Consider the following 115,343-nt stretch of genomic DNA (forward strand, 5'->3'; position numbering starts at 1 on the left):
TTTTTCGAGCTAAGGATTGTAACTTTTTTTCGAGAGCAATTGCGATTTCTAATCTCCTATTTTCTTCACGTAAGCGAATTAATTCTTGTCTTTCACTTTCATTTAAACTAGTAGTATTAACTTTTTTCTTATTATCTTTCATAATTTTAGGCGCACGACCCTTCGGTTTTGATTCTAAACCTAGGATACCATATTGATTATATTTCATCTGCCACTGAGCAATTAAAGTAGGATTAGAAATACCAAATATTCTAGCTGTTTCTTTATAGGATAGTTGATTATTATTTCTGTACTGAATAATTCTTAGTTTTTCATCTGTTGAATATTTTTTTCTTGTCATACCGGAAATAAGACCATCAATACCGAAGGTATCAAATTGATAAATCCATGTTCTTAGTATTGAAGGTTGAATATCATATTTTCTACCCAATGAATCATAGCCAATATTTCCATCTTTATATTCTTTAATAATTCTTAATTTAAAATCAAGTTCATGCTTTTTATTCAAAATAAACACCCCTAAAGTTGAATTTTAAGGTTCAACTTTAGGGGTGCACTTCAAATTTCCTCATGCTTTTTATTATTGACCTGGCATCGGCTCGATAAATCCATCATTAGATGAAGGTGGCTCAGGTGTTGCCGGTTGTGTTGTAGCCGGTTGAGTCGTCGTCGGTGTTGTTGGTCTTGGTGTTGTTGGACGTGTTGTCGTTGGTGCTGTCGTTGTCGGTGTCGTTGGTCGTACAGTCACTGTCGGTGTTGATGGTCTTGTCGTTGGTGATTGTGTTGCAGGACGTGTCACAGCAGGTTGAGACGTACTTGATGCTGGTCTTGATGTAGAAGTATTTGAACTGGTATTACTGTTAGATGTGTTACTAGATGAATTGCTTGATGATGTTGAACGACTTGATGCAGTTGATTTTTTCTTTGATGACGTTTTAGTAGACTCTTTTTTAGAATCGCTTTTACTTTCAGAAGTAGATTTTTCAGTTGTATCATTACTTTCTGATTGTGTTTCTTTATCTGTATCACTGGAAGCAATTTCTTTATTATCTGCTTCTTCAATATCATTTTTACTGTTTTTCTTTTTATTTTTACCGCGTTCTTTTGCAGCTTTGATTTTTTCAAGTGCAGCTTTAGATTTATTTTTGTCTGTTACCTTTTTATCTTCGTCAGTTGATTCTTTATTTTTCGTTTCAAATGCAACTTTTGCTTTATTGACTTCTGATTCATCACGAGCATCTTTTCCACACGCTGCTAACAAGGATACCGATAAAAGTGAAGTCATCGATAATAAGAGATATTTATTTTTCATAGCAAGTCCTCCTGTTAATGTAAATATAGCATTTTTTTCTTAATTTGAACATGATAATCTTCTGATTGTTTAATGTATTTGGTGTGATAAATATTAATGAAATAGACTCAAGATTCTATGAATGTCACATTTCGTTCAAAATCTTAGCATTAAGATGCGCAAATATTTGTTAAAATGATTGAGAATGGAGGTTGATTATGGGAGATATTACGATAGCCGTTGCTTTCGGCGCTGGTATACTTAGTTTTATTTCACCGTGTGTTCTGCCGATTTATCCTGCATTTTTATCTTATATTACTGGTGTAAGTTATAATGATCTAAAAGATAATAAAATGGATAAAAAAGCCTTATTACACACTGTATTCTTTTTAATTGGTTTTTCTATTGTCTATATTTCGTTAGGTGTGGGATTAGGTTTTGTTTCAGATTTTCTACAGTCGTATGATAATACGATTCGTATGGTTGGAGGACTACTATGTATAATATTTGGTTTAGTGGTACTAGGCATCTTCAACCCACAGTTTTTAATGAAAGATCGTAAATTTGAATTTAAGAATAGACCGACTGGCTTTATCGGAACGTTACTGATAGGCATTGCATTTGCGGCAGGCTGGACTCCATGTATGGGTCCGATTATCGGAACTATTTTTTCTATGGCAGCTGTTAATCAATCGTTAGCGCTGATCTATATGATTGCCTATGTTCTTGGATTTTGTATTCCATTTTTCTTATTGACATTCTTTATCACAAAAATTAATATATTAAAGAAATATAGTCAGATAATCACTAAAATTGGTGGAGTAATGATGATTATTATGGGATTGTTATTATTCTTTGATAAGTTAACAGCAATCACCCAATTTTTTAGTTAGAAAGAAGGATGGATATGTATTTTGTGATATCGATGCTCGTAGCATTATTTATGGGTACGGCAGTTATTATAGTTAGAATGAAGGCTCAAAATTATCCCACAAATGTTAAGAAAATTATTCTTCCACCGTTTTTTATGTCTACGGGAGCGTTGATGTATGTAGTACCTTACTTTCGATTGACACCGATGGAAATATTAGAAGCGGTTGTCGTCGGAATGTTCTTTTCGATTTTCTTAATCTATACTTCTAACTTTGTTGTTAAAGATAACTTAATTTATATGAAACGATCGAAGTTATTTCCGCTCATTTTAATTTCTTTACTGATTATTCGTAGTGTGATGAAATTTTACTTAAGTAGTACGATTCATCCAGGTGAATTAGCTGGTATGTTCTTCTTACTGGCATTCAGTATGATTGTGCCATGGCGTATTGCGATGTATATTAAATTTAAGAAGTTAGAGCGCACTTTAATTAAAGATTGACATAAAAATAAGCCAGGTAGTGAATGATCACTGCTCGGCTTATTTTTGTTTTTCAGTTTTCACTATTTCTGAATGATCAAATATAGAGAATTTTTGTTTCTCATCATCCGCATACTTAAAGTAATCTTCGTAGGGCGAATAATCAATTCCTAATTGATTGAGTTTCTTTTTCATAAAAGGGTGATCACGTTTTGGTGTAGCGATGATGTATCCGCGTAATATATGATCAAGTTCTATACTTTCGGCTTGTTCGTCTAACGCAATTTTTGAGATACGTCCTGCGATACGTTCTTTTGCAACATCACGAAATAGTTCCGGTACAGGAGAAACCAGTTCATTGAGTAAACTTTTAGCATCATCTCCCCAGAGTGGTAAAGCTTTATTAATGTAATAATCCTGCCAGTCAAGCTCACTTTTACCATCTTCTTTTGGCATACGCTTTAAAAATTTACGGAACATAAAGAAACCACCGATTGCCAGCATAGAAATAAAGAATACTGTCCATAAGAAAATAAATATCATAAACCAGTCGTTCATGTCGTTCACCTCTAAACACATTATATAGAACTAAAAAATATGTGTCTATCTAATAATCTTTATTCGATATATAAAGTGTAAAGGAGGTGAGAACATGTTAAAAGAAGTTGTATTAAATCTTATGTATGTTACAGGTGTAAAAGAAGATGGTAAAGAAGTATTTAAGACAAGACGTTTTAATCAAGTGCGTATGGATTTGCTTGATAGTGATTTACAAAACTTTGCAACATTAATGTCTGAATTGACTGGTGAAGATTATGTAAAGATTGATAAAGTTGAAACGAAAGCAGTGATTTAATTATTAGCGGGAGGAATAAATGATGAAAAGCTTACAAATGAACTTTTTAACGGATACTGGAAAAAACTACACATTTACAGTGAATCAGCCGAAACAGGATTTGACACGTGAAACGGTATTATCTGTAATGGAGAGCATCGTCAATAGTAAATATTTTATTACGACAGCAGGTGTTCCAGTATCGATAAAATCAGCAAAATTAGTCGATAAAGTTGAAACGATTCTTTTTGATTTAGAGGAAAAGTAATAATAACATATTAATAAATGCATACTTGTTGAATATACCATCGGCACATCCCTATATCAGGGATGTGTTTTTTTGTATAATAAATGCTGAGGTGAAAAAGTATGAAGATAATGCATATCGCAGATTTACATATTGGACGAACAATCAATCAGTTTTCTTTACTAAATAATCAGCAGATGATTTTAAATCAGCTCATAGAACGAATTGATGAAGAGGGCATAGATGTACTTGTCATAGCAGGTGATATATATGATCGTTCAATACCATCAAAGGAAGCAATGCAGGTATATGAGTCATTTTTACTATCAGTAAATGTAGATAGAAAAATTCCGGTGCTCGCTGTAAGCGGAAATCACGATGGTGCTGAACGTTTAGGTCATGCAAGAAATTATTTTAAGCAGTTCCAATATTATCTTTCAACTACGATTGAAGATAGTTTAACACCTGTAATCATTGATGGTGTTCATTTCTACTTAGTCCCTTATATTGATCCGGCATATGCCCGTCAGTATTTCAATGATGAATCGATAAGAACGCATCAGGATACATATCAGAAGATAATATCAAACATAGAAAACAATATGGATAAAAACAAGAAAAACATATTGATCAGTCATCTATTTGTTGCTGGTGGTGCGGTAACAGAATCTGAAAGAGAACTCGTTATCGGGACTGTCGAGCATGTGAATAAATCATTATTTGATGAATTTGACTATACGCTGCTCGGTCATCTGCATACACCAGACGCAATAAAAGATGAGAAAGTTTTTTATAGTGGGAGTTTAATGCGTTATTCTTTCTCTGAAATTGGCCAACGTAAGGGTTATAGAATATTTGATTTAAATGAAAATGTAGTAAATTTTAAACCTCTAAAATATGAAAGAGATTTAGAGGTTGCACAAGGAACGTATAATGAGGCGATGCATTTACAGCTTGAGTGTAATCAGCATGCATATTTAAGGCTTGAACTAAGTGAGATGGAAGCGGTTAATGAACCGATGGCTAAATTAAAACAAATTTATCCGAATTTACTCGAATTAAAACCGATATTGAAAGCAAATAATACATTTACGATGAGTAAGGATGTTACAAGTCTAAATACAATGGATCTCATAGCGACATTCTATCAAGAAATGACGGAAGAAACGTTAAATGATCAACAAATTGATACGCTTCATTCATTACTGACAGCAGGAGGTGATTCAGATGAAACCTAATACATTAACGTTAAAAGCATTTGGTCCTTTTAAGGAAGAAACAATCGATTTTAAAAGCCTTCAAAATCATCAGCTGTTTCTAATCAGTGGTAAGACCGGTGCAGGAAAAACGACGATATTTGATGGGATGATGTACGCATTATTTGGTGTCGCGTCGACGAGTGATCGTGAGGAATCAAATTTAAGAAATATAAATGCACAGGATGATGAACCCACAGAAGTTATCTATAACTTTTATATGCAGGGCAAACAATATGAAATTTACAGAGACATACCCTTTATAAAAAATGGTAATAAGACGAAGAAACCAACTCAGCTCAATGTTTATGAAATCGATGCAAACGAGAAACGATTGCTAGCATCTGGACTGACTGCTGGAAAAGAAAAGATAAAAGATATTATAAAGCTGGATGCCCATCAATTTAGAAAAATTTTTATATTACCACAAGGTGAATTTAAATCATTACTTGTCTCGGGATCAAAAGAAAAGTCAGATATATTACGTACACTTTTCGATACGACGAACATTCAAAAGTTGTCTGCACAACTGCGAGAAAAAGTTCAGCAGGATCAAAAAGAAATGCTGGCATTAGAATCTGAAATAGGTGTTCAGTTTGCCATGTTCAATGGACTAATCGATCAAAATGGGGCAAAAACTTATACCGATAAACGTGATGCAATTCAATCTGCTTTATTAACGATGAATGATGAAATTAAAAAGTCTAAAGAAACGCTTGAAATTAAACGTAATTTGTTAAAGGAAAAAGAGAAAGAAGTAAGTGACGCAGAAATTTTAAATGATAGTATCATACAATTAAAGGACCATGAAGCGGAACGTATTCGTTTAATGGAAAACGAAAAAAATATTAATGACAAGCAAAATGATTTAAAATACCTTATTCAGTTTGATCATTATAAGATGATTGAAAATGATTTATTTTCTCATATTAAGAAAAGAGAAATAGTAGAACAAAACATAAAGCGCCTTAACATTCAATTTCAGGAAATAGAAAAAAGGTTGAAAGTATTACGTAAGCAACAAGAAACATTTCAACAAAGTTATGAAGATATCACTGAAAAGAAAAAATATGTTGTTCAAAATGAGCGTTATACACATTCAAAATATAAAAATTTACAGCAAGATATTCGTAAAAGTAAAGAAAAAATAACCACTTTAACAAATAAGATTGAATCAATACAAGAAAAAGTAAATGATGCGCAAAACTATGAAAGAGAAAAACAGTTGATACAAACGCAAGTACTTGAAAATGATTCAAAAATTACCACACTGGACAATACAATCACAAAAGTTAAGATGCAGATTGCTACATTATCAAAAATTATACAACAATTAGACCGTTTGCTATCAACTAAGGAATCCTATCAAAATATCGATGAATCAATAAAATCATTAAAAAGTAAATTAAATGATTTACAAAGTAGTGAGAAAGTACAGGATGTTGAACAAATAGAAAACATCAAATCCCAATTAAATGTTGGGGATAAATGTCCGGTTTGTGCGAATGTTATTCACAATCTAGATGATACATCACATATAGAAGCGCATAAATACCAAATAGAACTAGAACAAATGAAACAACGTCAGCAAAAATTGAGTACTTCTATTGAAATTTACATAAATGAACTTGAAATGATCCCATCAATTACTCATATTCATGATGAAGATAAATCGAAATTTAATACAATCGAAATTGGTGCATTAAATGAATGGATTGATAATATAACAATCGAAAATATAGGTAATGCAGTGTATTTGGCATTACAGGAACAGGTACAAGCTAATATTAAGGTACTTTCTCATGATATAAAACGTGCAGATAATGAACTTCTGGAACTAACAAATGTTAATTTAAAGTATCAAGAGCAATTACATACGCTTGACGCAGCACACGATGAAACAGTTCAATTTGTTGAATCACTTAAATCAATTCAAGAGGAAGTTACTGTGGTCGAGAAACAATATCACACAGACGCATCTGATTTTTCAAAGTTTCTGCAAGATACGAATACGGATAATCACGAGTCATTTATCAAACGATTCAATACCTATAAAAATGAAATCTCAACTTATGAATCGTCCTTTGAACAATGTAAAGATAATATCGCACAAGACGAAAAAGAAAAACTGGTTATTCATCAAAATGTTGAGAGTTTGAACAGACAAAAAGAAGAAATCGTTCAATCAATTCAACTTTACAATGAAAGAATAGAACAATATCAAATCCCTGAAGCAATTAAACTAAAGTATACTGATAAAAATATTAGTGTTATTATTGAACAATTTGAGAAAGAAATTAAAGCGTTCCATGATAAGCGACTTACACTATCCAATGAAATAGATCGATTCAATCAGATTATTGACAATCGTAAATCACCTAATCTGGATAATTTGCATCAGGAACTAGAAACAATGAGAGAAATGATAGATGAACTGGTTTCAAATGTTGGTTCTATGCAGGAGAAATATCAGAATTATACAAACCAGTTTATAAAGCTTGAAGATAGACTTACTTATTATGAATCAACAATGAAAGATGTAAGATCACTTGTATTATTGAGCGATGCTTTAAATGGAAATAATGCTCAGAAGATAGATATTGAAACTTATGTATTAATGTATTATCTGGAACAGACATTGCTATTAGCTAATAATCGACTAAGACAGATGACGGGTAATCGTTATGAGTTACGACGTCGTGCTGAAAAGCGAGGTGGTGGCAGACAAGGCCTTGTTATAGATGTATTTGATTATAATGCGAATAAAACGAGAAATATATCTTCATTGTCTGGAGGAGAGACGTTTATTGCCTCATTATGCCTAGCATTAGGCTTATCAGATTTTGTGATGCAAATTTCTGGGGGGATTCATCTTGAATCTGTGTTTATTGATGAAGGTTTTGGAACGTTGGATGATGAAACTTTAGAAGTAGCAGTTAACGCATTAATCGATCTGCAAACATCAGGTAAACTCGTTGGAATGATTAGTCATGTACAATTACTCAAAGAAAGAATACCAGCAATATTAAAGATTGAGTCGAACGGTTTTGATAGCAGTGCCACATTTATCATTCAATAATTTCAGGAATCTTATAAATTGTAATAATTATGACAAAACTTTCGTTGTATTCATATACTCATTACACGTATTATTTGTTATATTAATGTTTGATAAATAGGAGGGAATTATGAAAAAATTACGAATTTTTACAATTATTTTAACTACTTTATTTATTTTTGCGGCTTGTAGTAATTCAAGAATAGTACCGAAGTCTTTATTTGGGAATACCATTACTGAATTTTCAGGGACAAATGAAGAAGGTAAAGCAATTTCTGAGAAAGATTTGAAAGGCAAAGTCTGGTTAGTAGATTTTATCTTTACTAACTGTAAAACTGTTTGTCCACCGATGACTTATAATATGAGTCAGGTTGCAGATGAACTGAAAAAAGAGGGTGTATCTCCTAAAGACTACGGAATTATTAGTTTTAGTGTGGATCCAAAGAAAGACACGCCTGAAAAATTGAAAAAATATATTAATCAGTATAATCCGCCAAAAGGTGTGTGGACAGCTGTTACTGATTATGATGAAAAGTTCATCCGACAGTTTGCAGAAGAGAATTTTAAAACGATTGTCGTTCCACCGACTGCTGACAATGATCAGGCGACACATGGTACATCGTTTTACTTAGTTGACCAAAATGGTGTAATTATGAAAGATTATGCAGGAAAAGATACTGGAGATAAAAAATTTCCGAAAGCAGAAATTGTTGAAGATGTGAAGACAATGATAAAAGAAGGACCTTATAAAAAGTAAAAAAGATAAGAAAAAGAGATTGCAATCGCAATCTCTTTTTAATATTATTTAGAACGCAATAAATCTCTAATTTCAGTTAATAATACAGTATTTTCTTCTACTGCTTCCTCAACTTCTTCAACATCGCTCTTACGTGTTAATTTATTGATTAATTTAACGAATAAGAAGATGGCTGCGGCAACGATTAAGAAATCAACGATAGATTGAATGAAGACACCATATTTAATACCTTTATAAGCCCAGTTTGATGCGAAATCAGTATAACCAAAGATAAGACCGATAATTGGCATAATAACATCTGCTACTAATGAAGATACGATTTTACCAAATGCTGCACCGATTACCACTGCAACTGCTAAATCAAGAACGTTTCCTTTAATAGCAAATTCTTTAAATTCTTTTATTAATGACATGTATAGTCACCTCCTATAATAATTCTATTTTACAATCAAAAATATAAAAAATCAATCTCTATTTATTTATTAAATTAATTTTTATTAAATTTTTATCATTTTACAAATAATATTTCTTTCAATTATAAATAATAAGTATATTTGAAATGAGGTGATGAGAAATAAAATTTTTAGATTATAAAGAAATAGCAATGAAAACGATTTAAATTTTTCATTTTGATATTTTCTTAATATTTATTTATTTGAAATTAACTTTTCTCTTTGTTATACTATAGACTGTTTTTAATAATTAGAGAGGAGTTTTTTAATGAAAGAAGGTAGAAAATTAACACCTGTATTTTTTATTGCACTAGCTTTAGTGGCCGTTACAGTGATTTTAGGTATTACTATTCCTGAAGAATTTAGTAAAATAACAGGTAATATTAACCAATGGATTTCTAAATATTTTGGTTGGTATTATGTTATGGTGACTTCTATATTTGTCTTTACATGTTTATTCTTAATATTAAGTCCGATCGGTAAACTTAAATTAGGTAAACCAAAGGATAAACCTGAATTTAGTACAATCTCATGGTTTGCAATGTTATTTAGTGCAGGTATGGGGATCGGTTTAGTCTTTTATGGTGCATCAGAACCTTTAAGTCATTTTATTACCTCACCTGTTGCTGAACCAGAGACGGATGAAGCGATGAAAGATGCATTTCGTTATACATTTTTCCACTGGGGATTTCATGCGTGGGCAACATATGGCGTTGTAGCGCTTGGACTTGCATATGCACAATTTAGAAAAGGTGAACCAGGATTAATTTCAAGAACACTACGTCCTGTGTTAGGGAATAAGGTTGATGGATGGATTGGAACAATCATTGATGTACTTGCAGTATTTGCAACAGTAGTAGGGGTTGCAGTTTCACTTGGTATGGGTGCTCAGCAGATCAATGGTGGTTTGCATTATCTCTTTAATATTCCAAATACATTTAACGTGAAATTAATCATTGTTATTATCGTTACAATATTATTCTTGATAAGTGCGTGGAGTGGCTTATCAAAAGGTATCCAAATTTTAAGTAATGCAAATATTACGCTCGCAACATTATTATTATTTGCAGTATTATTTTTAGGTCCAACAGTATTAATTTTAAATATGTTTTCAACATCAATCGGTAATTTATTACAGAATTTCTTAAGTATGAGTTTTGATGTTGCGCCACTTGATAAAAATAAACATGACTGGATGAACAGCTGGACAATTTATTATTGGGGCTGGTGGATGAGCTGGAGCCCATTTGTTGGTATCTTTATCGCACGTGTTTCAAAAGGAAGAACGATTCGTGAATTTTTAATCGGTGTATTACTCGTTCCTACTATTATCAGTGCACTATGGTTTAGTGTGTTTGGTGTAACAGGTATTGAAGTATTCAAGGATGTTCCGAAAATTGGTGAAATGGTCGTTGAAACTCAATTGTTTGCAATCTTTGAACATTTGCCGATGGCGATGGGCTTATCATTGATAGCTTTATCATTGATTTGTACTTTCTTTATAACGTCAGCAGATTCTGCGACGTTTGTATTAGGTATGCAGTCTACAAACGGCTCTTTAGAACCAGCAAACTATATTAAAGTGATTTGGGGTGTTGCGCAATCTTTAATCGCGCTTGTGTTAATTTATGCAGGTGGACTTTCTGCGTTGCAAAGCGCAGCGATCATTGCAGCTTTCCCATTCTCATTTGTATTAATGTTGATGTTAGTTTCTGTCTATAAAGACGGAAATAAAGAAAGAATGAGGCTTGGGTTAACGTTGAAACCCGATAAAAAGTTTAGAAATAAAACTTATGAGGTCAATCCTCAGAAAAATAAATAATAGTAAAGACAGTTCAGGTTATTTTACTTGAACTGTCTTTTTATCATAAGTAAAACTTATAAACTGGTATAGCTTATTTGGAATGTGATAATATTTACTTCTCATTCTATTTTGATTAAAATAGGGTTGTAAAGGCTTTAATAATCTTTAGGGGGAACGAATATGAATTCAAATTTACAACAAACTGCAAAACAGACATTTGAATTAAATGGTAAATCGTACACGTTTTATAGTTTAAAATCTTTAGAATCATTAGGTTTAGGAGAAATTAAAAATTTACCTTATTCTATTCGTGTATTACTAGAATCAGTGTTACGCCAATATGATGGTCGTGTAATTAACGAAGATCATATTAAGCATTTAGTAAAATGGGGCAAAAAGAATGATCCAAACGCTGAAGTGCCGTTTAAACCATCACGTGTTATTTTACAGGACTTTACTGGTGTGCCTGCGGTCGTTGACTTAGCATCACTTCGTAAAGCAATGGATGACGTTGGTGGGGATGTTACGAAGATTAATCCGGAAGTACCTGTAGATTTAGTAATTGACCACTCTGTACAAGTGGATGCCTATGGTAATGAAACTGCATTAAAACGTAACATGGAGTTAGAATTTGCACGTAACAAAGAACGTTATCAATTCTTAAACTGGGCGACAAAAGCATTTGATAACTATCGTGCGGTTCCGCCAGCAACAGGTATCGTACATCAAGTAAACTTAGAATATTTAGCGAACGTTGTTCACGTACGTGACGTAAATGGTGAACAAGTTACTTTCCCTGATACGTTAGTAGGTACTGACTCACATACAACGATGATCAATGGTATCGGTGTACTTGGATGGGGTGTAGGTGGAATTGAAGCAGAAGCGGGTATGCTTGGTCAACCATCTTATTTCCCTGTACCGGAAGTAATTGGTGTAAAACTGACGGGAGAACTTCCTGAAGGTGCAACTGCCACTGACTTAGCGTTACGTGTGACTCAGGAATTACGTAAAAAAGGTGTTGTCGGTAAATTTGTTGAATTCTTCGGCCCAGGTGTAGTGAACTTACCACTTGCAGACCGTGCGACAATTGCTAATATGGCCCCTGAATATGGTGCTACGTGTGGTTTCTTCCCAGTTGATGAAGAAGCTTTAAATTATATGCGTTTAACAGGTCGTGATGAAGCACATATCCAGCTTGTAAAAGAATATTTAGTAAAGAATGACATGTTTTTTACAACAGATAAAGAAGATCCTACGTACACTGATACATTAAATTTAGATCTTTCAACTGTGGAAGCTTCATTATCAGGACCGAAACGTCCTCAAGATTTAATCAAACTTAGCGATATGAAAAAAGAATTTGTGAAATCCGTTACTGCTAAAGCGGGCAATCAAGGTCATGGATTAGATAAAGCTGAATTTGATAAAACTGCATCGGCTACACTTGCTGATGGTAAATCCATCACAATGAAAACGGGAGATATCGCAATTGCGGCGATTACATCTTGTACAAATACATCAAACCCTTACGTGATGTTAGGTGCTGGATTAGTTGCTAAAAAAGCTGTAGAAAAAGGATTACAAGTGCCTGCTTATGTGAAAACTTCATTAGCACCGGGTTCTAAAGTTGTTACAGGATATCTTGAAGATTCAGGATTACAAACGTATCTTAATCAATTAGGATTTAATACTGTCGGTTACGGATGTACGACATGTATCGGTAACTCAGGTCCGTTATTACCTGAAATTGAAGAAACAATTTCAAAAGAAGATTTATTAGTAACTTCTGTATTATCTGGTAACCGTAACTTTGAAGGTCGTATTCATCCATTAGTGAAAGCAAACTACCTTGCTTCACCGCAACTTGTTGTGGCATACGCGTTAGCTGGTACTGTTGACATCGATTTACAAAATGATCCGATCGGTAAAGGTCACGATGGTAAAGATGTATTCTTAAAAGATATCTGGCCAACGATTGATGAAGTTAAAAATGAAGTTAATGCTGTTGTAACACCAGAATTATTTAGAAAAGAATATGAAAATGTCTTTAATTCAAATGAAATGTGGAACCAAATTGAATCAACTGATCAACCTTTATATGATTTTGATCCGACATCGACATATATTCAAAATCCTACATTCTTCCAGGGATTATCTAAAGAACCAGGAAGTATTGCACCACTTAAAGATTTAGCGGTTATGGGTAAATTTGGTGACTCAGTTACAACTGACCATATTTCTCCGGCAGGTGCTATCGGTAAAGATACACCAGCAGGAAAATACTTAAGAGAAAATGGCGTTGAAATCCGTGACTTTAACTCATATGGCTCTCGTCGTGGTAATCATGAAGTAATGATGCGTGGTACATTTGCAAATATCCGTATTAAAAACCAAATCGCACCAGGTACAGAAGGTGGATTTACAACGTATTGGCCAACGGGTGAAGTAATGCCGATTTTCGATGCTTGTATGAAATATCAGGCAGATGGTAAAGGATTAGTCGTGTTAGCTGGAAATGACTACGGTATGGGTTCTAGTCGTGACTGGGCTGCAAAAGGTACTAATCTTTTAGGCGTAAAAACAGTGATCGCTCAAAGTTACGAGCGTATTCACCGTTCTAACTTAGTGATGATGGGTGTATTACCTTTACAATTCTTAAAAGGTGATTCTGCAGATGCATTAGGGTTAGATGGTTCTGAAACATTCTCAGTTGAAATCAATGAAGGTATCAAACCACGTGATGAAGTGAAAGTTACTGCAGTGAAAACTGATGGAACTGTTGTTGAATTCAATGCTTTAGCACGATTTGACTCAGAAGTAGAATTAGATTACTACCGTCATGGTGGTATTCTACAAATGGTTTTAAGAGATAAGTTAACGCAATAAAAATAATTGACCTATGAATTAAAAATTCATAGGTCTTTTTTTAGTACCAAGTACTAAACATTTGGTACAATAGAGTTATCATTTATAAGAAGGTGGATAATTTGTATTATACAGAAAAAGAAATAGAAGTGCGTTATGCAGAAACAGACAAAATGGATGTCGTTTATCATGCAAATTATTTAATATGGTTTGAAGTTGCTCGAACAGATTTTATTGCAAAAGCTGGATTCAGCTATGCAGATATGGAAAAAGATGATCTAATTTCACCTGTATTAGATGTAAATGTAAAATATAAACGCTCAATTACTTATCCTGAAAAGATAACAATCAAAACATGGATACATGCTTATTCAAAGTTAAAAACTGTCTATGCTTACGAAGTGATTAAAGAGAATGGGGAGATTGCTGCCACAGGACAAACAACACATGTCGTACTAAAAAAAGGTAGCGATCGACCAATACGATTAGATCGCTATTATCCAGAGTGGCATGCCAAGTATCTGGAGTTTGTTGCAATGGGTGAACTTTAAAATATACAAAAGTAGCCGGGTCAATATTGACCCGGCTTTTTTGGAGCTATTCTATATTTAATTTCATCATTTACTGCCACAACATTCATCGTGTCATCTTTGTAATACCATAGATCCGTTTCTTCAACAAAGTAGACGAGTCCACCTTTTTCTTCCTGATAGCCGACATTTTGTAGTTTATCAACCATAAATCCTGGTGAATAGCCTTGTTTTAATTGAAATGAGCCACCATAACGAATAAAAAACTTTAAACCTGAACCTTCTGGGAAATCAAATTCTGATTTAAACCACTCAACTGCTGTATCATTTAAATTTATCTGCATGATAAACCTCACTTCTTCTTAAAATTTATTTTAGGTTCTGAACCGTTCATGATACGTTCTATATTTGATTTATGTCTAACGATGATAACAATCATAATGATAAACGATACAACCATTAAAATTTTATCATCAAAAAATAGTGAACCGATAAAATTTGCGATACTTGTTAGCATACTTGTTAGTGACACCATTTTCGTTGTAAACAATAAACTAAAGAAGATGACAGCAATGATTAAGAATAGCACCGGATTTGTACCAAGGATCACACCTGCACTTGTAGCAACAGCTTTGCCACCTTTAAATTTTAAGTATATTGGATATACATGGCCGATAACTGCTGCAACACCGATGATAATGGGATGAACATTCTGATTAAATATAACTGGGAATAGTGCGGGAATCGTACCTTTTAAAACATCAAAGATCGTTACGAATATTCCTGCCTTCTTACCGAGGATTCTAAACGTATTCGTTGCACCTAAATTCCCACTGCCATGTTGTCTAATATCTATATTGTAAAATAATTTACCAATAATTAATCCTGTAGGGATACTACCGATTAAATATGCTGCGATTAACATCATCGCGATAACCATAAAATCTCTCCTTATATTAGCAGGTACTAATAGTTATTCATAAAAACATACTATTATTATAGCTTATTCAGATGAAATAGAAAATAATTATCGAAATTCCATCGCTATTATTTTAATTCATCTATGATAGCCCGTACCGTTTTTATAGTGTTTATGATAAAGTTGAATAGAGCACAACTATTTACTACTATAAATATATTATGTAAACTTTTATGTTTTTGTATAAATACTTGCAAAAATATAGGGATTAGATAAAATAGTGAATGTGTATAAATTAAACGAACGTATGTTTGTAGGGGGTAATATTTTGCCGAAAAATCAATATAATGATGAATCGATACAAGTTTTAGAAGGTTTAGAAGCAGTTAGAAAAAGACCTGGTATGTATATCGGTTCTACTGACACAAGAGGGCTTCATCATCTTGTATATGAAATTTTAGATAATTCTATCGATGAAGCGTTAAATGGTCATGGTAATAAAATAGATGTGATATTGAATGAAGATGATTCTGTAACAGTAACAGATAATGGGCGTGGGATGCCGACAGGTCTGCATAAGACAGGTAAACCGACACCTGAAGTAATTTTTACTGTATTGCATGCCGGAGGTAAGTTTGGACAGGGTGGATATAAAACGACAGGTGGTCTACACGGTGTAGGGGCCTCTGTAGTAAATGCTTTAAGTGAATGGTTAGAAGTAACGATTCATAATAATGGTAAGATTTTTAAACAACGTTTTGAAAGTGGTGGTGTGGCTGTAACTACTTTAGAAGAAATAGGGACATCAAAAAAAACAGGAACGCGTGTAACATTTAAACCGGATCCTTCAATTTTTAAGCAAACGACGAAATTTAACTATGAAACGTTAAGCGAGCGTCTACGTGAGTCAGCATTTTTATTAAAAGACTTACATATTTCAATCACGGATAATCGTGTAGTTCCGGAACGTCACGATGATTTTTATTTTGAAGATGGCTTAAGTGATTTCGTGAAATTTGTTAATGAAGGTAAAGAAACCTTACATGAAGTGGCGCATTTCAGCGGTACATCAAATGAGATTGAAGTGGAAGTTGCCTTCCAGTACAATGATCAGTATTCAGAGACGATACTTTCATTTGTTAACAACGTACGTACGAAAGATGGCGGGACACATGAAGTTGGTATGAAGACAGCGATGACGCGTGTATTTAATGAATATGCGAGAAAGATTGGTGAATTAAAACAAAAAGATAAAAATCTGGACGGTAATGATATTAGAGAAGGTATGACTGCGATTATCTCTGTTAAGATTCCAGAACATCTTTTACAGTTTGAAGGTCAAACGAAATCTAAGCTTGGGACAAGTGAAGCAAGAAGTGCAGTAGATGCGATGCTTGCTGAACAGCTACCGTATTATTTTGAAGAGAATGGTAAGCTGAGCCAGGTACTTGTGAAAAAAGCTGTAAAAGCAGCTCAAGCAAGGAATGCTGCACGCAAAGCACGTGAAGAGGCTAGAAATGGTAAGAAAAATAAGCGTAAAGAAACATTATTGTCAGGTAAATTAACACCTGCTCAAAGTAAAAATACAGAGAAAAATGAACTATATTTAGTAGAGGGTGACTCTGCCGGCGGTTCTGCTAAACTAGGACGCGATCGAAAATTTCAAGCGATACTGCCATTGCGTGGTAAAGTCATTAATACAGAGAAAGCTAAGCTTGAAGATATATTAAAGAATGAAGAGATCAGTACGATTATTCATACGATCGGTGCCGGTGTCGGCAACGACTTTAATATTGAAGATAGCAATTACAATAAAGTGATTATCATGACAGATGCAGATACAGATGGTGCACATATCCAGGTATTATTACTTACATTCTTCTTTAAATATATGCGCCCGCTTATTGAAGCAGGAAAAGTTTATATAGCGTTACCACCTTTATATAAAGTTTCAAAAGGTAAAGGTAAAACAGAAGTGATTGAATATGCATGGACGGACGATGAATTAAAAGATGTACAGAAAAAAGTAGGTAAAGGATTTATTTTACAGCGATATAAAGGTTTAGGTGAAATGAATGCCGATCAGCTTTGGGATACAACGATGAATCCTGAAACGCGCACATTAATTCGTGTTGAAATAGATGATGAACTAAGAAGTGCCAAACGTGTATCAACATTAATGGGTGATAAAGTTGAGCCACGACGTGACTGGATTGAACAAAATGTTGAATTTGGTATGCAGGAAGATGCCAGTATACTTGAAAGTGATGAGTTATTGTTACTTGAAGAAGAAGAGGATGTTGCTGTGATTAAAGATGTAGATTTATCTGAAGGAGGTATAGCGTAATGCAGGAAAATATACAAAGCTTACCTTTAGAAGATGTTATAGGTGATCGATTTGGACGCTATAGTAAATATATTATTCAGGATCGTGCAATACCAGATGTCAGAGACGGTCTAAAACCAGTACAACGTCGTATTTTATTTGCGATGCATGCTGAAGGTAATACTTATGATAAGAACTTCAGAAAAAGTGCTAAAACAGTAGGTAACGTTATCGGTAATTATCACCCACATGGTGATACTTCAGTATATGATGCAATGGTCCGTATGAGTCAGGACTGGAAATTACGTCACGTCCTCGTTGAAATGCACGGTAATAACGGTAGCATCGATAATGATCCTCCTGCAGCAATGCGTTATACAGAAGCAAAATTATCTAAACTTGCCAGTGTATTATTACGTAATATTAATCAGGATACTGTTGATTGGGTACAAAACTTTGATGATACTGCAATGGAGCCTATGGTGCTACCTGCAAATTATCCTAATCTATTAGTCAATGGGTCAACAGGTATCTCTGCAGGTTATGCCACTGATATACCACCACATAATTTGAGTGAAGTAATCGATGCCACATTAATGATCATCGATAATCCTAATGTTACTACTGAAGAAATTATGACAGTCATGCCAGGACCAGATTTTCCGACAGGTGGTATTATTCAAGGTAAGTCAGGTATAAAACAAGCATATGAAACGGGTAAAGGTAAAGCGATTGTACGTGGTAAAGTTGAGATTGAAAAATTACGTGGCGGCAGAGAAGAGATTGTTATTACTGAAATTCCTTTTGAAGTGAATAAAAGTACGCTTGTTAAACGTATTGATGAATTAAGAGCTGATAAGAAGATTGAAGGCATTCTTGAAGTTCGTGATGAAACAGATAGAAATGGTTTGAGAATTGCCGTTGAGCTTAAGAAAGATGCTAATGCAGAAGGTATATTAAACTATTTATATAAAAATACTGATTTACAAGTTGCCTATAACTTTAATATGGTAGCAATCAGTGACAGACGCCCAAGTCTTTTAGGTGTCAAAGCGATGCTACAAAGTTATATCAAGCATCAACAGGAAGTTATTTTACGTCGTAGTCAGTTTGAGCTAGATCAGTCTAAAAAACGAATGCACATTGTTGAAGGTCTCATTAAAGCATTGTCGATTTTAGATGAAGTGATTGAAACGATTCGTCAGTCTAAAAACAAAAGCGATGCAAAAGAAAATTTAAAAACTAAATATGACTTTACAGAAGCACAAGCTGAAGCCATTGTGATGTTACAGTTATATCGTTTAACGAATACGGATATCGTGCAATTAGAAAATGAACATGATGAATTAAAGGCAACTTTAGAAAAGCTTGAAAAAATCCTTAACGATAAAAAGCACTTAATGTCGGTGATTAAACGTGAACTTAAAGCTGTACAAAAAGACTTTAGTGAACCTAGATTAAGTACTATTGAAGACGAGATTCAGGAAATTAAGATTTCTAAAGAGATTTTAATTCCTAGCGAAGAAGCAATTGTAAGTATTACGAAAGACGGTTATATTAAACGTACTTCACCAAGAAGTTTTGGAGCAAGTGGATTAAATGAACTCGGAACTAAAGAAGGAGATTCAATACTTGATTATAAAGAGAGTAATCTGCAGGATGTACTGCTTGTGTTTACAAACTTAGGGCACTATATCTACATACCAGTTCATCAGTTACCTGATGTGAAATGGAAGGAACTTGGTACACATTTATCACAAATTGTCCCACTCACGCAAAATGAATATGTTGTAGGAATGATCAATGTTAATGACTTTAATCAGGAACAAAGTATAATGATAGCGACACAAAATGGAATGATTAAAAAGACATTGCTTAATGATTTTAATGTGACACGTTATTCAAGACCGATTGTCTGTATGAAGTTAAAAGATGATGATCAGGTAATTACTGTACAATCTATCACAGGTGAAGAACATATACTTGTAGTTACTCAAAATGGTTTTGCATTACATTATTCCTTAGCTGAAATCAATAATATTGGTATTAAAGCTGCGGGCGTAAAATCAATTAATCTCAAAGATAATGATAAAGTTGTTTCAACTGAAATTCTTTATCCGGAGAGTGATCTTATTATTGCGACGCAACGTGGAGCAATGAAAAAGATGAAAATAGATTTATTTGAAGAAAGTAAGCGAGCGAATAGAGGCGTTGTTATCTTAAAAGAGCTCAAATCTAATCCGCATAAAGTAGTTAATGCATATATCATAACCGATGATTTAAACTTTACATTATCTGCTTCAAATGAAACATATCAGTCTAATACAAAAACAATACGTAATGCTGATCGATATACAAACGGTAGCTTTATCGTAGATGAAAAAGAATTTGGACAGATTGATGCATTTAATCTTATGATTGCTGATGAGTAAGTATTAAATTTTACGGTTAAATATTGTTTGATAGCTTATTAATATATAATAAATAAATTTATATATAAAAAAATAAAAATTGAAACCTTCATATTCTATGATAAAATGAACTTTGTATTATTTTTATTAAAGAATATGGAGGTTTTATATGTTTTCGAATGTTGATTTTGATGCAATGATACCAGAGTGGTTTAAATCGATTGTCACTGCTGGTAATGATTTAATATGGACTGAATTTTTAATCGGTTTATTATTACTTGCTGGATTCTTCTTTAGTTTAAGTTCAAGATTTGTTCAGTTTAGATGGTTACCTGAAATGTTTAGGGTAATCGGTGAGAAACCTGAAACACTCGAAGATGGGAAAAAAGGTATTTCATCTTTTCAGGCTTTTGCTATAAGTGCAGCAAGCCGAGTAGGTACTGGTAATATCGCTGGTGTTGCAACTGCAATTGTCTTAGGGGGTCCAGGTGCAGTTTTCTGGATGTGGGTCATTGCATTCTTTGGTGCTGCAAGTGCATTTTTTGAAGCGACACTCGCGCAAGTATATAAAGTTAAAGATGAAAAAGGTGGTTTCCGCGGGGGACCAGCTTACTATATGGAACATGGATTAGGTCAAAAATGGTTAGGTACAACATTTGCAATACTTATTACCGTAACATTTGCTTTTGTCTTTAATACGGTACAATCAAATACGATTGCTGCAAGTTTTAAAGAACAATATAATTTTGATCCATTCTGGACAGGAATCATCCTGGCTGTGATTACGGCACTTGTAATCTTTGGTGGCGTACGTTGGATTGCTAACGTGTCAACAGCAATTGTTCCTTTAATGGCGATTCTTTATATCTGTATCGTATTGTTTGTATTAATCACACATATTAGTGATGTTATTCCGATGCTTATGCAGATCATTAAAGGTGCATTCGGTTTAGAACCAGCATTTGGTGGTGCTTTAGGGTTTACCATCATGCAAGGTATTAAACGTGGATTATTCTCAAATGAAGCAGGTATGGGTTCTGCTCCAAATGCTGCAGCTACTGCAGCAGTAAGTCATCCGGTTAAACAAGGGTTAATACAATCCCTTGGTGTATTCTTTGATACGATGCTAGTATGTACGGCTACTGCAATAATGATTTTATTATATGGTGGTTTAGAGTTTGGTGAGAAAGCCCCTCAAGGGATTGAAGTTACTCAAGCAGCTTTAAACAGTCATATCGGTTCATTTGGCGGAGTATTTTTAACGATTGCAGTATTTTTATTTGCATATTCATCTGTGTTAGGTAATTACTACTATGGACAATCAAACATCGAATATTTGACAACAAATAAAACAGTAATGTTTATTTTCAGATTGTTAGTAGTACTCATGGTATTTTTCGGAGCTGTTATTAAAGTTGAAACAGTTTGGTCTACAGCTGATTTATTTATGGGATTAATGGCCATCTTAAATATTACAGCAATCATTGGATTAGCACATGTTGTATTCGAAGTTGCAAAAGATTACGGAGAACAACGCAAAAAAGGTTTAAATCCAGTGTTTAAGACAAAACATGTTAAAGCAGATTTATCATCTGTTGAAACATGGGGAGAGAATCCTTACGAATATCATCCTGAACAGGATAATCTAGAAACGAAAGAGATTAAAAAAATTAAATAGTAAAACAATTTTCTAAATAAAGACAAAAAGAATCAGCGAATGAAATCATCCGCTGATTCTTTTTATATAACATTATTTAAATAATCCCATAATCGCATCGATAATGGATTGAATAAAGTTCATAAATTTATCCCATACGCCTTCTTTTTCAAGAGAATCCTGGATACTTTTCCCCATATCTTTTGCTTTATCAGCAGCTTGTTTAAAGCCATCTGAATTTTTAATCTCATTGACATAGTCTTTTGCACCATTGATAAACTTATCTTTATTTTCTCCACTGAATACACCAGAATTTTGTGCATTATTAATGAAGTTAACGATGATGTTAATTTGGTTGTCAGAAATAATATTATTCAATCCATTGTTTTCAATCTTCTGTACAACGATATTTTTAATTTCAGTCGTATTTAAGTTAGCACCTTGCTTGGCAATTTCCGCTTTAGCTTCGGCGATTGCTTTATTTAATTGTTCTTGAGAGAACCCTTCTTTGCCGGCATTTTCTGCATTAATATTTGAAATTGAATTCAATTCATATTGAGCGGCTTGCGTCTGTGCAGTGTCAATTGTTTCGCCTTGAGCTTCAAATGCTTTATATACACCAGCTAACGCACTTTCACCAGTAACATCTTCTGCTGCTGCAATCGTAACTTCAGCATCCGTTACACCAGCAGTGAGTAATGCATTTTTGTAAGTATCTTCGGTAATTTTAGTGATTTTACCTGCTGATTGGTTTATATTTAAAGAAAGACCAGATCCAGCTGATAATTTTTTGATTCGAATACTAGATTTTAAAACACTATCGTTAGATTGTAAGCCTAAATATTTTGTTAAATCTGCAGCATGGACATATGTTGTCTTATCACTATCATCTGTGCCGAGTAATGATTTAGTTTTACTTTGCAGATCACTATTTTGTTCAAGGGCAGCACCGTAAACAGTAACAGCTTCAGACCAGGCTTCTTCAGTAACAGCGTCAGCATTTTTAAATGGAACTACAAGTAGTAATAATGCTATTGAAATGAATAATAACTTTTTGTATAATTTCAACTTAATCCCTCCAATTTTTATTTAATATTAAGTTTCACTATATTTACTTATAATATAGCAGCTATATATATAGCTAACATTATTTTACCATGTAACTAAATTGAACACATAGGTCTTTGGAATGAGGTATTTAATATGGGACAATATATTGTCGAAAAAGTGTTGAATAATAATGTATTAATTGCACTTAAAAATAATAAGGAAGTTGTATTGATCGGTAAAGGTATAGGCTTCAATAAAAAAGCTGGGCATACAATTATAGATCAGGATTTAAACAAGATAGAAAAAATGTTCGAACTTAAAACGGAACAGGAAAAAGAACGCTATAAAGATTTAATGACGTTAACAGATGACCATGTTATTGCAACAGTCATCGAGATTGTGGAATTTATCGATAAGCGAACAGATGGACAGATGGACGATAAAATTATTTTATCATTAACGGATCATATCATTTTTGCTCTGAAACGTTATAAAGATGGTATTTTTGTTGCAAATCCATTTTTAAAAGAAACAGAAGCACTATATCAGAAAGAATTTTTAATTGCTGAACAAGTTGTTCAAATGTTAAATGATAAGCTACAAGTTAATTTTCCAAGAACGGAAGTAGGTTTTATTGCGTTACATATCCATTCATCCGTTAATAATCATTCGCTTCGTGATATGAATATGATGGCCGAAGTGATTACAAAAGCGATTCATATGATAGAACAGGATTTGAAAGTTAATATAGATAAGGATTCTATAGCTTATTCAAGATTTGTTAGACATATTAGTTTTGCTGTTCAACGCGTGATGGCTGATGATCGTATGCCTGAACAAAAAAAGTTAGAAAACCTATTGAAAGTACAATATCCATTGTGTTACAATACGGCTGTAAAGATTGTTAAGATGATGCAGACGCATTTAAACAAGCCGGTTTATGAATCAGAGCTTGTATATCTTACAATGCATATTCAAGCATTTAATACTGAAGTAGATAACGTGTAACTGATAAAGCAGGCATGAGTTATTACTGGTACAAAGGGACCAGTATATACTTATGCCTTTTTTGTTAGCTTAGTATTTATGAATATGTATGTAAATTTGCTTTTATCTTCTTCTTATCTTATCTAGCAATCTAAACAAAACATTTTAGGAGGAATAAAATATGTTCAAAACGTTATTCGGTCAATTACAACGTATCGGTAAAGCATTGATGTTACCGGTAGCAATCTTGCCAGCAGCCGGTTTACTTTTAGGGATTGGTGCTGCGCTACAAACTGAATCATTAGTTGATTTTTTCCCGTTTTTAAGCAATGACATTATCGTCAAAGTTGCTTCTATGTTACAAGCCGCAGGTGGAATTATTTTTGATAACTTGCCACTGCTCTTTGCACTCGGGGTCGCTGTAGGTTTAGCTGGTGGTGACGGTGTTGCAGCTATAGCAGCATTCGTTGGTTACCTAGTGTTAAACGTTACAATGGGACAAATTGGAGGCATTAATGCTGAAAATGTTGGTTCTAGTCCTGGTTATGCTACTGTATTAGGTATTCCAACATTACAAACAGGTGTGTTTGGTGGTATTATTATTGGTATTTTAGCTGCTTGGGCATACAATAAATTTTATAATATCCAACTACCGCCATTTTTAGGATTTTTTGCCGGAAAACGCTTTGTACCAATCGTTACAGCTTTTAGTGCTTTTATACTAGGGATTGCAATGTTCTTTATTTGGCCGGCAATACAAAGTGGAATGAATAGCTTATCACTTTACTTAATGGAAGAAAATAAAGCATTAGCAGTCTTCGCATTTGGTATGATTAAACGATTACTAATTCCATTTGGTCTTCATCATATCTTCCATGCACCATTCTGGTTCGAATTTGGAACATATACAAATGCAGCAGGAAAAGTTGTTCATGGTGATTTAAATATTTTCATGGCTCAAATTCAAGATAAAGTCCCATTAACAGCAGGTGCATTTATGCAGGGTGAATTCCCAGTCATGATGTTTGGTTTACCAGCAGCAGCTTTAGCAATATATCATACTGCTAAACCTGAAAAGAAAAAATTCGTAGGTGGTTTAATGGCGTCTGCAGCCTTAACATCTTTCTTAACAGGTATTACTGAGCCATTAGAATTTTCATTTTTATTTGTTGCACCAGTATTATTCTTTATTCATGCAGTATTAGATGGATTATCATTCTTAATCTTGTATTTAATGGATTTACATTTAGGTTATACGTTCTCAGGAGGATTTATTGATTTCTTCACTTTCGGTATTTTACAAGGCAGAACACCTTGGTGGTTAGTAATTCCTGTGGGATTAGTATATGCAGTTATTTACTACTCAGTATTTAGATTCTTTATTGTAAAATTGAATCTAAAAACACCTGGAAGAGAAGATGAAGAGGTTGTGAATAAAGTAACTTCTAATGATGAATTACCTTTCAGTGTGTTAGATGCAATGGGTGGTAAAGAAAATATCAAACATTTAGATGCTTGTATTACACGTCTTCGTGTGGAAGTTAAAGATAAATCTAAAGTTGATGTACCAGAATTAAAAGCGTTAGGTGCTGCAGGGGTATTAGAAGTTGGAAACAACATGCAAGCTATCTTCGGTCCAAAGTCAGATCAGATTAAACATGAAATGGCACGTATTATGTCTGGTGAAGTTACACGTCCAGAACAAGTGCATATCGAAGACCCAGGTGCTGTAAAAGCAGAAGAAACAATTGAAGCTGTTCCAGCAACATCAAATATTTCAACATCTACAGCAACTACAATTTATGCACCAATTACTGGTGAAGTGGTTGAACTTTCAACGGTACCTGATCAAGTATTCAGTCAAAAAATGATGGGTGACGGGGTAGCGATTAAACCAGAAGAAGGATTAGTTGTTGCACCATTTGACGGTGAGGTTAAGATGGACTTCCCGACAAAACACGCACTTGGTCTTGAAAGTAATGATGGTATTGAAGTTTTAATCCACTTCGGATTAGAAACAGTTGGATTAAAAGGTGCAGGTTTTGAAATGTTAGTTAAACCTGGTGATCATGTAACGAAAGGTCAAACATTATTAAAAGTAGACCTAGAATATATTCGTGCAAATGCTGATAGTGATATCACACCAATCATTTTCACAAACTTAACAGACAAATCAATGCACAATATTAAATATGGTCATACAGTTGCAGGAGATGCAATTTTAGATATCAAATAATTATATTGAAACGATTAGGGACTAGCATGCGCTGGTCCCTAATTTGCTTTTTTATGATAATTATGGTTAAATTTGATATTATATTTAACACTAAAGAATACAATAACTTGATTATGTAAACCTTAATTGATTTGTTAAAATCAAAATAAAAAACATAAGGAGGAAACAATCCATGCAGGATAATCGATTTATGCGTTTTTTAGGTGGAAAAAATCTCATCTTTTCATTATGTGTCCTTATTTTAGTAGGGATATTATTCTTTGTTTTTGCTAAAGTATCATTTGTATTTAAACCACTTCTCATTATCTTTAATACGATTATTGGTCCAATCATTTTAGCTTTTATACTTTTTTATCTATTAAATCCAATCGTAGATTTACTGGAACGCAATAGGGTCAAAAGACTTTATGCGATTATTATTTTGTTTTTATTGATTATCGGTGTATTCACAATACTTATTACTGTATTAATACCTTTAATTGAACAGCAAATATTAAGTCTAGTAGCAAACTTTCCGGATTATATGAAACATCTCCTTAATAAGTTTAATGATATTGCTTCTAATTCACGCATTGCTCCATATATGCAGGACATTCAGAAGTGGGTGAACACGAACTTAAGTGATCTACCTAATAAAGTAGGGGATTATCTCGGTAGCTTTTCATCTCGTTTAAAATCTATTATCGGCACAATTGCTAGTGTAGCAGTGGTAATTATGACATTTCCTTTTGTATTATTCTTTTTACTTAAAGACGGTAAACAATTTAAAAGCTATTTGATCAAATTATTACCCCCACGCTATCGCAGTGATTTCAATGAAATTCTGGAGAAGATGAATGTCCAGGTTGGTTCATATATTCAGGGACAAATGATTGTTGCTTTTTGTATAGGAGTGTTACTGTTTATCGGTTATAAAATTATAGGACTGGAATATGCACTTATCTTAGCGTGTATTGCTGCAGTTACAAGTGTTGTGCCTTATTTAGGACCTATGATTGCCATCAGTCCGGCAATCATCATCGCACTTGTTGACTCACCACTTATGCTATTGAAGTTAGCTGTTGTGTGGATGGCGGTACAATTTTTAGAAGGTCATTTTATTTCTCCAAGTATTATGGGTAAAACGATGAAGATTCATCCACTTACAATTATCTTCGTTCTGCTATGTGCAGGAAACATGCTCGGTATCATCGGTGTTATTCTTGGTATTCCGCTATACGCAATTATGAAAGTTTTAGTACAATTTTTCTTCCATAAATTTAAAATACGATATAATAAATATTTTCAGGATGCACATGGTCCATATGAGATTAATAAAAATGAAGCATAACTCTTGTTTATGCTTCATTTTTTTGTGATTTTGCAAAAATGGTATTTACATGTACAATAGTAATATCGTTTTTTTACATAAACAATATTTAAATACATTTTTTAACATAGAAAGTGGGTAAATATGAAAACATTTTTAAATTACCACCAAAACAAACTAAAAATATTATTTATATCTTTACTATTTGTTTTTATTTTTTATAAATTAATCGGTGAATTATCATCTATTGATTATAAAGCAACCTATATTGCGTTTAAATCGTTGCAGTCTTATGAACTCGCTGGTCTGATTATATCAGGGTTTTTAGCAGTAATGTTGTTATCGTTATATGACTTTGTATTGGCTAAAAATTTAAATTTATCAATTCCTAAGAAAAAGTTATTGAACACAAGTTTTATAGCGAATGCATTAAACGCTGTAATTGGATTCGGAGGCATAATTGGTGCTGGACTGCGATTACTAGTTTATAGAAATTATGCTGATGACGAAAGAACTTTAGTTAAAGCAATCTCCTTGTTGTTAATATCAATGATTTCGGGAATGAGCATTTTAAGTCTAGGTATCATATTCAATTTATTTAATAACACGCATGCCTTTGATCACTACCCATGGTATAACATTGCATTAATTATCACTGCTTTATTCTTACCTGTGTTTTTAGTATATACATTTATAAAACCGGTCAATCAGGATAAATTATTAGGATTAAAATTTACTTTAGTCTCTGCATTGGAGTGGATTGCAGCGAGTGGCGTAATGTACTTAATCTTTAAATGTATTGGTAATCCCGTACCATTTGCAGTTGTCATCGGCATATTTGTTGTAGCAGCTTTAGCAGGATTAATATCACTCGTACCAGGTGGATTTGGTGCATTTGATTTAATGATTCTTGTAGGTTTTAAAGCTATTGGAATTACAGAAGAACAAGTATTACTTGCTTTACTTATTTATCGCGTAGTTTATTACTTTGTACCATTCCTGCTTGCACTTGCATTATCGACTTTCGAGTATAGAGGTGTGGCGAGAAAACAATTTGAAGATCGATTTGAAGATCATAAATATGTTGGACCAGCAATTGAGACAAGCAATTTGTTTTTAAGCATTTTACGTGACGTAATTGTAAAACTTCCCGCAATTGCATTAGGAGTTATTGTTGGTATTACTGGTCTCTTATTATTTTTAAGTAACGGTTTAGTAATCATAGAAGCTATCTATGATGTGAAACATAATACGTATTTATTTCTAGCCGCATTATATGGAGTGGCTGCGCTGATATTAATCATTAATGCTAAGGGTATTATGCATGACACAAGACGCTCGCATGTAATGAGTATGGTCGCAGTAAGTATTTTACTGATTGTCGTATATCTGACATATGGAAACTTTCTCATTTATATCTGGCTATTTATTGTGTTAATACTATTGTTTATCGGCAATCGGAATGTCAGTTCGATTAGAAGACCAATAACATTAAAAAGAGCTGGATTAACCATTCTTTCATCAATCGTGTTATTATCAATCAACGGATGGTTACTTTCATTACAATTAGAAGGTTTGATTCGCACAGAAAATATTGATTTCGATAGTAACTTACTAAAATATTATTTCCTGCTTTTAATCGTATTATTTGCAGGTGTGACGTATACACTCTCTTATCTTTTCAATAAAAAATTTAAAACTAAAGTTGATATGCAAATGTCAACAGAGGAGATAGACAAAATTATTCAGTCTTATGGCGGGAATTTTGTAAGTCATCTGGCATTCACTGGTGACAAATTATTCTTTACAAATGATGAGCGTGATGCATTTGTCATGTTTCAATTTAAAAATGATAGTATTATCGTATTAGGTGATCCAATAGGAAATAAGGCATCTTTCCAATGTTTACTGACACAGTTCTATGATAAGACAGAATATTATGGTTATGACGTGGCATTCTATCAGGTTCAACCGCATCTGTTACCGATGTATCATGATTTCGGAAATATATTCTTTAAACTAGGTGAGGAAGCAGTCATTCCGCTTGAAGACTTTACAATCAGCGGAAAGAAAAAACGTGCATTTCGAGCAACTGTCAATAAATTCGAAACAGAAGGATATCGCTACGAAGTGCTAGAGCCTCCATTTGATGATTGTTTAATTGCACAATTACAAGAAGTTTCGAATGAATGGTTAAATGGACGTAACGAAATGAATTTCTCAGTAGGGCAGTTTAATCCTGATTATTTAAACAAAGCACCGATCGGAGTGATTAGAAATGATGCTGAAATCATTGGCTTCGTCTCATTTATGCCAACACATTATAATCACTCATTCTCAGTAGACATGATACGCTGGAAAGATAATGAACTCCAAATGATGGATGGTCTATATTTAAATACAATGCTATTAATGAAAGAGAAGGGCTATCATTCATTTAATATGGGAATGGCACCACTATCAAACGTAGGCAGTCATAAACATGCATTTTATCGTGAACGATTGGCAGGGAAGATATTTGATTCTATCTCAAGACTTTATAGTTTTAAAGGATTACGTAAATATAAAGAAAAGTTCAATCCTGACTGGCAATCAAGATATTTAGTCTACCGAAAAGATAGTTCACTCATCACACAGATGATTCGTATTAATGCAATCATCAATCGATCAAAAAAATCTGAGCATTAGCTCAGATTTTTTTGTGTCTTTATGTAATTTTCACGATCAATTTGTTCCTGTTTGTAACGTTCAGGGTTTCTTTTATAGAACTCCTGGTGCTCATCTTCAGCTAAATAGAACACTTCAGCGGCACGTATTTCAGTCACAATCGGCTTATCAAATCTATCTTGAATACTTTCTATGTAATCTACTGTTTTCATTTTTTGCGTTTCATCAGTATAAAATACAGCAGTACTATATTGTGTGCCTCTGTCCATATATTGACCGCCAGCATCTGTCGGATCAATTTGAGCAAAGAAAATCTCTAATAATTTATCAAATGAGAATACAGCATCATCATAAATTATTTCAACGACTTCAAGATGATCTGTCGTACCTGTTTTCACTTGTTCATAAGTTGGATTTTCAATATGTCCACCCATATAACCACTCTTTACACTTTCAATACCATCAAATGAATCAAAAGGTTTTACCATGCACCAGAAGCAACCTCCGGCAAAATATATCGTTTTCATTTCAATCTACCTCCTTTTAATTATTTTACGATAATAATGTACAATTACCATAGGTATTTGCTTGCAATTTAGTCTTATTTTTTATAAGTTTAATATACTGGAGAATGGAAAGTAGGGTGTTTTATTATGGATGGACAAACGCCACCTGTACGTCGCCGAAAAAAGCGTCGTATTCGTAAGTTACCGTTTATATTATTATTTATTATTTGTATTTTATTAGGATGTTTTTTATACATAAAATCGAGTTATGAAAGTGGCTTAAAGCAAGCTGAAAAGCATGCACCGAAACATGAGCAATATGAATTTAACGGTGTGAATAAAAAAGATGGAAAAATTAACATATTAATATTAGGGCAGGACCGAGCAGTTGATGGATCTGCGAGAACTGATTCCATCATGATTGGTCAATATAATTATTTAAATAAAAAGATGAAAGTTATTTCCGTGATGCGTGATATTTATGCTGAAATACCAGGTTACAGAAATTATAAGATTAATACAGCATATACATTAGGTGGACCGGAACTTTTACGCCAAACGATTAAACAGAATCTAGATATCGATATTGATCATTATGCGATTGTTGATTTTAAAGGATTTTCTGCAATGGTTGATGAAATATCGCCGAATGGTGTACCTATTGATGTTGAAAAGGATATGTCAGAAAAAATCGGTGTCACGCTGACTGAAGGAAAACACAATCTAAATGGTAAAGAGTTACTTGGCTATGCACGATTCAGAAATGATGCTGAAGCTGACTTTGGTCGCGTTAGACGTCAACAGCAAGTAATCCGTGCTTTAAAGAAAGAAATGGTTAGTCTTCCAGTAATCTTAAAAACACCTAAACTTGCTGGTATTGCAAGAGGGTATATCAATACAGACATGACTGATGGAGAAATATTTAGAACAGGCACTTCGTTTGTAATTAGAGGTAGTAAAGACCCTAATACGCTAGTTATTCCAGTGAAAGATAGTTATACTCAGATGAGTTATCCTGAAGCTGGCGCAGTATTAGAAATTGATAAAGAGAAAAATAAAGCAGCCATTAAGAAATTCCTAGAGGAATAAACTCAGTCAGAAGACTGAGTTTTTATTATATGCATTCATAATATAACAATGATAAAATAAATTATGAATTAAATGGAGGGATTTAAAATGAATGATTTAGAAGCAATGTACCAGTATGCTGTGAAAGTTGCTGATACATTACAAGCGTCACCTGTATACGATGAACATAGTGATGCAGATGATCAGGCAATGGTGGCGTATACTTTCGGTGTACTCAATGGTTATGCACAAAAAAATGACTTTGGCGCAGAAGAAATACAAGTTGTTATGGTCAGATTAATCTCAGAATTTATCGGCTATCCAGTTGATTACGCTGAAGCTTTAACACAATATATTATCTCTTGCACAAACAAAGAAGAAAATGAATCAATCTATATCATTATCCATAAAGGACTCGATCAATATTTAGATGGGGGACGCGTTGTCGACTTCCAAAATGATTATTCGATGATACTAAATGATATAAAAGCAGTTGTAGAACCTGAGCCTGCTCCGAAACGTATTAATATGGCTGCACGAATCAATCCGAATGAACAATAAAAACCTGCTTGTCCGCTAAGGACAAACAGGTTTTTTCTTTGAATTAAGATTCTGATTTTAATTTACCAGCCACTGCATAGCGCTCTTTTTTCAATTCTTTAATAAATACATGAATATTTTCTTTCGGTGCGTTCGCATTTGTAGCAACAACTTCAGTTACTTCTTCAACGATTTTCTTTAACTGTTCTTCTGAACGACCTTCTAGTAATTCTACTGTAATAAATGGCATATAATTCTCTCCTTATTTGTGTACTATATTTACTGATGATCCTTTACCACTGATCCAGTCATCCGTACCGTCATCTTCCATGATTTCGATATTGACATCTGTAACGTGTGGTTGTTGTAATAACTTTGTAACTAAATCTTTCTTGATTGCAGATAATTCACGTAGATTAAATTGATGACCTAATGTTTCCACAGTCGCTTCAATATGCTTATCTTCTCCTTCTTTCATAACGACTAAACGTTTAATATCAGAGATTTCAGGATGCTCTAAAATGATTTTAGAAGCATAAACTTCCATATCTTCATCAGCGCGACCGATAGCACCAGCTGCATTTTCCATAAACACTTTAAATACAACGTAGAACATCGCTAAACCGATAATAACAGATACAATACCTTCAATCATTGTGAATCCTGTAAAACGAGAAACAATAACGGCGATTAAAGCGATAACACCGCCACCCGTTGCAACAGTATCTTCCATAAATACTAACTTCGTTGCAGGCTTAGCTTTAGCTAAATTGGCATAACTCGTAGTGAAAGGGTGAAGACCAGTTGTTGGTTTATTAACTTCTTCTAACACTTCTTTACCAGCTTTATATAAAACTGAACTTTCTAACACAACACCAATTAATAATACACCGACGTTGATTAAGAAGTGCGTAGGATTGTGATCACCCGCAGCAGCAGGGTGCTGAATATGGTGAATCCCTTCTAAAATTGTCTCGTACGCTAAAATTGCAACGATAATCACTGCAAATAAACAAACGATATTCACAAGTCGACCATAACCGAATGGGAATTTCTCGTTCGGTTCTTTCTTAGAAACCGCTGAACCAACCCATACGAATAATTGGTTTGCAGCATCACCGAATGAATGCATCATTTCAGCGAACATAGCGACATTACCAGTAAATACGTAAGCTCCGAACTTTAAACAACCTAGAATAAAATTTACGATTGCTGCAATTAGAGAAGACTTACTACCTTTTTTGAGTAAATTAAATAAACGTGACATAGAAAACTCCTTTATTCATTTTATTATTATATTATAACCGAAATTAAAGTGAAAAACCTTAATAATCGTTGTATAACTGTAACCATAATTGAAAAGAAATAAACATTATTTCAATAGAATAAGGATATTATTTTAAGTCCGCCTTGCATTATGGTACGATTAATTTAATTTAAGAGAGATTATATTAAAAATTCATATACGCAATAAGGAGGTATATCATGTTTAAAGAACTACTTACATCAATAGGAATTGGAGATGCAAAAGTTGATACACTTGTTAAGAGAACAACATTTCAACCTGAGGAACAAATTGCTGGTGTCGTTAAATTAGAAAACTTAACAGAACAGGATATAGAACGTATTGAACTTACTTTAATAGAAAGAAAAGAAAATACGGATGAAACAAGCGACTTCCATACAATCGATCTTCCTGTTTCTAAAATAATTCTTCAACATGACGGAACAGAAGAAGTACCATTTATATTTGATACACACGAAGAAATAGAAGACTATAACCATGAATTCTATATCATGACACACGTATTTGTTGATAATGCAGTAGATTATTATGATGAAGATCAAATTTATTTTGAAAGTGTGCAATCAAGTTAATATTATTATAGACAGGACGCAAAACAAATATTGCCGCCTGTCTATTTTTATTATCAATTAAGCTTTATACATACCTTCATAAGCCTTAATATTTATCTTCAACTTCCGGTACAATACTTACAAATAAGCGTTCAATGGCACATAAAATAATCAGTGATAAACAGCCATACATTACAATCACCTCTTTCTTAAGTCGATTGTAATGTATGAAACGAGTTTCAAAGCAAGGGGGAATTGCTTCATGTCAAATATTCGTGATATCGCAAAGGAAGCAGGTGTGTCAGTAACCACTGTATCCAGAATAATAAATAATCATCCATATGTTACAGAAGAGAAACAACTCGCACAAAAAATACTGAAACAAACGAACTTACCTGATGCGTTAATTGTGACCAATGATGCACACTGTGCAGGACTTTATGCAGAGTTTCAGAATCAAGGCATTAAAGTGCCGGAAGACATTGCACTCATATCCTACGAAAACGGTGAACTATCACAGGTAAATAACATAACAAGTATCGATCTGCCATTATTACAAATGGGAGATCGTAGTGTGGAATTAATACTGTCTGACTCTGCAACATCAGAGGAATTGCCGTCAAAATTGATTATTAGAAAGTCAACTTGAATTCGGCTAAATAGACGAAAAGAAGTGAATTCGTTTATTTAGCCGAATTTATTATTTTACATCATTCATTATAGTTTCAACATGTTTTAATAGAAAACCATCAAAAGGGAATGCCTTAGAACGATATAAAGATTCTAATTTTTCTTTCAAGTGACTTACCTCTGTTATTAAGTTATCTGGATATTGATATTTTATTTTGTTAATTTCAAACTCGTCTCCATCTACAAAATAATATTTACCTTCTTTATCGATAATCATATCAATATCTAGATCCACAATATCTATATCATTCTCTGTTAATTTAGGCAGAGAACATATATTACAGTAGTATTCAATATCACCATTACGATAAATGTCCGTATTTATTGTAAAACCGTCACTTTTTGATATGAACTCAAGAGAAGCATTATCATAAACAAATGTTTGACCACGTGTATGATGAATAAGTTTTCTGGGTGGCAGAGACTTAAGAAGAATGTATGTTTCATTCTCCTCTATAAGTTCTGATTTCCATGAATAGTGAATAGTATGATCATATTTATATGTATTAACAATGTATTCTTTCATTTAAACCTCCGTTGTAAATTTATTGATTTAATTATATGATATATTAATCAGAAAATTCTTTAAATAGATTAAAGCACAAAATAAGTATATTTTGTACAGGAGTAGGAGGCCATATGAACTTAAAACGTGCGAGTATACATGATGCAAATGTAATTTGGGAGATGCAAGTAAATTCATTTCAATCACTTTTAGATAAATATCAAGACTTTGAAACGAGTCCAGCAAATGAGGACGTAGAATTAATTCATAGAAGGTTAGAACAACCATTTACATACTATTATTTTATTTATCATAATAATGAAATTGCTGGAGCTATTAGAATAGTCGATAAGCATGATGATTCACCTAAACGAATTTCGCCAATATTTATATTACCGGAATATCGAAATTTAGGATTAGCTCAACGTGCAATTGAAGCTGTTGAAGTTATTCACGGCTCAACAAATTGGATGCTAAATACGATTCTTGAAGAGAAGGGGAACTGTTATTTATACGAAAAGTTGGGTTATGAAAGATTTGGTGAATTAAATAGAATAAACGATAATTTGACTTTGATTAATTATAGAAAATAACGGATATCTGGAGTGCGTATATGGACATAACATTTACTAAAGAAAAAATGAGATTTAAGTATAGAACATCTGCACTGATCATTAATAACAATCATATATTGCTTCAAAATATTAGAGATTATTGGACACCACCGGGTGGCAAAGTTCAAATGCTGGAAGATTCTAGAACTGCGTTGAAGAGAGAGATATTTGAAGAACTTTCTACTAACATAGCGATTGAACAAAGTGCTATTTTCATTGAACAAACATATCATTCACAAGAAAAGTCATTCCATGAGCTCGGCGTTTATTATTTTTGTCACTCCAAATTATTATGGGATAGAGGAATATCTATAATCGGATGTGAAAATGGAGAAGATATGGCGTATCGATGGTTTCCACTAAATGAAATCGAAAAGATTAATCTTCAACCTGCCGTATTAAAAGACAAGTTGTTAGGTGAGAATAAAATTTTTGAACATATTATTAATCATGAATAAGAAAAACAGCCATCGATAAACGATGGCTGTTAAAATTTATGTAAATTATTGTAAAATTATTTTTGTTACTTCTATAATACATCATACATATTTTTATAATATAAGTCTATTCTTTTTTATATAGTTTTATAAAATATAATTACTGGGCCCAAGTATAATTAGGAGATGAATAGAATGTCACAAAATATTTATGATAATGAGCATTTCTATAAAGGTTACACAAAGATTCGTAACAACAAATTAAGTTATAATGAGATGATCGAAATGCCGGTAATGAAAGAAGAATTGCCAGATATAAAAGGGAAAACGGTATTAGACATTGGTTGTGGAATGGGAAAATTTATTAAATATATGCTCGAATTGAACCCAAAACAGATTGTAGGTTTAGATATTTCGAACAATATGATTTCATATGCGAAAGAGCATGTTAATGATGAACGTGTGTCATTTGTTGTATCTGATATACTTTCATATGAAACAGACATTAAATTTGATGTGATAGTATCAAGTCTGGCTTTCCATTACATTAAAGATTTCAATTTACTAATGAAAAAATCAAATAAATTACTAGCAAATGACGGTATATTATTATTTTCTACAGAACATCCGTTAACAACAGCAACAAAACAACAAGAAAATTGGTCTCATGTTGAGAGTCGATTCAATCACTATAAATTAGATCATTATTTTGAAGAAAGCGCGAGACCGATAGAGTGGTTAGATACTGAAGTAATACGTTATCATCGCACAATTGGTACAATGATGAATACTATAATCGATAATGGATTCATTATTGAACGAGTAATTGATACAGGCAATACAGAAATGTCGTTAAAATTATGGGATGCAGAAGATATTATGAAAGTAAATCATAGACCACCGTTTTTAGTGATAAAAGCGAAAAAATCGTAATGTAAGAAGCTTGGGTATAAGGCGCTCGTCGTTCACCACAGTTCTCAAAACGTTAAGTGTCAAAACTCTTGGAAACTTGTTAGCATAGAGATTTGTTACGTAAATTACATTAACTTTGCGTTTGGTAGCGCATTTTAATGCGCAAGAAATACAAGTAATGGTTTTATGAAAGCAATACTTTATTGGTACTGTATCAAATAACTTGCGTTTCGATTATAATCGAAACGCTAATTATTTTCCTCTTTGATTTCGATTATAATCGAAATGGGAGGTTGATATTTTTGATTAAATTATTAGAGTTCAATACCTCAATATTATTAGCCGTTTTGCAGATAAACCGATTGTAAAAGTTTTAACAGGTTTACGACGTGTCGGTAAATCGACGCTTTTAGAAATGATTAGATATGAATTGCTTTCTCACATAAAAGATGAACATATTTTATTTCTTAATTTCGAATCAAAAGACGGATTATCTATTAATAATGCCTAAAAACTAGTTGATCTTGTTTCAGAGCGATTTAGCAAGGATGACCGCATTTATTTATTTTTTGATGAAATACAACTTGTAAGTGAATGGGAAAAAACAATTAATGTTCTCAGAGTTGATTTTTTATTGATAAATAATTTTATAAAATTTAAGTGCTTTTCGATGATAATCGAGAAGTGCTTTTTTGCTTAAAATATAACTCTTTATTAGAAAAGGGGCAATCGTTTAATTTGTTTAGTGTCAACTAGTCATGATTATTATATAATTATATTTGAATATTCTGTATATTTAACAGGGTGGAGGGATTTAATGTTTAAAACTGAACTAAATTTATTAAATAAATATTTAAATGAAGAATATGTCGGATTTAATGATAAAAAGGATATTATTACATCGATGGATTTTTCAAATATTCATGATTTCTTTCCCGATGTAACTGAACAGCTCAATAAACTGCATGATCCTCATTTACGTATTATTGATAAACTAAATACAAAAAAAATATCAATCTTATGTAAGAACCATAATAATCGGCTGTTTGTTGTAAAATCTATTGACCCAGACATATCGATTGGTAGTGAAATAATAAAAATAGGTGAGCACTCAATTCAAGATATAATTGAAAATGATGCAAATTTATTATTTGATCCAAATCCTGAAAGATACGAATGGCATAATGTTCTTCGTAAGTATAAAACTGTAACTATAAAAAATGGAGAAGTTAAAAATATCTTTATCGCGTCTAATGATGAATTATATGATGAAGAATATAGAATAGAAAATCATGATGATTATATATTTATCAGATTACCTGATTTTAAAAATGTTAATGCATTACATGAACTCATTAAACAAAATAGTAACTTACTTAAACGGAGTAAAAAATTTATTATCGATGTGCGTGATAATAGAGGTGGCAGTGACTTTGCATATTTCCCATTGTTAGAATACATCTTTCCACCTGGATACATATTAAATATCGACTACGGATTAACGTTTAATTATACAAAAAAATATTGTGATTATATGATCAGTAAAGTGGATAAAGATTTGATGAAGATGGATGAGGGAGAGACGAAAGAAGCGTTTAAGGAATATCGCAAAAGAATGTCTGATAACTATGGTAAAGGTATGACTAAATTCGACGATGATATTGAACCGATTGTATTGGACGGTATCGCTCAAGATATTAAAGTAATTGTAATCGCTAATGAAAGATGCGGGAGTTCAGGTGACAATTTTGTTGAGACCGTTAAACATAGCGAATTTGTGACGGTTATAGGAAGAGCTACTAAAGGTATGAATGATTATTCAAATTGTAGTTATCTCTATTTAAACGATCAATTTGACTTACTTTGTCCTTATTCAAGATATAACGGTTTAGATCATGGTGTCTCTATGGCTTTAAAAGGAATTACACCAGATATCGAAATTCCATGGACGACTGAAGAATTATCACGCGATGTTCTACTTGAAAAGGCGATTCAGTTGGTTAATGAATAGTTGGAAATTAATTAAGGAAATAATTTGATTTATAATATTTATTCTCAAACAAAAATGCAACGCAAAATTTTGCGTTGCATTTTTGTTGGTTTGTAAATAGAGGTGGTCTAGTTGATTGAAAATAAAACAACTGCATTTAAAGAAAAAGTATCAAATCAGTTCTTAAAGACCGTGAGTGCCTATGCGAATTATGGAAATGGACAAATAATATTTGGTGTATCAGATAATGGTGAATATATTGGGTTTGAAAACATTCAGAAAACAATATTAGATATCGAAAATAAAATTAACGATAGTATAAATCCTAGTCCTTACTTTACTTTTTCAATTAACAGAAACAATACGATTTGTTTAGAAGTTACAGAGGGCGTTCATAAACCATATTTATATAAAGTTAAGGCATATCGAAGAAATGATACTGCTACAATTGAAGTTGACCAGCTAGAATTAAAGCGTTTAGTATTGGAAGGTTCAAATTTATCTTTCGAAGCACTTGAAGTTAAATCAACTGATCTTACTTTCAATACACTTTCAAAATTATTGATGGAAAAAATTCATGTTAATGTTGTATCCGATGATTTATTTAAAACTTTAGGAATTATTGATAGTAATGGTAAATATAATAATGCAGCGTCCATTGTAGCTGATCGTAATAAGTTTTCCTGCATTGATATTGCGCGGTTTGGTCATTCTATAAATGAAATACTTGATAGAAACCGTCTATCCAATATTTCAATCCTTTCAGCTTATCAAGCTGCTATTGACTCATTTGAACGTTATTATGAATACGAGAAGATAGAAGGGATGCATAGAAATTCAATCGAGATTATCCCGAAAGATGCATTTAGAGAAGCTTTAGCCAATGCAATTATTCACCGTCATTGGGATATTAACAGCCATATTAATATTGCTATGTTTCCAGATAAAATTGAAATTACATCTCCAGGGGGATTGCCTAGTGGGATTAGCGAGTTCGATTATCTTGAAAACAATGTTTCAATATTAAGAAATCCTATTCTTGCTAATATATTTTTCAGATTAGGATATATTGAGATGTTTGGTACAGGTATTAAACGTATTAAATCTGCTTATAGCCAATATAAAGTGAAGCCTCAATTTTTTGTTTCAGAAACAAGTATTAAGATTATCCTTCCAGTAACAAATGTTTTACCAAAAGTAACAAAAGATGAAAGTATCATTATGGAGACACTGAGTTCTGGATATGTGCTTTCAAGCAGCGAAATAGTAGAACGTACGCCTTTCAATAAATCAAAGGTCATTCGCTTAATAAACCATCTTTGTGAAAATGGATATGTCTATAAAGTCGGCACAGGTCGTGGAACAAAGTATAGGATATAATTCTTGAGTGATTAAAGCAAAATTGAATTTTAATAATTTAAATGTTATATATTTTTACTAAGTATTAACTTATCCAACGCTCTTATACCATTTTCAATTATGACTTCTTTATATGCATTGATAAAGAAGTCTTTTTCTATTTCATGAAGTCTAAATCCACACTTTTGATATAATGCGAGTTGGTTCAGACTTGAGTTGGCTGTTGCAATGATTAAATTGTTATATCCTGAATGCTTCGCCATTTTTTCTGCTTCTTTTAGCATCAACTTTCCATAACCTTTTCCTTGATAAGTTTCACTTACTGCAATATTCATTATTTCCATCGTTGATTCACTTACTTCTTTAAGGACAATAACACCAATGAGATCATTTTCTTCTAATATATAGATTGAACTTTCACTAATATATTGATTAATCATTTTAATCGAAGGGTCTGCTAATAACAATAACGCTAAAATTTCATCGTTGATTTCATAAACTTGTTTTAACATCGAATCACCTATTTGTAAGAATTTTCTGTATAATGTCATTATATATTTTTTTCCTATGATAAACACAGAAAGGTGCAGATTAATGAAACCAATCTATACTTTTGAACAATCAGATGATTTTAATAAGTATCATGCTGATATTACATATTTCCATACACTAATAAATGATTACCAGAAATATCTTATAGATAATTTTCAGTTAAAGGATATACCCAATGGTGTATTCTGGACATCACGCTTTGTAATGGAGGATGTACTTGAAAAACCAGTACCTGCCTTTACGAGAGATGAAGCGATCTATATGTGTGCTGAGAAAGATTACTGGGTACAATATTTTACAGCGTTGCTTCCAGAATCGTTAAAAGATAAATATACGTCATTTTATGCCGCACACACTAAAGATGAGATGCTTGCAATATTAGGACATGAACTCACGCATCATATCGATCTATTTCTTGCTGAATTTGATGACGAGAATCCCACGTGTGAAGATATGTGGTTTGAAGAAGGAATGGCGACTTATCTTCCTAGAAAGTTCTTTTTTGATGAACAGTTATTCAATGACATTTATCATTTAGAAAAGTCACTTTACAAATATTATTTAAATGAATTTGGTGACTTACCTTTAGAACACTTTACATACGATATTTACTCGCACCCAAAGGAATATATTATGTTTCATTACTGTATGAGTTTTGTTAAAATCACTCAGTTTGTAAGGTTTGTAGATGGAGATGTATCACGTTTATTTAAACTTTATCATGATTGGGATACGGAAGGGAGAAAGGTATCTTTAGCACATTATTTTGAAACACATATTTAGGAGGGTGCCATGCATATTGATGAATTAAATCAACACTTGCCAGGCTTTCATTTTTTGAAGTTAGAAAGCTTTAACAAAGGCTGGTCGGATGATCAAAAATATATTGTTACAACTCGGGATGATAAGTATCTATTACGGCTTTCCTCTTTTAAAGAAATAGAAGATATTAAATTGCAAATTTATTTAGTTGAACAGTGTATGGACCTTGGTCTTCCTGTGCAACAATTAGTATTACATGGTGAATTTAAAGACCACTATTATTTATTATACAGATGGATTGAAGGTCATGAAGCTAAAGAAATATTACCGACATTAACTTTAGAAGAGCAATATGAACTTGGTCTTGAAGCTGGGAGAATATTGAAAGCCATTCATACTTTACCTGGAGCAAATCAGTTTGGATGGCGTGACTTTTTCCTAAAGAAAATCGAACGTAAGCAATCGATGTATCTAAACTGTGAATATAAATACGATAATGATCAGTGTTTATTTAATGTAATAGAAAAGTATGAGAATCGTATCATAGATAAACCTGTTGTCTACCACCACGGCGATTATCATGTAGGGAATATGGTCATTGATGAAAAAGGTAAGCTGTGGATTATTGATTTTGACAGATGTAGTATCGGTGAACCATTTGAAGAATTCAATCGTATCAGTTGGTGTGTAAATACGAGTGAGGCATTTAGTAGAGGTCGCGTTGATGGATATTTTGATGGTAAAGTACCGATTGATTTTTGGGAAGTATTATCTGTTTACATCGCTACGAATATCTTATCATCATTACCATGGGCAGTCCCATTTGGTGACAAAGAAATACAAGTGATGAAAGAAGAGTTTGAAGTACAACGTAAGTATTATGAAGATTTTAATATTGTAATTCCTAAGTGGTATAAATAAAATTGCGAATTAAAATATTGGAGGGATACACTTGAGTGAAATATGGGAACTTCTAGATATCAATAGACAAAAAACTGGTATACTCCATGAAAGAGGTGTTACAGTACCTGATGGATTGTACCATTTAGTTGTAGAGATCTGGGTACAGAAACCAAATGGTGATTTGCTACTTACACAACGTCATCCTGATAAACCACTTGGTTTGAAATGGGAATGTAGTAGAGGATCAGCTGTTGCAGGAGAAGATGGTGTACTTGCTGCACATCGTGAGTTACTTGAAGAAGCAGGTATATTTGCGCCTTTAGATGATATTCAATTCAAAGGTTATACCATGCATTCACATTATATTACTGAGACTTATCTTTACGAAGCACCAACGAATGATATTACATTTAATCTTCAGGCTGAAGAAGTTGTTGATGCTAAGTGGGTCAGTCCGAATGAAATTGAACAAAATTTAGATGAATTAATACCAGAATTATGGGATAGATATTGTAAGTATATTAAAGTGGGGTAGTTAACATGCGTAATTTGAAGTTCGAGTTTGATCTTTTCTTTATATCAGAAGCTTTCTTAAACCAACATAAGCATTATTTAATAAACACTGTAGTTGTACCGAAAGAAGAGTTTAAGAAAAACAGTAGCTTATCGAATGTTGTTAACATTTCAACGTATCAAACGTGGAACCTGACATATGAATTTGTTATTGTAGCCGAACCAGGACGGTATGAAAGCATAGAAAATACATTTAAAAATGCATTGAAACAAGAAATGATCGATAATGGCACTCATCTGATCAATGATGATAGATTAATAACCTCAGCATATTAGGATACGCTCTCTCAAAAAGAACAAATAAGCTTTATCCAACAGTTCGATGATGAACCTAGCAAAACAGATATAACACAGTTCAGTACAATATCTCATCTGACTGCATTGCATAATAAATTCCCGGAATACCATGGCGTAAATTGTTTGTCGGCAACACTGTATGCATTAACTAAAAATCCATTTATATTAGAACAGTGGGTGCATCAGGAAACCTTTATGATCTTCCTTAATCGTCTTGGATACAAAGAAGTGGAAACTTCATTTAATAGAGGAGATATTATCTGTTTCTATCATGACGATTTACTTACACATGCATGTTATGCGATTGATGACGAATATGTCTTTAACAAACAAGGACAGACATTCTGGGAACCGTGGACGATAGAACGATTTGAGACGATTCAAAGTAACAGAGATGAAGTTAATTATAAAATTTATAAAAAAATTAAGGTAGAATAGGCTATTGAATAGCTATTCTACCTTTTATAATGAAAACGACATTGTAAAATAAAAATTGAATCATCTTCTATCTTATATACGAGCCTATGTTCATGAGTGATCCTTCTGCTATAGCACCCTGTATAGTTTCCTAATAATTTTTCTGGCTTTCCTATACCTTCATTTGCACCATCAATCATAATACTCTTTACTAGTTTATTTATTTTCTTTAATACAATTTTATCGTTAGTTTGCCAGTACGTATAATCTTCAAAACCACTTGAATAAAAAAGTATCTTTTTCTTAGACATCTAAATCTATCTCAACTTCTAGTAAGTTTTTTTTATCAATTGATTCATCAATCGCTTTTTGTAATCTTTCGGCGTTCGCTGGTGTACTCTGTAAATAAAGTGTTTCAATCATACTATTATAATCTTGTTCAGATAATATCACGGCATTATGCGTATTTGTTGTGATTGTGTAAGGTTCACAGTCTTCATTAACAATTTCTATAATTTTTCTAAAGTTTGATCTTGCATTAGAATAAGTTGTGACTTTCATTTTATCGCCTCCTTGTACAACATTATTGTACCACTATTGGGATATTATGTATATAATTGTTACTTTTTACTCTTGAGAATGCTGATTTTAATAACCCATCACTCAAATATTTGAGCGATGGGTTTGTCTTTTAGAATATATTTTTATATCGATATGTGAGTAAACAAATCAATAAGTAAGCAAGCGATGCTATAACAAATGCGAATGTTAAGGTAGCGTGTTCTGCTAGTAACGACATCACAAATGTTGATAAACAAAATCCTAAACTATAAACACTTTGATTAAGGGTGTAAGTATCAAGCAGTGTTTCATGATTTAAATGCTTTTGAATTTCTGTGTGTAGTGATATAGACAATAGCTGTTCTATAATTCCATAAAGCCATGATAGCAGGACAGCTAGTATTAACCACCTGTTAATACCGAAGATAAACGTAATGAGTGAAAGCAGCATATATCCAATGTAATAGAAGTAAACCAATTTAAATCTTTCAATCATATGAATCATCTTTGATCCGACAAGTAAACCTACGAAAAATGCCGCGTTGATAATACCAAACCAGTAAGATGGGGCATTTAAATATTCTTTTACAAAGGCAATCATTATTGCAGCAATCCAGACAGCATGGCCAAATGACGCGATAAAAGTATTCCAATTTAAATATTGACTGTAGCTAGTACGATTGCTTTTTATAACTGCTTTGAAATTTTTGGAACCTATACGCTCACGCTCTACAGTATTGATATTAAAATTTATCTTCATCATAAATATCACAGATATGATAGACAAGATGACACAAAACATAATCAATCCATCACTATGTAGGAATGCTAACAATATACTACCTAATGCCCAGGCAGTAATTTGTATCATATTATTCATACTGCTAATTTTTCCGTTTGCTCTAAGTATATTATCCTTTAACTCAAAGTAGGGGATTAATGTGTTGCTTAATGGATTTGTAAATCCATCTAAGAACGCAATCATAAATGCTAACCCTAATATATAAATATAGTGCAATTCAAGATACATTGTACCGATCAATAAGATCAGCAAGCCACATTTCATCGTTTGATTAAACACTAAAATATATTGCTTTTGAAATCTAGAATATATAATTGGTGCGATAAATCCACTTATAAAATAAGCAGATGTGATGAAAATAGGAACTAATGCACTTAATTGAATAGAGTGCGTCAATTCATATAGATAAGCAATCAGTGCAATAATATAAATATTATCGCTCGTATTGGCGAATAACTGACTAAAGTATAAGTATTTAAAGTTATTTGTAAATCCTTTCATGATTTCCTCCTAATTTAAGAAGATCATAGACTTACAAATACAACTTATTTAATTGTTTTTATTGACTTGTAAGTCTACGTCTAATTGATATATTAGAAAGAAATCATTACATATGAGATCACCTTTTATTGTTTTTAATGCATTCATCTTATCATTATCAGAAAATTTGTACAATATTAATTTGGAAAAATTTATTGATTATATTGAAACAAGTCATCAGTTAAATCTGGGCTTTCAATAATAACTGCATTTAAACCATCATTCGTTCTTGTTTCATGCATTTCCCCAGCTTCAAAGAATACCGCGGTATTTTTACTGATTGAAACAGTTGTATGATTGTTCGATGAAACAATTGCTTCACCGTCGACGATTAATAATATTTGATTAACTGGTGCTTTATGATTACCTATAATGCCATTAGCTTCTAAGTGGATGAAGTTAATAGATATTTTTGAATCCAGTGTTGCTAATCTATTTATAAAAAAACCATTCGAATTATGATTGTCAATTTGTGTTGCCATAGATTTCTTCAGTGGATAAATTTTCATATTTTTTCCTTTTTATTCTGTTTTAATTTTCGCATTTTAATTTTCGCATTTTAATTTTCCGAAAATTCTATATAATAAATATAATACAATTGATGGGGGTTGGAAGCAATGTCATTAGGGGTTAATCGTGGTGAGGTTGTATTAAGTGAATACCAAGAAATATGGGCTGATGAATTTAATCATGTAAAAAATGAAATTCTTAAAGTTGTAAAGTTAGACAAAAACGCAATTCATAACATTGGAAGTACATCTATACCTGGTTTATCAGCTAAGCCTATTATTGATATATTAATAGGCGTTGAAGATTATATGTCACTTCCTGAATCTTTTTTTGAAGCATTAAAGACAATAGACATTTATAGATTGCGTGTTGAAAAAAATGATGAAATTGTATTGGCGAAATTCGAGGATGAGTCTTTTCAAAAACATACCCATTTTATTCATATTGTCAATAAAGGACAGCAGAAATATACAGAATTATTAAAGTTTCGAGATTATTTACGTTCACATTCAGATGCTAGAATGGAATATCAACGTTTAAAAGAGAAACTATCTACACAATACGCAGATGACAGACCTAAATATACACAAGAAAAAGAAGCATTTATCAAATCAATTATTAATAATGATGTTGGAGGATATTAATATTATGAACATTAGAAATATGGAAGAAAAAGATTTAAAAAGTGTATCTATTTTACTTAATGATTACCGTATCTTTTACAATAAGCAAAGCGATTTAACATTGTGCGAGCAATTTCTAAAGGATAGGTTTAATTATGAAGAATCTCAAATATTTGTAGCTGAACTAGACGATGAAGTAATAGGCTTCGTTCAAATATATCCAACATTTTCAACAGTAAGTTTACAACGTGCATATATACTTAATGATTTATACGTGAGTGAAAAAGCTCGTAATACTGGTGCAGGTATAAAATTGATTGAAAAGTCATTTAAATATGCAGAAGAAAATAATGCGAGATACATCTGTTTAGAAACTGGTAAAGATAATGTGAAAGCGCAAAAACTATACGAAAAAATGGGAATGACTATTGATGAGACAGTGTATCACTTTTCAAAAACGATAAGTTAATGTTTAAAATTAGCTATTTAACATACATACCCAAAATATTGTTAAAAAATTATCTAGTAACAAGAAAAATTTTTTTAAATAAGTGATAATTATTAAAGATAATTTTTATTAAGAAATTTATTGGACTAAAATTCTTTTTAGTATAAAAGGTTGTGATTTTATTTTGAAATTTAAGTTAATTAAAAATATTAATTCTAAATATTTCATTTTTTTATACCATGGGTGGGGTGGTACCGTAAATAATAATCAAAATTTAATACAAATGCTTAGTCGTTTAGGCTACAATATAGTGCTACCTGAGCTCAAATTTCATGATACAAGATCGCCAATAGATAATTATTTCGACCAAACAAATATGAATAATTATTTTTGGGAATCAATCTTTTCATCTATCGATGAATTCGATCAATTAAAGACTGAATTAAATTTAGAATATGAAAATATTATTGTAGCTGGTATTTCAATGGGAGGATTTATTTCAAGTGGTATTCTTAAGAAATACCCTCAAATAAAAGGAATGATTTGTATTAATGGTTCAGGTTCTTTCTTAAAGTCTGAAAATATTTTTAGAAAAAATAATAATCGTAAAACATTAAGTGACGAAGAAATCAACTTATTCCACGCTTATGACCCAATACTTAAAACTCCCTATAATAATTATATTTTATTAATGCATGGTGAAATTGATAAAATTGTTCCTATTGATGGGGGTAAGCATTTTCATATTAAACAGATAAGGTCCGAAGCATTAAATACGAAATTCATTATTTATGAGAATATCAATCATACAGTTGAAGATATTATGTTACAAGATATTCTGAATTGGTTGAAAGAGGTTATTGAATAGAAACCATGCTTTTTGTTTGAATATCATCTCAGAAATATGTAATTCATTCTAATAAAAATAAAATATGATGAGGTAGGTAAGTCAAGTTCTTTTTCAAAAGAGCGAACTTCATTAGAGAATACTTTACTGAATTTAGATAAAGATCTTAAAAAAATATAACGCTCTGGTAGGAATTTGAAATAGGTAATTCTGAAGAAGCCCAATTCGCAAGAATTGTAGATGCTATATTACCTTTGATAAATCATTATGTGACAGGAGATGTAATCACAACTGAAGCAAGATCGACAAAATCTCAAGTTATAGTAAAAACAATTTATTTGAGTTGACTCTGAGAAGTTATGGGAATTAGCTGCTCATATTATTGATAGAAGTATTGAAAAAGGACTTTACGAATATAAGTAATAATGATTTATGCTGATTCACTGATATTGATAGTTTCAAAATAATTATTATTAATTTAGGGGTGGGTATTGTGTCGAGAAATAATTTCTACGATTCAGACGGCTTATTTAAAGAATTTACATCGATTAGAGAAAAGAAAATTAATTTTAATGATTTAATTGAGACGCCTATTTTATTCAGTATGTTACCTGATTTAAAAAATAAAACTGTATTAGATATTGGCTGTGGAATGGGGCAACATGTAAAGCAATATGCCGATATGGGCGCTAAATCTGTATTAGGTATTGATATTTCTGAAAAACTTCTAGCAATTGCCGAAGAAAAGTTTAACGGCAAGAATATTGAATTCCAAAAGAAATCATTTGAAGATTTAGTTTCTTTTAATCAGCAGTTTGATGTTGTTACTAGCTCATTAGTATTTGATTATGTTCAAGATTTTGATCAACTTATGAATGATATTAGTCAAATCACACACGATACTTCAGAAATCATTTTTAGCATGTCACATCCAATTGTTACTGCTTATGATCAATCCATTCCTAGATGGACTCGTGATGAAGATGGTAATAAACTTCATGCGAATCTTTATAATTATTTTATTGAAGGTGAAAAACATTTTCCATGGGGTGGTACGGAGGTAGTTAATTATCACAGAACAATATCTAGTGTTGTTAATTCGATAATTCAATCAGGCTTCACAATTATTGAGTGTCATGAATCATTAGCTGATGAACATCTTAGAAAAGCATATCCTGAAGTTTTTGCAGGTACTATCCATCGACCGGATTTTATTTTCTTTAAATGTATAAAGTTATAACTTTGAAATAGAACTAGCATATTATCGCTAGTTCTATTTATTTCTAAATAAATATTTAAATATTCTAAAAATTGTTATATAATATAATTAATTTTTATGAACGGAGGTGTTGGTATTGTTTTTAGAAGTTGCGAAGCGTATGCGTTTTGTTTTAACGGTACGTGGGAAATTTGCGTTTGAAATTAAAAATTGGTGGAGTCTGACCTTTTTTAAGCAAATACAACTTCTAGAGGAATACTAAACACTGTTCCTCTAGCAAACTAGAGGAGAGAAAAAATGAATATTTTAAACGTAGCCCAAGTATCAAAGTCTTTTACAGGTGATGTAATATTTGAGCATATTAAATTTGAAGTAAGCGATCATGATCGTATCGGACTTATTGGACGAAATGGTGAAGGGAAAACAACATTATTTAAACTGATTTCGGGAGAAGAGCGTCCTGATAGTGGTTTTATTAGTTTATCAAAAGGTACACGTGTGGGTATTTTAAGTCAAATTCCGAAATTTCCGGATGATATGGATGTTTATTCATGTTTAGCACAAACTTTTATTGAACTTGATGCAATTGAGAAGAAAATGAAAGACTTAGAATTAAAAATGGCAAGTAACCCTGATAATCTTGAAAAGATTTTAGTTCAATATGCCAATATACAAGAGCAATTTGAAGCATTAGGAGGTTATGAAAAGGATAGTAAAATCAACTTTGTAATGCACGGTCTCAAAATTAATCCATTGGCCGATAGACTTTGGTCCCAGCTTTCAGGTGGAGAACGTACTAAAGTTGGTTTAGCCATGTTATTACTTCAATCACCGGAATTATTACTACTGGATGAACCGACAAATCATCTGGATATCGATAGTATTGAATGGTTAACGCAATTTATTAAAAATTATAAAGGTGCTGTTATTATTATTTCTCATGACCGTTATTTTCTTGATGAGACGGTGAGTAAAATATTAGAGATAGATCAACAAGCGCTGCATATTTATCACGGAAATTATTCTTACTTCATAAAAGAAAAAGAAGATAGAATCTTAAGAGAGTATGAAGAATACAAAAATCAACAGAAGAAAATTCAAAAGATGAAAGCACAGATCAAACAATTAAAAATATGGGCGAATCAAGCTGTACCACCAAATGCCGCAATGCATCGTCGTGCAAAAAGTATGGAAAAAGCTTTGGCTAGAATAGAAATAAAAAAGAAACCGATTATTGATGCTAAAACAATGCAGCTTGATATTCAAAGTGCCGACAAATCTTCTAAAGATGTGTTCACTTTAATTGATGTTGCCAAAATGTATGATGATATATTGTTTGAAGATGTAAATATGAAAATCAGAAGAAATGATAGGATTTCTATTGTTGGAGCCAATGGTACAGGAAAAAGTACGTTAATAAAAATGATGTTAGAGGATGTTTTTCCTGATGAAGGCGAAATCATTATCGCAGCTAATATTAAGATTGATTATCTGTCACAACATCATTTTACTGAAGACAATGATACTGTTTTAGACGCGTATCGTGCATACGCATCAGTCACAGAAGGTGAGGCTCGTAATCATCTCGCTGGATATTTATTCTATGGTTATGACGTATTTAAAAAAGTGAAAGATTTAAGTGGTGGTGAGAAGATGCGTTTACGATGGGCACAAATTATGTCAAATGATTTTAATGTACTCATTCTCGATGAACCCACTAACCACTTAGATATTGAATCTAAAGAAATATTAGAAGATGCTTTAGATAAATTCGAAGGAACGATTATCGCTGTTTCGCATGATAGATATTTTCTTGATAAGTTTTTTGATGTTACTTATTGGATTGAAGATAAAAATGTAAACATGTATTTAGGAAATTATAGTTATGCGAAGCAGAAAAAAGCTGAATAAACGTAACTCTTTATGTTTGTTTAGGTTTGATGTTTATTATTTTATCTTAAATGAGGAATATTTCAATCGTTTCATGATACTATATTAGTGAACTACACTCTTAATAGGATGTGATTATTTCATGAATATTAATGATCTGAAGCTTACTCAACTCTATTTGAATCAGCGTAAAGTGGATGAGGTAAGTGAATGGCTGGATGATGTTTCTGTCAAAAATACAATAATCTCAGTAATTCTGTACGACGATCAATTTTATATCGTTGATGGTCATACACGTTGTTTAGTTGCTTTTCAAAAAGGGATTATAGATATACCGATTGAAATTTATGATATTGATAATACATCAGTAGAGATGCAATTATATCTTGATTGTATAAAGTGGTGTGAACAAGAAAATATTTATCATATTAATGATCTATCCCATCGCATTCTAGCAGAAGCAGAGTTTGAAAAACTTTGGATTGAGAGATGTCAAAGTCATATGGAAGATATTCAGGATGCTCGTGATGCTGATATTGCTTATCGCGAGCATTTGAACCATAAAGTAACCTATACTCACGAAGAAGTCATGAAACACTTCAACTTGTAATCCTATACCAATCTGTTATAATAAATGTATAACAGATTGGTTTTTATTTTTGTCTTTAAATCTGTTCTATACTTTGTATAACAGAGAGGTGGTTCAATGTACATAGAGATTGATGAAACGAGTAGTGTACCGGTTTATTTACAACTTGCCAATCAAATTATTCATCATATTGCAGAAGGGAATGTCGTACCTTATGATCCATTACCTTCTGGTCGTGCATTTGCGAAGAGTATTCAGATTAATATGCATACGGTGAACAAAGCCTATCATTATCTGGAGGAGAAACAATTGATTCTTGTGCAGCCGAAGTCCGGAGCGATAATTCATCCTGATGCTTTAAAGGCTGCGACAAAAGTTGAAAGGGAAGATTTAATGAGTCGTTTGAAACCGATTATTGATGAAGCAAAGTGCAAACAATTGGATGTTGCTGATTTACTGAAATTAATTGAAAAGGGAGAGGGTTAATCATGGAAGGTTTATTACTTAGTAGCATATTGTTTTTAACCGGCTTATTGTTCTTATTGAATGCTCGTTTCGTTCGTCGTAATATTTTATTTAGTGTCTTTGTGCCTGAGAGTGAAACAGATAATGGTGCAATTGAGACGGTAAAGTCACAATACAGAAAGCAAATTTTAATGTTAGCCATTGCTGTAGCACTATTATTTATAGTAATTTATTTATTTGCCAGTCATTCTGCAGCTTTATTAAGCTTTGTGGTATTGCTTCACGTTCTTATTATCGGTGCAATTATTATCTATAAAAGTGCTCATGATCATTTGAAAGCCGTAAAGTTAAGAGAAGAGTGGATGAAAGATATTAAAGTAGTGAAAGCGACAGATACACGTTTAATGACAGAAAGTACACCACTTCCGAATGTGCTATATGTAATGCAGTTAATCGCATTTATTGCTGCATTTATATTTGTTGCATTAAATTATGATAAGATACCTGAAACGATCGCTACACATTGGAATTTTAAGGGTGTAGCTGATGATTTCAGTCAAAAGAATTTCTTCAGCGTGTTTTCACCAGGATTACTTGGATTAGCCATATTATTATCACTTTGGGCAAGTTCAAAAGGGACAAGCTTTTTCAATACAACTGTAAATCCTGCTGTAAAAGATGCTTCTATCAATTTTATAAAGAATTCTAAGCTGATTAATAGTATGATGATTCATCTTATTTCATTTACGATGACCTTATTATTTATATTAATCTTTATTCGACCTGCAGTGTATAATGATAATTATTTGCCGAATGGTATCATGATGATGCTGATTGGAATGCTGCTTTTAATCACAGTGGCGTGTATCTATTTACAAATTTCGGAAAGCAAGAAGTATCGTCAAGCCATAGCCACTTCAAACAAAGCGCCATATTACAATGAGGAACATTATATCTTTGGACTATTCTACTATAATCCTGATGATCTGAATGTCTGGGTGCCTAAGCTTTCAGAAATGGGAATGACATTGAATATGGCAAGACCGATGTCTTGGTTTATATCGTTTATTTTACTTGGATTACCGATTGCTGTGCTAATTGTAATTACAATTTTCTCATAATGTTTTAATATGAAGTTAACTTCATTATTTACGGATATTTTAGTAGATTTGAAGCTAACTTCATTTTTTATTTATTCTGTTTTCTATTATTATAAAGATAACAATCAAATCATTAGGAGAGATGCTTATGATTTCATATGAACAATTACAATACAAAGACGTTAATCAATTAAAAGACTACTTTAGACATGTTATTTCACATACATTTTTAAACAATGGCGTTGATGATGATGAAGACCTTAATAACGAAATTAATAAAAAGATGACTTATATCAATCGTTATTTTAATGGTTCAGATGATATGTTTATCGTCGCTAAGGATGGCGACGTTGTTGTTGGAATCATTGGGTATTATCCACCTAATCAAATCATTCAGGAGCTTGTCGGAGATAAAGTTGATGGATTAAAAGAGATGGGGACATTATACATACATCCTGATTATCAGAGTAGAGGAATAGGTAGCCAGCTTATCACGCTTTTAACACAGTTTATGAAAGAGCAGGGTGTCGATTCGTACTGCTTTGACTGTGGTTATAAGAAAGCGATGGCCACGTGGACGCGTAAATTTGGACAACCTACGTATTTCTTTAAAGATTACTGGGATTTAGGAGATCATCATGCTGTTTGGGTGATTGATTTATGATTGCTTAGATTTAGTTTTTTAATTAATCATTTGAGAGGGTGTATATGATGCTTCCAGAAATTGAATCTGCTTTTAGAGATTTAGATACTTTACGTAGTGATTATTTCGCTTCTTCGACTTTCATCAATGAAACGAATCGACATGTTGAACCTGATAAGTGGAGTGTAGGAGAAGTAATTTATCATTGCTATTTATTGCTTAAATTGACTCGCCAATTTTCACAATATTATTTACCGATTGCAAGAATGGTTGTTAAGATGTTACCTAGTGCACATTCTAATAATACAAATATGAATAATATTTATGCGGGTAAAACGATGAAAGCACCTTTTATATTAAATCCTAAACGCAATCATCATTATCATTTAGATGAATTGCTACAGTTATTAGATGATGAAACATTGGCTTTAAAGAAAATATTGATGAATTTAAGTGAACATCAAACTTTGCGTATTAAATTTCCTGACCCTGTACCGAAATATCCTAATGTCGTGCAGGTTGTGAAGCTTCTATATATTCATGAAAAACATCATTACGAAGTGGTAAGTGCGAGAAATGAGAAGTATCAGACAGATATATAGGGGGAGCGCTATGATTAATCGATTAACTAAAGAAAATCTAAATAATGTATCACAACTTGCATTAATGCTTTGGCCACACAATCAATTTGATGACTTGAAATTAGAGTTTAATGAAATCTTAAATGATGATCATCAATGCTCATTTCTTTTCTCTGCAAGTCAAATTGATGTAGGCTTTGTGCATGTCAGTTTACGTGTTGATTATGTTGAGGGAACAAATTCAAGCCCTGTAGGTTTTCTTGAAGGCATTTATGTCTTACCTGAATATAGAAATCGTGGAATAGCACGAGCACTTATTACAGCTTGCGAACAGTTTGCTAAAGAGAATGGGTGTACTGAATTTGCCAGCGATTGTGAGTTAACAAATACAGATAGTATTTTAATGCATGAAAAATTGGGGTTTGAAGAAACAAATAGAATCGTTTGTTTTAAAAAGAAAATAGAATAATTTATATGTTTATTACATGCACTTCGGCAAATGTGGAGTTATATTCCATATTTGCCGGACTTTTTTTATTGATTTTTATGTTTTTGTCGGCTAATATGGATTTGTATTCCATATTAGCCGGAGGTGTTTTTGATGTATATCCATAGAACAATTGAAGATACATTGATAAAAGTACAACAAAATTTTAAAGTGGCTTTAATTACTGGACCAAGACAGGTCGGAAAATCTACTGTATTGAAGCATTTATTTGGGGATGATTACGAATATGTCACTTTAGATGATTTGTTCGAATTGAATCTTGCAAAAGAAGATCCAAAGCTATTTTTTTTGAATCATCCAGGGAAATTAATTATTGATGAAGTACAATATGCTCCTGAATTATTTATAGAAATTAAAAGACTCGTTGATCAAAACGATGATTATGGACAATATATTTTAACAGGTTCTCAAGGATTTAGTTTAATGCGTAATATTTCTGAGTCCTTAGCAGGTCGCGTTGGTATTATTGAAATGAATGGTCTGTCTACACGTGAAATTGTTGGTGATGATATGTTATCACCATTTATTCCAAATAAAGATTTTATTGCTGCAAAAAGAAAATATGTTGAATTAAGTGAGATGTGGCGTATCATTCAGCGTGGAAGTTTACCTGAGCTGTATAAGAACGAAAATCTCGATTGGGACATGTATTATGCTTCTTATGTAAAAACATATATTGAACGAGATGTCCGTGATTTGCTTAATGTTAAAGATTTAAATCTATTTTCTCAATTTTTAACGGCATTAGCTGCACGTACTGCTCAAATGTTGAATTACAACACGATTGCAAATGAAATTGGTGTTGATATAAAGACAATCAAAAGTTGGATTAGTGTACTTGAAACATCAGGTATTATATATCTTTTACAACCTTTTTCTAATAATAGATTGACCCGTGTTATTAAAACACCCATGTTATATTTTAAAGATACAGGGCTTGTTTGTTATCTACTGAAATGGAAAACACCAGAAACACTAATGAATGGTGCAATGAGTGGAGAAATTCTTGAGACATTCGTGATTTCTGAGATCATTAAGTCTTTTAATAATGCAGGTATAACTAATGTACCTATAATGTTCTATCGTGATAGAGATATGAAAGAGATTGATGTCATTATTGAAGAAGATGGTGTTTTGTATCCAGTTGAAATAAAAAAAACATCGATGCCAACATTAAAAATGGCCAAAAATATGGCTGTTTTAGAGAAAGCTGAAGGCTTTTCAATTGGTAATCAAATGATTTTAAGCTTTGTTCAACAAAAAAGTTATTTAGCTTATGATACGATTACTTATCCTATTTACGCCATTTAACCCTGTCCAAAGTAGTCTATAAAGGCTACTTTTTTATTTCAACAAAATAAGAACATACGTTCTGTTTTTGTTGAAATAGAACGTATGTTCTGGTATGATAAATATATCATCAAAGATTATAAGAGGGTGCTTAATATGTATGATTACAGTCTATGCGAGAAAAGGAATGTACTCTGTATTGACCAGAAGAGTTTCTTTGCGAGTGTTTCTTGCATCATGAAAGGACTTGATCCTATGACAACAAAGCTCGCTGTTGTCGCTGATACGAAACGACAGGGGTCTGTTGTACTTGCTGCTACACCACCTCTAAAAGCAATGGGGATTAAGACTGGTTCACGTTTATTTGAAATACCTCATCGTTCTGATATTTATATTATCAATCCATCGATGAACATTTACCTGAAAGTTGCCAGTCAAATTGCTGAGATTTCACTGCAATATGTAGCACCGGAAGATTACCATCAATATAGTATCGATGAATTTTTTATGGATGTTACAAAGAGTTACAAACTATACGCAGAAAGTCCCTATGCGCTTGCTTTAAAGATTAAACAGGAAATTTATGATAAGACGCAAATTCAATGTGCCGTGGGAATAGGGGATAATGTCTTACTCAGCAAGATTGCACTGGATATGGAGGCAAAGAAACAACCGGATGGTATTGCTGAGTGGCATTACGAAGATGTACCGGCAAAGATGTGGTCGATTGAGCCGTTAAGTAAGTTCTGGGGAATTAATCGTCGCACCGAGAAGAAACTCAATCAAAAGGGAATATTCACGATTGGTCAGCTTGCTAATTATCCTCATCATTATTTAAAGCGCGATTTCGGTATTATCGGAGTAGACCTGCATTTACATGCGAATGGCATCGACTCAAGTTTAATCCGAGAGAAACATCATATTTATAAACCCTCTATTAATAAAAGTCAGATTTTAATGCGTGATTACCGTTTCGATGAACTACGTGCTGTCGTGTTAGAACATGTTGAAGAAGTAACATTCAGATTACGTGCCGACAATATGATTGCACGTACGATTTCTTTTACTGTTGGCTATAGTGATGAAGGGAAAGTGAATAAAAGTTACACTTTATCTGAAGGGACGAATTTAACCGCTGATATCTTTCAGGTTGTGTGGGGATTTATGATGCAGTTGTGTGATAAGAAGCGTATGTATCGTACCGTAAATATTTCACTTACGAACTTTATTCGTGAGGAAGATCGTCAGTTATCGCTCTTTGTCGATGAGTTTGAACGTGAGAAACAAGAGAGACTGGAAAAGACGGTAGATCAGCTAAAGATACGTTTTGGGAAGAATAGCGTCTTGCGTGCAGTTTCGTATACAGAGCAAGGCACGGCGATGAAGCGAAATGGTCTTATCGCTGGTCATAAGGCATAAATATGATATAAACCCCTATAGCTATAAGACTTTAGGGGTTTATTTGTGTTGAAATATTAAAATATTCGGCAGAAATTCGCCAAACTATGCTAAAAACTGAAAAATCAGGCCAAAATGTTCTCTAATAAATCTCTTGTTTTGTCTTGCATATTTTGAGTAACGTGAGTATAAATTGCTGTGGTTGTTGCTGAGTCATGATGTCTTACACGCTCCATAATAGAGTTAAGAGGTATGTCCTCTTGAACTAATAATGATATGTGAGTGTGTCTCAACACACGAAAGGTTATCTTCTTAGTTATCATATCCACTACAGGCAAATCAGACAGAGCATTATGAAGCTAAATAGCATCTTTAATCATTCTATTGATGTAATAGGGATTGATAAGGGAGATTGCCGTCTTTTATCTCATCACACTCACATATAATTATGCGGGTGTTTTTTGTTGTCTAAAATTGTATAATTTATATAACTAATAGGAGAGTAGGTTGATTTGATGAGAATAGACATAAACTCAAAATTAATATTAAGGGAATTAAAAATAGAGGATAGTAAAAATTTTTATGAACTTTTAAATAGAAATTATTATCATTTTTTAGAAGCACTGAATTGGATGGATAAAGATGATTTAAAAAATCAAGCAGAAGAAAGTTTAAAGTTAAGAATAAGCATGAAAAATGAACTTAATAATCTACCAGCATGGTTTGCAATTGTATACGAAAATAAACTTTGTGGAATGATTGGTTACAATGAAATTGATATGGATAATGAATTAGGTGAGATAGGTTACTTTATAGATGAACAATATTCCTCTAAAGGAATTATGACATTAGCTTTGAACACAGTATTAGAATATAGTTTTTCGCAACTTAAATTGAATAAAATAGAGCTGTATATTTATGAAAATAACATTGCTAGCTGTAGATTAGCTGAAAAATTTAATTTCAAACTCGAAGGTAAATTAAGAGAGGTACTAAAAACAGATAATAATTACTTAAATCAAAACGTGTACGGGTTACTTAATTCAGAGCACATAAAACAATAGGAGAGTAGGCTTAACAGGTGAGTAATGAGAAGGAAAAAGAGCAAGGAATACCGTGGCTATTAATAATATTTATGTCAATAGTAGCTATGTTAGTAACATCATATATAACAGGTTTACTTATTACGTGGCCCAAGCAATTAGTAGGGTACACTTCAGCAGACGCTAATAGCTGGCTTCAGTTTTGGGGTAGTATGCTTGGGGGCTTTATAGGTACTTTAGCTGTTATTTATGTAGCTCATTTACAAAGTAACGAGCAAATAAGGCTTTTAAATTTACAAATAAAAAAGCAGCAAACTATAGAAGATATAAATTTATTTTTAAAGGAAATTCAGAGTTTTGAGGATAAATTATCTGAGTATTACTTCCATTGTGTTAAGATGATAAATATACTTGACGGAAGAGACTATACTTCAAAAGATGTGGAGGATATTAAAGATAAGTTATTAAGTTCACAATACCTATATCATGAATTGATAACTAAGAAAATTACATTGTCAAAATACATTGACATTTTATTAAAAGACTCTAATCTAAAAATACCTACAATAAACAACAATATTAATGATATATTTTATGAAATGTTATTAAGAAATGGCCAAAAATTTACTGATAATATTTTAGAAGATAAAGCCAAAGAATTTAAGGAGAATAATATAGAAGTATATAAAACTATAACTCAATTAAAACATCTAGTAATAAATAAAAAGACAGAGTTTAATTTATAAAAAAATTCGGCAAACTGTTGCCACTTTCGCCAACTCGTCGAAAATGATTTTTTACATGTGAACGCTGAAACCCTTGATATAACTGAGTTTGACACTTTGAGAAAACTATCTAAAATAACATGATATAAGATGATATCAAATCTATAAAATATATAGTATGTGATATTTTATGAAATTTGTTAAGTTTACATTTTACTATATTGAATGTACAATATTTATACATAGTATACAGAAAGGATGATGTATATGAAATTAGTTAAATATAGTGAACTCACAAAAAATGCACTAGATAAAAGAGAAAAAGTTATATTAGCTATGAAAGAAGTAGATAAAAACTTTGATATTGGACAAAGAAACTATGATGCTAAACGTATCGATGGTAAAAAAGAACAATTGAAACGTATGAAAGAAAAAGAGTATGCATTACACTATTAGACAAGCTAAATTAGATTTAGAAAGAATTGAAAGCTGTCAACCTTTAGTACAGAGAATGTTAAAAGTTGCTCACATCATAACTAAAGTCTTGGAAACAGAAGTTACACAAATAAATGATAAACCCATTATTGTTGGTGGATTAGCTATGGAGATTTATACACATAGTGAATATACAACACACGATATAGATTTTGTCACCACATCTAGTATTAGATTGGCAGAAATATTACTTGAATTAGGTTTTAAAAAAGAAACAATATATGAGTACGAACCATTAAAAGTAGCTGTTCAGATTATGTCAGAACCCTTAGATCCTATGAGGTATGAAGATACTCAAATAATAGAATTTGAAGATAAAACCAGAGTGTATTGTATAAGTAAAGAAGGACTGTTATACAATCGAGCACTAGATTATCAATCATTTGATAATAGAAACTATTCTATATATTTATTAATACAAGATTTTGACACCATAGATACTAAACAAATTTTAAGTGATTTAGAAAAACAAGACATTGATGCTTGTAAAGCGTTCAAAGAATGGATTAATATTGCTATAGAAAAAAGAAAAAAATTTAATTAAGTGCACCTCAAAAATCAGACTTAAAATCTAACTTTTGAGGTGCACTAGTTGTATAAATGGATGCTATTTATAATGAACAATCAAAAACAGTATGAAGAGTATTTATTTTCATTACAATCCACTTTAAATAAGTTAATACTGATTATATTTAATAACGTAAACTTGCTTTAAAAATATTTAGCAAACTATTACCGTCTCTCTGGAATTATTCATCCATCAAACGTATAATAGACATAAATTGTTAATATATATCAACATGAGGTGAATACAATGAAAGAAGATGTAGTCCGTTATGAGAAAGTCTTAAATGAAACAAGTGAAATTGTAGAAAAGATGAATGCGTTATTAGATCAATTGGAAGCAAATAGCGCAGAATATAATGCCTTAAAAGATTATTATGGTAGTGAAGAGTATATGCGTGATGTAGATCTATCAAATGAATCTGGTACGTATCAGGATATCCCAACTGGTGTATTATCAGAAGACGGCGTATATAACTTAATTACTGAACAATATGCTTTAAATATAAGAATGCTGGAAATTGCGACACAGCAATTGAAGACGCATTAATATAAATCTATTTTATTTGTTTTGTAGCAACCAAATACAAATATGGTATAATTACATCAATCTAAGATAACGAGGTAAAAGGTCATGGTAATTCTATAAATCCAAATGATGATATTGAATACAATATGATAATTTGTGATGACAGGATTACTGTGTCCTTTTTTAATATCATCATTTGGACTTTCATATATTAAAAGATGAAAGGAAGAATGACATGATGCTACAATTTCATAATATTAATAAACAAGTTAAAGATATTACTTTATTCAAAATAGACCAATTAAAGATTAACCAAGGAGATAAGATTGGCTTAATCGGTAAAAATGGTTGTGGAAAATCAACTTTACTTAAAATGATTGCCCAAATAGATACTTCATATTCAGGTGTAATAACTAATCCGTTTCAAACAAAATATGTTCCGCAATTGAAAGAAATAACGATCCAGTCAGGTGGGGAACAAACGAAAAGTTACTTACTTGATGCATTTAATAGCAATAGTGCTTTATTGTTACTTGATGAGCCATCCACTAATTTAGATATGAACAATATCAAGTGGCTCATCAATCAAATCAATCAATTTCAAGGAACAATGATAATCGTGAGTCATGACAGATCATTACTCAATCAAACAGTACAAAAAATATTAGAAATAGATGAGAAAAAACTTAATATATATACTGGTAACTATGATGATTACGATGAACAAAAAAAGAAACAATATGAGCAGCAATTAAAAGAATATGAACAGTATCAAAAGAAAATTAATCAACTCCAGCAAGAATCAATTGAAAGAAATAAACATGCCTCAAACTTTAAAAAAAGAAAGAAGAATATTAGTATTTCCGACTATAAAGTCAACTCAAGAATGGGTGCTTATGACAGTCAGGAAAAAGCAATCGCTAAATCAAGTAAAGTGCTGCAAAAACGAATGGAACAAATAGAAAAAGTAGAAAAGCCTCTGAGTGACAAACAATTTAAGATTAAAGCAATAGGTAAATTAAAACAGTCAGGTGCTACGTTAATTCATTTAGATAATTTTTCCGTTAGCATTGAAAATCATCTATTATTTCAATCGGGCATCTTCAAGCTAGTTCAAGGGGATAAAATTGCAATAACAGGACCTAATGGGAGTGGTAAGACAACTTTTATTAGACGGTTAATTGAAAAGCAATTAAATGGCTACTATAAACCCAATTTAAAAATAGGCTATTTTGCGCAAAATTTAACGACGTTAGATGAACAGAAAAATATATTTGAAAATGTACGAAATACATCAGTACAGGACGATATGCTTATTAGAAATGTACTTGCTGCATTAGGATTTGATTATTCGAGATTGAATCAAATTGTTAATTCTTTATCTGGCGGAGAACGTGTCAGACTACAAATCATAAAGTTAATACTCGGTGATTATGATCTGTTAATCTTGGATGAACCGACAAATTTTCTGGATGTTTCTACATTGCAAGCATTAGAGCATTTCTTAAAAGATTATCCTGGTAGTTTTCTGATTGTATCTCATGATGAGCAATTCATAAATAATACGACAAAGAATAAATTTGTCATAAAACAACAACAATTATTAGATGACACAAAACAGAAAAACTATCAAACCCCTGACAATAGTAATTTACAACTATTAGAATATAAATTAGAACAAATGATAATTGATCCTGACGTAAATATACAGGATGTTATCAAACTTAAAAAGAAAATAGAAAATCTTAAAAAGTAATCAAAATTCATAAAAACAAAAACTTTCAGGAGACCTGAAAGTTTTTTTTATCGTTTAATCACAAGCTCTGAAAAGTTATAGAATCCAGCAGTAGTCACTTTTGCATTATGTATGCTATTTGGTACTTTAACTTCTTGAGTAATGTTGAAGATAGGGTAGAGTGTATGTGATTCAAATAACGACTGATTAATCGCATGATTCAGTTCATTCCACTCACGAGTAGCTGTTGTGATATATGTAGCATAATAATCACTCAACAAAGGAAATTGTTGTGATAAATGGCGATGCATCGTTTTATTTTGATAGAGCAGTGTAAAATATTCAAAGGTTTCCGCTTCACTAAAGAACATACCATGGATATAGATATCCCCCTCAATTGTTATTTCACTTTTAAAAGAAGTCATAATATCGATAGGTTTTAATACCGCTTCTATATTGTATCGCTTTAAATATCTTTTAAACTGGAGCATCTTTTTTTCGATATAGCTCGGATAGACAATGGTAATAGAGAAATGATCTTCTAATTTATTTAATGATTTAAGTGAAAGTGGCTGATCTTTCAGAATATAAGAGGTTTCTTTACTTGTGTGTATATCTTTAACATGATGAACGGACTGCTGAAATAAGTAATGCACAGTTGCTTTCTGAAGATCAGATAACTTATTTTGAGCGAGTGACAGCACATAATAAAAACCATCTGTTACTTCGATATGCTGGAACGTATCACTATCACTTAATGTAAAGTTAGTTTCTTTAAGCTTCGGTATATAAATTAATTCAACTTCATCAAGATATGATTGATAGCCATAATACTGATTAAAAGATTTTAAAGTCGTTTGAAATTCATTATTCATTGCGATATAAAATGGTCCTGTACCAATAATTTGCTGCTTATCCTGCTTATAGATTGCAAGATTTACCTTACATAATACATCTTTGAAATATGGAAAATCGTGATAATATACTTTAACTGTAAGTTTATTAAGCACTTCAATTGAAACAATTGGACTTAATAACACTTTCGTCTCCTGATACGCTATCGCATGACTCAGACATCGTTTAATATCTTCAGCAGTCACTTGAGTACCATCATGAAAGTAAATATTCTTCCGTAAATATATCACTGCATAATCATCATAAAAATCGATATGCTGTGCTATCTTAAAATGATACTGATCCGAATGTTTATCATAAGCGACTAACGTGTCGTAAACATTACTCAATATATTGGCGCTATTGATATCGACCACTTCTAAAGGATGAGAATAGAGTGGGGCGTAGCGCTTCTTAACAACTAATCTGTCTATATCAACTGTAGATACCCCGAGTAATTGATTCGCTTTCGTAATCAGCATCTGTTTATGATGAACAGACCAGTCCCATGTTAAATATTGAATAGCATCTGATAATTGATATGGTGTTAGCATTGCATTCACCTTATTGAAATATAATGTATCGATATCCACGAACCATTGAACCGTTGATTGATTCCCGCGACCACGTGCACTCTTAAAAGTGAGATAACCACTATCCTGCCACCTTTTTAAACTTCTGGATAAATGCTTCTGGCTCACATTTAACTGTTCACTGACAGATGATTGATGAAATGCTGTAGTCTTCAAATTATAGAAAGACAGTAATAAATGCTCCATAGCTCCTCCTAAAAGTGGACTGAAATAAAATATTGTCCATTTTTAAATCATTAAGTCTACTTTATCATATGTAGAAAGTTAGGGGGAATGAAAATGAGAGTTCGTGACTTACCAATCAATATACAGCTCAGATTGTGGGGTTCATTTGTCAATCGCTGTACTTATAGTGCGACACTACCATTTATTGCACTATATTTAACTGATCAGCTGAATGCAAGATTCGCTGGATTGTTTTTAGCATCAATCGTCTTTGTCCAGTTTATCAGTAATATTTGGGGAGGTTACTTAGTCGACCAATTCCCGAGGAAAAAGATGCTGATATTTGGTTCATTTACTGAAGCATTATCGCTAATATTTATGTGGCTCACCGTTGTCAACTCATGGATTTATCTATTTATGATGACATTTATACTCTTTACGATATTCAGTGCATTTCGCAGACCTTCTATGAGTGCACTAGTTCAGGATTCAGCAACAGATGAAAATAAGAAATTATTATATCGGATGGATTACTGGCTGATCAATTTATCACTGGCAATAGGCGCACTTCTCGGTGGGCTATTCTATAACGAACATAAAAGCTGGTTATTCTTTGCTTCAGCGATGGTGGCACTGTTATTAAGTTTCTTATATATGAAATATATTGAAGAAACAAACAGCTTTATCCGTAAAAAAGAACATAAAAATGTATTTGTAGATTTGTTCATTGCATATCAGACTGTCGTTAAAGATAAACGATTCGTATTAATGGTAATCGGTACGATGTTTATTGCAACTGTGGAGCTCATGACAAGTACTTACGTTGCTGTTAGATTACATAAAAACTTTGATACAATTTACTTGTCCGGCTTTGAAATTACCGGTGTTAGAATGTTTACAATCATTAACCTCGCTAATACAATTACCGTTATTACATTTTCTTTATTAGTTGGTAAGTGGTTAGAGAAGTTTAAAGTAAGTAGAATTCTAGGATTTGGACTATTGATGTATGCAATAGGATATGCAGTACTTACTTCTGCAAATATGTGGTGGCTGATTATCATAGCTGTGCTTATTGCTACATTTGGCGAAATGATATTTGCACCGATTAAAAGTGCTGAAATGCTGACACTAATACCAAAAGAAAAACGAGGTACCTATAATACATTCAGTTCATTCACATTCAGTGGTGCACAGCTATTATCAAATGGATCTTTGATCCTTGGTACATATTTAAACCCATATACAATGAGTGTAGTTGTGTTTGTGATCGTAATTATTGGATCAGTACTTATGATGAACAGCTTGTATAGAAATGATAAAAGGGACACAAAATAAATTTTTCATTTAAATAACAATTTTTATATAACATGAGAGAATAAAGGACACTGATAAGTTTCTATCAGTGTCCTTGTTTGGTTCACACTATAACTCACTCTTTATTTCACAAACATTTCTACAAATAAGTCATTAATCATTACCTCTAATTGTTTCACCAGCTTTTTATATTTACCCATTCCTTTAGCTCTGAAGTACATACTTTGATAGAAATGTTTATAATTAGTTCTTATTCTGAATCCTTCTAGATTCTTTGAAGTTTGATTTAACATTAGTTTATTACTATTATTCAACCAGTTAATATATGCTTCTTCAGAAATACGTTGTTGATCAAGCATCGCAAATACAATAAATAGCATTCGTTCTTCTTCATCATCAATATAACACGATTTATCAACATTTAATTTTTGAAGATTGATATTCAGAACATCTAATATTTCATCATTATATTTTGAGTCGTAGAAATCACTTGTTACTAAACCTGCAATTAAATCTGAGTAATGCGCAATACTATGAGCCCATCCTTTACCTTCGACGTATCCTCTAATATCTTGTTCATTCTTAAATATATATATACTCTCGTGAATTATTTGTTGCTTTAAATCATTAGACAGAAAGTTACGTTGCTGATTTATAACAGCTAAATAGTATAACACGAGTGCACTAAAGCTTCTTTTGAATACAGAATCAGAATTAATCTCACCTAAACCATATTTGATTTGCTCTAAACATATTTCAGTATAAGCAATAAGTTTTTCATTGGTAAATGGTTCACTCTCCAGCATTTCTACAAGTCTCATTAAATAAATATTGTCTCTTAAATATCCATCAGTTGTTCCAATATTTTCTAACATTGATTCGAATAAATTTTCTTTTTCTTGCTGTGACAAGCTTTCAAAATTATATTGATTATCCTCATTTGATATCTTAATCATACTTTACCTCATTTTTTAAAATTTTCTGGTAATTTCTATTAATACTATTATATATGAATATGTATAAAAATAAATACGAAAGGAAACTTCCAGTTAACTGAAAGTTTTTGTATTTTTCTTATCAACCATTGTACTCCCCTTCATTATCAGATAAGATTAAATTATCAGTAAATTTGAAAAGGAGAATGAAAATGTATCCAGATGTAAATAGCACGATGCAAGAGATTGAGCGTTTAGTAAATATTCCAGGTCCTTCAGGTTTTGCATTTAAAGCGATTGAATATGTGACAGAAACGTTATCTTCAGTAGGTTACGAAGTACAACAAACGAATAAGGGTGGGGTATTGATTTCTGTGCCCGGTAAAGATGATACACGTCATAAATACTTAACGGCACATGTTGATACTTTAGGTGCAATGGTTAAAGAGATTCTACCGAGTGGACGTTTACGTTTATCAATGGTTGGTGGTTTCAGATGGAATGCTGTTGAAGGTGAATACTGTGAAATTCATACAAATGATAAAGTGTATACGGGAACAATCTGTCTGCATGAGACCAGCGTCCATGTTTATCGTAACGCTGGTGATATTAAACGTGATGAGGATCATATGGAAGTTCGTATTGATGAAATCGTAAAGTCTCAGGAAGATACTGAAAAATTAGGTATCAGTGTCGGAGATTTTATCACGTTCAATCCAAGGTGTGAAATTACAGAATCCGGATTTATTAAATCACGTCATTTAGATGATAAAGCAAGTGCGGCGATGCTTATCCAGCTGTTACGTCATTTAAAAGCTGAAAATATTGAATTACCACATACAACACATTTCTATTTTTCAAATAATGAAGAAATCGGTTATGGTGGTAACTCTAATGTTCCGGAACAAGTTGTAGAATATATTGCTGTTGATATGGGTGCATTAGGTGATGGACAAGCCTCTGACGAATATACGGTATCGATATGTGCAAAGGATAGTTCAGGTCCTTACCATTATCAATTGAAACAACATCTCGTTCAGCTATGTAAAGACAACGAAATTGATTATAAAGTTGATATTTATCCGTATTACGGTAGTGATGCGAGTGCTGCAATGAGCGCTGGTTATGATGTTAAACATGGTCTATTCGGTGCTGGTATTGAATCCAGCCATGCGATGGAACGTACACATAAAACTTCACTTGAAAATACCGAAAAGTTAATTTATCAATATGTATTGAGTGATGTAATTTAGTATAAATGTAAATTTAGAATTTTCTGATAAATATAAGTTGAATATTTTGAGACACACGTCCTTTTTCGTTATAATGTGGTTACTACATGAGAAAGGGCGTGTTTTATTTATGACAAAAAAAGTATTAATGGTACTGACAAATCAAGAGAAGTTTAGTGATGGCACACCAACAGGACTATGGTTAGAAGAAGCTGCAGCACCATATAAAATTTTTGAGAAAAATAATATCGCAGTTGATTTTGCTTCTATAAAAGGTGGCGCAATTCCACTGGATCCAAACTCTGTAGCCAATGATGAGACGAAGACATATGCAGATGTCGTTAAGAAATTAGGAGACTCTCTAAAATTGAGAGACGTTGTATTTGAAAATTATGATGGTGTATTTATTCCGGGTGGACATGGTACGATGTATGATCTACCTAATGATCCGGATTTACAGAACATCCTTGCATTCTACAAAGAAGATGGTCGTGCAATTGGAGCTGTTTGTCATGGTCCAAGTGCTTTTGTCGGTGCTAAACTTAAAGATGGCAGCTACTTAATAGACGGTGTTAAACTTACTGGATTTACGAATAACGAGGAAAGTGCGATGAAACTAGATGAAGTTGTTCCATTTGCATTACAATCAGAGTTAGAAAAACAAGGTGGACGCTTTGTCGTAGGTGAGAATTTCACATCACACGTTGTAACAGATAAGAAGTTCGTGACCGGCCAAAATCCTCAATCAAGTGTAGAAGTCGCAGAAGCATTTGTAAAAGTATTATAAAAAATAAACCACATGGGGTAATGTCTCATGTGGTTTATTTCAAAAGTAAGAGATTTCTTAAAATTAATCCGAGTAAAACACCAATAAGTAAACTTAGCATCGTCCCAAGTAATATATATTCACTTGTCTTATCAATCTTCTCTAAATTGTTATTTGGTTTATCATCTTTAAGGTCATTAAACCGAAGTATCGATTTACTGGCGATAACAAGTCCAATCGCTGTATATTCACCAAAAGCGATAAACATCAGGATCAGTAGCCTTTCAATATAACCAATCATTAATCCTACGTTATCTGACTGCTTCGTCTTTGTTTCACTCATCGCCGTTAAAATCCATTTAATGATAGGACCTGACATAATAAATAATAGTATAAATATCGCAATTAAAATAATTTTCAGCATAATGCGTACTCCTTAAAAGTATTCGTGACGTGTAAAGAAATATGATTATCGTTGTCGAGTTTTTTTAATGCCGCTTCTATAAGCATTAACTGTTTTTTATGGCTTTTCTTTAAATGTTCTGAAATGGTTGATAGACCTTTACCAAGGACTTGCGCAATTTCTTTTTGCTGATCATACACATAGGAGAGCAGCAGCACTTGTTGCTGCATTTCAGAATGATTATGAACGATTTCAGTTAAATATGGATATAATACGTTGTTGATAACCGTAACATCCTGTTCTTCAATCGTTAAATGAAAATCTGTAATATCTGACTGTTTAATTTGAGTTAAATTTCGTCGTGCCTGTTTAATGATCGGTGCATTCCAATGTTCAAGGTTTCCGGTAGGTATTTCTTCATTACTCGCAGCAATTCCGAATTTAATCGGTTGTGATTTATATGGCCATAATAACTTTATATAGTAACTTGTTAAAAGGGTTGCTGACAGACTATCGCTTACAAAAAACAATTCATCACCCATACGAAAATTAATATACTTAAATGATACGTCCTTAGTCCACTGTTCAATTTCATCGGTTAAATTTACTAATGCATTACTAATCGCTTCAGAATTATCGTATTTTGTACTTCCTGAAACATCCATTACGAATAAAGATAACATTTCATACCTCCAGTTCGTTTATTTAAACGAATTATAGCATACATGAAATAATTAAAGTAACAATATAAAGTTAATGGTAGAAAATAAGTATAGTAGAAAATAAGTATAGTAGAAAATAAGTATAGTAGAAAATAAGTAATGTACATATATTTAATATAAATTTATGTTAGTCAAATTTAGTGTAAATTTCATTTAAATCTTCATTAAAGTTGAAACATTAATGCTATGAAGTGATTAAATAGACGCTTTTATGTTATTATGGTGCATGAGATTAATGAACAATAGTGTTCATTCGAATAAGGAGAATCATCATGAAATTTATAAACTTATCAAGAGAAGCTTTCGGAGAATTTACAGATAAACAGACATATAGTCATTTTACGCAGATGGCAGTTAACTATGATTTGAAAATCGCAGAAGGTGCTGAAGTACATCTTGTAGGCGTTACAGATGATAATGAAAATATCATTGCAGCAGGTCTTTTCACCGCTGTACCTGTGATGAAAGCGTTCAAATACTTCTATTCAAATCGAGGTCCGGTCATGGACTTTCACAATAAAGCGCTTGTGACATTCTTTTTCAAGGAATTAGAACGTTATTTAAAGCGTCATAAAGCACTTCATCTTAGAATCGATCCATATGTGCCATATCAACTGAGAGATCATGATGGCAAAGTGATAGAAAGCTATGATACACAAGATATTTTTGAAAATTTAAAAACATTAGGCTTTAAACACCAAGGATTTACGACTGGTTTCGATCCAATTCATCAAATTCGCTGGCATTCGGTGCTAAATACTGCAGGTTTGTCGGAAAAAGAAGTAATGAACAATATGGATAGCCTACGTAAACGTAATATCAAAAAAGTGATTAAAAACGGTATAAAGGTACGTGATCTCTCAATAGATGAACTGCATATCTTCAGACAGTTTATGAATGATACGAGTGGAAAAAAAGAGTTTGTTGATAGAGATGATGCATTCTATAAAAATCGATTACAATATTTCGGAGATCGTGTGAGAATGCCGCTCGCATATATTGATTTTTCTACATATATACCTGAGCTCATTGCTGAAGAAGTTGATGTACAAGCTCAAATCGAAAAAGCTAAAACAGAACTTCAGAAAAAGCCTGATACGAAGAAATGGAAAAATGTACTGACAACAAGCGAAAATCAATTAACAGCAATTAAAGAAAAACTCGCTGAAGCAAAAGCTTTACAGCAAAAACATGGTGATACTTTACCGATTGCTGCTGCATTCTATTTAATCAATCCATTTGAGGTCGTTTATCTTGCAGGTGGTACATCAAATGAATTCAGGCATTTTGCAGGTAGTTATGCGATTCAATGGGATATGATAAAGTATGCCATGGAAACGGGCATTAATCGTTATAACTTCTATGGTATCAGTGGTGATTTCACGGAAGATGCAGAAGACGCTGGAGTAATCAAATTTAAAAAAGGATTTAATGCCGACGTTATTGAATATATCGGAGATTTTGTATTGCCGATCAATAAACCGGTTTACAAAGTATACGAAACGATGAAGAAAATGCGTAAATAAGATTTGAAGGGAAGATTTTCATGGAATTCACTGAGTTGACGGTTGCAGAATATACTGATTTTATTTGGAATACAACTAAAATGAGTCACTATTTTCAACTGCAGGAAAACATAAAGAATAGAGAAGCTGACGGTTATCCAGTCGTATTACTAGGTATTAAAGCAGAAGGCGAAGTCATTGCTGCCAGTCTATTTTCTAAAATACCGACATTCGGAAGTTATTTCTATTATTCAAACCGTGGTCCAGTCATGAACTATAAGAATTCAGAGCTTGTTGATTTTTACTTCAAATCGCTGGATACATATTTAAAAACACATCAGGCTTTATATGTGAAACTAGATCCATACTGGATATATAAAATGTACGATAAAGATGTGAATTATAAAGAAGAACATGGCACAAACGATGCGATTATTAAACAGTTAAAATCGCTTGGCTATAAACATACCGGTTTCTCAGTAGGGTATACAATGGACACACAGGTCAGATGGATGAGTGTGTTATACCTTCAAGGTGAAACACCAGCTTCTATAATGAAACAATTTGATTCACAACGTAAACGTAATGTGAAAAAAGCGCAAAAATACGGCGTGAAAATCCGACTGCTTGGTAAAGATGAATTAGATGTATTTTTAGATCTATATCGTGAAACGGAACAACGCGCTGGTTTTATTGCTCGTCCAGATCGTTATTTTGAAGGATTCCATCAATATTATGAAGATAAAGTACTATTACCGTTAGCATATATTGATCTTAATGAATATATTGAGAAATTATCGAATGATATTACATCATCTGAATCAAAACGTGATCAGATGATGGCAAATGAAAATAAATCAGATAAGCAGATGAAGAAGATTGAACAGTTAGATCGTGAAATCAATCACATGCAAGACGAATTATTAGAGATGAGTACATTACGTAAAACTGATGGTAATATTCTTAATTTAGCAGCTGGTATGTTTTTCTTAAACCATTTCGAAGTGAACTATTTCTCTGGCGGTTCTAGTGAGAAATATAATAAATTCATGGGACCATATGCAATGCACTGGTATATGATCAATTATTGTTTTGAACATGGATTTGATCGCTATAACTTCTATGGTGTATCTGGTGATTTCAGTGAATCTGGTGAAGATTACGGTGTATATCGATTTAAACGTGGATTTAACGCTCAAATTGAAGAACTTGTTGGAGACTTTATTAAGCCAATCAATAAACCTAAATATGCTGTATATCAAGCCGCATTAAAAACGAGATTAAAATTAAGTGAATTAAAACAACGTAAACGAAATAAAAATAATCAGTCAGAAGATGAATTAGAAACGACAGAAAATATTGTATTACAAAAAGGACCGGATAAAATTAGTGAGCCGAATTAATCATTAAGATATAAAAATTGAATAATTAATCTTAAGTACAAAATAAGGCATCATATAATATAAATGTATATATAGTATTATATGATGTCTTTATTCAATATTTTAGTTTACATAATATATATTATCGGAAGTTGTATGCAGAAGAAAAAGATACTACCTATTTCGTAGTATCTTCTATTCTTTCCATTATTAATGTATACATGTTTCAATTATAAATAATTAATTACATTTACTTTAAAGCCGTTAATTCATAAGCAGCAATTTTTCCGCTCATTTCATGACTTGCAAGTAATACCGGTTGTTTTGTCGGAGAATGTTTCGCATCGATAAATGTTAAACCTTCCGGTGAAATATCGCCATTATCATTTGCTTTGAAATATGTTTCAAATACAGGTTTCTTCGGATTTGAAACGTTATAAACCATAATTCCACCAGTTCTTTCTAAACCAATAAATGCATACGTTTTACCATTGATAACGCCAGTTATAACTGATTCTGGCTCTGGACCTTTATCGTCACTTCTTGAGTCAAATTCAATTTTACCAAGTTCTTCCTGATGTGAATTGAATGTATCTTTATTTGCTTTTGCAGTAATTGATTCAAAATCTGATCCTGAATCATACACTAATCCTAAATTACCCGCATTGCGAATTGAGAATGAACGTCCACCAAATGTTACAGGAACAATGAATTTACCTTCTTTATTAACAAAACTTTGAGCAGTTGTTGTTTTAAGACGTCCAAGATGCTTGTCATCTTCTAAATCTTTAATATCTGTACCTTTTAAATATTTACTATTTAAATCATATTGACCAGCGATATCTGCAATTCTAGTTTCTTCACTATATCCTTCGTAATCCTGTGAATCCCCTTCATTTGCTGTTAATAAGTAAGTTTTACCTTTTATCGTCATTTGAGCAATACCGTCAGGTTGATACATACCAAGTAACGGATAATTTTTCATATTAATCTTTTTATCTTTATCAGAAACATCAATTGTATGCTTTAAATATGATTTATAGCCTAGTCCTCTTACTTTTACGAATTTATCTTTTTTAAGATCAAACTTTGCGATCGCATTACGCTCCTGAATCGTAATATATGCAAATTCATTTTTATCATCTATCGTTACATATTCTGGTTCAAGATTTAAGAAGCTTTCTTCAGCAGTACGGCCAAGATGACGTAAGTTAATTGGAATCATCTTTTTAGAGAATTTAACTGTCTTAACTGCTGATTGTTTTACTTTACCTAGTGCATTGACTTTAATTGAAGATACAGAACCTTCCGGATTAACAGTATAAGCATCATTCGGTTCACCTTCGTTAGCAACGATTAATTTCTTGCTATCGTGCGTGAAGGTTAACATATCTGGCAATGCCCCAACAGTAACCTTACTGATTAATTTACCGTCTTTATCTAAAAATGCAACGCGTCCATTGTCTGTTTTTTCTTTTGCAGGAATACTGATAGCGATATAGTGATATTTCTTATTCACTGCGACACTTGTAATATCACTACCTTCAATACCAAGGTCTTTTAATAAGATACGTTTCTTTAATGTGAATTTCCCTTTTGATAATTTAGACATATCTATAATATCAACTGCATTTAATGCACCGTTAATTGAGTATGCTTGTTTGTATTGTGGATCATAACTTACAATTTCAGTACCGCTTTCACCGAATTCAGTCTTTGAATCATAGCGAGCTAATTGAGAAACTTTAATCTTGCTATTTGGTCCATAATTGTTTACTGATTGTGCATCAGCAATAGGTGTTGCTAGTAATGATGTTAACGCTAAAGTACTAATAACTTTGCCTACACTTTTCATAATGACATTCTCCTCAAAATTTATTCTTTAGGATATTTAATATGTACAAATTAAATTTTAATGTAATGATGTAAACCACGAATAAAATTTATTAATAAAATGTAAATATTTGATTACAATATAAAATAAAGCGGTCAGGAGATTTCCTGACCGCTTCTTTAAGCTTTTAACGATTTAATTTGTTTTCATGATGCTTTACCGATTCCATCTCAGCACGGTTTTGATTTTCATCATATTTACGTTGTTCTAATTTTGCTTTTTGTTTTAACTTTCTGTTCTTGCGATAATCTTTCGTCATATACCAGAATAAAATGCTTAGCAATAATGAAATAACCGCTAAAAAGCCTGCATATCCAAGTAAAGGTTGGTAAGTAATATCGTAAAAGTTAGGTAGTATAAACGCCACAATTGCTAATAATAAAAACGTAATGATCGGTGCAAAAAGAAATCTACCTAATGCTAATCCAAAGATTAACGAGATAACAAGCATCCCTACAATAGTGATTAATAGGAAGTTCGGAATTTCATAGAAGTTGATTGTATTTAATGTCATCATTTTATCACTCTCTTATCCTTTATCAATTTTAGAAAATACAAAATATAAAATACAAAACTTATTATACCCTATAATTATAAATATAAAATCAATATTCGGTAAATTTCTTATCATTTAAAGAAATCTTTAGAACTTTAGAAAAAAACTTAATATTTTACGAAAAACACTTTTGTTAAAAAGATTTCTAAAAATTCATAATAAAGCGTATAATAAAAATATTAACATCTATAATGGATGAATCTTTAATGACAAAAGGAGAATGTATATGAGTTTACCGAAAAGAAATGAAGTTCCAGTTGAACAAACTTGGGATTTATCTACATTATTTGACTCAAATGATGCATTTTATGTGCAACTTGAGAAAACAATCGCAAGAACGAAGCAATTCAATCAAGAATACGCAGGGACACTTTCTGATACTAGTAAGATTGAATCTGCTTTAGATAAATATGCTGCAATTAAAAAAGAACTGGATCACTTAGGCAGTTATGCTTCCTTATTGTTTAGTGTTGACCAGACAGATGATACTTCAGGCAAACTATACAGTAAATATGTGAATAGTTATGGTACGATTGCAAGCTTACTGTCTTTCGTAGAGTCAGAGATTCTTGCTATTGATACAGAAATTTTAAATAAATTAAAAGATGAAACTCCAGCGTATCAACGTTATCTGGAAAAGCTAATCGCGCGTAAACCGCATCAATTACATCCAGAAGTTGAAAAGACACTTGCATCTTTCTCACCAGTATTTAGCGCCCCTTATAACCTTTATGACACGACTAAGATGCTGGATATTGATTTCGGAACGTTTTCTGCGCATGGTAAAGAGATTCCGATGAGCTACGTTTCATTTGAAGGAGAACTGGAAGTTGATGCAGATACAGAAATTCGAAGAAATGCATTCAGAAAATTCTCTGATACGTTAAAAAAATATGAAAATACAACAGCAAAAACTTACGATATGGTCGTTCAACAGGAAAAAATCGAATCTGAACTACGTGGATATGATTCAGTGATTGATTATTTATTACAACCACAAGAGGTTACTCGTGAACTATATAATCGTCAAATCGATTTAATCACAACTGAACTAGCGCCACATATGCGCCGATATGCAAAGTTACTGCAAAAAGTTAATGGTTTAGAACAAATGAAATTTGAAGATTTAAAGGTTTCTTTAGATGATACCTTTGAACCAGAAATTACTGTAGAAGAATCTCGTGATTATATTAAAAAAGCGCTTTCGATTATGGGTGAAGATTATATGCAGATGGTAAATGATGCATATGACAAACGCCAGATTGACTTCGTACAGAATAAAGGGAAGTCAACTGGTGCATTCTGCGCAAGCCCGTATCAGGTGAATCCGTTTATCTTAATTTCATGGACTTCAAAGATGACAGAAGTATTTGTGCTGGCACATGAATTAGGTCATGCCGGTCACTTCCATCTTGCTCACCAAAATACAAATATATTTGATGAAAGCTGCTCTTTATATTTTGTTGAAGCCCCAAGCACAATGAACGAGATGCTGATGGCAAATTATTTATTGGCCGAATCCGATGATCCAAAATTTAAACGTTGGGTAATCGCTTCGATTATATCACGTACTTATTATCACAATTTTGTAACACATTTATTAGAAGCAGCTTATCAGCGTGAAGTTTATCTATTAGTAGATAAAGGTGAATCCATGACTGCTGATATATTAAATGGTATTAAACGTAAAGTGATCGAAGATTTCTGGGGAGAAGCAGTAGAAATCACTGAAGGTGCTGAACTGACTTGGATGCGACAACCCCATTATTATATGGGCTTATATCCGTATACATATTCTGCTGGTTTAACAATTTCAACAATTATGTCGCAACGCATTCTTAAAGAAGGTGAACCAGCTGTACAGGAATGGACAGAAGTACTTAAGAGAGGTGGTTCATTACCACCAGTTGAACTTGCAAAGATGGCTGGTATCGACCTTACTACTGATGCTCCGCTTAAAGAAACGATTGCTTATATCGGTTCATTAATTGATGAACTGGAAAAGTTAACTGAAGAAATTGAACAGCACAAATAAAACAACAAACGCATAATACAGCCATTGTATTATGCGTTTGTTTGATTAAATATTAAATAATGAGGTGTTTATATGAATATTAATGGTAAAGTTGTCATTATAACTGGTGCTGCAAAAGGTATCGGTAAACATATCGCAGATACATTTAGACACAATAAGGCCATCGTCTGTGATATTGATATCCAGCCAGGATGTTATTTTCAGGGCGATATATCAGATACAAATGTAATTGATGCATTCATTCAGCAGGTTATCAGTGAGCATAAGAAAATTGACTATATTATCAATAATGCACTTCCTATTATGAAAGGCATCAATGATTGTACGATAGAAGAATTTAACCACGCGTTACAAGTTGGTGTCTCTGCACCATTTTATATTGTTCAGCAATCCCTACCCTATCTAAATGATAATGCTGCTATTGTAAATATCTCATCATCAAGAGCACTGATGAGTCAACCACAAACAGAAAGCTATTCCGCTGCCAAAGGTGGCATCAGTGCATTAACACATGCCTTAGCTGTAAGTTTAAGAGAACAAGCACGCGTCAATGCGATATTACCTGGATGGATCGACACGACAAATAGTGAATTTTCTGGCAGCAATAACTTACAACATCCTGCCGGTCGCGTCGGAGTACCGAATGATGTTACACAACTGGCACTTTATTTATGTAGTGATAATGCAACATTTATTACAGGACAGGAATTTGTCGTTGATGGTGGTATGACTAAACAAATGATTTATCATAATGACCAAGGATGGTATTATGATAAATAAAACCAACATTGCCAGATACTTTAAGTAAGTATCCGGCAATGTTGGTTTTGATTATATGAACTTATTATTCAACCGCTTTAATTTTATCCGCTTCAATCACGATGCGTTTGTTTTTATATAAGCGGCCAATCGCACGTTTAAAACTACCTTTACTCATGTTAAAGACTTCTTTTATCGCTTCAGGATCTGACTTATCAGAGAATGGCAGTTCACCACCGTATTCTTCTAATAACTTTAAGATTTGCTCTGAATCATCATCTAAGCGCTCATGTGCAAGTGGTAAAAATGAACCATTTAAAGTTCCATCTTCTTTATGTCCGATAATTCGTACTTCTACTGCTTCACCAAGTCTAGGTTCACTTCTACGTTCTGATTCGTGAACGAATATTTTGTAACCCTCTTTAGATAAAAGAAACGTTCCGATACGTAATAAACGGTATGGATGTGCTGTGATCGTCTTGTGTAACAGCTCTTCTGGTGCTGGTGTAAACATGGCATCGACCATCGTTTCACTTGCTAAACGTCCATATAACTGATCATTTCTGTCTACACGAAGACAAGCAAATACTTCATCTCCCGCTTCCGGCCAAACTTCTTTTACTTTCGGTAGATCTTCCCACGGAATAACGATTTCACGTGGGATACCGATATCTACCGTAACCCCGTCTCTATCTTTCTTAATCACTTTTACCCAGTCATAGCGGTCAGTTGAAATATCGGGAATATTTTGAGTTGCAAATAAATCTCCAGTACGACCTGGATATACAAAGAAAGAATAATCCTCGCCAATTTCTAATTCATCATCTTCTAATACTTCTGATTGATTTAACTTTACGACTTCACTATTCGGTCCAAGTAAGTAATACGTAGACCCTTCTAATCGATCGACGCGTAAAAAGTCGATACTACCTGATAATTGTTTGTTCTCCATATGTCTCTCCTTTAGGTTAAATACCTATTTCAATAAATCATTATAGCACATTTTCACCCATTCGTCAGAATTAACAGTATAATAGAACTATCTGTGTAAGTAAGAAATCAGTAATATCTATTTCTTATCAAACTATGATATAATCTTACTGATTATAAATTAAAGGAGACCACTCAATGTTACAAGTATCTAATGTTAGTTTACGATTCGGTGATAGAAAATTATTTGAAGATGTAAACATAAAGTTCACACCCGGAAACTGCTACGGTTTAATCGGAGCAAACGGTGCAGGAAAATCTACTTTCCTAAAAATTCTTTCAGGTGAGCTTGACTCTCAATCAGGTCATGTTTCATTAGGAAAAGACGAACGATTATCAATATTAAAACAGGACCACTTCGCTTATGAAGATGAACGTGTACTTGATGTTGTACTTCGTGGTAATGAAAAGCTTTGGAATGTCATGAAAGAAAAGAATGAAATCTATATGAAACCAGACTTCAGTGATGAAGATGGTATGCGTGCAGCCGAACTTGAAGGTGAGTTTGGTGAAATGGGCGGCTGGACTGCTGAAAGTGATGCACAAGTATTATTGTCTGGTCTTGGCATCAAAGATGATCTACACGAAAAGAAAATGTCTGAACTTGAAAATAACCAGAAAGTTAAGATTCTTTTAGCACAAGCATTATTTGGTGAGCCAGATGTATTATTACTCGATGAGCCTACCAACGGTTTAGATATTCCTGCAATCAGCTGGTTAGAGGAATTCTTGATTAACTTTGAAAACACAGTAATCGTTGTATCACATGACCGTCATTTCTTAAATAACGTATGTACGCATATTGCTGATTTAGACTACGGTAAAATTAAAATTTATGTTGGGAACTATGACTTCTGGTATCAATCAAGTCAGTTAGCACAACAAATGCTACAAGACTCTAATAAGAAAAAAGAAGAAAAGATTAAAGAATTACAGGACTTCGTTGCACGATTCTCAGCAAATGCTTCTAAATCTAAACAAGCAACAAGCCGTAAGAAAATGTTAGAAAAGATTGAATTAGATGATATCCAGCCTTCTAGCCGTAAATATCCTTTCGTTAACTTTAAACCAGAACGTGAAATTGGTAATGAGTTACTACAAGTTCAAGGTTTAACTAAAACTATCGATGGCGTAAAAGTTATTGATAACTTATCATTTACGATGAATCCAAACGATAAAGCAGTACTAGTCGGTGATTCTGAAATTGCTAAGACTACCCTACTTCGTATTTTAGCTGGTGAGATGGAACCGGATGAAGGTTCTTACAAATGGGGTGTGACAACGTCACAAAGTTATTTACCGAAAGATAACTCAGAATTCTTTGAAGGTAAAAATATCGACTTAGTAGAATGGTTACGTCAATATGCACCGCCTGAAGAACAAACGGAAACTTTCTTACGCGGATTCTTAGGTCGCATGTTATTCTCTGGTGAAGAAGTACGTAAAAAAGCAACTGTATTATCAGGAGGAGAAAAAGTAAGATGTATGTTAAGTAAGATGATGTTATCATCAGCAAACGTATTATTACTTGATGAGCCAACAAACCATTTAGACTTAGAAAGTATCACTTCTGTCAATGATGGTTTAAAGGCATTTAAAGGTTCACTGATCTTTACTTCTCATGACTTTGAGTTCATTAACACAATTTCCAATCGTGTTATTGACTTAAATGCAAACCTTTCTAAAGAAATTACTTATGAAGAATACTTAAAAGAACAAGGTGTACTTAAATAAATATTTTCTTGCGTGTATTCATTTTATGAATACACGTTTTTTGGATTTTAAGTATTGTTAAATAAACTATTATTTTTAAATTTTCTCAAAACACTTTACAATTTCAAAATCTTTCTGTAGTATATTAAATATCAATTAAATAAATGTAACAGATGAGGCGCATCGATCATGAGTAAGTAATGGTAATTCTGCAAATGAATTACTGAAAGGGTGAGATGCCGAAATATAGTATTGATTGCAGTGAATGCTATGTTGGATCCACAGGTTAAGAGCTATGGATTTGTCATTATTGAAAAATAATGGAGTGCATCGCTTGTATATAAATTCAACAAGTCCAGATGTCTCTGGGCTTGTTTTTTTGTTGGTGATGACCTCTTGCAGGAGGCAAAAAATTGATAACAGAAAACAGTATTCAGACAGAAGAAAAAGCAAGTAATATCAAAGTATTAAAATTTGGCGGAAGTTCTGTTGCTGATTTTAATAAGATTAAGGCCGTTGCTGATTATCTTAAAAAGCGTGTTGAACAAAAGGAAAAACTCGTCGTCGTTGTTTCAGCGATGGGAAAGACAACGGATGCACTACTCAAAAATGTAGCGTCACTTACAGAACGTCCAAAAGAAAGTGCACTAGCTATGTTATTAACCACAGGTGAGCAGCAAACCATCGCTTATCTTTCAATCATATTAAATGATTTATCAGTAGAATCCGTTGCTTTAACGGGAGCGCAGGCTGGAATACGCACTGAAGGTCATCATCTAAAAAGTAAGATTCAGTCTATTAACACGACTAAATTACAGGAACTATTTAAGACAAAAGATATTATTATTGTAGCTGGCTTTCAAGGTATCAATCATGAAGATGAGTTAACGACACTTGGTCGTGGTGGAAGTGATACAACAGCAGTAGCACTTGCAGCATCACTTCAATCATCATGTGAAATATATTCTGACGTAATAGGAATATTTGGTACCGACCCGAGAGTATATCCAGAAACAATGAAGATGGACTATGTAAGTTTTGAAGAAATGATGGAACTGTCATCGCTCGGAGCTGGCGTACTTGAAACACGATGTATTGAAATCGCTTATAATAACAATACTAAAATATATACCGGAAAAACTTTATCCGAAGAGAAAGGAACATGGATTGTGCCAAATGAACAAATCATTGAAAGAAAAGCAGTAACAGGAATTGCATTAGATGAAGATATGAATTACGTAACTTTATCTTATCCAATGCACGATACAAAAGTATTAACCTCTCTTTACGAATTATTAGAACAAAATCAGATCAATATCGATATGATTTCTCAGACAGTAAATATCGATGGTATGCAGTTATCATTTACAATGAAAAATACAGAACAATATCAGATTAAAGCAATTATTGATCAGTTAACTGCATCATACCCTGCCCTACTCCATGAAATTAAAGATAACTATGCGAAAGTATCGATCATCGGTTCAGGTATGCGTGATTTGTCTGGTGTCGCGTCAAAAGTATTTATGTCTTTAATCGAGGAGCAAATTGCTTACTATCAGGTATCGACAAGTGAAATCAGTATTTCATTAGTAGTAGATGCTGGAAATGCAAAGCAAGCAGTACAAATATTATGTGAAAAATTTAATGTTTAATTTTTATTTTTATTTATTTAATTTTTATTAAAACACTTTAACTCATTAAAGAAAATGCGTAACATAGAAGTAAATAATTAATTATAAGGAGTGTTTGAAATGTATAAAATCGCAGTCGTAGGTGCAACTGGTTTAGTCGGTCAAAAAATGTTAGAAGTACTCGAAAGAAGATCAATCCCATTTAATGAACTTACATTATTTACTTCAGCAAGATCTGCAAATAAAGAAGTTGTTTATCAAGGTAAAACGTATATTACAGAAGAATTAACAGAAGAAAAAGCGAATGAAAAGTATGATTTTGTATTAATGAGTGCAGGAGGTAGCACGAGCTTAAAGTTCTCTCCTCTGTTTGAACAAGCAGGAAGCATTGTTATAGATAATTCAAGTGCATATAGAATGGAAGAAGGTATTGATTTAATCGTACCGGAAGTGAATAGCCCACAATTAAACAGAAAGATTATCGCAAATCCAAACTGTTCAACGATTCAGTCAGTCGTCCCTTTAAAACCGCTTCAAGATAAATATGGTTTAAAGCGTGTAGCATATACAACTTATCAGGCGGTGTCTGGTAGCGGTGTTGCCGGAAGAAACGATTTAATCAATGGCGCTAAAGGTGAGGCACCAAAGAACTACCCTCACCCTATTTACAATAATGTATTACCACATATCGATGTATTTTTAGAAAGTGGCTATACAAAAGAAGAACAGAAGATGATTGATGAAACAAAGAAAATATTAAATTTACCGGATCTAAAAGTTACTGCAACATGTGTACGTGTTCCTGTGCAGGATTCACATTCTGTTGCTATCAATGTAACTTTAGAGCAACCAGCAACAGTACAGGATTTACGTCATCTATTTGAACAAACAGAAGGTGTTGTCCTTATCGATGACGTTGCGAATAATGAATACCCTTTAGCCATTAATACAACGGGTAAAGATGAAGTATTTGTAGGAAGAATTAGAGAAGATGATACGCTAGATAATTCATTCCATATTTGGTGTACAGCAGATAACTTACTAAAAGGCGCAGCACTTAATGCTGTTCAAATTTTAGAACAGATTCATTTGAACAATCATAAATAGTAAATACGAATAGTAAATAATAAATAGCTATCGAAAAAATGCACAATAATCATCATAAATTAACAAGGAGTGTTCATATGACACAAGTTCAATTTAAAGGTACTGCAGTAGCAATAACAACCCCTTTTATCAATTCACAAGTAGATTATGAGACTTTCGAACGTCATGTTAATTTTCTTATCGATAATGATATTCAGGCAATATTTGTTAATGGTACGACAGGAGAAGGTTCAACATTAGCAGAAGAAGAAAAATTAAAACTCGTTGAAATCGCTGTACGTAATTCAAATCAACGTGTTCCGATTATCGTAGGTACTGGAACAAATAATACGCAGGCAAGCATTGATCATTCTTTAAAAGTAAAATCACTTGGAGCAGATGGTATTATGCTCATTACACCATACTATAATAAAACAAACCAAAGAGGTTTAATTGAACACTTTACTACTATTGCTAACGCTGTTGAATTACCTGTTGTACTATATAATGTACCAGCAAGAACGAATATGACGATTGAACCAGAAACGGTTGAAGTATTAGCACAAAATCCATATATCTATGCTTTAAAAGATGCAACACATGATCTTGACTATACTGCAAATATTAAATCAATTATCCCTGATGATTTTATGCTTTATAGTGGTAATGACGATATTGTCGTACCATTCTATAAAGCCGGTGGAGATGGCGTTATTTCAGTAATCGCAAATGCAATACCAAAAGAATTTCAGGAAGTTTATACAACATTTAATAATGACCCTGCCCTGGCAACAGAAAAGTTCAATACAATTGCACCTTTACTTAATGCACTAGAAGTTGACATCAACCCAATGCCGATTAAAGCACTCGTTACGCATATCGGATACGCAAATGGTGAAGTACGTTTACCGCTCGTACCTTTATTAGATGAAGAACAGCAGCACATTAGTGATGTTTATGACAACTTTAGAAGTCAGGTGATCTAATTGAAAATTTTACTAGCAGGTTTTGGAGCAATGAACGAACGTGTTGCTAAATTAGCATTAGATAAAGGACATGAAATTACGGGAATCATTTTGTCACGAACGACAGAGCGACAGCTTCCCTACCCAATCTATTATGTGGATGATAAATTCCCTGAAGCGGATGTGATTATTGATTTCTCCAATCCGGAAATTACACTGCCACTCATTCAGAGCAAACATAATATACCTTTAGTCATTGCCACAACCGGAGAAAAAGAAGCAATAATCGATGCATTGAAAATTAAAGCACAATATACGCCTACTTTCTTTAGTGCAAATATGAGTTATGGCGTGCATATCTTAACTGAACTCATCCAATACGCAGTCCCATTATTAAAAGAATATGATATTGAACTGATTGAGCGCCATCATAACAAAAAAGTTGATGGTCCGAGCGGTACACTCGTTAAACTACTCGATGCAATTCAGGAGAAAAGATCTTTATATCCTGTCACAGACCGTACATTAGAAGATACAGCAAGAGCTCATGATGACGTTGGTATCAGCGTAGTACGTGGTGGTACGATTACTGGTGAACATGAAGTGCTTTTTGCAGGCATTGATGAAACAATACAGATTATACACCGTGCACAAAGTAAAGATATCTTTGCAAATGGTGCCATCGAAGTCGCTGAGCAACTCATCAATAAGCAAAATGGATATTATACATTTGAAAATTTATCATAAAGAATATTTATAAAAAAGTTAAAAATATATCAATAAATTATCTTAAAGGAGATTATTATGAGAGACTTATCAGCACAAGAAATTGTTCAATACATTAGTGATTCAAAGAAACAAACACCGGTAAAAGTATACGCAAACGGAAATTTTGAAGATGTTGCATTCCCTAAAACGTTAAAAGTATTCGGATGTGTCCAGTCAAAAACAATATTCGGAGATTTAGCGGACTTTCAAGCTTTTTATAATGAGAATCAATCAATATTCAGTGAAATCGAAGTTGAATATGACCGACGTAACTCAGCAATTCCATTAATTGATCAACGAAATGTTAATGCACGTATTGAACCAGGTGCTTTTATCCGTGAACATGCTGTCATCGAAGATAACGCTGTTATTATGATGGGTGCTACAATTAATATTGGCGCAGTTGTCGGGGAAGGTACGATGATTGATATGAATGCTGTGCTAGGAGGTCGTGCTACGACTGGTAAAAATGTTCATGTAGGTGCAGGCGCTGTTCTGGCAGGCGTGATCGAGCCTCCTAGTGCACAACCAGTAATTATTGAAGATGATGTATTGATCGGTGCAAATGCCGTAATTTTAGAAGGTGTACGTGTTGGTCGTGGTGCTGTCGTTGCAGCGGGCGCTATCGTTACTGAAGATGTTCCTGCAGGTAGCGTTGTTGCTGGAACACCTGCACGTGTAATTAAGCAGGCTTCTGAAGTTGAAGGTTCTAAAATTGAAATCGTAAGTGCTTTAAGACAATTAAATCAATAATACATAGGCTGATACATGTATCAGCCTTTCATTCTACTATAGAAAGGTGACACAATGATAAATCTAGATAACATTATCAGTACGCGACGTACATTACATCAGTATCCTGAACTAGGCCTGAAAGAACATCATACAACAACATATATTATTAAAAGAATACAATCGCTTGGCATTGAATTCTTTACCCCTCTTGATACAGGAGTTATTGCAATCATCAGGGGATCTTCAAACGAAACAATCGCGTTTCGTGCTGATATTGACGCACTGCCGATTGAAGAACAAAACGATATTGAATACAAATCTACTGTGCCGAATGTTATGCACGCATGTGGCCATGATGGTCATACGACGATGTTACTATCATTAATGGAAGAAGTATACGCAATGCGTCAGAAAACACCATTAAAACATAATATTATGTTCATATTTCAACCGTCGGAAGAAGCAAATGCTGGTGCTAATTTACTGATACAAAACTTTAATTTTGAAGCATATAATATAAAAGCGATATACGGTATCCATATGATGCCTGATCATCTCGAAGGAGAAATGATTTACAGAAGTCATGAAATTACAGCCAGTGCAACTGAATATCGATTCTTTATTAATGGTAAAAGTGCACATGTTGCAAATAAAGAACAAGGCCATGCTGCAAGCAACGCTTTAATTCAAGTCTTAAATCAAGTTAGTACACTCCAGCAGTTCTATTTACCAGGACTAGAACGTAATATTATTCACATCGGAAAGTTTAATGCAGGTGAAGCGATTAATACTGTACCTTCCAATGGATATTTAGAAGGTACAATCAGAACATATCGTTCAGCTGATTTAAATATTATCCAGCAGCAAATGGAACACATTGCACAAGCCGTATCATTAACAACACATTGTGAGGTCAATGTCGAATTTTCTGAAGGATATCCTCCAACAATCAACGATTCATCTCTTGAAGACAAAGTTGTACAAAGTATTGCACAATCTAATCTTGTCGCTGTAAAAAAAGATGTACCCTATTTATTCGGAGAAGATTTCTCTTTCTATAGCAGCCTAGCTCCAACTTACTTTGTATTTCTCGGTTGCAGAAATGAACAAAAAGGCTATGTACATGGTTTACATCATAATCAATTTAACTTTGATGAAACAGTATTACTGAACGGCATTTACTATTACTTATCATTAATTAGAGGTTACGAAAATGAGTGCTAAATGGGAAATTAATCAAACACAGTTTACGGAAAACATCAAACAGGTCATTAAAGATAATCCAATAATTGCTGTCGTTAAAAATAATGCTTATAATTATGGTCTTGAATTTACGTTAGATTGCATGACAGCTTGTGGTATTAATTATTTCAGTACGACAAGCTTAGAAGAAGCAATTGCTATTCGTAACTATAATAATACATGTAGTATCTTCCTAATGAATCCAGTCACGGATTTCGAAAGTTTAAGACGATATAAAATTGAAATGACACTGCCATCAACACAATTTTTTGAGCAATACAGCGATGAACTTTATGGCATCCCACTTCATATGGAATTTGAGAATTTGTTACATCGTTCAGGTTTTAAATCAATTGCTGAAATGAAGGAAACATTAGTAATAATTAAAGCACAATATCCTGATATTGATATTAAAGGATTGTGGACACATTTTGGATATGCCGATGAATTCAAAGTTACAGATTATGAAACTGAAAAGAAGGACTGGTTGGACGTAGTAAACACTCTGGCTCCGCTCCATTCATTTGAAGTCATACATGCACAAAACAGTGCAAGCTACGTACGTGAAGATGGTCTATTATCACTACATACACATTTACGACTTGGTATCATTCTTTATGGCTCTCGTCCCTATTCGAGTTTACCGGAAACTATAACCAGACAATCATTACGTATATCAAGTCATGTTATACAGATTCGTGAAATAAAATCTGGGCAGTCCGCTGGCTATAGTTTCGCATTTACTGCTAAAAAAGATACACGATTAGCAGTTGTGGCTATTGGTTACGGTAACGGTATTTTAAGAACACGTGCAAAGCATGACTGCCTGATTAATAACAGACGTTATCCTATTAAAGCGCTGATGATGAGTCATATGTTTGTTGAAGTCGATGAACACGTACAACCGGATGATATCGTATATTTATATCACGAACAGATGCGTATCGATGAATATACATTTTTAGGTGTGGGTGCTAATTCTGAACAGCTTTCTGCACTCAATCATAAAACACTATTACTGGAGGTTACACAGTGAATTTAACAAGAGAACAAGGCGTACTAACAATACACGGCCATTCATTACTAGATATAAAAGAACAATATGGTACACCTTTATTCGTATATGACGAATCATTAATCCGTAATCAATGCAGACGTTTCCATGAAGCATTACAAGCTTCAGGATTAACTTATACGATTTCATATGCATCAAAAGCATTTACATCTATTCAGTTATTTAAACTGATGCAGGAAGAACATATGGGATTAGATGTCGTATCAGAAGGAGAACTTTATTCTGCCCTTACAGCTCAATTTGATCCGCAAAGAATCCATTTCCACGGTAACAATAAGACAGATCATGAAATTGTATATGCGATTGAAGCGGGTGTTGAATACTTTGTGATTGATGCAATTGATGAAATTGAACGCATCAATACTATCGCTAAACGTAAGAATAGTACTGTTAAAGCTGTATTACGCGTAAATCCAGGTGTAGAAGCACATACACATGAATTTATCCAGACTGGACAAGAAGATAGTAAATTTGGTTTAAGTATTAAACACGGACTTGCATTACAGGGCATAAAGCACATTCAGGAAGCAAGCCATATTGACTTTTATGGTATACATTTTCATATTGGCTCTCAAATATTCGAATCAACTGGAACGATAGAAACAATACAAATCGTTATTCATTGGTTAAAAGAAAATAATATTGAAATTAAAGTTTTAAATATCGGGGGTGGATTCAGTATAAAATATATATCTGAAGATATCAGTTATCCTATTGAAGATGGTATTAAAGCCATAACTGAGACGTTAATTGATACATGTAACAAAATTGATTATAAAATACCAGAAATCTCTTTAGAACCAGGACGCTCAATCGTCGGTGAAGCTGGGATAACACTTTATGAGGTTGGAACTGTAAAGTCAATACCTGAAACAAATAAATATATATCTATCGATGGTGGTATGAGCGATCATATCAGGACTGCACTTTATGATGCACAATATGAACTCGAATTAGTAGATCGTGAAGAAAATCAAACTGAAAATGTAACTGTAGCAGGAAAGTTATGCGAATCTGGTGATATTATCGCACGTAATACCGCCCTACCCGTTTCAACGAAGCGTGGTGATACATTATGTGTGAAATCAACAGGCGCTTATCATTATTCAATGTCATCTAATTATAATCAGATGCTTAAGCCTGCTGTTGTCTTTGTTTCAGAACAAGGGGTACGTGAAGTCATTAAAAGACAGTCACTTAAACATTTAATTGCTAACGAAGTACAATAAAATAAGTAAAAGAAAGACACCCTGGAAAAACCAGGGTGTCTTTCTAACGTTCATATATAATTTATTGCATTAAAATTATAATTTTACAACGTTTGCAGCTTGTGGTCCACGATCGCCCTCAACCACTTCGAATTCTACTGCTTGTCCTTCTTCTAATGATTTGTATCCTTCTTGATTAATCGCTGAGAAGTGAACGAATACGTCGTTTTCTCCTTCGATTTCGATGAATCCAAATCCTTTTTCTGCGTTAAACCATTTAACTGTACCTTGTTTCATAATTAGAAACCTCCACACTATATTAATTCAATATGTGATTATTCACATATTACAAAATAAATAAAAAAGTGAATAAATATATTTACTTTGTAATATGGAATAATCATATTGCTATAAATAATTATAAAATACCGATAATCATAAATCAATACAATATTCTGTAAATTTAAACACTTTACAAATTTTACTTTACTGTAATAATAAAAAAATTTTAATTATCTTTTTTATCATTTATATAGTATTTATTATTATTTCAACGATATTGATATATTTCCCCATTATCAAGAAATAAAACACTATGAAAAATTTGAACATCATCATCGCAATCTTCACAGAATTCGATTTCACAATTGTTATAAAAAGCATGTATATCATACTTTCCAACTAATTCATTGCAAAAATGCTGTCTTAACATTACTAATTGCTCATTATAATAGCTTTTTGCTTCAGATAATTGTGAAAAACTTTTTATTTCGGTAGCTTTCTCTCGATAATCTTCAAACAGCCACCATCCTTCATAATCTGCTCTTATTGTTATGATTTCATACATCTTTTTCACCCCATTAAAAAGATTATCTTCTGTTTATTTCATATTTTCAAGTAAATCACCTTACAAATGCGATTTATTAGGTGTTTTGAGTCTTTTTACATATAATAGTGATAAGAGGTGAAGTATGATGAAAACAATACAAATTAAAGTTTTTGGACGTGTACAAGGTGTGGGATTTCGTTACTTCACAGCGCAACATGCGAAAGATAATAATATCACTGGCACGGTTCAGAATGTAGATGATTATGTTGAGATTTATGCAACTGGAGAAAATTCAGACTTAGATACTTTTACAGACAAAGTTATTCGTGGTGCTTCTCCAATGTCTCGCGTACAATCTTATGAGATTAATGATATACCAGAGCAACAATTTAAACAGTTTAAAACGATATAATATATTTAAAGGAAATGATGAGATGAAATACAATGCATCGTATATTTTTGGTGCGATATTTGCAGTACCAATCGCACTATTGACAGGGTTTATCAGCATGAATTTTTTTCAGTTTGATATGTGGCTTGATTCACTTGTTATGGCTGGTGGTTATCTAGGTGCATTCTTACCTATCCAGATGACGACTGGTAATAAATATTTAAAAGAGATGGGTGTTACAAAACAAGACTATAAATATATCAGACAGCAGATGAAGATTGCTGAACCAAAGATCAAACAATTATTAGTTCAATATAAAAAAGTACGTTCTGTAACTGATTTTCGCAATGTAAATGAAATTAATAAACTCGCACGCACAATTTATAAATCAGTGCAAAAAGATCCTAAGAAGTTTTTTAAAGTTGATAGCTTCTTTTTTTCTCATTTAGATAATACAGTAAATTTATTAGATCAGTTTTTATATTTATCAAGAATGCCGCATAAGACAGCTGAAGATAAGCAGTTGCTTTATAATGCGCGTTTAACACTTGAAGAATTAAAAAGAACTTTGCAGGCAGACTTAAAAGCATTAAATTCAAGTGACTATGAACAGATGAAAGTCGAAATCGATCTCGCTTCTATTCAGAAGTCCGGGCATCAAATACCGATTCAAAGTGACAATGCAAAAAGTGAGAATATAAATCATACTACAAACAAACAGCAGGCTTTAGATTATGAGGAACGTGTGCCTGTTAATTTTAAACGTTCTAAACAATATGCACATGTAAACGAAAGGAAAGATATAAATGAATGAAAACGAGTTACTTAATGATTTAACGGCAAATCCATTTGAAAGCAATGCAGTGTTACAACCGGAACAAAAGAAAAATAATTTAACTACATATCAAACTGAAACCCTTTCTCCTGAAAAACGCGAAAAAATCAACCAGATTAAAAATCAGATTAAACCTCTCGATAATGAAAATTTATTGTTATATGGCGCAAGTGCACAACAAAAACTTTCTACATTTTCTCATCAAATATTAGATGAAGTACAAAAAAAAGATGTAGGTTCAATTGGTGACAGCCTTGATCAATTAATGAAAAAATTAAAAGAAGTTGATCCAGATGAAATTTCACAAGTCGAAAAAAGTAAGTTTAAAAAATTATTTAAACGCGTTTCTAAATCAGTCAATGAGTTAATTTCTAGATATCAGTCGGTTTCAGGACAAATCGATCGTATATCAGTACAGCTTCAAAATTCTAAAGATGTATTATTAAGAGATGTACATATGTTAGACCGCTTATATGAAGAAAACAAAGCATATTTTGAAGCTTTAGATATGTTTATCATCGCTGCTGAAGAAAAACGTGAAGAAATTCAGACCGTAATGCTTCCTGAGTTAGAGCAACGTGCATTAGCATCAAATGATCAGATGATTGTACAAGATGTTAATGATCTTAGACATTACCTTAATCGTTTAGACAAACGTATCTATGATTTGAAATTATCACGTCAAATCACTTTACAATCTGCCCCACAAATTAGAATGATTCAGGATGTCAATCAAACACTAGCCGAGAAAATTCAAAGTTCAATTCTAACAAGTATTCCATTATGGAAAAATCAGATGGCAATCGCCATGAGTTTATTACATCAGCAGAAAGCATCTAAAGCACAACAACAGGTTACGAATACAACGAACGAACTACTGCTTAAAAATTCAGAAATGCTTAAGATGAATACAATACGAACAGCAGAAGAAAACGAACGTGGCATTGTAGAATTAGATACTTTAAAAACCACACAACAAAACATCGTTGATACGATACGTGAAACCTTAACTATTCAACAACAAGGTAGTGAAAAACGACGTGCAGCTGAAATAGAACTTGGCAAAATGGAACAGGATTTAAAACAACAATTACTCCAATTACAACAGGATCAACAAAAACGTAATTATTAAATAAAGAGACCTAAGACGTTAATTCAAACGTCTTAGGTCTTCATTTATTTATATGCAATTTTAGTTTGTCTTAATCCTAATACATAACCGATGATATATCCAACTACAGCGAATATTAGCCATTCCATTGATTGTGCTTTTAAAGGTAATGCGTTCATAAAAGGTAATATCTTAAATTGCGAACTCAGTACAGATAAAACAGAAACAATCGTTACTAATATAATCGGAATTTGAAATGCTAATAATGGTGTTGGTACAAATTTTGCGACTAACATAATTAACACTAAGGTCATCGCTATAGGATACAAGATTAATAATACAGGAATTGATTTTTCAATTACTGCTTTTAATCCTTGGTTCGCTAATATAAAACTAAATAATGTAAAAGTAATTGCATATGTTTTATAAGATATTTTCGGGAATATTTCATTGAAATATTCACTTACAGCAACAACTAAACCTGTTGAAGTTGTTAAACAAGCTAAGCTCACTATGATGCCAATTAACAGCTTACCGAAAGTACCGAATGTATCATGTGCAACGTGCGTTAAAATATATGTACCTAAATCTAATTCATTTTTCTTAATTTCTGAAAGTTGTGCAGCTGATAAATGATAGTGACTACCAATCCATCCTAAAGTTAAGTAAATGAAACCTAATGCAATCGCAGCAATGATGCCTGCTAATACCGTTTGTTTAAATAAACCAGTTTCTTTTGTAATACCTTTATCTTTAATCGCATTAATAACAATTACTGAGAATGCAATCGCTGCAATTGCATCCATTGTTTGATATCCACTAGTAAACCCGCTAAAGAAACTTGTATTTAAATTCGTATAAACATCAGCTTGCTCCTTCACTGGTGAAGTACCAAATAATGAGAAGATACTTACCACAACTAAAGCAATAATAGAAATCAGTAATAGTGGTGTTAAGATTGCTCCTACTCTATCTACCATTTTAGATGGATTTATCGCTAACCATAATGTAATTCCAAAGAAAATAATTGTAAAAATCAATAAAGACATAGCAGATGGTGCTTTTAAAAATGGTAACACAGCCATTTCGTAAGATGTTGCACCTGTTCTCGGAATAGCAAATAATGGTCCAATCGTTAAATATACTGCTGACAGAAATAAGATTCCGAATACCGGATTAATTCTATGAAGTACACCTTTATAACCTGATTCATCTAAAGATCCGACGATAATACCAAGTAAAGGTAAGCCTACCCCTGTTAAAATAAAACCAAAAATTGCCGGCCAGAAAAATTGACCACTGGCAAAACCTAAATTCGGCGGAAAAATTAAATTACCCGCTCCAAAAAATATTGCAAATAACATAAAACCTACAACCCAAGTATTCTTATTCATGGGATGACCTCCTTACTTTAATGTTAATTATAGTATCACTTTAAACGCATAAAGTCTACAACTTTTCTGAAAATTTAAAAAAAATACACACACCATTTAAATGTGTGTGTAATTAATCTAAAATTGTTTCATACTTTGGAGTAATAAAGTTTTAAGAAGCGGTTGAATCACACTTGGCAACTTTTCTACACCTTCCACAAAGATGCAGTAATCATTATAAATATTTTTTATTGTTGCCATCGTATTTTCGTCGATTTTTGTCTGGCTTAAGAAAATATTGATGACATATATATTTTCTTTTCGCAGCGCAACTACCGCATCATGGGTATCTATAATACCATTCGATTCATAATCAAATGCTGATGGCTCACCATCTGAGAATACGATTAAAAATTTTTGTTTTTCCTGACGTGCTTTTAACATATTGCCAGCTATCCGAATCGCTAAACCATCCCGATTATCCTCACCTGTCTTATAACTCACTACATTTGGAGAATATTGATTTTGTAAGGAATTTTGGTAAGTAATGATTTGTTCTAAAATATTTGGCTGAATATTTTTATCCGCTTCAAACCCATCTTCAGAGAAAGCCATAATTTCATGTCTTATCGATAATTGTTGTAATGTCTCATGAAACAAGACGATACCCTTTTTTGTTTCTTCCAGTTTATCTTCCATGCTATAAGAAGCATCAATTAATAACATAAACGTTGCATCTAATTTATAGGATTTCTGATCTTCTTTATAAAATACGCGTTTGCGATCATCTAAAAACCATTGTGTAAGGTTACGACTTAATTTTCCTTTACTCAAACCTTGACGCTTTGCGCTGACCTCATGATCGACGCTTTTGTTAATCACGTTGACCAATGTTTTTATCTCTTTTAATACATCCTCTTTATATGCATTATATATTGTCAGACTTTTATCATCTTGCACAGTTTCTTTCCAAATTATCTTTGTATTGATGTTCTCTTCCCCGACGATGTCACTAATATCATTACCTTCTGCGTCTGTCTGAGGCGGTTTTGTCTTACCTTTCCCCATCATCATCTCAGTAATGTCATCACTTGCGTCACCTTCACGCTCATTTTCTTTTATATTATTACTGTTCGAACCTTCTGTTACTTCAGTCTCAAGATAAGCACCACTCTTTGTTTCTGTATCACGTTGTTTTGTCTGTACTGACTCTGATTCATCCATTTCTGCTACGTCTTGTTTCGCTTTATCTAAATTTGCTTTTTTAATAGCTTTAGCATTCATATATGCTAATTTCGGGATATGGTAATAGGCGTTTAACATATCTTTCGTTAAATTTGGTTCAATTAATAGCATAAGTCTTATTGCAAGATTTGCACTATCTTCAGTATTTTTTAAGTCATAAAATGATTGTAAGGCAAGCTGAATGCTATATTCAAGTTCCGTAAAAAACATTGTCTGAAAAGAAAGGATATTATCTGTCAGTAATGCATGTTCAATTTGTAAAAATAATTCATCAGTGGGCATCGCCTTTGTCTGATAAAATTTAATCTGGCTTTCATTCTCTTTTAACTTTGCTCGAATGCGTATATCAAAAAATTTCTTTGTGAAAGGTCTTTCTTCACTGATTAAATGCATTAATCTAAATTCATCAATCATCATAAAGAGCTGCTGAAAGAAGCTTTTAACTCGAAATGACTCTTCAAGTACATCTTCTACAATGTCTAAATCCGTGTACTCAAACCCAATAGCATGTAATATTGTGTCACTCTTTAATAATTTCATTTCTTCTTCACGTTCTCTATGTTTCCATTTGAATGCTACATTAATCGTATTTTCAGCAAGGTCAAAATAAGCAAACTTCTGAAAGTTTACTTTCACCGTCTCATCTTCACGTAATAATTGGGCTAAGTCAGTCAAAGTCATTATTAATGATGGATCGACGCGCTCATCATTAAATAATATAAATTTTTCACTCATTAAAAATTCAGTTCCATTGCATTGATAATCGCATTTTGTTCTCGCTCATCATCCAACTTATCAATGATTGCACGTTTCGCTGCACGTTCAATCGGCATTACTTGTATTAAATCACAGAAATCAAGCAAAGCACGGACTGAACTTGCTTCTTCACTAATTTGACCTTGACTCGCCATCGTTACTAAATCCTGATTAAACTTTATAATCTGATCAATTATCTTGGTATCTTGTAATGTCGTCTGTTCTACTATAACTTGTTTTAAGACATCACCACTTATATAGTGAAGATCTAAAACGACAAATCTATTTTTTAATGCTTCGTTCATTGGTAATGTACCTACATAACCAACATTTATCGCTGCAATAACTTTAAAATTATCATGTGCTTTAATCACTTCTCCAGTAAATGGATTCGTTATTGTTCTACGAAAATCAAGCACACCGTTTAAAATAGGTAACGTTTCAGGTTTAGCCATATTAATTTCATCAATGTATAATATGTTACCTTCACGCATTGCTTCAATAACTGGTCCATCCACGAATACGATTCGAGATTCACCATTGCTATTTTCGATTGTTTTATAACCTAATAAACTCTCTGCATCTAAGTCTACCGAACAGTTAATACTATTCATCTTCTGATCCATATCAACACTCAAAGTTTCTGCTAATTTCGTTTTACCAGAACCAGTTGGCCCCTTTAATAATACATTTTTACTTAAATTTAGCATTGCCAGAGCGTCCTCGTATATCGTTACATCGCTATTTTGATATTTTTGCATGATCTTACTCCTTTTCAAAATAAAAAGAGGCAATATTTTGCCCCTTTATTGTTTAACCTTATTATACATGATTGTACTAATATTTTGTTATAAACTGTTTTTACGAAATTGTCACAAAAAGTATTATAAATATAATACTTTACCAGTATTTACTTTCTGTACTAATAAAATTCTTAAATTTCTTCAAAATATTCTTTATAATATCCGCCAACTTTACCACTATTGTCTCGTATATGATAATATTCTTCTGTTTCATTGACCACATCATAAACTTGACCGACAGTAAGCATATCGTTTACTTTATATTTTTTAGCATCAACATTAACAACTTTAACTTGTTTGATTGCAGCTTTATCTTGCCATTCTTCATGTAACATATTAACAACCCCATATCTTTAATTTGTTTGTATTGGTTTTAATGCGCTTTCAATTTCATTTCTACGTGCTTCTAAAAATGGTGGTAAACTCAAACGTTCACCTAAAGCATCAACTGGTTCATCAGATGCAAATCCAGGACCATCTGTTGCAAGTTCAAATAATATACCAGAAATATCTCTGAAATATAAAGATTTAAAATAATATCGATCAACTATCCCTGAGTTTGGAATATTACCAGTATTTAATTTATTTAAAGCAGCTTGTAATTTTAACGCTTCACTAACTCTAAATGCGACATGATGAACACCACCATATCCTTGCTCTGTCTGACCAGTACGTTTTAAAAGATGTACTTCACCGCCGTTACCACCGTCACCCATTGAAAATACATGTACTGTATCTAAAGAGTCACTATGTTCGTATTCTCCGGTACGTTCCATACCTAATATTTGTGTCAAAACGGATGCTGTAACAAGCGTATGTTCTACAGCAAGTAAAACGGGTCCTAATCCTAAAATCTGATGAACACTTTCTACAGGACTATGTGGATTAGGTTTCCCCATCGGAATACCAGTATTCAATTCATCTGAAATCAAATAAATTAAGCGATCATCGAAATCATAGAAAGGTAGTGCATGTTTGCCGTTTATTTTAATAACCGCATCATATTTAATCTGCATTTCATCAAAACGCTGTTTAAAATAATAAAGACTATAATCTGTTGGTACACGCAATGAAAAGGCATAAATATCATTTGTGCCACGTAAATTTTTTGGTGCATCTTTAAAATCAAAGAAAGTCACATCTGTACCTGGACTACCTTCATTATCAGCAAAAAACAGATGATATGTATCGACTGCATCTTGATTAACTGTCTTTTTAACAAGCTTTAATCCTAAAACTTTATGATAAAAGTCATAACACTTTTGTGCATCACTCGTAATGGCAGTGACGTGATGTAATCCTAATAAATCCATGATTTCTCCTCCAAATATAAAAAAACAGTAACTTATACTTATTATAACGTGTATAAGTTACTGGGTAAATTATTTATAACAAATTAGCTTTCTAATAATAAATCTTCAGGATTTTCGATTAATTCTTTAACAGTTTTCAAGAAACCTACAGCTTCCTTACCATCGATAATTCTGTGATCATAACTTAATGCGACATACATCATCGGACGATTTTCCATACGTTCTTTATCAATTGCAATTGGACGTGTCACGATAGAGTGCATACCTAAAATAGCAGCTTGCGTACCATTGATAATAGGCGTAGACATTAATGAACCGAATACACCACCGTTAGTGATTGTAAATGATCCACCCATCATATCATCTAATCCTAATTTTTTATCACGTGCTTTAATTGCTAAATCATAGATAGAACCTTCGATTTCAGCAAAGTTCTTCTTATCACAATCACGTACAACAGGTACTACTAAACCTTCGTCAGTAGATACAGCAACACCGATATCATAGAATTGTTTTAAGATTAAATCGTCTCCATCAATTTCAGCATTAACAGCAGGATATTTTTTAAGTGCTGCTACCACTGCTTTTGTAAAGAATGACATGAAACCTAAACGTGTACCGTCATGATTTTCCTGGAATGCATCTTTTTTACGTTTACGTAAATCCATAACATTTGTCATATCGATTTCGTTAAACGTAGTAAGCATTGCAGTATTCTGAGAAACTTCTAATAATTTATTAGCAATCGTTTTTCTTCTGCGACTCATTTTTTCACGAATTACAGGTTTCGCAAGATTTTCAGGTTTTGCAGGTTTTTCCTGTGCTGGAGCTGCTGGTTTTTCAGCTTGAACAGGTGCATTAACTGCATTTTGTACATCATGACTTCTGATTAATCCTTTAGGATCGCGAGGATTAATAGAAGCTAAATCAATGCCATGCTCACGTGCATACTTTCTAGCAGATGGTGTTGCTACAATACGTCCGCTTTTTTCATTAGATGTTATAGGCTCAGATGATTCCAGAGCATTTTTAGAAGTTTCAGCTGATTGTACTGTTTCTTCTGTTTTTTCAGAAGTTGCTGGAGCAGCATCAGGTGATTTATTTTCTGCTGGTGCTGATGTTGCCCCACCTTCACCAACGATTGCGATGACTGATCCAACTTCAACTGTATCTCCTTCTTGTGCTTTTATTTCTGTAATAACACCTGCTTCTTCAGAAATAACTTCTACGTTAACTTTATCTGTTTCAAGCTCAACGATATTTTCGCCTTTTTCAACTGTATCTCCAACTTGTTTAAACCAAGTTGATACTGTACCTTCTGTAATAGATTCTGCTAATTCTGGAACTCTGATTTCTGCCACTTTTATCTTCCCCCTTATAAGTTTAAAGCTTCATTGATGATTTTTGTTTGAACAAGTTTATGAATCTCATTATCACCTTCAGATGGTGCAGCACGTCGAACGCGACCATAGTATTTAACGTCAATTCTTTGTGCCATCTCCAGTAATTCTGGATAAATATATTGCCACGCACCTTGATTTTCAGGTTCCTCCTGAACAAATCCTATTTCAGTTAATCCACGTAAATCGTTAATAATTGCTTGAATTTCTTCCTTTGGTAATGGATACAATTGTTCTAATCGAATTAAGTGAATTGTATCATTTGGATTTTTTTGCAATTCAGTGTATAAGTCAATAGCTACTTTCCCACTTGCAATTAACAACTTCTTAACTTTCGTCTTTTTATAACTTTCAGAAATAATAGGTTTAAAGCTACCCTCAGTAAACTTATCCACCGTATCTGCTACGAAGTTATTTCGTAATAAACTCTTTGGACTCATTAATACTAGTGGTCGCATCTGTAACGTATTTAAATAATGTGCCTGACGACGTAATAAGTGGAAATAGTTTGCTGTCGAAGTTACATTCGCAACCGTCCAGTTATTTTCACCGGCAAGCTGTAAGAAACGCTCTAAACGTGCAGAAGAGTGTTCCGGACCTTGTCCTTCATATGCGTGAGGTAAAAGCAACGTTAACCCACTACGTTCTCCCCATTTAGCATTTGCACTTGATACAAAATTATCAAAAATCATTTGTGCCATATTAGCAAAATCTCCATACTGAGCTTCCCATACAGCTAATGTATCATTATTTTCAAGATTATAGCCATACTCAAAACCTACAACAGCTGCTTCTGATAAAGGAGAATTATGAATATCAAAAGATGCTTTTGCGTCAGAAATGTGTTGTAAAGGTACATATTTATCTCCATTGTTCTCGTCATTTAATACCGCATGACGATGTGCAAATGTTCCACGCTCCGCATCCTGACCTGTATGTCTTACAGGTTTTCCGTCTTGAATGATTGTTCCATATGCTAAAAGTTCAGCATGTCCCCAGTCAATTAATCCATCTTTAGTAAATGGATCATTTCGACGTTCAAGAATTTTTTGAAGTTTATTAAATACTGTAAATGTCTCTGGAGTATTTAACATTTCTTCATTTAGTTTCTTCAATCGATCAAATGAAACGCCAGTTTCCACACTTTCATAACCTTCTGTCACTTCAACAGGTGCTAGCATTTCACTGTCATTATTTTTCGTACTCTTATCAATTTTATCATGTGCAGCACGCATTTCAGCAGTAACACTTTCAAAAATTGCATTCATTTCATCTTCGGTAATAACACCTTCTGCTACAAGTTCTTTACCGTATTTGATTTCAATACTTGGATGACCTTTTACTTCTTTATATAACATTGGGTTCGTAATTGTTGGTTCATCCATTTCATTATGACCGTAACGACGATAACCTACTAAATCAATTACGAAATCCTTGTTGAATTTTTGACGGAATGCCATTGCAAGTTCAATCGCTTCCATACAAGCTTCGACATCATCAGCATTAACGTGAATAATCGGTAAGTCATAACCCTTCGCAACGTCAGTTGCATACGTAGTGGATCTTGAATCATATGGCTCAGTTGTAAACCCTACACGGTTATTTGTAATAATATGCAGCGAACCACCAACAGAGTATCCATCTAAATTGCTTAAATTCATACTCTCAAAGTTAATACCTTGACCAGGAAATGCTGCGTCTCCATGAATTAAAACTGCTAATGCTTTATTGAAATCCTGTTCAGGTTTATTCACATCAGTAGTTATTTCCTGAACTGCACGTGTCTTACCTAAAACGACAGGTGCCACAATTTCTAAGTGAGATGGATTATTTGCGAGTGACACGATTTGTTCGTTACCATATTTTGTCGTTGTCTTTTTACCACCTAAGTGATATTTAACATCACTTGTCCAACCTTTAGTGACAACTAACGAACCATCTTCCGGCAAAAATTTCATAGGGTCGGTATGCATAAACTCAGATAACATCATTTCGTACGGCTTTTCTAAAATGTGTGTTAATACATTTAAACGACCTCGGTGTGCCATACCTATTTCAATATTTTTGATGTTTTCTTTGTTTCCAATACGCAATACTTGCTCTAACATTGGTACTAAAGCATCTACACCTTCAATAGAGAAACGTTTTGCTCCTACAAAATTTTTATGGATATATTTTTCAAAGCCTTCAACGTGTGCAAGACTCTTTAATAGATTAATCTTATCATCTTTACTTAATTGATGATGCTCACGTGATTCGATTTGTTCAATTAACCATTCACGTTCATAAGCATCATTTATATGTGAAATTTCAAAACCAATTGTACTTTGATAAGCCGCTTGTAGATGAATGATTGCTTCTAATGCATTGGCAAATTTTTGAGCATATTGATCAGAAATAAGACCAGCTGGCAAAGATTTCAAATCTTCTTCTGACAGATTAAAATCCTCAAGCGTTAATGCTGGCAAATTTTCTCTCTGTGGACGGTATAATGGATATATATCAGCCGTAAGATGCCCATACAATCTAATATTATCGATTAACTTTAACACACGCTTAACTTTCTCAGTATCGGCATTACCTGCACTAATTGCATTGCCTGATAGTGCTGATTGCCCCTCCTGAATACTTGAAAATAATAATTGTAACTCATCAGATACCGACGATGGATCCACTAGATATTGATCGAACATGTCTAAAAGAATACCTAAGTTCGTTCCAAATCTAGGTGGTGCTTCATCTAGGTTTTTACCTTTTGTCATGGTTCCACCCTCCATTTAATTAAATAAAACGTTTACATAGCTATTTTAACAAAGCAAAGCACGAAATTAAAGGGGAAAAACATATCTTTGTGAATTATATTGTACGTATCGGGAATTGTATAATAACTTTTGTAAATTGATTGACTTCACTTTCTATCTTCACTTGTCCTTTATATGTTTCAATTAACTTTTTAGCGATCGATAAACCCAAACCATTTCCACCTTTACTTCTTGCTCTTGATTTATCAACACGATAAAAACGATCAAATATATTCGGAATATCTTCTTTTGGAATACCTTCTCCATTATCGATAATTTCAATCTGAACTAATTTATTCTTCAAAGAGGTACGAAGTACAATATGTTTATTAATCTGATCATATTTCATCGCATTATCCAGAAAAATCAGTAAAATTTGTTCAAAATGAAAACGATTGATATTCAGCTTAATCTGTTCATGAGTTGAATGATATTCAAACATGTAATCGTCTTTTAACTGTTGTATGGAATGAATTCTACCTTGAATTTCTGCATTGATATCAATATTTTCAATCTGCTTTGTTTCTAATAAATTTGAGTCTTTCGATAATAATAACAATTCTTCTACAAGTTTATTAATACGATTCATCTCCTCCAATGAGATAGAGAGAGATTCTTCTAATATTTCGGGATTATTTTTCCCCCATCTTTGTATGAGATTTAAATGACCATTAACAATCTGTAGTGGTGTACGAAGTTCATGACTTGCATCTTCTACAAATTGTTTCTGCTGTTCAAAGCTTGATTCCAGCTGACTCATCATCTCATTAAATGTGTCAATCATATCATCCGTCTCATAGTAACTCGTAGAGACTTGCAGTTTATTTTGAAAACCATCTCTTTTAATTTGATTCATCTTGCTCGAAAGTCTTCGAATAGGCTTTGTAATCTGATTAGAAAATAAAAAACTGATTAAAGCCGTCATAAATAAAGCTGTAAGCCCAAAAAAACTACACAGCAATATAAGAAATTGCATCACATTAAAGTAATCATCCAGAGAACGTGCAACGGTAATATAGCCGTTATAATGTTCGTTGTGAAATGGCGTTGACATTAATAAGAATTGTCTTTCTCCAATTTTTTTCTGAACAAGACTGCGTTCATTTGTCTTTATAACTGGTAGATTAAAGTCGTAACTAGAATTCGTACTGACATCATAAATACTATTTCCATCAAGATTATACAAAAATACTTTTTCATTTTTATTGATTGCACGGTAAATATCTGACTTTGTCACTTCGCCAGTCGTTTTTTCTTCAAATAGATTAGAAATATCCGTGACACTTTTCCTTAGATCTTCTACTTCCTGCTCTTTTTGGTATGTACTGATTAAAAATATTATGAATAGGCTAAAAATCATAAAAATGATAAATGTCAGTGTCGTTGTTAAGACAGTCCATTTAGAGCGTAATGATTGTGATTTCGTTTTCATCGTATGACATAACCTACGCCGCGGACGGTTTCTATCAGCTTATGATATTGAAATGGTTTAAGTTTATTTCTTAAATATCTTATGTACACATCAACTACATTTGTCTCAACTTCACTTTCATAACCCCAGACACTTGTCAGAATCTGTTCTCTAGTCAATACATGTTTTTTATTCTCTACAAGTAGCTTAAGCAGTTCAAATTCAGTCTTTGTTAATTCAAGTACTTTTTCGTCAATCGAAACTGAGAATGCATCAAGATTAATCTTCATTTGATCAATTTGTAAGATATTTTCTTCAACAATATCATTCTTCGGTTGCTGTTGACGACGTAAAATCACCCTTATTCTAGCAAGTAACTCTTCTATATCAAAAGGTTTTACGATATAATCATCTGCACCATAATCCAAACCAATGACTTTATCGTAAGTATCACCTTTCGCTGTAATTATAATTACTGGAGTATCTTTCACTTTTCTAAGTTTCCTACATACTTCTAAGCCATTAATTTTAGGTAACATTAAATCCAAAAGTATACAGTCATAGTCATTTTTTATTGCTTCTTCAAGTCCAGCTTCACCATCATAAACGACACCGACATCATAACTTTCATGCATCAATTCTAACTGAATAAAACGGGCTAAATTTTCTTCATCTTCTATAATTAAAATACTATGCAAATCACCAACTCCTAAAAAGCTATTTCTTGTTGTATTTCTCCTGAATTTGTTTAATATTTTCTTTCACATCTGGCCATTCATCATCAATGATTGAATAAATAATTAAATTTCTTCTCACACCATCTAGATTACGTTCTTTACGAATAACACCTTCTTTTTGAAAACCTAATCGTTCTATCGCTCTATTAGAACGTTCATTGCGCTCATCTGCTCTAATTTGAACACGTACCATATTTAATGTTTCAAAACAGAACTCCAATAGTAAAAACTTACTATCTGTATTAACATAAGTTTTTTGTGCTTTCACACCAAACCAGGTCGTTCCAATTTCACAACTATCATTATCATAATCTATCTCTTTTATTCGCGTAGAACCAACTACTTCATTTGTTTCTTTCATTACGACGATAAAAGGAATAGATTTCATCTTTTCTCTTAAATGCACCGCGTCAATGACCCATTGTTCCATTAAATCCATATCTGTCGCTTTAAATAACATATAACTCCAAATTGATTCATGGTTGATTTCATGAAGATCTTTCGCATGTTCAATTTGCATCGGTATTAATTTAATTCTTTCATTCTCTAACACGACAGATTCAAATACGTTAATTGTCACTGTGGCACCTTCTTTTTCTGTGATATAGCAAAATCATATCAAGAAATTAAGAAAATTCATATGTTTATGATTAAAATTTACAAAGAAATAAAAATCAACACAAAAAACTCCTGACTGGGCAAAGTCAGGAGTGTATGGGCAAAATATTGGGGGGTTAATTGAAAATGTTCTACTAGAGGGGGAACTCTTCAATTGAGAACCATTTTCAATAACTATTATACCTTATTGAGAACGATTGTCAATTACTTTATGCAAAATTGTTTGAGATAAAAGAATACAAACAATACCACCTACAATTCCGGCAATGATATCTGTCGGATAATGAACACCTAGATAAACTCTACTTGAAGAAATCATGATAATTGTAAACACACATAATCCAATCAAATATGGTTTTATCTTACGATCACTTCTACTAAAAAGGTATGCAAGGCTTCCAAAAAATGCGGTTGACCCCATTGCATGACCACTCGGGAAGCTAAATCCAGTAATATCGATTAGACGAAGTAAAGTTGGACGTTCTCTATCGAAAATATTCTTTAATAAAGGATTTAATGTACCTGATAGAATCATAGATAGTGCAAAAAATAACGCTTCTATCTTTAATTTTTTCAGCATAAGATATGCAACTACTAGTAAACTTAATGCTATCATTGCCCAGACTTCACCCACTTTAGTAAATCCGAGCATGATAGACGTTGTTATAAAACTTTCAGAAGAATATATAAATTCATATACTTCATTATCAATCCATTTACCTAGTCTTGATTCATGGAAAAAAGCTATTACGCCAAAAATAAAACTAAATATTAAAATTAAGGTAATTCTTCTCGCTCTCGACATGTTATCTCTCCTACTTGGCATCGAATATAATTTTTTCTAAAAGGGTTTCTGCTGTATATGTAACCTGTTCAGCATGCATTTTATTTTTTATTTCAGAATAATTTTCTTCTACTTTTTCAATCGTATTGATTATATTCTGACTATTTAATTCAGATTCATGTAAAACTTCTGCAAAACCTTTAGATTTAAAAATCTTGGCATTTTCAATTTGATCGCCTCGGCTTTGATCTAAACCGAGTGGAATTAATATCATCGGTATCTTTAATGCTAAAAATTCATAAAGTGCGTTTGAACCAGCACGTGAAATCATAATATCTGTAATTTTGTAAAGATGCATTAACTCTTCAGAGACAAATTCTCTCTGATAATAACCATTTTTTTGAATTGAAATATCTAGATTACCACGACCCACAAGATGTATAATTTGATATTTTTTTAATAAAATATCTAAATTATCTCGTACAACTTGATTAATAATCTTAGAACCAAGTGAACCACCCATAATCATAAGTACTTTCTTATCACGATTAAATTGTGTGATTTGATAAGCTTTTAAAACGTCTCCAGAAAATAAATCATCGCGAATAATACCGCCAACATAATCAGATTTTTCTCTAGGAACATATTTTAAAGTTTCTTCAAATGTCGTATAGAATCTATTCGCGAACTTTAATGCTAATTTATTAGCGAGTCCTGGTGTAACATCAGATTCATGGATGATGGTTTTAATATTAAGCATTTTTGCAGCAATTGTAACAGGAACAGCAACAAATCCACCTTTTGAAAATACTATATCCGGTTTTTCTCTTTTTAAAACACGCAATGCATCTAATACGCCTTTTTGTACTTTAAAGATATCCTTAAGATTTTCAGCAGAGATATATCTGCGTAATTTACCACTCGAGATGCCATAATATTTAACGTTTGGAAATCGTTTTGTAATTTCATCTTTTTCTATCCCATTTTTAGAACCGATATATATACATTCAATCCTCTGTGCTTCTGCTTTAGGAATTAAAGCCATATTAACAGCGACATGACCAATCGTTCCCCCACCCGTAAATGCAATTTTCATTCGTTTCACTCCATTACTTTGATTTTGCTTCTTTTATTGCTGTTTTTAATTGTGTATCATCAGTCTGAACTTTTTTCATTAATAATTCAGTAAACTTTTCAGTTGTTTTGCCACTGAATTGACCATTGATCGTTAAGTCTTTGTCTGTCTGGAAATCAATAATTGCTTGTTCTGTCTTGCTATCAAATACAGTGTCTATTTTACCAGGATTATACCCTAGAGCTTTTAGTCCTAACTCTAAAGATTTAATATTATTTCCTTTTTCACCAAGACTCAGCACTGTATCTGGATCTAATATTTGCGCATTCGTATATGCAGGTAATTTTGCTTCAACATCTGGTACAATTCCTTTTTTATGAATCCAGTTCTCTTTAGGCGTTAACCATTTCATTTGTGTATATTTCAACATCGATTTATCTTTATAAGGCGTTGCAGTCTGAACGATACCTTTACCAAATGATTTCGTTCCAACAATTTCTGATTTATCATTTTCACGCATCGCTTCAGCAAATACTTCTGAAGCACTCGCCGAACCTTCATTAAGCAGGATCACTGTTTTCAAATCCTTTGTGATTGGATTGGCAGGATTTTTCGCTGTCAGATTCTTTTTATCACCTTGTTTATTTTCTGTATATAAAATGGTATCACCTTTATCAAGAAACTCATTCGCCATCTTAGTAGCTTCATCCAGATAACCACCAGGATTATTGCGTAAATCAATGACTAAACGTTTCATACCTTTTTCATGCATGTTTTTCAGCGCATCATGAAATTCTGTTGAAGTTTTTTCCTGGAATTTTGTCACTGTAATAATAGCAGTTTTATCTTTTGTAATTTTTGAAGTAACACTGTTCATATGGATTTTATCACGTGTTATCGTTACTTTAAATGGATCCTGTGACCCACGTTTAATAGTTAAAACGACATCCGTTCCCTTTTTACCACGTATTTTATTGACAACTTGCTGTGTATTCCATCCTTCAATGGTCTTACCATTAATTGCTAAGATGATATCATTTGGTTTAATACCTGCCTTATATGCTGGTGCACCCTTAATCGGACTTGAGATTAAAATTTTTCCATCCTTTTGTTCAACTTCTGCTCCAATACCTTGAAAATCACCTTGCATCGATTCAGAAAATTCACTTTGTTCTTTTTCTGTCATATATTCACTATAAGGATCTTTTAATCCACTAACCATCCCTTTAATAGCTGCATCGACGAGGTCTTCTTTTTTTACATCTTTATAGTAATCCTGGTTTAAAGTATCATAAACATGATAAAGTTTTACAAATTCACTACGTTTCGGAGAATCATCTGTAATAATTTTTTCATTGCCACTTAAGATTGAGAATGCAGTGATAGCAGCAGTAATGATGATTGTCGACACAATCATCATTATAAATTTAAAAGGGGAAATCACGTAATTTCTTTTTATCTTTTTGTCATTTTCTTCATTTGATTGATCAAAATCATTTTTGTCATGGTTCAACATATTTCACATCCAATTAATTTAAGTTTATTTCAATAGTATATAAAAAAACAAAAAATAAAGCACGTATCAAATGATACATGCTAAAAATTTAACCATTCCTGATATGCTTCGTACATTTTATCAAATGTAGAAAGTGACATATCAGAAGAACCATATTCTTCTATATATGTTGACAATTTTTCAAAATCAAGATTTTCTTTAGGAAACATTAAATCATTGAATACAGCTTCAGCAAAAATACCAAATTCATTTTTTGCACCGCGTTCAGTTAATGCGTAATGATAAAAAGAACTTTGCTTCATTATTTTACTTCAACTGATAAAACAGTTGTTTCACCACGAGCTAATAAATCACTATTTAATGTATCCAATTGATTAATCACATCAGAATTTGTAATGATAACTGGTGAAATAATAGATGAAGCTTTTTCTTCAATTAAATTAATATCAAAATCTAATAACGCATCACCAACTTTTACTTTATCGCCAGCACTTACTAAAGCGTCAAATCCTTCTCCGTTCATTGCAACAGTTTCTAAACCAACATGAATAAGTACTTCCAGACCATTATTTGCTTTAATACCAATAGCATGTTTTGTCGGGAATACATTGACGATTTCACCATCAATCGGTGATACAACTTTTCCTTCTGATGGTTCAATACCAAATCCTTCACCCATCATCTTTTGAGCAAACACTGGATCTGGAATATTTTCAATTGCTACATATTTCCCTGTAATCGGAGCCTTAATTTCAATTTGCTTAGAAACTTCTTCACCTTTACCAAACATTTTTTTGAACATAATAATTCCTCCATTAATACATATTTATTTTGTTAATTAAGTTTATCATACCCATTTATTTCTCATCTAATACCTTTAAGTAATCAGAATAACCTAATTCTGCTAACTTTTCGTATGGGATAAATTGAATACTTGCTGAATTAATGCAGTATCTTAATCCACCCTTGTCTTTTGGACCATCGTTAAATACATGACCAAGATGAATATCACTAAGTTCAGTTCTGACCTCTGTTCGTGTCATTCCGAAAGACTTATCTACTAATTCAATAATCTCTTCATCACTTATTGCTTTTGAAAAAGATGGCCATCCACAAGAAGAATCAAATTTATCATTTGAAGTAAATAGCGGTTTTCCGCTCACTTTATCCACATAGATTCCTTTTTCAAAATGATTCCAATATTCATTTTCAAATGGTGGCTCAGTACCATTTTGCTTCGTAACGTAATATTCCATTTCATTTAACTCATTTATATCTTTTTTAAGCATCCTGTTCACCCCAGTGTGATTTAATAAATCCTTTTCGTCCAGAACCCTCACTGTACGCAGCATAATGTGAAGGTGCTTTTTTATAATAATCCTGATGATATGCTTCTGCAGGATAAAAATTTTTATACGGTATTATTGGTGTAGATATCGGTTTTTTAAATATTTTAGCGTCATTTAACTTTTGAATCACTGTTTCTGCGATTTGTTTTTGTTCATCGTTATGCGTGAATATTGCAGGTGTGTAACTTTCTCCTCTATCAAAGAATTGACCTTCATTATCAGTCGGATCAAAAGTTTTAAAGTATATATCCAGAATTTCCTGATAACTTATAATATTTTCATCATAAGAGATTTGAACTGCTTCACGGTGCCCAGTAGTATTCGTACATACAGCTTCGTAAGTAGGATTTTCTACGTGTCCACCACTATACCCACTCACTACAGACATGATACCATCAAACTGATGAAATGGTTTAACCATACACCAAAAGCACCCACCTGCTAAAGTTGCTAGTGCCATCTAATCACTCCTTTAATTTTAAATCGAAGTGCCACGCTTTCTCATCATCAATTTTCTTTAATAATATTTTTGTATCGCCAATTTCTTGTATACCTAAAGTATAGATGAAACGATTGTTTTCTTCATCCAATGTGACTTCATCTGGCAAGTCACCGTATTTATCGACGATGCGAAGTGCTTTTTGTTTGGATAAAGGAAGTTGTCCGATATCGATACGCTCTATGTTTAAAGCAAGCATACCGGGCGCAATGACTTCTGGAGTCGTTTTTATTTTTGTATGCACGTCAAATGTCATAAATTCCGATTTCGCATCTATCCAAATAAAGTGATCTTTAAATTTAATCTTAGTATTTTTATCATCAAGCGTTATGAAATGCTTTATCGTATCTTCAGACAAAATCATCTTATCCTTAGAATCCATCTCAATTGAAGGTAAAGATTTAAGTTGTATCGGTTCAGAAAATATTTGTCTCGCCCAGAAAAAAGAATACAAATTTATGAATAATAATAAAATAAATAAAATAAACCAAATTGGATGTTTTATAAGTTTAATCATTATAGCCAAATACCGACAATCCTATTGCACCTGGCCCAGTATGCGTAGAAACAATTGGTGTAGTCGTATTAATAGAAATTTTCTCGTCGGTATATTGTTCAATTGATGCCTTTATTTTCTCTAATAGATCCATTGCATCCGCTTGAGAAATACCGATGCGAAGATATTTATATTCTTCAGCCATTTTTGCAACTTCTTTGGTCAATAATTTTACGACAGCATTTTGCGTGCGCGCATTTTGTAACACTTGTATTTCCCCATCTACAACTTCAGCTACTGGCTTTAAATTCATCAATCCTCCGATAAATCCTTTACCACGAGAAATACGTCCACCTTTTCTTAAATAGTCAAGTTGACTAATAACAAGATATAAACGTGATTGTTTTTTCATATTTTCAATTGCTGTCACTATTTCATCCATAGATTTATGTTTAATGATAAGTTCTGCAACATTTTGAATGATAAATCCATAAGATTGTGCTATAAAACCACTATCAATAACAGTTACTTTGCCATCAACCATCCCTGCAGCAGTTTGCGCACTACCTACAGTACCACTTAAACGATGCGTCATATGAAGACTTAATATTTCATAACCTTCGTCTAAATATTTTTCATAAATTTCTGCAAACTTACCAGTAGGCGGCTGACTCGTTTTAGGAATATCTTTTAATGTAACAAGTTGTCTTAAATATTCTTCAGAAGTAATTTCTTCCTGATCTAAATATGTTTTACCATCCATCACAATATTTAAAGGCACCTGTACAATGCCATGGTCATCTAAATATTGTTGTGGCAAATCATGTGTTGAATCTACAATCAATTTTATTTTACTCATTTTATCCCTCGATATCTGTTGTTATTTTATTACTGATTCTATACGCTCATGTACAAGATTAGCAACTTCCTGTAAAGTATAACGATCGAATATTTCCGGATCAATTGCATCTAATATCGTGACATCAACTTGGCCGGGTACAATTTTTTTACTATTGTATTTTTCCATAAGTTCAGATGTACCTTTAATAGCAATAGGGACAATCGGTACACCTGCACTTTTAGCGAGTTTAAAAGAACCTGCTTTAAACTCTGCCATACCGTTCCCCTTACTACGCGTACCTTCAGGGAAAATCATAATACTATGTCCCGCTTTTAATGATGTGACCCCATCTCGAATCATTTGAATTGATGAACGACGATCCGTCCTATCGAGATAAATACAATTTAATAAATCCATCCACTTATGTAAAAATGGAATTTTTTTCACTTCCACTTTTGAGACGAACCCAAACGGTTTATTGATGGCATAAATTAGCACAGGAATATCAAAATTACCTTCATGGTTTGAAATAAATAATACACCATTTTCTGGATAATTTTGATTGCCGTGAATATTTACTTTTACGCCGGCTGTTCTTAATATTTTACTGGCCCATCTCTTCGGATATTGATGCGTTACGATATCTTTTTCAGTAACAGTATCATAGTGTGTTAAAGAACGTTTCACACCATTTAATTTTGGCGTTACGAAAGCTGCATACCCAATGATAGTCCCTACAGTTCTTATTAATCTAATCATTTTTCTTTCCTCACTAAATGCATAAAATGATGCGGTACAAGATTCTTTTCATCTAATGCGCCTTCTTCAATGGATTCCACAATGAAATCCTCAAAAGTATATTCAGGAAAGAAAGCATCCCCAGGATATTTATTCTCGATCACAGTAACGTACATATCTTCAACCATATCGATTGTTTGTTCGTAAAGGTTTTGTCCGCCAAATATAAACACATGTCCTTCTAAATCTTTGATTGCATCAAGTGAATGAATAACATCTGCATCATTTGGATTAAATGACTCATCACGTGTAATCACTACATTACGTCGATTTGGTAAAGCCTTTCCTAATGATTCGTATGTCTTTCTCCCCATAACGATTGTATTACCCGTCGTTAATGCTTTTACGCGTTTTAAATCATTTGGTAAATGCCATGGCATTTTATTTTCGTATCCTATTACTCTATTTTGATCATGACAAACAATAATTGATAACATAACGATTCTCCTTATACTGCAATAGGTGCTTTTATAGCTGGATGTGCTTGATAATTGATTATTTCTAAATCTTCATATTCAATATCGAATATTGATTTATCTGTGTTTATCTTTAATGTAGGTGGTTCAAATGAATCTCTAGAAAGTTGTTCATTTACAGCCTCAATATGATTTGAATAAATATGTGCATCGCCAAAAGTATGAACAAACTCACCAACTTCAAGATTACATTCTTTCGCGATTAGATGTGTTAATAAACTATAACTAGCGATATTAAATGGCACACCTAAGAAGATATCCGCACTTCTCTGATACAATTGACATGACAATTTATTATCCTGTACATAGAATTGAAACATTGTGTGACATGGTGGTAACGCCATCGTTTCAATTTCACCTGGATTCCAAGCAGAGATAATATGTCGTCTACTCGTTGGATTATTTTTGATTCCTTCGATTACTTCCATAAGCTGGTCAGTCGAACCATTTTTTGTTTCGAAATTACGCCACTGTTTACCGTAGACATTGCCTAAATCTCCAAATTTCCTGCTAAATTCAGCATCCGTTAAAATATTTTCTTTGAAAATTTTAAGCTGATTTTTATATTCTTCATTAAATGCTTCATCTACTAGTGCGCGATGACCGAAGTTCGTCATATCTGGCCCCTGATACTCGTCACTTTCTATCCATTTTAAAAAAGCCCACTCATTCCAAATATTATTGTTATATTCAAGAAGATATTTAATATTTGTATCGCCTCTCATAAACCAAATGAGCTCTGTTGCAATAAGTTTAAAAGAAACTTTTTTTGTTGTTAATAATGGAAAGCCCTTTGATAAATCAAAGCGCATTTGATGGCCGAATACAGATAACGTCCCTGTGTTTGTACGATCATCTTTATTTTTACCGGTTTCTAAAACTCTTCTACACAAATCGTGATAAGCTTGATCGAATGAATTCATCAAGTCACCTCTTTCTATTTTTACTTATATACTTTATAATACATTTATATAACAATTAATTAAAGAATTAGATATTAGAGATTTACATTCTAGGGGTGAAATATATGGGCGCAGATATGATGGTCGTTTCAGGTTTATTCTTATTATTATGCTATATGATCAGCATGTGTATCACTGAATAATTTCTACACAATAAAAAGGCTTCGAATTTCCGAGGCCTTTTTATTGTGCAAAGATTTATATATACCGATAACCATAATGCGTCTTCGTTTGTTTTCTAACATTCATAATAAACTGATAATCACGAATTAAACTGGATTTATAATGCGCACGCAGTATGACTTTTCCTGTGAAATACTCAAATATCGTATTTAATAGCTTCCGATCATTTTCAATATCATGGGTCACTACATTAACCAAAGAAGCAATGTTTGATGTCACAACAGTTTCTTCATACATTGGATCTAAGTAAATGATGTTTGCCTGACTCAGTATATCAATATGACTTACCACACTACCAAAAATAAAATGGATTCGGGTTATATCCAGTTTGTTATGTGCAATTTCATTGTAATAGAAATGTATACCCCATTTTATTGCAAAATGAATATAAAAATTGTCTTCAAATGCATAAAATATACTATCTTTATTCGTTAGAGCCATTAATATTAAGTCGTTAGCCATACCAGTTGTAGCATCGATGATTACAGAAGCATTCATTGACTCATCCTGAACAAGTTCGACAAGAGGAGGTACATGATTGCCGGCAATATATGCTTTGTACTTTACCCGAGTCGTATTTTCATGATAAAAAATCTTATTTTCAATAGAAGTATATAATATAACGCCTGAATGTTGAACTACCAACACAGGCGTTGTATCTCCTTCAAATAAATTCTTGATCGTTAATTTTCTTCTATCGATTACTTCATATGCTACTTCTGAATATGAATTTATATCAGAAATAATATCTTCTAAATAATTCAAAATTAAACTGTCCGGTTTTGCGCATGTCGTAATGCGTAATTTAATTTTAGCAGTGGTCATCAAAATATTCTTTAATATCCATACAAATTTCTTCTACAGCTTGTCCTTCAATATGTTCTCTTGGAATAAAACCAACGAGTGATTGGCCTTTAAATAATGCCATTGATGGACTTGACGGTGCCTGTGCTACATATTCACGCATTTTTTCTGTCGCTTCTCGGTCCTGACCTGCAAAAACTGTTACTAAGTGATCCGGCTTCTTGTCATTTTGTGTAGCTACTGTAACAGCTGCTGGGCGTGC

General features: G+C 32.7%; 121 protein-coding genes and 1 riboswitch (1 of these 122 running past the window's edge). Of the genes, 71 read left to right on the forward strand and 50 right to left on the reverse strand.

Annotated features, from left to right (window positions below; all coding sequences use genetic code 11):
* The coding region (locus JJJ02_RS04725; RefSeq protein ID WP_240837649.1) for a helix-turn-helix domain-containing protein at positions 1–517 on the reverse strand (517 nt) is incomplete at its 3' end.
* A 63-nt stretch (positions 518–580) separates the two neighbouring features.
* Positions 581–1,312 (reverse strand): hypothetical protein, encoded by a 732-nt coding sequence (locus JJJ02_RS04730; protein ID WP_240837651.1) that lies wholly within the window; start codon positions 1,310–1,312, stop codon positions 581–583.
* A gap of 197 nt (positions 1,313–1,509) precedes the next feature.
* Between JJJ02_RS04730 and JJJ02_RS04735 the strand changes: the two genes are divergently transcribed.
* Positions 1,510–2,184, forward strand: a complete 675-nt coding sequence (locus JJJ02_RS04735; RefSeq protein ID WP_111714805.1) for a cytochrome c biogenesis CcdA family protein — start codon at positions 1,510–1,512, stop codon at positions 2,182–2,184.
* 14 nt (positions 2,185–2,198) lie between these two features.
* Entirely contained in the window at positions 2,199–2,666 is a 468-nt protein-coding gene (locus tag JJJ02_RS04740) for a CcdC family protein (protein WP_240837653.1), read from the forward strand.
* A gap of 39 nt (positions 2,667–2,705) precedes the next feature.
* Here the strand turns inward: JJJ02_RS04740 and JJJ02_RS04745 are convergent, their stop codons facing one another.
* The gene (locus JJJ02_RS04745; protein WP_111714808.1) at positions 2,706–3,203 is read right to left on the reverse strand and encodes a DUF2621 domain-containing protein; all 498 of its coding nucleotides are present in this window, start codon (positions 3,201–3,203) and stop codon (positions 2,706–2,708) included.
* Between the two features lie 94 nt (positions 3,204–3,297).
* Here JJJ02_RS04745 and JJJ02_RS04750 point away from each other — a divergent pair, with 94 nt between their 5' ends.
* The 5 genes from JJJ02_RS04750 to JJJ02_RS04770 all read left to right on the forward strand — a co-directional run bounded on the left by JJJ02_RS04750 (position 3,298) and on the right by JJJ02_RS04770 (position 8,798).
* Complete coding sequence (locus JJJ02_RS04750) at positions 3,298–3,501, forward strand: DUF1659 domain-containing protein (protein WP_111714810.1); 204 nt, start codon at positions 3,298–3,300, stop codon at positions 3,499–3,501.
* 22 nt (positions 3,502–3,523) lie between these two features.
* Positions 3,524–3,748, forward strand: a complete 225-nt coding sequence (locus JJJ02_RS04755) for a DUF2922 domain-containing protein (protein WP_170122445.1) — start codon at positions 3,524–3,526, stop codon at positions 3,746–3,748.
* Positions 3,749–3,849: 101 nt separating this feature from the next.
* Positions 3,850–4,965 carry an exonuclease SbcCD subunit D gene (locus tag JJJ02_RS04760; RefSeq protein ID WP_240837655.1) on the forward strand — a complete coding sequence of 372 codons (1,116 nt, stop codon included), beginning with the start codon at positions 3,850–3,852 and terminating at the stop codon, positions 4,963–4,965.
* Positions 4,955–8,062 carry an AAA family ATPase gene (locus JJJ02_RS04765; RefSeq protein ID WP_240837656.1) on the forward strand — a complete coding sequence of 1,036 codons (3,108 nt, stop codon included), beginning with the start codon at positions 4,955–4,957 and terminating at the stop codon, positions 8,060–8,062. Before JJJ02_RS04760 ends, JJJ02_RS04765 begins: the two co-directional genes overlap by 11 nt.
* A 109-nt stretch (positions 8,063–8,171) precedes the next feature.
* A complete protein-coding gene (locus JJJ02_RS04770; RefSeq protein ID WP_111714816.1) occupies positions 8,172–8,798 on the forward strand; it encodes an SCO family protein in 627 nt (208 codons plus the stop codon).
* Between the two features lie 44 nt (positions 8,799–8,842).
* Here the strand turns inward: JJJ02_RS04770 and mscL are convergent, their stop codons facing one another.
* Complete coding sequence (gene mscL / locus JJJ02_RS04775) at positions 8,843–9,211, reverse strand: large conductance mechanosensitive channel protein MscL (RefSeq protein ID WP_240837658.1); 369 nt, start codon at positions 9,209–9,211, stop codon at positions 8,843–8,845.
* Between the two features lie 307 nt (positions 9,212–9,518).
* Here mscL and JJJ02_RS04780 point away from each other — a divergent pair, with 307 nt between their 5' ends.
* The 3 genes from JJJ02_RS04780 to JJJ02_RS04790 all read left to right on the forward strand — a co-directional run bounded on the left by JJJ02_RS04780 (position 9,519) and on the right by JJJ02_RS04790 (position 14,473).
* On the forward strand, positions 9,519–11,072 hold the full coding sequence (locus tag JJJ02_RS04780; protein ID WP_111714820.1) for a glycine betaine uptake BCCT transporter: 1,554 nt from the start codon (positions 9,519–9,521) through the stop codon (positions 11,070–11,072).
* 162 nt (positions 11,073–11,234) lie between these two features.
* On the forward strand, positions 11,235–13,943 hold the full coding sequence (gene acnA, locus JJJ02_RS04785; protein WP_239242714.1) for an aconitate hydratase AcnA: 2,709 nt from the start codon (positions 11,235–11,237) through the stop codon (positions 13,941–13,943).
* A 101-nt stretch (positions 13,944–14,044) separates the two neighbouring features.
* On the forward strand, positions 14,045–14,473 hold the full coding sequence (locus tag JJJ02_RS04790; RefSeq protein WP_111714823.1) for an acyl-CoA thioesterase: 429 nt from the start codon (positions 14,045–14,047) through the stop codon (positions 14,471–14,473).
* Positions 14,474–14,493: 20 nt separating this feature from the next.
* On the opposite strand, the gene JJJ02_RS04795 is transcribed toward JJJ02_RS04790, so the two are convergent.
* Both JJJ02_RS04795 and plsY read right to left on the reverse strand, forming a co-directional pair.
* On the reverse strand, positions 14,494–14,796 hold the full coding sequence (locus JJJ02_RS04795; protein ID WP_240837660.1) for a HesB/YadR/YfhF family protein: 303 nt from the start codon (positions 14,794–14,796) through the stop codon (positions 14,494–14,496).
* A gap of 8 nt (positions 14,797–14,804) precedes the next feature.
* Positions 14,805–15,392, reverse strand: a complete 588-nt coding sequence (gene plsY / locus JJJ02_RS04800; RefSeq protein ID WP_240837662.1) for a glycerol-3-phosphate 1-O-acyltransferase PlsY — start codon at positions 15,390–15,392, stop codon at positions 14,805–14,807.
* Between the two features lie 307 nt (positions 15,393–15,699).
* Between plsY and parE the strand changes: the two genes are divergently transcribed.
* The 3 genes from parE (at position 15,700) to alsT (ending at position 21,786) form a co-directional block, all read left to right on the forward strand.
* Complete coding sequence (parE, locus tag JJJ02_RS04805) at positions 15,700–17,718, forward strand: DNA topoisomerase IV subunit B (protein ID WP_240837664.1); 2,019 nt, start codon at positions 15,700–15,702, stop codon at positions 17,716–17,718.
* On the forward strand, positions 17,718–20,129 hold the full coding sequence (gene parC, locus JJJ02_RS04810; protein WP_240837666.1) for a DNA topoisomerase IV subunit A: 2,412 nt from the start codon (positions 17,718–17,720) through the stop codon (positions 20,127–20,129). Before parE ends, parC begins: the two co-directional genes overlap by 1 nt.
* Positions 20,130–20,277: 148 nt before the next feature.
* Positions 20,278–21,786 carry a glutamine transporter AlsT gene (gene alsT, locus JJJ02_RS04815; protein ID WP_240837669.1) on the forward strand — a complete coding sequence of 503 codons (1,509 nt, stop codon included), beginning with the start codon at positions 20,278–20,280 and terminating at the stop codon, positions 21,784–21,786.
* A 72-nt stretch (positions 21,787–21,858) separates the two neighbouring features.
* Here alsT and JJJ02_RS04820 read toward each other — a convergent pair whose 3' ends face one another.
* Positions 21,859–22,833 carry a DUF1002 domain-containing protein gene (locus tag JJJ02_RS04820; RefSeq protein ID WP_240837671.1) on the reverse strand — a complete coding sequence of 325 codons (975 nt, stop codon included), beginning with the start codon at positions 22,831–22,833 and terminating at the stop codon, positions 21,859–21,861.
* 135 nt (positions 22,834–22,968) lie between these two features.
* On the opposite strand from JJJ02_RS04820, the gene glcT reads away from it, so the two are divergent.
* The 4 genes from glcT to mprF all read left to right on the forward strand — a co-directional run bounded on the left by glcT (position 22,969) and on the right by mprF (position 30,035).
* The gene (glcT, locus tag JJJ02_RS04825) at positions 22,969–23,823 is read left to right on the forward strand and encodes a glucose PTS transporter transcription antiterminator GlcT (protein WP_239242720.1); all 855 of its coding nucleotides are present in this window, start codon (positions 22,969–22,971) and stop codon (positions 23,821–23,823) included.
* 160 nt (positions 23,824–23,983) lie between these two features.
* Positions 23,984–26,038, forward strand: a complete 2,055-nt coding sequence (ptsG, locus tag JJJ02_RS04830) for a glucose-specific PTS transporter subunit IIBC (RefSeq protein ID WP_239242721.1) — start codon at positions 23,984–23,986, stop codon at positions 26,036–26,038.
* Positions 26,039–26,210: 172 nt separating this feature from the next.
* Complete coding sequence (locus JJJ02_RS04835; RefSeq protein WP_240837674.1) at positions 26,211–27,368, forward strand: AI-2E family transporter; 1,158 nt, start codon at positions 26,211–26,213, stop codon at positions 27,366–27,368.
* A gap of 123 nt (positions 27,369–27,491) precedes the next feature.
* A complete protein-coding gene (gene mprF / locus JJJ02_RS04840; RefSeq protein WP_240837676.1) occupies positions 27,492–30,035 on the forward strand; it encodes a bifunctional lysylphosphatidylglycerol flippase/synthetase MprF in 2,544 nt (847 codons plus the stop codon).
* On the opposite strand, the gene msrA (JJJ02_RS04845) is transcribed toward mprF, so the two are convergent.
* Positions 30,032–30,547: a peptide-methionine (S)-S-oxide reductase MsrA gene (gene msrA / locus JJJ02_RS04845; protein ID WP_240837906.1), complete on the reverse strand. Its 516-nt coding sequence runs from the start codon at positions 30,545–30,547 to the stop codon at positions 30,032–30,034. The two genes, mprF and msrA (JJJ02_RS04845), sit on opposite strands and share 4 nt — an antisense overlap.
* A gap of 120 nt (positions 30,548–30,667) precedes the next feature.
* Here msrA (JJJ02_RS04845) and JJJ02_RS04850 point away from each other — a divergent pair, with 120 nt between their 5' ends.
* Positions 30,668–31,609 (forward strand): LCP family protein, encoded by a 942-nt coding sequence (locus JJJ02_RS04850; RefSeq protein ID WP_239242724.1) that lies wholly within the window; start codon positions 30,668–30,670, stop codon positions 31,607–31,609.
* 87 nt (positions 31,610–31,696) lie between these two features.
* Entirely contained in the window at positions 31,697–32,149 is a 453-nt protein-coding gene (gene imm48 / locus JJJ02_RS04855) for an Imm48 family immunity protein (protein WP_099577927.1), read from the forward strand.
* A 43-nt stretch (positions 32,150–32,192) separates the two neighbouring features.
* Here imm48 and JJJ02_RS04860 read toward each other — a convergent pair whose 3' ends face one another.
* Together JJJ02_RS04860 and JJJ02_RS04865 are read right to left on the reverse strand one after the other, a co-directional pair.
* Positions 32,193–32,378 carry a 2-hydroxymuconate tautomerase gene (locus JJJ02_RS04860; RefSeq protein WP_099577929.1) on the reverse strand — a complete coding sequence of 62 codons (186 nt, stop codon included), beginning with the start codon at positions 32,376–32,378 and terminating at the stop codon, positions 32,193–32,195.
* Between the two features lie 12 nt (positions 32,379–32,390).
* The gene (locus JJJ02_RS04865) at positions 32,391–33,395 is read right to left on the reverse strand and encodes a cation diffusion facilitator family transporter (protein WP_111714843.1); all 1,005 of its coding nucleotides are present in this window, start codon (positions 33,393–33,395) and stop codon (positions 32,391–32,393) included.
* A gap of 218 nt (positions 33,396–33,613) precedes the next feature.
* On the opposite strand from JJJ02_RS04865, the gene JJJ02_RS04870 reads away from it, so the two are divergent.
* Complete coding sequence (locus JJJ02_RS04870; protein ID WP_240837678.1) at positions 33,614–34,006, forward strand: sporulation protein; 393 nt, start codon at positions 33,614–33,616, stop codon at positions 34,004–34,006.
* Between the two features lie 241 nt (positions 34,007–34,247).
* The gene (locus JJJ02_RS04875) at positions 34,248–34,634 is read left to right on the forward strand and encodes a substrate-binding domain-containing protein (RefSeq protein ID WP_240837680.1); all 387 of its coding nucleotides are present in this window, start codon (positions 34,248–34,250) and stop codon (positions 34,632–34,634) included.
* A gap of 51 nt (positions 34,635–34,685) precedes the next feature.
* On the opposite strand, the gene JJJ02_RS04880 is transcribed toward JJJ02_RS04875, so the two are convergent.
* Positions 34,686–35,201 carry a DUF402 domain-containing protein gene (locus tag JJJ02_RS04880; protein WP_240837682.1) on the reverse strand — a complete coding sequence of 172 codons (516 nt, stop codon included), beginning with the start codon at positions 35,199–35,201 and terminating at the stop codon, positions 34,686–34,688.
* A 113-nt stretch (positions 35,202–35,314) separates the two neighbouring features.
* Here JJJ02_RS04880 and JJJ02_RS04885 point away from each other — a divergent pair, with 113 nt between their 5' ends.
* From JJJ02_RS04885 to JJJ02_RS04905, 6 genes are all read left to right on the forward strand, one after another.
* Complete coding sequence (locus JJJ02_RS04885) at positions 35,315–35,773, forward strand: GNAT family N-acetyltransferase (RefSeq protein WP_240837684.1); 459 nt, start codon at positions 35,315–35,317, stop codon at positions 35,771–35,773.
* Positions 35,774–35,793: 20 nt separating this feature from the next.
* Positions 35,794–36,252, forward strand: coding sequence for an NUDIX hydrolase (locus tag JJJ02_RS04890; RefSeq protein ID WP_240837686.1), 459 nt, complete (start codon positions 35,794–35,796; stop codon positions 36,250–36,252).
* A gap of 174 nt (positions 36,253–36,426) precedes the next feature.
* Positions 36,427–37,164, forward strand: a complete 738-nt coding sequence (locus JJJ02_RS04895) for a class I SAM-dependent methyltransferase (protein ID WP_240837689.1) — start codon at positions 36,427–36,429, stop codon at positions 37,162–37,164.
* A 340-nt stretch (positions 37,165–37,504) separates the two neighbouring features.
* Complete coding sequence (locus JJJ02_RS13425) at positions 37,505–37,654, forward strand: AAA family ATPase (RefSeq protein ID WP_396614721.1); 150 nt, start codon at positions 37,505–37,507, stop codon at positions 37,652–37,654.
* Positions 37,655–37,960: 306 nt separating this feature from the next.
* Positions 37,961–39,154: a S41 family peptidase gene (locus tag JJJ02_RS04900; protein WP_240837691.1), complete on the forward strand. Its 1,194-nt coding sequence runs from the start codon at positions 37,961–37,963 to the stop codon at positions 39,152–39,154.
* Positions 39,155–39,265: 111 nt separating this feature from the next.
* The gene (locus JJJ02_RS04905; protein ID WP_240837693.1) at positions 39,266–40,513 is read left to right on the forward strand and encodes an ATP-binding protein; all 1,248 of its coding nucleotides are present in this window, start codon (positions 39,266–39,268) and stop codon (positions 40,511–40,513) included.
* 44 nt (positions 40,514–40,557) lie between these two features.
* On the opposite strand, the gene JJJ02_RS04910 is transcribed toward JJJ02_RS04905, so the two are convergent.
* Entirely contained in the window at positions 40,558–41,004 is a 447-nt protein-coding gene (locus JJJ02_RS04910) for a GNAT family N-acetyltransferase (RefSeq protein WP_240837695.1), read from the reverse strand.
* A gap of 82 nt (positions 41,005–41,086) precedes the next feature.
* Between JJJ02_RS04910 and JJJ02_RS04915 the strand changes: the two genes are divergently transcribed.
* From JJJ02_RS04915 to JJJ02_RS04935, 5 genes are all read left to right on the forward strand, one after another.
* A complete protein-coding gene (locus tag JJJ02_RS04915; RefSeq protein WP_240837697.1) occupies positions 41,087–41,827 on the forward strand; it encodes a hypothetical protein in 741 nt (246 codons plus the stop codon).
* Positions 41,828–41,836: 9 nt separating this feature from the next.
* Entirely contained in the window at positions 41,837–42,727 is an 891-nt protein-coding gene (locus tag JJJ02_RS04920; RefSeq protein WP_240837699.1) for a phosphotransferase family protein, read from the forward strand.
* Between the two features lie 31 nt (positions 42,728–42,758).
* The gene (locus tag JJJ02_RS04925; protein WP_240837701.1) at positions 42,759–43,244 is read left to right on the forward strand and encodes an NUDIX hydrolase; all 486 of its coding nucleotides are present in this window, start codon (positions 42,759–42,761) and stop codon (positions 43,242–43,244) included.
* A 5-nt stretch (positions 43,245–43,249) separates the two neighbouring features.
* Positions 43,250–43,558, forward strand: coding sequence for a hypothetical protein (locus JJJ02_RS04930; protein WP_240837703.1), 309 nt, complete (start codon positions 43,250–43,252; stop codon positions 43,556–43,558).
* 144 nt (positions 43,559–43,702) lie between these two features.
* On the forward strand, positions 43,703–44,017 hold the full coding sequence (locus tag JJJ02_RS04935; protein WP_240837705.1) for a hypothetical protein: 315 nt from the start codon (positions 43,703–43,705) through the stop codon (positions 44,015–44,017).
* A gap of 17 nt (positions 44,018–44,034) precedes the next feature.
* On the opposite strand, the gene JJJ02_RS04940 is transcribed toward JJJ02_RS04935, so the two are convergent.
* The 4 genes from JJJ02_RS04940 to JJJ02_RS04955 all read right to left on the reverse strand — a co-directional run bounded on the left by JJJ02_RS04940 (position 44,035) and on the right by JJJ02_RS04955 (position 46,408).
* Entirely contained in the window at positions 44,035–44,307 is a 273-nt protein-coding gene (locus JJJ02_RS04940; RefSeq protein ID WP_240837707.1) for a Txe/YoeB family addiction module toxin, read from the reverse strand.
* Positions 44,300–44,557 (reverse strand): type II toxin-antitoxin system Phd/YefM family antitoxin, encoded by a 258-nt coding sequence (locus JJJ02_RS04945; RefSeq protein ID WP_240837709.1) that lies wholly within the window; start codon positions 44,555–44,557, stop codon positions 44,300–44,302. Before JJJ02_RS04945 ends, JJJ02_RS04940 begins: the two co-directional genes overlap by 8 nt.
* A 130-nt stretch (positions 44,558–44,687) precedes the next feature.
* Positions 44,688–45,860 carry an MFS transporter gene (locus JJJ02_RS04950; protein ID WP_240837711.1) on the reverse strand — a complete coding sequence of 391 codons (1,173 nt, stop codon included), beginning with the start codon at positions 45,858–45,860 and terminating at the stop codon, positions 44,688–44,690.
* A gap of 191 nt (positions 45,861–46,051) precedes the next feature.
* Complete coding sequence (locus JJJ02_RS04955) at positions 46,052–46,408, reverse strand: cupin (protein ID WP_240837713.1); 357 nt, start codon at positions 46,406–46,408, stop codon at positions 46,052–46,054.
* A 108-nt stretch (positions 46,409–46,516) separates the two neighbouring features.
* Here JJJ02_RS04955 and JJJ02_RS04960 point away from each other — a divergent pair, with 108 nt between their 5' ends.
* The 14 genes from JJJ02_RS04960 to JJJ02_RS05020 all read left to right on the forward strand — a co-directional run bounded on the left by JJJ02_RS04960 (position 46,517) and on the right by JJJ02_RS05020 (position 58,031).
* Positions 46,517–47,053: a GrpB family protein gene (locus JJJ02_RS04960; RefSeq protein ID WP_240837715.1), complete on the forward strand. Its 537-nt coding sequence runs from the start codon at positions 46,517–46,519 to the stop codon at positions 47,051–47,053.
* Positions 47,054–47,057: 4 nt separating this feature from the next.
* Positions 47,058–47,501, forward strand: a complete 444-nt coding sequence (locus tag JJJ02_RS04965; RefSeq protein WP_240837717.1) for a GNAT family N-acetyltransferase — start codon at positions 47,058–47,060, stop codon at positions 47,499–47,501.
* Between the two features lie 163 nt (positions 47,502–47,664).
* Positions 47,665–48,348 (forward strand): alpha/beta hydrolase family protein, encoded by a 684-nt coding sequence (locus tag JJJ02_RS04970; RefSeq protein ID WP_240837719.1) that lies wholly within the window; start codon positions 47,665–47,667, stop codon positions 48,346–48,348.
* Between the two features lie 472 nt (positions 48,349–48,820).
* Complete coding sequence (locus tag JJJ02_RS04975) at positions 48,821–49,567, forward strand: class I SAM-dependent methyltransferase (RefSeq protein WP_240837721.1); 747 nt, start codon at positions 48,821–48,823, stop codon at positions 49,565–49,567.
* Positions 49,568–49,682: 115 nt separating this feature from the next.
* On the forward strand, positions 49,683–49,808 hold the full coding sequence (locus JJJ02_RS13310) for a hypothetical protein (protein WP_255724798.1): 126 nt from the start codon (positions 49,683–49,685) through the stop codon (positions 49,806–49,808).
* Between the two features lie 35 nt (positions 49,809–49,843).
* On the forward strand, positions 49,844–51,457 hold the full coding sequence (abc-f, locus tag JJJ02_RS04980; RefSeq protein WP_240837723.1) for a ribosomal protection-like ABC-F family protein: 1,614 nt from the start codon (positions 49,844–49,846) through the stop codon (positions 51,455–51,457).
* Between the two features lie 121 nt (positions 51,458–51,578).
* Positions 51,579–52,046: a ParB N-terminal domain-containing protein gene (locus tag JJJ02_RS04985; RefSeq protein WP_240837725.1), complete on the forward strand. Its 468-nt coding sequence runs from the start codon at positions 51,579–51,581 to the stop codon at positions 52,044–52,046.
* Positions 52,047–52,142: 96 nt separating this feature from the next.
* Complete coding sequence (locus JJJ02_RS04990; RefSeq protein WP_240837744.1) at positions 52,143–52,511, forward strand: GntR family transcriptional regulator; 369 nt, start codon at positions 52,143–52,145, stop codon at positions 52,509–52,511.
* 2 nt (positions 52,512–52,513) lie between these two features.
* On the forward strand, positions 52,514–53,611 hold the full coding sequence (locus tag JJJ02_RS04995) for a DUF1648 domain-containing protein (protein WP_240837747.1): 1,098 nt from the start codon (positions 52,514–52,516) through the stop codon (positions 53,609–53,611).
* 127 nt (positions 53,612–53,738) lie between these two features.
* Complete coding sequence (locus JJJ02_RS05000; RefSeq protein ID WP_240837749.1) at positions 53,739–54,254, forward strand: GNAT family N-acetyltransferase; 516 nt, start codon at positions 53,739–53,741, stop codon at positions 54,252–54,254.
* A gap of 44 nt (positions 54,255–54,298) precedes the next feature.
* Positions 54,299–54,835, forward strand: coding sequence for a DinB family protein (locus JJJ02_RS05005; protein WP_240837751.1), 537 nt, complete (start codon positions 54,299–54,301; stop codon positions 54,833–54,835).
* 10 nt (positions 54,836–54,845) lie between these two features.
* Positions 54,846–55,283 (forward strand): aminoglycoside 6'-N-acetyltransferase, encoded by a 438-nt coding sequence (gene aac(6'), locus JJJ02_RS05010; protein WP_240837753.1) that lies wholly within the window; start codon positions 54,846–54,848, stop codon positions 55,281–55,283.
* A 132-nt stretch (positions 55,284–55,415) separates the two neighbouring features.
* Positions 55,416–56,633: an ATP-binding protein gene (locus tag JJJ02_RS05015; RefSeq protein WP_240837754.1), complete on the forward strand. Its 1,218-nt coding sequence runs from the start codon at positions 55,416–55,418 to the stop codon at positions 56,631–56,633.
* A gap of 135 nt (positions 56,634–56,768) precedes the next feature.
* On the forward strand, positions 56,769–58,031 hold the full coding sequence (locus JJJ02_RS05020; RefSeq protein WP_240837756.1) for a Y-family DNA polymerase: 1,263 nt from the start codon (positions 56,769–56,771) through the stop codon (positions 58,029–58,031).
* A 104-nt stretch (positions 58,032–58,135) separates the two neighbouring features.
* Here the strand turns inward: JJJ02_RS05020 and JJJ02_RS13430 are convergent, their stop codons facing one another.
* The gene (locus JJJ02_RS13430) at positions 58,136–58,333 is read right to left on the reverse strand and encodes a tyrosine-type recombinase/integrase (protein WP_396614722.1); all 198 of its coding nucleotides are present in this window, start codon (positions 58,331–58,333) and stop codon (positions 58,136–58,138) included.
* Between the two features lie 192 nt (positions 58,334–58,525).
* On the opposite strand from JJJ02_RS13430, the gene JJJ02_RS05025 reads away from it, so the two are divergent.
* The 6 genes from JJJ02_RS05025 (at position 58,526) to abc-f (JJJ02_RS05050) (ending at position 63,122) form a co-directional block, all read left to right on the forward strand.
* Positions 58,526–59,074: a GNAT family N-acetyltransferase gene (locus JJJ02_RS05025; RefSeq protein ID WP_240837758.1), complete on the forward strand. Its 549-nt coding sequence runs from the start codon at positions 58,526–58,528 to the stop codon at positions 59,072–59,074.
* Between the two features lie 17 nt (positions 59,075–59,091).
* A complete protein-coding gene (locus JJJ02_RS05030; protein WP_240837760.1) occupies positions 59,092–59,799 on the forward strand; it encodes a hypothetical protein in 708 nt (235 codons plus the stop codon).
* Positions 59,800–60,045: 246 nt separating this feature from the next.
* Complete coding sequence (locus JJJ02_RS05035) at positions 60,046–60,234, forward strand: hypothetical protein (RefSeq protein ID WP_101140585.1); 189 nt, start codon at positions 60,046–60,048, stop codon at positions 60,232–60,234.
* Positions 60,218–60,817 (forward strand): hypothetical protein, encoded by a 600-nt coding sequence (locus tag JJJ02_RS05040; RefSeq protein ID WP_240837762.1) that lies wholly within the window; start codon positions 60,218–60,220, stop codon positions 60,815–60,817. Before JJJ02_RS05035 ends, JJJ02_RS05040 begins: the two co-directional genes overlap by 17 nt.
* Positions 60,818–61,087: 270 nt before the next feature.
* A complete protein-coding gene (locus JJJ02_RS05045) occupies positions 61,088–61,387 on the forward strand; it encodes a DUF4298 domain-containing protein (protein WP_240837764.1) in 300 nt (99 codons plus the stop codon).
* 214 nt (positions 61,388–61,601) lie between these two features.
* A complete protein-coding gene (abc-f, locus tag JJJ02_RS05050) occupies positions 61,602–63,122 on the forward strand; it encodes a ribosomal protection-like ABC-F family protein (protein WP_240837766.1) in 1,521 nt (506 codons plus the stop codon).
* Positions 63,123–63,169: 47 nt separating this feature from the next.
* Here abc-f (JJJ02_RS05050) and JJJ02_RS05055 read toward each other — a convergent pair whose 3' ends face one another.
* Positions 63,170–64,774: an ABC transporter substrate-binding protein gene (locus JJJ02_RS05055; RefSeq protein WP_240837768.1), complete on the reverse strand. Its 1,605-nt coding sequence runs from the start codon at positions 64,772–64,774 to the stop codon at positions 63,170–63,172.
* 93 nt (positions 64,775–64,867) lie between these two features.
* Here JJJ02_RS05055 and JJJ02_RS05060 point away from each other — a divergent pair, with 93 nt between their 5' ends.
* A complete protein-coding gene (locus tag JJJ02_RS05060) occupies positions 64,868–66,091 on the forward strand; it encodes an MDR family MFS transporter (protein WP_240837770.1) in 1,224 nt (407 codons plus the stop codon).
* Between the two features lie 101 nt (positions 66,092–66,192).
* Here the strand turns inward: JJJ02_RS05060 and JJJ02_RS05065 are convergent, their stop codons facing one another.
* The gene (locus JJJ02_RS05065) at positions 66,193–67,026 is read right to left on the reverse strand and encodes a DUF2785 domain-containing protein (RefSeq protein WP_240837772.1); all 834 of its coding nucleotides are present in this window, start codon (positions 67,024–67,026) and stop codon (positions 66,193–66,195) included.
* Positions 67,027–67,217: 191 nt separating this feature from the next.
* Here JJJ02_RS05065 and JJJ02_RS05070 point away from each other — a divergent pair, with 191 nt between their 5' ends.
* Both JJJ02_RS05070 and JJJ02_RS05075 read left to right on the forward strand, forming a co-directional pair.
* Complete coding sequence (locus tag JJJ02_RS05070) at positions 67,218–68,258, forward strand: M42 family metallopeptidase (protein WP_240837774.1); 1,041 nt, start codon at positions 67,218–67,220, stop codon at positions 68,256–68,258.
* Positions 68,259–68,367: 109 nt separating this feature from the next.
* The gene (locus tag JJJ02_RS05075) at positions 68,368–69,024 is read left to right on the forward strand and encodes a type 1 glutamine amidotransferase domain-containing protein (RefSeq protein WP_111714904.1); all 657 of its coding nucleotides are present in this window, start codon (positions 68,368–68,370) and stop codon (positions 69,022–69,024) included.
* A gap of 34 nt (positions 69,025–69,058) precedes the next feature.
* On the opposite strand, the gene JJJ02_RS05080 is transcribed toward JJJ02_RS05075, so the two are convergent.
* Complete coding sequence (locus JJJ02_RS05080) at positions 69,059–69,427, reverse strand: hypothetical protein (RefSeq protein WP_240837777.1); 369 nt, start codon at positions 69,425–69,427, stop codon at positions 69,059–69,061.
* Entirely contained in the window at positions 69,421–70,089 is a 669-nt protein-coding gene (locus JJJ02_RS05085; RefSeq protein ID WP_240837779.1) for a sigma-70 RNA polymerase sigma factor region 4 domain-containing protein, read from the reverse strand. Before JJJ02_RS05085 ends, JJJ02_RS05080 begins: the two co-directional genes overlap by 7 nt.
* 311 nt (positions 70,090–70,400) lie before the next feature.
* On the opposite strand from JJJ02_RS05085, the gene JJJ02_RS05090 reads away from it, so the two are divergent.
* Both JJJ02_RS05090 and JJJ02_RS05095 read left to right on the forward strand, forming a co-directional pair.
* Positions 70,401–71,654 carry an aminoacyltransferase gene (locus JJJ02_RS05090; protein ID WP_240837781.1) on the forward strand — a complete coding sequence of 418 codons (1,254 nt, stop codon included), beginning with the start codon at positions 70,401–70,403 and terminating at the stop codon, positions 71,652–71,654.
* 20 nt (positions 71,655–71,674) lie between these two features.
* Positions 71,675–73,036 (forward strand): aminoacyltransferase, encoded by a 1,362-nt coding sequence (locus JJJ02_RS05095; RefSeq protein ID WP_304653858.1) that lies wholly within the window; start codon positions 71,675–71,677, stop codon positions 73,034–73,036.
* A 229-nt stretch (positions 73,037–73,265) separates the two neighbouring features.
* Here the strand turns inward: JJJ02_RS05095 and JJJ02_RS05100 are convergent, their stop codons facing one another.
* Together JJJ02_RS05100 and JJJ02_RS05105 are read right to left on the reverse strand one after the other, a co-directional pair.
* Positions 73,266–74,870, reverse strand: a complete 1,605-nt coding sequence (locus tag JJJ02_RS05100; RefSeq protein WP_240837783.1) for a choice-of-anchor I family protein — start codon at positions 74,868–74,870, stop codon at positions 73,266–73,268.
* A gap of 166 nt (positions 74,871–75,036) precedes the next feature.
* Positions 75,037–75,426, reverse strand: coding sequence for a hypothetical protein (locus JJJ02_RS05105; RefSeq protein WP_239242974.1), 390 nt, complete (start codon positions 75,424–75,426; stop codon positions 75,037–75,039).
* Positions 75,427–75,685: 259 nt separating this feature from the next.
* Between JJJ02_RS05105 and pepF the strand changes: the two genes are divergently transcribed.
* Together pepF and JJJ02_RS05115 are read left to right on the forward strand one after the other, a co-directional pair.
* Positions 75,686–77,500: an oligoendopeptidase F gene (pepF, locus tag JJJ02_RS05110; RefSeq protein ID WP_240837785.1), complete on the forward strand. Its 1,815-nt coding sequence runs from the start codon at positions 75,686–75,688 to the stop codon at positions 77,498–77,500.
* Positions 77,501–77,572: 72 nt separating this feature from the next.
* Complete coding sequence (locus tag JJJ02_RS05115; RefSeq protein WP_240837786.1) at positions 77,573–78,280, forward strand: SDR family oxidoreductase; 708 nt, start codon at positions 77,573–77,575, stop codon at positions 78,278–78,280.
* A 64-nt stretch (positions 78,281–78,344) separates the two neighbouring features.
* Here JJJ02_RS05115 and JJJ02_RS05120 read toward each other — a convergent pair whose 3' ends face one another.
* Positions 78,345–79,211, reverse strand: a complete 867-nt coding sequence (locus tag JJJ02_RS05120) for a CvfB family protein (protein WP_096076522.1) — start codon at positions 79,209–79,211, stop codon at positions 78,345–78,347.
* Positions 79,212–79,387: 176 nt separating this feature from the next.
* Between JJJ02_RS05120 and JJJ02_RS05125 the strand changes: the two genes are divergently transcribed.
* The 9 genes from JJJ02_RS05125 (at position 79,388) to lysA (ending at position 89,696) form a co-directional block, all read left to right on the forward strand.
* Positions 79,388–80,983 (forward strand): ABC-F family ATP-binding cassette domain-containing protein, encoded by a 1,596-nt coding sequence (locus tag JJJ02_RS05125; RefSeq protein ID WP_240837787.1) that lies wholly within the window; start codon positions 79,388–79,390, stop codon positions 80,981–80,983.
* A 144-nt stretch (positions 80,984–81,127) separates the two neighbouring features.
* Positions 81,128–81,301: riboswitch (Lysine riboswitch) on the forward strand.
* 77 nt (positions 81,302–81,378) lie between these two features.
* Positions 81,379–82,617, forward strand: coding sequence for an aspartate kinase (locus JJJ02_RS05130; RefSeq protein WP_240837908.1), 1,239 nt, complete (start codon positions 81,379–81,381; stop codon positions 82,615–82,617).
* A gap of 99 nt (positions 82,618–82,716) precedes the next feature.
* The gene (locus JJJ02_RS05135; protein WP_240837795.1) at positions 82,717–83,703 is read left to right on the forward strand and encodes an aspartate-semialdehyde dehydrogenase; all 987 of its coding nucleotides are present in this window, start codon (positions 82,717–82,719) and stop codon (positions 83,701–83,703) included.
* 77 nt (positions 83,704–83,780) lie between these two features.
* Positions 83,781–84,668 (forward strand): 4-hydroxy-tetrahydrodipicolinate synthase, encoded by an 888-nt coding sequence (gene dapA / locus JJJ02_RS05140; RefSeq protein ID WP_240837797.1) that lies wholly within the window; start codon positions 83,781–83,783, stop codon positions 84,666–84,668.
* The gene (gene dapB, locus JJJ02_RS05145; RefSeq protein WP_240837799.1) at positions 84,669–85,394 is read left to right on the forward strand and encodes a 4-hydroxy-tetrahydrodipicolinate reductase; all 726 of its coding nucleotides are present in this window, start codon (positions 84,669–84,671) and stop codon (positions 85,392–85,394) included.
* Positions 85,395–85,451: 57 nt separating this feature from the next.
* Positions 85,452–86,168 carry a 2,3,4,5-tetrahydropyridine-2,6-dicarboxylate N-acetyltransferase gene (gene dapD / locus JJJ02_RS05150; protein ID WP_255724800.1) on the forward strand — a complete coding sequence of 239 codons (717 nt, stop codon included), beginning with the start codon at positions 85,452–85,454 and terminating at the stop codon, positions 86,166–86,168.
* 54 nt (positions 86,169–86,222) lie between these two features.
* The gene (locus tag JJJ02_RS05155; RefSeq protein WP_240837801.1) at positions 86,223–87,374 is read left to right on the forward strand and encodes a M20 metallopeptidase family protein; all 1,152 of its coding nucleotides are present in this window, start codon (positions 86,223–86,225) and stop codon (positions 87,372–87,374) included.
* Positions 87,364–88,428 (forward strand): alanine racemase, encoded by a 1,065-nt coding sequence (locus JJJ02_RS05160; protein ID WP_240837803.1) that lies wholly within the window; start codon positions 87,364–87,366, stop codon positions 88,426–88,428. Before JJJ02_RS05155 ends, JJJ02_RS05160 begins: the two co-directional genes overlap by 11 nt.
* Complete coding sequence (gene lysA, locus JJJ02_RS05165; protein ID WP_240837805.1) at positions 88,425–89,696, forward strand: diaminopimelate decarboxylase; 1,272 nt, start codon at positions 88,425–88,427, stop codon at positions 89,694–89,696. Before JJJ02_RS05160 ends, lysA begins: the two co-directional genes overlap by 4 nt.
* 75 nt (positions 89,697–89,771) lie before the next feature.
* On the opposite strand, the gene cspA is transcribed toward lysA, so the two are convergent.
* Together cspA and JJJ02_RS05175 are read right to left on the reverse strand one after the other, a co-directional pair.
* Complete coding sequence (gene cspA, locus JJJ02_RS05170; RefSeq protein ID WP_016912585.1) at positions 89,772–89,972, reverse strand: cold shock protein CspA; 201 nt, start codon at positions 89,970–89,972, stop codon at positions 89,772–89,774.
* Between the two features lie 253 nt (positions 89,973–90,225).
* The gene (locus JJJ02_RS05175) at positions 90,226–90,522 is read right to left on the reverse strand and encodes a DUF1033 family protein (RefSeq protein ID WP_099578084.1); all 297 of its coding nucleotides are present in this window, start codon (positions 90,520–90,522) and stop codon (positions 90,226–90,228) included.
* Positions 90,523–90,649: 127 nt separating this feature from the next.
* On the opposite strand from JJJ02_RS05175, the gene JJJ02_RS05180 reads away from it, so the two are divergent.
* From JJJ02_RS05180 to JJJ02_RS05190, 3 genes are read left to right on the forward strand one after another with little or no spacing between them, the layout of a single operon-like run.
* Positions 90,650–90,916 (forward strand): acylphosphatase, encoded by a 267-nt coding sequence (locus JJJ02_RS05180; RefSeq protein ID WP_111715526.1) that lies wholly within the window; start codon positions 90,650–90,652, stop codon positions 90,914–90,916.
* Between the two features lie 22 nt (positions 90,917–90,938).
* Complete coding sequence (locus tag JJJ02_RS05185; protein ID WP_240837807.1) at positions 90,939–91,709, forward strand: 5-bromo-4-chloroindolyl phosphate hydrolysis family protein; 771 nt, start codon at positions 90,939–90,941, stop codon at positions 91,707–91,709.
* On the forward strand, positions 91,702–92,862 hold the full coding sequence (locus tag JJJ02_RS05190; protein WP_240837809.1) for a toxic anion resistance protein: 1,161 nt from the start codon (positions 91,702–91,704) through the stop codon (positions 92,860–92,862). Before JJJ02_RS05185 ends, JJJ02_RS05190 begins: the two co-directional genes overlap by 8 nt.
* Before the next feature lie 44 nt (positions 92,863–92,906).
* Here JJJ02_RS05190 and brnQ read toward each other — a convergent pair whose 3' ends face one another.
* The 24 genes from brnQ to JJJ02_RS05310 all read right to left on the reverse strand — a co-directional run.
* Complete coding sequence (gene brnQ, locus JJJ02_RS05195; protein WP_240837811.1) at positions 92,907–94,235, reverse strand: branched-chain amino acid transport system II carrier protein; 1,329 nt, start codon at positions 94,233–94,235, stop codon at positions 92,907–92,909.
* A 117-nt stretch (positions 94,236–94,352) separates the two neighbouring features.
* Complete coding sequence (locus JJJ02_RS05200) at positions 94,353–96,194, reverse strand: vWA domain-containing protein (RefSeq protein ID WP_240837813.1); 1,842 nt, start codon at positions 96,192–96,194, stop codon at positions 94,353–94,355.
* The gene (locus JJJ02_RS05205; protein ID WP_111714936.1) at positions 96,194–96,976 is read right to left on the reverse strand and encodes an ATP-binding protein; all 783 of its coding nucleotides are present in this window, start codon (positions 96,974–96,976) and stop codon (positions 96,194–96,196) included. Before JJJ02_RS05205 ends, JJJ02_RS05200 begins: the two co-directional genes overlap by 1 nt.
* 173 nt (positions 96,977–97,149) lie before the next feature.
* Entirely contained in the window at positions 97,150–97,353 is a 204-nt protein-coding gene (locus JJJ02_RS05210) for a DUF6501 family protein (RefSeq protein ID WP_111714937.1), read from the reverse strand.
* Between the two features lie 18 nt (positions 97,354–97,371).
* Positions 97,372–98,331: a ring-cleaving dioxygenase gene (locus JJJ02_RS05215; protein ID WP_240837815.1), complete on the reverse strand. Its 960-nt coding sequence runs from the start codon at positions 98,329–98,331 to the stop codon at positions 97,372–97,374.
* A gap of 83 nt (positions 98,332–98,414) precedes the next feature.
* Entirely contained in the window at positions 98,415–99,692 is a 1,278-nt protein-coding gene (odhB, locus tag JJJ02_RS05220) for a 2-oxoglutarate dehydrogenase complex dihydrolipoyllysine-residue succinyltransferase (protein WP_240837818.1), read from the reverse strand.
* 14 nt (positions 99,693–99,706) lie between these two features.
* Positions 99,707–102,493 carry a 2-oxoglutarate dehydrogenase E1 component gene (locus tag JJJ02_RS05225; RefSeq protein WP_240837820.1) on the reverse strand — a complete coding sequence of 929 codons (2,787 nt, stop codon included), beginning with the start codon at positions 102,491–102,493 and terminating at the stop codon, positions 99,707–99,709.
* A gap of 94 nt (positions 102,494–102,587) precedes the next feature.
* On the reverse strand, positions 102,588–103,964 hold the full coding sequence (locus JJJ02_RS05230) for a HAMP domain-containing sensor histidine kinase (RefSeq protein WP_240837822.1): 1,377 nt from the start codon (positions 103,962–103,964) through the stop codon (positions 102,588–102,590).
* The gene (locus JJJ02_RS05235; RefSeq protein WP_240837824.1) at positions 103,961–104,641 is read right to left on the reverse strand and encodes a response regulator transcription factor; all 681 of its coding nucleotides are present in this window, start codon (positions 104,639–104,641) and stop codon (positions 103,961–103,963) included. The genes JJJ02_RS05230 and JJJ02_RS05235 overlap by 4 nt, the downstream gene beginning before the upstream one ends.
* 19 nt (positions 104,642–104,660) lie before the next feature.
* Positions 104,661–105,260 carry a GNAT family N-acetyltransferase gene (locus JJJ02_RS05240; RefSeq protein ID WP_096076500.1) on the reverse strand — a complete coding sequence of 200 codons (600 nt, stop codon included), beginning with the start codon at positions 105,258–105,260 and terminating at the stop codon, positions 104,661–104,663.
* 222 nt (positions 105,261–105,482) lie between these two features.
* Positions 105,483–106,103, reverse strand: a complete 621-nt coding sequence (locus JJJ02_RS05245) for a phosphatase PAP2 family protein (protein ID WP_240837826.1) — start codon at positions 106,101–106,103, stop codon at positions 105,483–105,485.
* 10 nt (positions 106,104–106,113) lie between these two features.
* Positions 106,114–107,178, reverse strand: a complete 1,065-nt coding sequence (locus JJJ02_RS05250) for an undecaprenyldiphospho-muramoylpentapeptide beta-N-acetylglucosaminyltransferase (RefSeq protein ID WP_240837828.1) — start codon at positions 107,176–107,178, stop codon at positions 106,114–106,116.
* 13 nt (positions 107,179–107,191) lie between these two features.
* Positions 107,192–108,673: a S41 family peptidase gene (locus tag JJJ02_RS05255; RefSeq protein WP_239242986.1), complete on the reverse strand. Its 1,482-nt coding sequence runs from the start codon at positions 108,671–108,673 to the stop codon at positions 107,192–107,194.
* Between the two features lie 80 nt (positions 108,674–108,753).
* Positions 108,754–108,975, reverse strand: coding sequence for a YozE family protein (locus JJJ02_RS05260; protein ID WP_111714952.1), 222 nt, complete (start codon positions 108,973–108,975; stop codon positions 108,754–108,756).
* Positions 108,975–109,475, reverse strand: a complete 501-nt coding sequence (locus JJJ02_RS05265) for a PTS sugar transporter subunit IIA (RefSeq protein WP_239242988.1) — start codon at positions 109,473–109,475, stop codon at positions 108,975–108,977. Before JJJ02_RS05265 ends, JJJ02_RS05260 begins: the two co-directional genes overlap by 1 nt.
* Positions 109,476–109,530: 55 nt before the next feature.
* Positions 109,531–109,962 carry a peptide-methionine (R)-S-oxide reductase MsrB gene (gene msrB, locus JJJ02_RS05270; protein ID WP_240837830.1) on the reverse strand — a complete coding sequence of 144 codons (432 nt, stop codon included), beginning with the start codon at positions 109,960–109,962 and terminating at the stop codon, positions 109,531–109,533.
* Complete coding sequence (msrA, locus tag JJJ02_RS05275) at positions 109,955–110,482, reverse strand: peptide-methionine (S)-S-oxide reductase MsrA (protein ID WP_239242990.1); 528 nt, start codon at positions 110,480–110,482, stop codon at positions 109,955–109,957. Before msrA (JJJ02_RS05275) ends, msrB begins: the two co-directional genes overlap by 8 nt.
* A 4-nt stretch (positions 110,483–110,486) precedes the next feature.
* Positions 110,487–111,038: a DUF2140 family protein gene (locus JJJ02_RS05280; protein WP_240837832.1), complete on the reverse strand. Its 552-nt coding sequence runs from the start codon at positions 111,036–111,038 to the stop codon at positions 110,487–110,489.
* Entirely contained in the window at positions 111,031–111,876 is an 846-nt protein-coding gene (locus JJJ02_RS05285; protein WP_239242991.1) for a DegV family protein, read from the reverse strand. The genes JJJ02_RS05280 and JJJ02_RS05285 overlap by 8 nt, the downstream gene beginning before the upstream one ends.
* A 21-nt stretch (positions 111,877–111,897) precedes the next feature.
* Positions 111,898–112,617 carry a lysophospholipid acyltransferase family protein gene (locus JJJ02_RS05290; RefSeq protein ID WP_240837834.1) on the reverse strand — a complete coding sequence of 240 codons (720 nt, stop codon included), beginning with the start codon at positions 112,615–112,617 and terminating at the stop codon, positions 111,898–111,900.
* The gene (locus JJJ02_RS05295; protein WP_239242993.1) at positions 112,614–113,093 is read right to left on the reverse strand and encodes a dihydrofolate reductase; all 480 of its coding nucleotides are present in this window, start codon (positions 113,091–113,093) and stop codon (positions 112,614–112,616) included. The genes JJJ02_RS05290 and JJJ02_RS05295 overlap by 4 nt, the downstream gene beginning before the upstream one ends.
* An 11-nt stretch (positions 113,094–113,104) precedes the next feature.
* Positions 113,105–114,058 carry a thymidylate synthase gene (locus JJJ02_RS05300; protein WP_239242994.1) on the reverse strand — a complete coding sequence of 318 codons (954 nt, stop codon included), beginning with the start codon at positions 114,056–114,058 and terminating at the stop codon, positions 113,105–113,107.
* A 234-nt stretch (positions 114,059–114,292) separates the two neighbouring features.
* Positions 114,293–115,102, reverse strand: coding sequence for a class I SAM-dependent methyltransferase (locus JJJ02_RS05305; protein ID WP_240837836.1), 810 nt, complete (start codon positions 115,100–115,102; stop codon positions 114,293–114,295).
* A protein-coding gene (locus tag JJJ02_RS05310; protein WP_240837843.1) for a BrxA/BrxB family bacilliredoxin crosses the window boundary here: on the reverse strand, positions 115,089–115,343 show its 3' portion. It continues 180 nt past the right edge of the window; the window shows 255 of its 435 coding nt (coding positions 181–435); its start codon lies beyond the right edge, outside the window; it ends in the stop codon at positions 115,089–115,091. The genes JJJ02_RS05305 and JJJ02_RS05310 overlap by 14 nt, the downstream gene beginning before the upstream one ends.

The organism is Macrococcus sp. PK, assembly GCF_022501545.1.
GTDB classification, from domain to species: domain Bacteria; phylum Bacillota; class Bacilli; order Staphylococcales; family Staphylococcaceae; genus Macrococcoides; species Macrococcoides epidermidis.

Excerpts from the sequence above, each read along its gene's own strand:
- JJJ02_RS05040 (WP_240837762.1), top strand. The coding sequence starts at position 60,218 with ATGCATTACACTATTAGACAAGCTAAATTAGATTTAGAAAGAATTGAA.
- JJJ02_RS05210 (WP_111714937.1), bottom strand. The coding sequence starts at position 97,353 with ATGTTACATGAAGAATGGCAAGATAAAGCTGCAATCAAACAAGTTAAA.
- JJJ02_RS04870 (WP_240837678.1), top strand. The coding sequence starts at position 33,614 with ATGTTTAAAGAACTACTTACATCAATAGGAATTGGAGATGCAAAAGTT.
- JJJ02_RS05125 (WP_240837787.1), top strand. The coding sequence starts at position 79,388 with ATGTTACAAGTATCTAATGTTAGTTTACGATTCGGTGATAGAAAATTA.
- JJJ02_RS05230 (WP_240837822.1), bottom strand. The coding sequence starts at position 103,964 with ATGAAAACGAAATCACAATCATTACGCTCTAAATGGACTGTCTTAACA.
- JJJ02_RS05155 (WP_240837801.1), top strand. The coding sequence starts at position 86,223 with ATGATAAATCTAGATAACATTATCAGTACGCGACGTACATTACATCAG.
- JJJ02_RS05205 (WP_111714936.1), bottom strand. The coding sequence starts at position 96,976 with ATGCAAAAATATCAAAATAGCGATGTAACGATATACGAGGACGCTCTG.
- JJJ02_RS05290 (WP_240837834.1), bottom strand. The coding sequence starts at position 112,617 with ATGATTAGATTAATAAGAACTGTAGGGACTATCATTGGGTATGCAGCT.
- JJJ02_RS04880 (WP_240837682.1), bottom strand. The coding sequence starts at position 35,201 with ATGAAAGAATACATTGTTAATACATATAAATATGATCATACTATTCAC.
- plsY (WP_240837662.1), bottom strand. The coding sequence starts at position 15,392 with ATGGTTATCGCGATGATGTTAATCGCAGCATATTTAATCGGTAGTATC.
- mscL (WP_240837658.1), bottom strand. The coding sequence starts at position 9,211 with ATGTCATTAATAAAAGAATTTAAAGAATTTGCTATTAAAGGAAACGTT.
- JJJ02_RS05100 (WP_240837783.1), bottom strand. The coding sequence starts at position 74,870 with ATGAAAAGTGTAGGCAAAGTTATTAGTACTTTAGCGTTAACATCATTA.
- JJJ02_RS05000 (WP_240837749.1), top strand. The coding sequence starts at position 53,739 with ATGATTTCATATGAACAATTACAATACAAAGACGTTAATCAATTAAAA.
- JJJ02_RS05190 (WP_240837809.1), top strand. The coding sequence starts at position 91,702 with ATGAATGAAAACGAGTTACTTAATGATTTAACGGCAAATCCATTTGAA.
- JJJ02_RS05070 (WP_240837774.1), top strand. The coding sequence starts at position 67,218 with ATGTATCCAGATGTAAATAGCACGATGCAAGAGATTGAGCGTTTAGTA.
- JJJ02_RS04960 (WP_240837715.1), top strand. The coding sequence starts at position 46,517 with ATGTCATTAGGGGTTAATCGTGGTGAGGTTGTATTAAGTGAATACCAA.
- JJJ02_RS04965 (WP_240837717.1), top strand. The coding sequence starts at position 47,058 with ATGAACATTAGAAATATGGAAGAAAAAGATTTAAAAAGTGTATCTATT.
- JJJ02_RS04900 (WP_240837691.1), top strand. The coding sequence starts at position 37,961 with ATGTTTAAAACTGAACTAAATTTATTAAATAAATATTTAAATGAAGAA.
- JJJ02_RS04850 (WP_239242724.1), top strand. The coding sequence starts at position 30,668 with ATGGATGGACAAACGCCACCTGTACGTCGCCGAAAAAAGCGTCGTATT.
- JJJ02_RS05015 (WP_240837754.1), top strand. The coding sequence starts at position 55,416 with ATGTATATCCATAGAACAATTGAAGATACATTGATAAAAGTACAACAA.
- JJJ02_RS05090 (WP_240837781.1), top strand. The coding sequence starts at position 70,401 with ATGAAATTTATAAACTTATCAAGAGAAGCTTTCGGAGAATTTACAGAT.
- JJJ02_RS04885 (WP_240837684.1), top strand. The coding sequence starts at position 35,315 with ATGAACTTAAAACGTGCGAGTATACATGATGCAAATGTAATTTGGGAG.
- JJJ02_RS04750 (WP_111714810.1), top strand. The coding sequence starts at position 3,298 with ATGTTAAAAGAAGTTGTATTAAATCTTATGTATGTTACAGGTGTAAAA.
- JJJ02_RS04875 (WP_240837680.1), top strand. The coding sequence starts at position 34,248 with ATGTCAAATATTCGTGATATCGCAAAGGAAGCAGGTGTGTCAGTAACC.
- JJJ02_RS04780 (WP_111714820.1), top strand. The coding sequence starts at position 9,519 with ATGAAAGAAGGTAGAAAATTAACACCTGTATTTTTTATTGCACTAGCT.
- JJJ02_RS05075 (WP_111714904.1), top strand. The coding sequence starts at position 68,368 with ATGACAAAAAAAGTATTAATGGTACTGACAAATCAAGAGAAGTTTAGT.
- JJJ02_RS04730 (WP_240837651.1), bottom strand. The coding sequence starts at position 1,312 with ATGAAAAATAAATATCTCTTATTATCGATGACTTCACTTTTATCGGTA.
- JJJ02_RS04770 (WP_111714816.1), top strand. The coding sequence starts at position 8,172 with ATGAAAAAATTACGAATTTTTACAATTATTTTAACTACTTTATTTATT.
- JJJ02_RS04950 (WP_240837711.1), bottom strand. The coding sequence starts at position 45,860 with ATGAAAGGATTTACAAATAACTTTAAATACTTATACTTTAGTCAGTTA.
- JJJ02_RS04945 (WP_240837709.1), bottom strand. The coding sequence starts at position 44,557 with ATGAAAGTCACAACTTATTCTAATGCAAGATCAAACTTTAGAAAAATT.
- JJJ02_RS05180 (WP_111715526.1), top strand. The coding sequence starts at position 90,650 with ATGAAAACAATACAAATTAAAGTTTTTGGACGTGTACAAGGTGTGGGA.
- JJJ02_RS05005 (WP_240837751.1), top strand. The coding sequence starts at position 54,299 with ATGATGCTTCCAGAAATTGAATCTGCTTTTAGAGATTTAGATACTTTA.
- JJJ02_RS05280 (WP_240837832.1), bottom strand. The coding sequence starts at position 111,038 with ATGATTAAACTTATAAAACATCCAATTTGGTTTATTTTATTTATTTTA.
- JJJ02_RS05185 (WP_240837807.1), top strand. The coding sequence starts at position 90,939 with ATGAAATACAATGCATCGTATATTTTTGGTGCGATATTTGCAGTACCA.
- abc-f (WP_240837766.1), top strand. The coding sequence starts at position 61,602 with ATGATGCTACAATTTCATAATATTAATAAACAAGTTAAAGATATTACT.
- parC (WP_240837666.1), top strand. The coding sequence starts at position 17,718 with ATGCAGGAAAATATACAAAGCTTACCTTTAGAAGATGTTATAGGTGAT.
- JJJ02_RS04915 (WP_240837697.1), top strand. The coding sequence starts at position 41,087 with ATGAAACCAATCTATACTTTTGAACAATCAGATGATTTTAATAAGTAT.
- JJJ02_RS05265 (WP_239242988.1), bottom strand. The coding sequence starts at position 109,475 with ATGTTCAAAAAAATGTTTGGTAAAGGTGAAGAAGTTTCTAAGCAAATT.
- JJJ02_RS04765 (WP_240837656.1), top strand. The coding sequence starts at position 4,955 with ATGAAACCTAATACATTAACGTTAAAAGCATTTGGTCCTTTTAAGGAA.
- dapA (WP_240837797.1), top strand. The coding sequence starts at position 83,781 with ATGACACAAGTTCAATTTAAAGGTACTGCAGTAGCAATAACAACCCCT.
- JJJ02_RS04860 (WP_099577929.1), bottom strand. The coding sequence starts at position 32,378 with ATGCCATTTATTACAGTAGAATTACTAGAAGGTCGTTCAGAAGAACAG.
- JJJ02_RS05085 (WP_240837779.1), bottom strand. The coding sequence starts at position 70,089 with ATGTTATCTTTATTCGTAATGGATGTTTCAGGAAGTACAAAATACGAT.
- mprF (WP_240837676.1), top strand. The coding sequence starts at position 27,492 with ATGAAAACATTTTTAAATTACCACCAAAACAAACTAAAAATATTATTT.
- ptsG (WP_239242721.1), top strand. The coding sequence starts at position 23,984 with ATGTTCAAAACGTTATTCGGTCAATTACAACGTATCGGTAAAGCATTG.
- msrA (WP_239242990.1), bottom strand. The coding sequence starts at position 110,482 with ATGGCACTAGCAACTTTAGCAGGTGGGTGCTTTTGGTGTATGGTTAAA.
- JJJ02_RS05295 (WP_239242993.1), bottom strand. The coding sequence starts at position 113,093 with ATGTTATCAATTATTGTTTGTCATGATCAAAATAGAGTAATAGGATAC.
- JJJ02_RS04995 (WP_240837747.1), top strand. The coding sequence starts at position 52,514 with ATGGAAGGTTTATTACTTAGTAGCATATTGTTTTTAACCGGCTTATTG.
- JJJ02_RS04865 (WP_111714843.1), bottom strand. The coding sequence starts at position 33,395 with ATGTCACGTTTATTTAATTTACTCAAAAAAGGTAGTAAGTCTTCTCTA.
- JJJ02_RS04930 (WP_240837703.1), top strand. The coding sequence starts at position 43,250 with ATGCGTAATTTGAAGTTCGAGTTTGATCTTTTCTTTATATCAGAAGCT.
- JJJ02_RS05175 (WP_099578084.1), bottom strand. The coding sequence starts at position 90,522 with ATGTATGAAATCATAACAATAAGAGCAGATTATGAAGGATGGTGGCTG.
- JJJ02_RS05135 (WP_240837795.1), top strand. The coding sequence starts at position 82,717 with ATGTATAAAATCGCAGTCGTAGGTGCAACTGGTTTAGTCGGTCAAAAA.
- JJJ02_RS04795 (WP_240837660.1), bottom strand. The coding sequence starts at position 14,796 with ATGCAGATAAATTTAAATGATACAGCAGTTGAGTGGTTTAAATCAGAA.
- cspA (WP_016912585.1), bottom strand. The coding sequence starts at position 89,972 with ATGAAACAAGGTACAGTTAAATGGTTTAACGCAGAAAAAGGATTTGGA.
- JJJ02_RS04890 (WP_240837686.1), top strand. The coding sequence starts at position 35,794 with ATGGACATAACATTTACTAAAGAAAAAATGAGATTTAAGTATAGAACA.
- JJJ02_RS05055 (WP_240837768.1), bottom strand. The coding sequence starts at position 64,774 with ATGGAGCATTTATTACTGTCTTTCTATAATTTGAAGACTACAGCATTT.
- abc-f (WP_240837723.1), top strand. The coding sequence starts at position 49,844 with ATGAATATTTTAAACGTAGCCCAAGTATCAAAGTCTTTTACAGGTGAT.
- JJJ02_RS05250 (WP_240837828.1), bottom strand. The coding sequence starts at position 107,178 with ATGAAAATTGCATTTACGGGTGGGGGAACGATTGGTCATGTCGCTGTT.
- JJJ02_RS05260 (WP_111714952.1), bottom strand. The coding sequence starts at position 108,975 with ATGAAGCAAAGTTCTTTTTATCATTACGCATTAACTGAACGCGGTGCA.
- JJJ02_RS05255 (WP_239242986.1), bottom strand. The coding sequence starts at position 108,673 with ATGTTGAACCATGACAAAAATGATTTTGATCAATCAAATGAAGAAAAT.
- JJJ02_RS04955 (WP_240837713.1), bottom strand. The coding sequence starts at position 46,408 with ATGAAAATTTATCCACTGAAGAAATCTATGGCAACACAAATTGACAAT.
- dapD (WP_255724800.1), top strand. The coding sequence starts at position 85,452 with ATGAGAGACTTATCAGCACAAGAAATTGTTCAATACATTAGTGATTCA.
- pepF (WP_240837785.1), top strand. The coding sequence starts at position 75,686 with ATGTATATGAGTTTACCGAAAAGAAATGAAGTTCCAGTTGAACAAACT.
- JJJ02_RS05025 (WP_240837758.1), top strand. The coding sequence starts at position 58,526 with ATGAGAATAGACATAAACTCAAAATTAATATTAAGGGAATTAAAAATA.
- JJJ02_RS05305 (WP_240837836.1), bottom strand. The coding sequence starts at position 115,102 with ATGACCACTGCTAAAATTAAATTACGCATTACGACATGCGCAAAACCG.
- JJJ02_RS05045 (WP_240837764.1), top strand. The coding sequence starts at position 61,088 with ATGAAAGAAGATGTAGTCCGTTATGAGAAAGTCTTAAATGAAACAAGT.
- JJJ02_RS04940 (WP_240837707.1), bottom strand. The coding sequence starts at position 44,307 with ATGTCTAAGAAAAAGATACTTTTTTATTCAAGTGGTTTTGAAGATTAT.
- JJJ02_RS04895 (WP_240837689.1), top strand. The coding sequence starts at position 36,427 with ATGTCACAAAATATTTATGATAATGAGCATTTCTATAAAGGTTACACA.
- JJJ02_RS05095 (WP_304653858.1), top strand. The coding sequence starts at position 71,675 with ATGGAATTCACTGAGTTGACGGTTGCAGAATATACTGATTTTATTTGG.
- JJJ02_RS05245 (WP_240837826.1), bottom strand. The coding sequence starts at position 106,103 with ATGTCGAGAGCGAGAAGAATTACCTTAATTTTAATATTTAGTTTTATT.
- JJJ02_RS05120 (WP_096076522.1), bottom strand. The coding sequence starts at position 79,211 with ATGGAGAACAAACAATTATCAGGTAGTATCGACTTTTTACGCGTCGAT.
- glcT (WP_239242720.1), top strand. The coding sequence starts at position 22,969 with ATGGGACAATATATTGTCGAAAAAGTGTTGAATAATAATGTATTAATT.
- JJJ02_RS04985 (WP_240837725.1), top strand. The coding sequence starts at position 51,579 with ATGAATATTAATGATCTGAAGCTTACTCAACTCTATTTGAATCAGCGT.
- brnQ (WP_240837811.1), bottom strand. The coding sequence starts at position 94,235 with ATGAATAAGAATACTTGGGTTGTAGGTTTTATGTTATTTGCAATATTT.
- JJJ02_RS05105 (WP_239242974.1), bottom strand. The coding sequence starts at position 75,426 with ATGATGACATTAAATACAATCAACTTCTATGAAATTCCGAACTTCCTA.
- JJJ02_RS04920 (WP_240837699.1), top strand. The coding sequence starts at position 41,837 with ATGCATATTGATGAATTAAATCAACACTTGCCAGGCTTTCATTTTTTG.
- msrB (WP_240837830.1), bottom strand. The coding sequence starts at position 109,962 with ATGCTTAAAAAAGATATAAATGAGTTAAATGAAATGGAATATTACGTT.
- JJJ02_RS13430 (WP_396614722.1), bottom strand. The coding sequence starts at position 58,333 with ATGATAACTAAGAAGATAACCTTTCGTGTGTTGAGACACACTCACATA.
- JJJ02_RS05215 (WP_240837815.1), bottom strand. The coding sequence starts at position 98,331 with ATGGATTTATTAGGATTACATCACGTCACTGCCATTACGAGTGATGCA.
- JJJ02_RS05060 (WP_240837770.1), top strand. The coding sequence starts at position 64,868 with ATGAGAGTTCGTGACTTACCAATCAATATACAGCTCAGATTGTGGGGT.
- JJJ02_RS05020 (WP_240837756.1), top strand. The coding sequence starts at position 56,769 with ATGTATGATTACAGTCTATGCGAGAAAAGGAATGTACTCTGTATTGAC.
- JJJ02_RS04740 (WP_240837653.1), top strand. The coding sequence starts at position 2,199 with ATGTATTTTGTGATATCGATGCTCGTAGCATTATTTATGGGTACGGCA.
- JJJ02_RS04990 (WP_240837744.1), top strand. The coding sequence starts at position 52,143 with ATGTACATAGAGATTGATGAAACGAGTAGTGTACCGGTTTATTTACAA.
- JJJ02_RS04755 (WP_170122445.1), top strand. The coding sequence starts at position 3,524 with ATGAAAAGCTTACAAATGAACTTTTTAACGGATACTGGAAAAAACTAC.
- acnA (WP_239242714.1), top strand. The coding sequence starts at position 11,235 with ATGAATTCAAATTTACAACAAACTGCAAAACAGACATTTGAATTAAAT.
- JJJ02_RS04910 (WP_240837695.1), bottom strand. The coding sequence starts at position 41,004 with ATGTTAAAACAAGTTTATGAAATCAACGATGAAATTTTAGCGTTATTG.
- JJJ02_RS05065 (WP_240837772.1), bottom strand. The coding sequence starts at position 67,026 with ATGATTAAGATATCAAATGAGGATAATCAATATAATTTTGAAAGCTTG.
- JJJ02_RS05035 (WP_101140585.1), top strand. The coding sequence starts at position 60,046 with ATGAAATTAGTTAAATATAGTGAACTCACAAAAAATGCACTAGATAAA.
- JJJ02_RS05285 (WP_239242991.1), bottom strand. The coding sequence starts at position 111,876 with ATGAGTAAAATAAAATTGATTGTAGATTCAACACATGATTTGCCACAA.
- alsT (WP_240837669.1), top strand. The coding sequence starts at position 20,278 with ATGTTTTCGAATGTTGATTTTGATGCAATGATACCAGAGTGGTTTAAA.
- JJJ02_RS05200 (WP_240837813.1), bottom strand. The coding sequence starts at position 96,194 with ATGAGTGAAAAATTTATATTATTTAATGATGAGCGCGTCGATCCATCA.
- JJJ02_RS05225 (WP_240837820.1), bottom strand. The coding sequence starts at position 102,493 with ATGACAAAAGGTAAAAACCTAGATGAAGCACCACCTAGATTTGGAACG.
- JJJ02_RS04760 (WP_240837655.1), top strand. The coding sequence starts at position 3,850 with ATGAAGATAATGCATATCGCAGATTTACATATTGGACGAACAATCAAT.
- JJJ02_RS04835 (WP_240837674.1), top strand. The coding sequence starts at position 26,211 with ATGCAGGATAATCGATTTATGCGTTTTTTAGGTGGAAAAAATCTCATC.
- JJJ02_RS05080 (WP_240837777.1), bottom strand. The coding sequence starts at position 69,427 with ATGCTGAAAATTATTTTAATTGCGATATTTATACTATTATTTATTATG.
- imm48 (WP_099577927.1), top strand. The coding sequence starts at position 31,697 with ATGAATGATTTAGAAGCAATGTACCAGTATGCTGTGAAAGTTGCTGAT.
- JJJ02_RS05115 (WP_240837786.1), top strand. The coding sequence starts at position 77,573 with ATGAATATTAATGGTAAAGTTGTCATTATAACTGGTGCTGCAAAAGGT.
- JJJ02_RS04735 (WP_111714805.1), top strand. The coding sequence starts at position 1,510 with ATGGGAGATATTACGATAGCCGTTGCTTTCGGCGCTGGTATACTTAGT.
- JJJ02_RS05160 (WP_240837803.1), top strand. The coding sequence starts at position 87,364 with ATGAGTGCTAAATGGGAAATTAATCAAACACAGTTTACGGAAAACATC.
- JJJ02_RS04745 (WP_111714808.1), bottom strand. The coding sequence starts at position 3,203 with ATGAACGACTGGTTTATGATATTTATTTTCTTATGGACAGTATTCTTT.